The following is a 115343-nucleotide window of genomic DNA, read 5'->3' as shown; positions in this document are numbered from 1 at the left end:
GCTGGAGGAGTTGGCGGGGTTGCCGGTGCACCCGACGGTTCGGCTGCGGCTGGAGCATCATCGGGAGCAGCGGCAGACTCCATGGCTGGGTTAGTCGCTCAGACGAGGTAGCGCCCGTACCAGTCGATTACGCGCTTCCAGGCTTCGGCGGCGGCGGTCGGCTGGTAGCGGGCGCCGGTGTCGTTGAAGAAGGCGTGGTCGGCGTTGTCGGCGACGTAGGTGTCGTGGGGGAGGCCCGCTTGATCGAGGGCGGATTCGGCGGCGGCTCGGGTGGCGTCGACGCGGGTGTCGAGGGCGCCGTAGACGGCCAGGACCGCGGCCTTGGAACCGGTGAATTGGCCGCCGTCGGGGAAGGGGCCGTAGAACGGGGTGGCGGCGGCGATTTCCGGGGTGGCGGAGGTGAGCAGTAGCCAGGTGAGGCCGCCGCCGAAGCAGAAGCCGGTGGCGCCCAGCTTCTTTCCGGGGGTGCGGCGACCGAGTTCGGCCAGGCCGGCGCGCAGGTCGGCGACGAAGCGGTCGTTGGGGATCTTGCTCAGTGCGGCGGTCGCGGCGGCGTCATCGGTGAAGATGGCGGTGCCGCCCTCCTCGGAGAGTAGGTCGACGGCCAGCGCGGAGTAGCCGACGCCCGCGAAACGGCCGGTGATGGAACGGATGTGGTCGGTGAGCCCCTTGTTCTCGTGGATCACCAGCACGCCGCCCTTGGGCGTGGCCGCCTCCGCCCACGCGGCCTGCAAGGTGCGACCGTCGGGGCCGGGCAGGGTGATCGCCGTGGACGGCAATGCCGTCGACTTCCCGGGCGGCGGAGCCGAAGACGACGCGGCCGCCGCCGTCGTACTCGGCGTGGCCTGTTTCGCCGACTCCCCGCACGCCGCCAGCAGCGCCACCGCCGCCGGTGTCCCGATCCCCATCAGCCCCAACCGCCGCAACGCTTCCCGGCGGCTGAGCAGCCCCTCCACATGATCGGTGGCGATTTCCTCCGCGATATAGCGCTGCAGCGGCGTCATGGCCCTCAGCCTAGGCCGCACCTCCGGCCCGGTCTCGGCCAAAACGCTGTGGATATGCTCGAGCCGCCGACTGTTCACCTGCGCCGATTAACAATTTCTGCGGGTCGCACGAATGTTCCTGTGGCATAACCGAACTGAAAGCGATGTGATCATGCGAGCGTTGCTCACCGCGGCCGCGGCTGTCCTGCTGGTCGGTGCTCTGGCAGGGTGCGACCCGGCCACCAGTACGCCCGGAGCCGCCCCGACGACTCAGTCGGCCCAGGTCACACAGCCTGCGCAGGGCACCCCGCCCACCACGCAGGCCAAGGCCACCACCCTGCCCAACCGCGACGATGTGAACGTGGACGCCCGCGACTTCGAGCAGCAGGGCCACTACTACTTCCAGTCGCCCAGCCAGAACATCAAATGCGGTATCTACGTGGACAATCTCAACACCGTCGGCTGCCAGTTGAAGAACGCCACCGTGATCCCGGCGGGCCTGAGCTGCGCCAACAATCCCGCCCACGAGGTGGCCGCCGCCGTCCAGAACGGCAAGCCGCAATTCATCTGCCTGAACCAGGGCGTCTTCGTCGGACCGCCGATCGACGGCTCGACCGCGCCCGGCTTCCACGAGGGCGGCGGCAAGGTGCTCGAGTACGGCCAGACCATCGGCGTGCGCGGGGTGATCTGCGAATCCATGACCTCCGGCGTCCGCTGCACCGTGGACGGCCACGGCTTCGTCATCGCCGCCGAGACCCAGTCCCTGTTCTGACCCCCTACGATGGCGGCGTGACCATCGATCCACTATCGGTGAACAGGCGAAACTGGGACGCCCGCGCGGGAATTCACGCCGCCAGCCGGTTCTACCGGGACCGGGATGCGAGCTACTGGTTCGCCCCTTTCGAATGGGAGGCCCTCGGCGAGCTGCGCGGCCGCGACATCCTGCACCTGCAATGCCATCTGGGCACGGAGACGGTCGAATTCGCGCGGCGCGGGGCCCGCGCGGTCGGCCTGGACTTCTCGGCGGAGTCGATCAAACACGCCCGCGAATTGGCCGGGGGCACGGTCGAATACGTGTGCGCGGACGTCTACGACGCGCGAACGGCCCTGCCCGGCAGGGATTTCGACATCATCTACACCGGCAAGGGCGCACTCTGCTACCTGCCCGACCTGACCGGCTGGGCACAGGTGATCGCCGATCTCCTGCGCCCGGGCGGCCTGCTCTACCTGGTCGAATTCCATCCGCTGCTGCACGCCCTGGGCCCGACCCCGCCGCCGGGCGTGGACCCGGATCAGCTACTGCTGCACGACGATTACCTGTCCGGCCGGGGCGCGCAACGCCGTGACAGCGTCCACACCTACACCGACGGCCCCGACCTCACCACCGACACCACCGCCTACGAATGGCGGCACGGTCTCGGCGAGGTCGTCAACGCGCTACTGGCCGCCGGTCTGCGCATCACCGGTCTCACCGAATCCGAGACGCTGCCGTGGCCGCGCTGGCCCGGCATGGTCCAGACCCCCGACGGCTGGTGGAAGCTGCCGCCGCCGGCCCCGATCATCCCGGTCCTCTACGGCCTTTCGGCGGTCAATGACCAGCGGGACTCGACCTTCGCGAGTCGCCAGTAGATCAACGCGATCGCCCACACCGCCACGAACAGTCCGACGATCACGAATCCCACATTGTTCAGATCGATGCCGGAGATCCACCCGGTGATCGGGTCGGTGAGATCCAGCTTGGCGTGCAGCACACCGACCAGTTCGATGGTGCCGATGAGGAACGCCACCGCGATCGACAGCCCGGTGATGGTGAGGTTGTAGTACACCTTGCGCACCGGATTCGAGAACGCCCAGTGGTAGGCGAAATTCATGAAGGTGCCGTCGAGCGTGTCGAACAGGCTCATGCCGGAGGCGAACAGCAGCGGCAGGCAGATGATCGCGTACCAGGGCAGCCCCGCGGCCGCACCGGACCCGGCCATCACCATCAGCGTCACCTCGGTGGCGGTGTCGAAGCCGATCCCGAACAGCAGCCCGATCGGATACATCTGTCCCGGCCGGGTGATGGACTTGGTCAGCCGTCCCAGGATCCGATTGATGAAACCCCGGCTGTCCAGGTGCTTTTCGAGCTCGTGTTCATCGAACTGCCCGGCCCGCATGGCCTTGAACACCCGCCAGATCCCGGCCAGCGCCACCAGGTTCAACGCCGCGATCAGATACAGGAAGCTGCCCGAGCTGAGCGTGGCGACCAGGCCGAGATCCTTGCGGGTCGCGGAGTCGTCATCGGCCAGCGTGGTCGCGAACCGCGCCCCGGCCGCGATGCCGACCGCCAGCAGCACCACCACGGTCGAGTGCCCGAGCGCGAACCAGAAGCCCACCGACACCGGACGTTTCCCGTCCGCCATCAGCTTGCGGGTGGTGTTGTCGATGGCGGCGATGTGGTCGGCGTCGAAGGCGTGCCGCATGCCGAGCGTGTAGGCGGTGACGCCCAGCCCGACCCCGAACACCTGGGTGCCGACCGTGTAGTGCCCGGGCAGCACCAGTGCGAACAGAATCCCGAACGCCACCACGTGCATGACGGCGATGGTCGCGAGCAGTCCGCCGGTGCGGATCCAGTCGCGGCGTTCCCAGCGCAGGGTGGGAACAGGGTTGGGTACAGACACAGAGCAGCCTTCCAGCACCTCGTGGAACGGTTCAACGGTGCCGTGGCCGGTCTCCTGGCTGACGGGTCGAACACCGGCGCGCCTGGTCTTCCGGGACCGAAATCCCGTGACCCCTGCCCGCGAGGACAGGACGACGCACCGACTAACCGATCACAGTGGCGAGGGCCGTGCCGGAATTACACCGGCTTCCCGAACACCACGGCGGCCCTCACACTAAGGGCCGCCGTGGCATTGCGGATATCCGGGTTCAGCCCAGCGTGATGACGGTCAGCGTGCCGTCGGCGTGTTGGGCGCGCAGCCGCTTCTTGTCGAACTTGCCGACGCTGGTCTTGGGGACCTCCTCGATGAAGGCCCAGTGCTCCGGCAGCTGCCACTTGGCGAACTTGGGCGCCAGGAAGTCGCGCAGCTCTTCGGGTTTCGCCTCGGAGCCTGCCACCAGCACGACCGCGACCAGCGGACGCTCGTCCCACTTCGCGTCCGGGATGCCGATGACCGCGGCCTCGGCGACCGCCGGATGCCCGACCACCGCGTTCTCCAGGTCCACCGACGAGATCCATTCGCCGCCGGACTTGATCACGTCCTTGGAGCGGTCCACCAGGGTCAGATAGCCGTTGGGGCTGATCTTGCCGACATCGCCGGTGCGCAGCCAGCCGTCGTCGAACTTGTCCGGATCGACCTCGGCGCCGGTGGGGGAGTAGTAGGACCCGGTGATCCAGGGCCCGCGAACCTCGAGCTCGCCCAGCGCTTCTCCGTCGTTCGGGAGCACGCTGCCGTCATCGCCGACCAGTCGCGCCTGCACCCCGGCCGGGAATCGGCCCTGCGTGTAGCGGTAGGCCCACGCCTCTTCGCCTTCGGCCCCGGCCGGCGGGTGGCCGACCGAACCGAGCGGGGAGGTCTCGGTCATGCCCCACGCGTGCAGCAGCTTGACGTGGTGCTGCTCTTCGAAGGCCCGCATCATCGACGGCGGCACCGCCGCACCGCCGACCACGCAGGTGCGCAGGTACGAAATGTCTTGCGGCTGCGCCTGCAGGGCCGCCAGCACGCCACCCCAGATGGTGGGCACGGCCGCCGCGAAGGTCGGCTTCTCCTGCTCCATCATCTGCAGCAGCGGGGCGGGCTGCAGGAAGCGGTCGGGCATGAGCACATTCGCGCCCGACATGAGCGCCGCGTACGGGATGCCCCAGGCGTTGGCGTGGAACAGCGGCACGATGGCCAGCACGGTGTCGGCGGCGGTGAAGCCCATGCCGTTGGGGGAGATCACCTGCATGGCGTGCAGCCAGTTGGAGCGGTGCGAGTAGACGACGCCCTTGGGGTCGCCGGTGGTGCCGGAGGTGTAGCACATGCCCGCGGCCGACCGCTCGTCGATGACCGGGAAGTCGTAGCTGTCCGATTGCGCGGCAAGCAGTTCTGTGTACGCGTGCACGGTGACGCCCTCGGGCGCGGTCACGGTCGCGACATCCCCGTTGGCGACGATGACGTGGCGCACGGTCTTCAGATTCGGCAGGTACTGGTTGAACATCGGTACCAGCGAGCCGTCCACGATGACCACCTGGTCCTCGGCGTGGTTGGCCACGTACACCAGCTGCTCGGGGAACAACCGGATGTTCAGTGCGTGCAGCACCGCGCCCATCGCGGGCACCGCGATATAGGCGACCATGTGCTCGTTGTTGTTCCACATGAACGTGCCGACCCGATCGCCGACGCCGATGCCCAGGTCACGCAGGGCATTGGCGAGGCGGGCCGCATCCTGGCCGATCTCACGATAGGTCTGGGTGCGTACGCCGTCGCCGGTCCAGGTGGAGACATGGCTGTCGCCCTGGAAGGTGGAGGCGTAGCGCAGCAGCGTCGCGAGTGACAGCTGCTCGTCCTGCATGGTGCTCAACATTTCCCAACCGCTCCTTGCACGTACCTACTGGGGAGTGAACTGAGTCACTTGCGGCGAGCCTAGCCGAATTCGGACACGCGGGGTCGGGCCCCCGGTGGAGCGCGGAGATTGTTCGGATGGTGCGGAAATATTCGAGCTGCGGGCGGCGGACCCCACCTCCGCCACCCGCAGCTCGTGCCGACCCGCCGCCGCCCAACACGACGACCAGCCGGCTCCGCGGTCCTGATCGGCGTCGACGTGCTGACGCAACCCCCTGCGGCTGCGCAGAATAGCCAATCACTAACCAGGACAAGCAAATTGGAGCAAGAACTTCCGTGAATATATTGAGTGTGACACCGGGTTGTCCAGTCGGGGACAGCGTCGCAGGTCAGACCCTACTCACTGGCTCGGACAGTGAGGTGTGAGCTAGGTGAGCGTGCGCTTGCTCACAAGACGTGGCCGAAAATACCGATTGACTGACCGGCGATGTCTTCGTGACCAGCGAGAACGGCCTCTAACGTTGGGGATATGCAGCGAGAGCCGTCCATCCTGATCATCGGTGCCGGGTTCGCCGGACTGGGCCTGGCCCTGGAATTGCGGCGGCACGGCCTGACCAACTTCACCATCCTGGAGAAGGCCGCGGACCTCGGCGGCGTGTGGCGGGAGAACACCTATCCGGGGGCTGCCTGCGATGTGCCGTCGCCGCTGTACTCGTGGTCGTTCGAGCCGAAATCCGATTGGCCGCGCCGGTTCTCGCACCAGGCCGACATCCACGCCTACATGCGCACGGTCGCCGAGAAGCACGACCTGCCGGCGCACATCCACTTCGGCAGCGAGGTCGTCGACGCGGAATTCGATGAGCAGGGCGGCATCTGGCGCGTCCGCACCGCCGACGGCGTCACCCACCTCGCCGACGTCCTCATCCCCGCGGTCGGGCAGCTGTCCCGCCCGGCCCTGCCCAACCTGCCCGGCATCGACACCTTCACCGGCGCGGCATTCCACTCGGCCGAATGGGACCACTCGGTCGATCTCACCGGGAAGCGGGTCGCCTGCATCGGCACGGGAGCCAGTGCCATCCAATACATTCCGGCCATCCAGCCGCAGGTCGAGCAGCTGACCCTGTTCCAGCGTTCGGCCGCCTGGGTGCTGCCCAAGTTCGATACCGAGTACACCCCGCTGCATCACGCCATGTTCAAGCACGTGCCGGGCACCCGGCTGGCCGAACGGTTCGCCATCTGGGCCTTCTTCGAGGTGATGGCGCTGGCGCTGACCGATGTCCCGGCCATCAAGACGCCGGTGATCGCCATCGCCGATCGGCATCGGGCCAAGCAGATTCCGGATGACGCGTTGCGCGCCAAGCTGACTCCCGACTACGCGGCCGGTTGCAAGCGCGGACTGTTCTCCAACGAGTACTTCCCGGCGCTGGCCCGGGACAATGTGCGGGTGGAGACCGCGGCCATCGAGGCGGTGACGCCCACCGGCATCCGCACCGCCGACGGTGTCGAGCACGCGGTCGATGTGATCGTCTACGGGACCGGATTCAAGGGCACCGAATTCCTGGCGCCCATGAACATCTATGGGCTGCAAGGCCGCAAGCTGGCCGACGAGTGGACGCAGGGCGCGCGCGCCTTCCTCGGCATGTCGGTGCCCGGCTTCCCGAACCTGTTCATGATGTACGGGCCGAACACCAATGTGGGGTCGGGCTCGATCATCTACATGCTGGAATCGCAGGCCCGCTATATCCGGCAGGTGATCGAGTATCTGGCGGTCCGGCCGGGCCGGTTCCTGGCCGCGCGCCCGGAGGTCGAGCGGGAGTGGGACGACTGGCTGCAGCGGCGGTTGAAGGACACGCCGTGGAACTTCTGCTCGAGCTGGTATCGCAACGCCTCGGGGCGGATCACCAACAACTGGCCGGGTGCGACGGTGCTGTTCCGTTGGAAGACAAAGGCATTCGCGGCGGATGACTTCGACGAGGGGCAAGCCACCCGGCGATAGGGGGTTGGATGCGGCCTTGACTACCCGGCCCAACTGTCTGAGACTGTTGACAGTCCAGCGTGAGATCGTCTGAGACACAGGCGGCAGTGCTGGCATCCAGCCCGGAGGGTCTCAATGACGCTGACCACCGCTGCCATCCCCGTCGAATCCCTGCCGCAACGCGCCGCCCGCTGGGCCCGCGAATGCGGGGAATGGGCGCGCGTCCCCTTCCTCCCCGCCGGTGAACGGGTCGGCCGCGTCTACGACATCGTCGGCCCGCAGAATCTCTTCGGCGAGGATTCGCTCTTCATCAACCTCGGCTACTGGCGCGCGAACCCCGCCACTCTCGACGAGGCCAGCCGCGACCTGGCCCGGCTGGTCGCCCGCGAGGCCGACCTCGGCCCCGACGACATCCAGCTGGACGTCGGATTCGGTTACGGCGACCAGGATTTCCTGTGGGCCACCGAATTCGGGCCGAAGGAGATCATCGGCATGAACATCGCGACCGAGCAGATCGAGATCGCCACCCGTCGCGCCGCCGATCTCGGCCTGTCCGACCGCATCCGCTTCGAATACGGCTCGGCCATCGACCTGCCGCGTGCCGACGCCTCCTGCACCAAGGTCACCGCACTGGAGTCGGCCTTCCATTTCCCTTCGCACGAACGGTTTTTCGCCGAGGCGTACCGGGTGTTGCAACCGGGCGGGCGACTGGTCACGGCCGATATCACGCTGCGCCCGAACACGGTCAACGAAATGGTGATGCGCGCCTCGGACCGGGCGGGGGAGCGCAATGTCTACGACCTGCGCCGGTATCGAAAGGCCCTGTCCGAGGCCGGGTTCGACGAGGTCACCACCTACTCGATCCGCCGCGACGTCTACCGCCCGCTCGCCCGCCACCTGAGCAAGCGGCTGCGCGATCCCGACATGCGCCGCGTGAATCCGGTGCTGCGCGCCACTTTCAGCCGTCCCGGCCTGATCGTCTGGGGCCCGTGGGCCGACTACATCATCGCCGTCGCGACCAAGCGTCCATAGGTCGAATCTATGGACGCCTAGAAAATTGCCTGCTACCTGCGAGATCGCGGTGGGCGCAAGCTGAATACATGATCCGCCAACGCCCCCGCCCCACCTTCCCTGAATGGCTCGGCTACACCGTGGGCCGCCCCATGCCCCTCGACCTGCAGGACTGGGTCCTTCGCGACCTGACCGGAAAACACGCCTACGCAAGGCATCTCGCCCGAGGCATGGTCCCCTTCCTCCCTCTCTTCGCGGCCTTCCTGCTGGCCTTCCCCGGCCCCTTCTGGATCCGCCTCGCCATGACCGCCCTCGCCCTGATCCTCGCCCTCTTCTACTGCGCCGCCTACATGGCTCCCAACCGCGCCCACCGCCTGGCCCAGCACCACCTCCCCGTCACCCTCGACGCCCCCGGCATCCTGCACGCCACCCCCGTCGAACGCGCCCGCTACACCGCCAACCACCCCCACTGACCGGCGCACCCGCACGGATGCGGCCCCCAGCCCCACCTCCGGGTAGACTCCCCGACGACCACGCCGGTCACCCCGACCAGCCCTCGTAGCTCAGGGGATAGAGCACCGCTCTCCTAAAGCGGGTGTCGCAGGTTCGAATCCTGCCGAGGGCACATTTCGGACCATCATTCGCCCAGGCCGAGGTGGCGGAATTCGGTTGTGGCTTCGGATAATTCGGCGACTTCGCCACACTCCCTGAAACCAGGTTCTGGATGAGTGCTGCGCCGGCTCGAACTGTTTCAGCGTTCTAGTTGCGTTGAGACTAGTTTCGTGGCTACTATCGCTTCAGATGGAGCGCTAGGAGCGGCAAATGAGCAAGGCGACAACAGCATTGGTGATCGGCGGCGGTGTAGCCGGGTCGGTGATTGCGCTGGCACTGCGCAAAGCGGGGATCGCGGCCACCGTGTACGAGCGGTATCCGGTGGCTGCGGATGGCGTCGGGGCCGGGTTGAGTCTGGCTCCCAATGGGCAGCAGGCGTTGCGGATCATCGGGGCCGACGGTGTTCTCGACACGATCGGGATCGACATGCCCGGGTCGATCTTCGGTGATGCCAACGGCAATATCTTCACCGAGTTCGCGGGCTTCCCCGATCTGCCTGCGACGAAAGTCATGGCCCGCGCGGATCTGTTCCGGGCGCTGGCCGACCACGCGGCGGCGGCCGGGGTGCGGTTCGAGTACGACAAGAAGGTGGTGTCGGTCGCCGAAACCGCGGAGGCGGTGACCGCGACTTTCGCCGACGGCAGCACCGCGACCGCCGACATCCTGATCGGTGCCGACGGAATCCGTTCCACCGTGCGCACTCTCATCGACCCGGAGGCGCCGGGACCCGAATACGGCGGTGTGCTGAGCTTCGGCGGCATCGCGCGCGGCAGTGGCGTGGCGACGAAGGAGGGGATGATGTACTTCGCCTTCGGTCGCACCTTCGTCGGCTACTACCAGATCCCCGCCGGCGCCGTGGTCGGTGTCGGCCGCGGTGGGCAGGACGACCCGGACCCCACCAATGCGGACGCCAATATCGCCTGGTTCGCCAGCCTGCCCCGAACCGAACCCTTGACCTCGGCTGAAACCAACGAAATCTCCAACGCCGAATGGCTGACCCGGCTGCGGGAGTTGTACGCGGGCCACGTGCCGGGCGAAAACCTGCTCGACCACACCGCGCCGGAGGATCTGACCGTGGTCGGTCCGATGGAACTGATGCCGTCAGTGCCGACCTGGCACCGCGGCCGGATCGTGCTGGTGGGTGACTCCGCGCACGCCCCGTCGTCCAGTTCCGGCCAGGGTGCCTCGCTGGCCATCGAAAGCGCCGTCGAACTCGCCCGTTGCCTGCGTGACCTCCCGATCGCCGACGCTTTCACCGCCTACGAGCAACTGCGCCGCCCGCGGGTGGAGGCGATCGCCGCCGGCGCCCGTGGTGCGAACAAGGCCAAGGCGGAAGGCAAGTCGGCCGGCCAACCGGCCCTCCCCGCTCCGGAGGAGATGTTCCGTGCCACCCACCGGCACGTCATCGACTGGGACCGAACCGTCACCGTGAACCCCGGCGAATAGGTCGCTGAACGAATATTTGAACTGACTCACTATCATTTCAGAAACTGGTCCGCTGACCATTTCTGCGTGATCTAATGCAGCCCAACGCGGGTGTGGCAACGCCTCGGCGACCATGTCGAGGGACACCCGGTGCAAGTGGGAGACACGATGGTGGACAGTAATATTCGGCGGGCGGCCGGTTCGGTGGCGGCGCTCGCCGTGGCGGCCGGGTTCGCGGTCACGATGATTCCGGGCACGGCCTCGGCCGCGTCGGGGACGATCACCTGGAGCGACGGGAACAGCAAGTTCACCCGGACGGTCTCGGACACCAACCCGATCCCCGGCGAGACCATCACCGTCACGACGATGTGGGAGCGGACCGGTATCCCGGTCGAGTACATCTACTCGATTCAGGACGCGCACCCCGCCTGTCTCACCCCGGTCTCCGGCTCGGCGACGATGGGTGGTGATCAGGTCTCGATCGACACCTCGAACGCGAACTATGTCAGCGCCTCCTTCGGCATCACCAAATACCCGGTGTACCCGAATATCTCGCCGAAGTCGCAGACCTTCTCGGTGCAGTACACGGTCGGCGTGAACTGCGCCCGCGACACCGCGCTGCCGACCTCCATGAACTACAACGGTTCCCTCGGCGCGGGCAACTACACCGACAAGGGCCCGGCCATCACCGTCTCCAGCGACGCGGTCTCGACCACCACCCTCGCCCCGGTCAGCGCCGTCCAGGTCAACCAGGCGGTCACCCTGCAGGCCTCCGTCTCCCCGGCGGCCGCCGGCGGCACCATCGAGTTCAAGGCCGGCGATCAGGTCCTCGGCGACATCCCGGTATCCGCCAGTGGCACCGCCTCCATCGTCTGGACCCCCGGCGCCGCAGGCACCTACAACATGTCGGCCACCTTCTCCGGCCGCACCGGTGTCGCGGGCTCGACCACCACCCAGTCGGTCACGGTCAACGCCGCCCCCACCCCGACGCCCACCCCGACCCCGAAGCCCAGCACCGGCTCCTTCGGCGGCTAGCCACACCACGCGGTCGGGGGCACGCCCCCCGACCGCAAGTCCGGCTAGCCCGTCGGATCGGCTCGCAGCAGTGTGAAATCGAGCGGGAGGCTACGGGTTTCGCACAGACTCAACCCGTTGGCGGCGAGCAGTTCGCGATAGTGCTCGCGGGTGCGTTCACGGCCGCCGACATTGCACAGCATGTGGATGTCGAAGGCGGAGGCCAGGGAAGCGGCCGCGTCGTCGGGGAGTAGACGTTCGATGATGTAGAGGCTTGCGTGGGCGGGCATGGCCGCGGCGCAATTGCGGAGAATACGGGCGCATTGGGTGTCGTCCCAGTCGTGCAGGACCCGCGACAGTAGATAGATGTCGCCGCCGGTGGGCACCTCGATGGTGAAATCACCTGGAAGCAAGACGCATTGGGGGAGGGACCCCGAGCGTTCGAGGGCGGCGCGGGCGATCTCCAGGGTGGATGGCCGCTCGAACAGGATCCCTCTGGCCTGCGGGGCGGCGCGGAGTAGGCGCGACAGCAGGGTGCCGTTGCCACCGGCTATGTCGACGATGGTCGGCTCGCCGGTGAGGTCGATCAGTTCGCTCACCTGTCCGAAGATGCCGGCGCCGGCCGCCATTGCCGCGTCGAAGAGTTCCGCGCTTTCGGGAGTCGCGGAGAAATGTTCGAAATGATGTCGGCCGAAATGATGGTCGAAGCCTGCCGTGCCGGTGCGCACCGCGTGGTCGAGGTGGGCGAAGGATTGGTAGAAGGCCCCGCCGTAGAGGCGTGCCAGGGGATGCAGGGACTGGTCGGCCGAGACGGGCAGCAGCGCACCGGTTTCGGTCAGTTCGTAGCCGGCGCCGCGGGGGCGCACGATATCGAGATCGGTGAGGTAGCGCAGCAATCGGTGCAGGCTGTCGGGGTCGGTGCCGGTGATACGGGCCAGCTCGGTGATGTCGCGGCCGGGCGCGGCGGCCAGCTGGTCGGCCACGCCGAGGGTGGCGGTGGCGGCCAGGGCCTGCGTGGTCCAGGCTCCGGTGAGCAGTCGCAGCAACCGGGTGGGGGCATCGTGGGAGGCGGCCAGATGCGTTGCCAGCAGCGGCGAATGCTGCCCGGCGACATGCAGTTCCAGGCGTCGATAGGGTCGGCCGGGCGCGCTGGTGCGGAAGTAGAGGATGGTGGCGTCCTCGTGGCCGTTGTATCCGCCTCCGTCACTGCGCATTCCGCCACGCTGTAGCAGCAGTGTCCGCAATCCGGCCAGCTCGACGGTATCGACGGCCTCGACGTCCAGGGCCAGATGGTTCTCGTGCCCGGCAGCTCGTTCCGCGTGCCGGAGTGCGGTGATATCGGTATCCGCCGACACCGCGAAAATTTCGATGGTGCAAGGGTGTCCGTCGGCACCGGCCAGTGGCGCGCGCACGATCCGCACGTCCAGCCGCTGCTGCGAGACGCCGTGCCGAGCGGCCAGCCGCCCGCGTACCACCATGCTCGGAATATCCGGATCTGCCGTCAGGCCAAGGCTTTCCAGTGCGGTGGTCAGCTCGCTCAGGTCGCGGGGAAACACGAGCAGCGCGGTATGGGAGAACCGGCAGCGGGCCGCCATCGCCGCCGCCTCGGCCGCGGTGAGGGCTGGAAGCATGGCCGAGAGCACGGCATCGGTGTCATGCGTCCGCACGAACTCGATTGCCGCACAGAGCTGTTCGAGATCGATCGGGTCGAGACATGCGGGTACAGCCAGCGAGCGGGACACGCGTCCTCCTGGTTGGGATTTACTCCTGGTGAAATGCGAATGCCGACGTGCGGCAGAGACCGACGTGGTTCAGAGACCGACGTAGTTGCGGGCGAACAGTTCTTGATGCGCGGGCGACGTGGCCAGGCTGTGTAGCCGAGCGCGGCGCAGAACGCGCTGGTAGGCGGCCTGTGGGTCGTGGGTGGCGGGCGGATGCAGCAGATCGATCATCCAGTGCGAGAACTCCTGGGCGCGTTCGATCATCGGCAGGTAGTCGGCCGAATACCGTTGCAGTGGTGCCGAATCGCCGTCGACCAGGTCGGCCGAGAGGGCCTGCGCGAGCAGCTCGCCCCCCATGATGGCCAGGTTCGCGCCCTTCGCCGCCGACGGGCTGATCGCGGTCGCAGCATCACCGGCCAGCAGCAGCCGCCCGTACCGGATCGAATCCCGGATCTCCGAGCGCAGCCGCACCAGACCGCGTTCCACGATGGGCCCCTGCGAAAGTGCGCCGTGCCGCGGTGCGTCCAGCCGCCGGTCCAGCGCCTGCCAAACCCGCCGATCATCCCAATCCTCGGCGCTGTCACCGGGATCGCACTGCAGGTAGTAGCGGGTGATGTCCGGGCTGCGCGGCATCTGCCCCGCGAATCCGTCGGGATGCACGCCGTAGAGAACATTCGGCGAGCTCGGCGGCGCCTGCACGAGCAGGGCCAGCCAGGTGATGTCGTGGTCCCGGGTAGCGACGGCCGCGGGCACCGTCGCACTCGAGATTCCCCGCGAGCCGTCGCAGCCTGCCACGTACCTCGCAGAGTAACTGCGAGTTCGCCCGCCAGCTGCGCGAACCAGCGCTCGGGGTCGATCGGTGTGCAGATCGCCGAGCGCTTCCACCACGGTGTCGAAATGCACGGTGCCACCGCGCCGCAGCAGTTCCGCGATGAGATCGGTCACCAGCAACTGCTGTGGATACACGGTGTGCGGCCGGCGGGAGCCGAGAGATCCGTAGCGCAATTCGAAATGCTGTTCCGGACTGCGGAATTCGCACACGTCATGCACGGCCCCCAGTCGATCGAGCCCACCGGCGAGCCCGTGCGTGCGCAGCACATCCACGCTGTCCGGGGACAGGAAGCCTGCCCGCGCCCGGTTCTCGACCCGATCACGGCGCTGCCGTTCCAGCACCGTGACCCGAATTCCCGCTGCGCACAATAGATTCGCGAGTACCAGCCCGGCCGGTCCCGCACCCAGGACGAGTACCTCGGCATCGACGCCGGGTGTTCCCGTACGCGCCGACTGCATGTCGATCAAAGAGGGCCGTCCTAGTCGAGGATGAGGCGGAAGGCAGAACTCCTGTCAGTTGCTGGATGTTAGCCCATGAATAAGCCGGATAACGAGCTTCCTCGGCGCGGCGCGCACGTGTCGAATGCTATTGGGACAAACCGGAATTCATGGACAAAAATCTGGTCGGCCGACCGCCTCGTCTCGGCTCAGCCGTAATAGACCTCGACGTACGCATTGGTCGCGACCGCGAGAATGCCGGGCCCCATCCCCGTGCAGGCCGCCGTGATCCGGTCCCCCGAAGGCGTGAACGGATAGCTCAGCACCTTGTAAGGACCGATCGCATACAGCGGGAACGGCCCACTGGCATACAGACCGACACAGTCGAGGTGCAGCACGTAGTTCGATCCACCGTCCGGAGCGCACACCGCCGAGGCGTCGAACAGCCCCTTCTGTACCTGGCAATCCTGCGGCGCGGCCTGTGCGGTGCCGGACCCGAGAACAGCCGCGAATCCCAACCCGGAAACAGCCACGGTGGCAACGCGTGCAGCGATACCGATCGACTTCTTCATGTCATTCCTCCACGGTGTCTAGCTGGCATCATGAGGCAATAGCGATTTCCAAGCTATCGCGGCCGCACAAGGAAAGACATCGGGTACATCCCCCATTTGTGGATCCGATCAAGCGGTCCCGAGCGGATTGAGCAGCGCGAACCGCCATTCACCATCCGCGACCCGACGAGCGACATTGGCCGTGGTCCCGGTGGGTGCGACGCGAACCCCGTCCGGAGTGTCGATCTCCATCGTCCAATCGGTCACCAGCAACGCGGTATCGGCGGCCACCAGCACATGCCGGCCGACATTGGTGAGGTGGCCACGCGCGGCGACAGTGCCGGAGACTTCCTGATGTAGTGCGTCGGGACCGGAGATCACCGCCCCCGTCGTCGTGCGCATGGCGGCGTCGGGTGCGAAAAGCGCCAGCACGCCTTCGATATCGCCCGCGTTCAAACGCTCCTCGAAGAGGGCCGGGAGCTGGGCCGGATCGGTAATCGTTGTCATGACCCGATCGTCGCCGGGCGGGGGCCCGCAGGCGAGGTGCATACAGGACACGTCATGGTGAAAAACGGACCTGATCTCCGCCCGTATGCTTCGGATCGGGGCGGGACGGATCGGAAGTGCCCGCGCGGGAAGAAAATTGGGGTACGCCGATGCCGGGATATGGTCGGCAGGATGACCTGTGGTCGCAGGACACCGATGTGTTCGAGGTGGTCACGGGCGACTTCGAACCGTCGAGCGAAACCCGGCGACCCGCGCCGAAGCGAGCCCAGCGGTCACGCAATCTGCTCATCGGTGCGACGGCCGCCATCGCCGTCGTGGTGCTCGCGGTGGTTGGCGTTCTGATCGGCAGCCAGCTCGGCAAGAAGTCCGGAACCACCGAGGCTGCAACACAATCCGCCGCTCCGGCCGCCCCCTCTGCCACCTCGGCCGCGGCCGTCGCGCCGACGGCCGCGCCCGCCGCGGGCGCATCGTTGTCGACCGTGCTCGCCTGGATCCGGGCCGGTACCCCGGTGGATGCGGCGAACTTCCACACCGCGACCGCCACCGACGGCACGAAGTCGGATCTCGACGTGGGCATCGCCTTCGTGAGTCCTACCAAGAAGATCCAGTGCATGACCCCGATGAAGTCCGCAACCAGCTACATGCACGGACTGGCCTGCATGGTCAGTTTCGACAACCCAGCACCGCGCCCCGCCTCGCACCCACACGGGGAATGGAACGGCGACTGGGTGGACTATCCCGGTCCGAACGCGGGCATCGGCCGCATAGCGGGTGACCCCGGCCAGTTCACCCTCGGCTACGGCAGCACACTCGCCTACAGCACCACACTGACTTTCGACGCCTACGAGTGCCGCATGGACCAAACCGGCCTGCTCTGCGCCGACGAGTCCGCCGGTACCGCAGTGCAACTCAGCTCGGCGGGCCCGGTCCCGTTCGGCTGCTTCACCAGGACCGACGCCACCGAGTGGGCCATCGCCTACGGCTGCGGCGGCGCGTCCGCGACAACCACCACTTCCGCGCCGAGCAGCGCCCAGGCCGTCTCCGGCAAGGAATGCCAGACAGCGGGCCAGCAGACCAAGGACGTCAATGGTGTGTTGCTGACCTGCGATGTCGCCGGTGACGCCGGTGCCTACCGCTGGCTCGATGAGGGCCCACACGCAGATGGCGGGCCATGCGAGCAGGAGGAGATCGGTCAATTCAGCACGGCCGCCGATGACAGCACGTTGCTCTGCTCCACCGCCAATGAGGGGCGAAGGATGCAGTGGGGCAAGGTGACTCCGGTCAGCGGCACACACGAAACCGGAGAATCCTGCACTGCAAGCCAAGCAGGCCGGGTGGCCAAGAACAAGGCTGGTCAGGGTCTCTTCTGCACGCAGATTGGAATGACGAGTTCCTACGCATGGCGCGTGGCGTCCTCCTAGTTCCCCTCGCGTCCCCGCCCCCGTGCCGCTAGTTTGGTGGCAGATGCCCTCAATCTGCAGGGGTGGACGAGGAGGTCCAGGGTGTTGAACTCGGTGCGGTCGCTAGGGGAGCGGGCCTATCTGGAAGCGGAATCGGCGCGGCTGGCGCTGCAAGCCGGAATGGTGCGGATCGAATCGCCGACCGTCCTGCTGGCCGCCGCCACATCCCTATTGCGCTACGGCACGCTGGCCGCGGCATTGCGCTTGTCGGCGGCCCGATTCGGCGGCCGCACGGCGCTCATCGACGAGCTCGGCGAGCTGACTTTCGCCGAACTCGAGGATCGCTCCAACCGCCTCGCGAACGCCTGGCGCGATCGCGGCCTGAAACCCCGTGAGGGCGTGGCGATCCTGGCCCGCAACCACCGCGGCCTGATCGACGCCATCTACGCCGCCGCCAAATGCGGTGCCAAAATCATCCTGCTCAACACCGATTTCGCAGGCCCCCAGATCCGCGACGTGGCCACCCGCGAGGGCACGGACCTACTGGTCTACGACGACGAGTACGCCCACATGCTCGACGAGATACACCCCCGTCGTGGCAGCTACCGGGCGTGGACCGACCGACCCCGCGAAGACAGCCTCGACCACCTGATCGCCACCGGTTCCCCCGACGCCCCACCCTCCCCCGGCGCGGAACCCCGCATCATCCTGCTCACCAGCGGCACCACCGGCACCCCGAAGGGCGCGCCGCGCGCCGAGCCGAAATCCCTGGCGTCCCTGGGCGGTTTGCTGTCCAAGGTCCCGTTCCGCGTGAACGAGGTGACCGAATGCTGCGCCCCCATGTTCCACACCCTCGGATTCGCCTGCGCCATGCTGACTCTCGGCTTCGGCTCCACCCTGGTGATCCGCCGCCGCTTCGACCCGCAGGCCGCCATCGACTCCATGGCCGAACACCAGGCCACCACCGTCATCGTGGTCCCGGTGATGCTCAACCGCATGATCGACCTGGGCGGCCGCGCCCTCACCGGCCACGACCTGTCCGCCCTGCGCATCATCTTCGTCGCCGGTTCCCAACTGGGCGCCCAACTCTGCCGCGAGGTCACCGCCGCCTTCGGCCCCGTCGTCTACAACCTGTACGGCTCCACCGAGGTCGCCTACGCCACCATCGCCACCCCCGCCGACCTGGCCGACGAGCCCGGCTGCGTAGGCAAACCGGTCCTCGGTGCACGAGTGGAGATCCTCGACGACCGGGGCCGGCCGGTACCCAACGGCGCAGTCGGCCGCATCTTCGTCGGCAACACGATCCAGTTCGAGGGCTACACCGGCGGCGGCCACAAGGAAATCATTCGCGGCCTGATGTCCTCCGGCGACGTCGGCCACTTCGACAGCAAGGGAAGACTTTTCATCGACGGCCGCGACGACGACATGATCATCTCAGGCGGCGAAAACGTCTTCCCCGTAGAAGTCGAAGAACTCCTCTACACCCACCCCTCGATCCGCGAAGCAGCCGTAATCGGCATAACCGACCCCCAATTCGGAGCCCGCCTCAAAGCCTTCGTAGTAGTCCACGACGGCCAAACCTGCACCGAAACCGAAGTCAAAGACTTCATAAAATCAAACCTGGCCCGCTACAAAGTCCCCCGAGAAGTAATCTTCCTCCCCGAACTCCCCCGAAACCCCACCGGCAAGGTCCTCAAACGCAAACTCCAGGAAGCCTGACCCCCCAACAGCGTCTTTCGTGTCTTGTCTCTGAAAGGTGATCCGTGCAGTCCGTGGGCCGGTAGGCGAGGTTACGTCTCCCAAGTCGCGTCAGCGAAAGTCCGGTAGGGCAGGCGACGCAACCACACTGCCTGGTACATCCCACCTCGACGCAATCCCGTTGCAGCACAATCACGCAAGTAGTCTTCCCCCCGAGTTACCTGGCCTCGAGCCGCCGAATACATGTTGATCCGAGCCCGACGCGAAGCGAGGGCGCGTGCCTGCTCCCGACGCTGCAACGGGGTCGTGTAGACCTGCATCAGCTCGGTCATGATGTTGACCGCGACACCCGGATCGAAGATCGACCCGGTCGGCTCCGCGTCAGGGACCCCGGCGGCGGTGACCGGCGGCACGGCGATGGTCGGGAAGAGGTAGAGGCTGCCTTCGGGTTCGGTGGTGACCGATTCCCCGGTGGGCGTGCGCCATTCGACCACGCGCCCGGGGTGGTGACGGACTTCCCACCCGTTGGCATGGTTGTCGGCCAATGTCTTGAGCCGGTGGTGACGGCGGCAACGTGCCCCGAGGTTGTCCTCGGTGGTGCGGCCCCCGGCCTGCGGGTTGGTGTGGTCGAACCGGTCCTGGTGGTCGAGATCGCTGGCGGCAGCGGGGATGTAGCAGCCGGGCGCACGGCAGATCCCGTCGATCGCACGTGCTTGCCGCGCGGTTCGGGCACCGGGGCGGTAGCGCAGTTCGGTTGCGGCGTTGGGGTTGTGGACCTGCCGGGGAGCGGCCGGTCGGCTGGTGGTCGGTTCGGTGCAAGGCGGGGTAGCGCGGCGAGCGATAGTGGTGTGGGTAGTGGTGGTGGCGGTGGGCCCGGTCGTGGTGGTGGCGGGGATCGCGGCCGACCCAGTGATGGCGGCTGCGGCGGTGACAGTCGTGGCGGCGGAGCCGGTTTCCGCACTACCTGCAGTCGCAGCGCTGGGGGCGGTGTGGCTGGTGGTGGCGATATGGGCTGCTACGACGGGAGTGGCAGCGACGGGAGTGGCGGTGGCGACGGTCGGGGTGGTGGCCGCAGTCGGGGCGGCGCAGCCGGTTTCCGCACCGGCGGCGGTCGCGGTGGGCCCGACCGTAGCGAGGGTGGGGATGGTGGCTGTGGTGGGGGCAGTCGTGGCGGCGGAGCCGGTTTCTGCAATACCGGCAGCAGTCTCGGTGAGGGCGTGCGGGGTGGTGTCGGTGATGATTTCGAAGCGGGCGTGACGCGCGATCAGACGCGCCAGATCGGGGTCGATGGCACCGAGACCGGAGAGGAGGGCTGGGTTGTCTTGCAGACCGGCCAGGGTTTCGGCCGAGACGCCCACCTGGACAAGGGCTTTGCGGGGGACCGGGGTTTCGCCGACGAGGGCGCGGGGGGCAGTCGTCGTGGCCGCACCGGCAGATCAGGCGACCGGTGCCGTCGGCCAGCGCGACGAGGGCGTCGGCGCGGCGTTGGGCAACAGTGCGCGGGTCCTTGCCGCAGCACTCGCGAGAGGCCATTTCGCGCAGGCGCTCGTAGAGGGTTTGGCCGCCCGCGGCGGGCAGGACACCGTCGAGGAGGGCGGTGCCGTCGTCGTGGGCGGTGATCGAGACGTAGCGGTCGGCCTCGGCGGACTTGCGGCGGGCGGCTTGACCGGCCGGGTCGATTTCGAGGAGGCGGCGGCGGGCGGTGCGGCGGATGCGTTGGGGGTCGGCCTTTTCCGCATACGCGGCCAGGTTCGGTTCCAGCTCGGCCAGCAGTTCGTCGGAGGCGTTGGAGAGCGACTTGGTGATCGCGCGGGTCTGGGCCAGGTCGATGCGACCGGCGGCGAAAGCGTCGCGGGTGGCTGTGCAGCGGTTCTCCAGATCCAAACCCAAACCGATGAGACCGTCCGCGGTGGCCTGTGAAACCTTCAGTGCGATACCGATTTCGGTGGCGGTGTCCTCGCCGGCGTTGAGGTTGCTGACGCCGAGGTCGAGTTGTTGGGTGCGACGCAGGTGGTAGAGGGCGGTCATCAACGTGACCTCTTCGGATTGCAGGGCAGCAATCTGCTGGTGCACCTCACGCAGATGCGCGACAACCGCTTGCGCGGTGGCCATTTCATCTGCGATATCAGTCATACAATCGATCATAGTTTCGAATCACGCGACACAACAGCATGATTCGAGCAACACGCGCTGTAAATAATTGGCTATCAAAGGCATTCGTGCAAGATCTCCACAATTCGATCTGAAGTCCCACGCGATCAGCGGATAGCCTCGGATTTCAGACCGGGGATCTCCCGGTGGGGAGGGCGATATGCGGAAAATGCTCGGGGATGCGGTGGCGGTACTGGTCGGCGTGATGGCCGGGATCGCGATCGTGGTCGGAGCCTGCTTCTGGTTGTTGTACAGATTGGCGGGTCAGGTGGGGGATTCGACGTGGGATGGGGAGATGTCCTTCATCGCGGACTGCAAGGATGGCTCGCCGTGTTTCGTCGTCAGCGTGCCCGCGCAGACGCCGCGTCTGGCGCTCACGGGAAGGGCCGAGCAGAGTGTCAGCTTGCCGCCGGTCCCCACGATCGCGGGTCTGCAGTCCGGTGACCGGGTGTCGTGCAAACTTCATGTCGAGGTGTTCGCGTGGGGTCAGGCAGCCAATGATCCGGTGGCGACGAACACCGTGGACAACTGCCATCGCGCATAGCGCTGCGCTGTCCGGATGAGCCCTGCCGCCGTATGCTGAGCACCTCGCACAAGCGGTAGAACTGGGAGGGCATGTGCCGGGGGACGGTCAACTCGGCCATTATCGGCTCCGGAGCCTGATCGGTCGGGGCGGGATGGGTCAGGTGTGGCTGGCCGAAGACACCCACCTCGAACGGGAAGTGGCGTTGAAGCTGCTCCCCGTCGAGCTGGCCAGCGACGAGGATTATCGTCGCCGTTTCGAGCGGGAGGCCCGGCTGGCCGCGCGGTTGCGTGGACCGCATATCGTCCCGATCCACGCCTTCGGCGAGCTGGACGGTCGCCTCTATATCGATATGGAGCTGGTGGACGGCTCGGACCTGGGCAAGATCCTGCGCGAGGTGGTTTCGCTGCCGCCCAAGCGGGCGGTGGATCTGGTCACTCAGATCGCCGAGGCCCTGGATGTCGCGCACAAGGCCGGGCTGGTGCATCGAGATGTGAAGCCCTCCAACGTCCTCACCCTGCCCAACGGGTTCGCCTATCTCATCGACTTCGGTATCGCCCGTGGTGTCGGCCAGGCCACCATCACCACAACCGGTGTGGCAGTGGGGACCTGGGCCTATATGGCTCCCGAACGCTATTCCGGCACCGAGGACCTACGCTCGGACGTCTACTCCCTGGCCTGCCTGCTCTTCGAAGTCCTCACCGGCATCAAGCCTTTCGCCCACTCCGACCCGGTGCAGCAGATGGCCGCCCACATCACCGCCGAGCCGCCTCGTGCCAGTGACCACAGCTCGCTGATCCCCGCCGCCATGGACAGTGTCATCGCGCGCGGCATGGCGAAGGACCCGGCCCACCGCTTCCCGAGCGCCGGAGCCCTGGCCGCCGCCGCCCGGTCCGCGCTGGATTCCCGTCCGCCCGCGCCGGTTTCCCGCCCCGCACCCCCGCAGCGCTCCGCCCCGACCGCGAAATGGGATGGCGGAGGACCGTTCCGCGACTACAGCGCCGTGCCGACCCCGCCGCCCGCCGCGCGACCGACGTCCTCGCCCTACAACCGCTATCCGTCCGGCCCGACACCGGTACCTGGCCCGAGACCGGTACCCGGCGCAACGCCGCCTCCCGGCGCGATGGCCTACGGCGGTATGACCGCGGACGCGCGCTCGCACTCGGATGCGATGCCGCGCCCGGGCGGAATGCCTTCGGGCGGGACCGGATACGTTTCGCCGTACGCGTTCGGCCCGACCGGCTACACCGCGCCGCGACAGGTGCAGTCGCGCATCAAACCATGGCAGCCGGTGTGGTGGGTGATCCTCGGCTTGCTGACCCTGCTGTTCGGCATCATGTCGATCGGCACCATCGGTGTGACGGTCACCAACGGTTTCGGTGGCATCGGAACGACAATCCTGGCCTGGTTCATCTTCGTCGTTCCGTTCGCGTGTTTCGTCTGGCTGTGTGTTCGCGAGGTCCGCAAGTTCCGATCGGAGCGCCGCCGCTGAACAAGAAACGGCGCGACCGGGTTTCGGTCGCGCCGCCTCATGATCGAGCGCTCAGCAGTTGCGGAGTTCCGGGCTCTGGTTGAGCAGCTGGGCGCGGGTGGAGATGAACGTGCTGTAGGTGTCGCCGCCGACCGAGGCGAGCGGGAAGGCCGCGACCCGGTGGCAGTTCTGGAAGGCGAGCTTGATGCCGAAGTGGCGTTCCAGCCCGCCGCGGATCGCGTCCGAGGCCATGGCGCGCAAGAGCTGGCCGCGGGCGGTCTCGTCGGGCGGGGCTATCGTGTTGTCGGCGTATTCTTCCGTGCCGGAACGCAGATCGGCGGCGACGCGGCTGACGACCTCGTAGGCGTAGGGCAGCGAGTTGCGGACGCATTCGACGAACTCTGCGTCGCTGACCTCACCACGTTCGGCGCGCTCGAGTAGTGCGGTGGGTACGTCGAGTGACATATCGCTCTCCTCATGGGATGGCGGAAGGTGTCAGCCGATTGTAGATGGAAAACGTTGTCAATAACTCTGGATTCGCAACGAAAGTGCCCGCTCCAGAGCATTTTTCGCATCCGTGGACAGCTTGCGGACCAGCTCGCCGGCCGGTAGCTCGACAGCCAGCGCATGCGCCTGACCTGCCCAGAGGTTCACCGCGTCGGCATTGCCCTCGGCTCGTGCGGCCGCCCGCAAAGGTCCCGTGGCGTAATGGATCTCGGGGTAGGCGGCGGGTGCGTCCAAGTGCTCCACCATGAATCGATTGCGCAGCCCGCGCGCGAGCCGGCCGGTGAAGGCCCGCGTCAGCATGGTCGGGGTGTCGGCGGTGATGGCCGCCCGGATGAGCGGCGCGGTCCCCGCTTCCGGGCAGCGCAGGAACGCGGTCCCGATCTGCGCGCCCGCGGCACCGGCCGCCAGCACTCCGGCCAGGGCCTCCCCGGACGAGATCCCGCCCGCCGCCACCACGGGCACCTCGACCGCGGCCCGCAGCAACTGCACCAGCGTCAGCAGCCCGAGCGGATCGGCGAGATCATCGGCCGGATCGTCCACGAACGTTCCGCGATGCCCGCCGGCCTCGGCGCCCTGCGCGACGACCACGTCCGCACCCACCGCCACGGCGTGCCGGGCCTCGGCCGCGCTGGTGACCGTCACCCACACCTCGGACCCCACCGCGTGCAGGCGCGCGATCTCCGCCGCCGTCGGGCAGCCGAAGGTGCTGGACACCACCGCGACCGGCTCGCTGACCAGCAGTTCGAGCTTGGCCTCCCAGTCGTCGCTGTCGTATTTCGCGTCGCCCACGGGGAACTCGCGCGACAGCTCCTCTATATAAGGAGAGAACCGAGCGGTCGGACTGGGTTCCGAGGGGTAGAACAGATTGACCCCGAACGCCTTGGTGGTCAGCGCTCGGGTGGCCTTGATCCGCGCGCCCAGCTCGCTCGCGGGCAAATATCCGGCGGCGATGAATCCCAGTCCGCCCGCATCGGATACGGCCGCGGCCAGCTCCGGAGTGGACGGCCCACCGGCCATCGGGGCAAGAATTATCGGCGTACCCAACTCGTCGAGAACCATGTCACAAGTGTGCCCCGTCGGTTACCTTTTGTGATCAAGGGTTCGAGTGCTCCAGCTGGCGTTATCGCACAAAAGGTTGCGGTTCGGTCACAACCGAGTACAGTTTCCGTCACAGCGATGCCGAATCGTTACCGGACCCACCGAACGCTAGGACTTGCAGTGCCGCACCACCGAACGACCGCGAACTCCGTAACAGTCATGGATTTGCTTGGTGATTCCGGTGCCGGCCGTGCTGGCACCTCATCACGCCGACGTCACCGGGCCGACCCCTCCGCCACCGATCGTGTGAAGACCGCCGCGGGCATGGCCGTCGCCGCCGGAGCCCTGATCGGCACCGCGACCCAGCTGGTCCCCGCTCTCGCGCACGCCGCCCCGCTGCTCCCGACCCACGACGAGACCCCGACCACCGTCGGTGTGGATCTCGCGGCCGAGAACACCGACCTCGAGCTGAAGCAGGCCAAGGACACTGCGCCCGTCGCGGATGCCGCGCCCCAGGCCCAGCCGGTCGCCGCGGCCACCCCCGCCGACCCGGCCCCCTTCGGCCTGCAGAACCTGCCGCCGGAGGTCTCCGCGCCGCTGCAGCAGGCCGAGCAGACTCTCAAAACCCTCCAGCAGCAGCTCAATCCGGGCCCGAACGTGGTCAAGCCGGTCGACGGCCCGCTGACCTCCGGCTTCGGAATGCGCTGGGGCGCGATGCACTACGGCATCGACTTCGCGGACCCGATCGGCGCCCCGATCCACTCCGTCATGGGCGGCACGGTCATCGATGCCGGCCCCGCCTCGGGCTTCGGGCTCTGGGTGCGCGTCAAGCAGGACGACGGCACCACCGCGGTCTACGGCCACGTCAACGACATGTACGTGACCACGGGCCAGCGGGTGAACACCGGCGATGTCATCGCCTCCGTGGGCAACCGCGGAGATTCCACAGGTCCCCATCTGCACCTCGAGATTTGGGACGCCGCCAACAACAAGATGGATCCGCTGCCATGGCTAGCCAGCAAGGGCGTTCTCATGCAGCAGCAGTGGGGCCCGGACCAGTAGATCGTTCACCGCTTCCGACCAACGGACGCTTTCCGGACCGGCGCATGCCGGTGGGCGCGGTGACGACACTGGACGATCTCTTCGACCCCGCCTCCCTGCACGGCCGCGCCTACGGGGTGCTCATTCAGCACCCGCGTTCGACCGTTCTCGAGGTCGCCGAGCGACTCAACATTCCACCGCGCGTCATCGAGACGGCGCTCGAAGCGCTGTGCCAGCTCGAGGCCGTGGTCCGGCTCACCGACGGCAAGGGCGTGGTGCGTTTCGACGCGCACGCCCCGGAAGCCCTGTCGGAGGCCGAGACTCGACGCCGCAATCAGGACATGCTGCGCATGCAGTCGGCCGCCGCCCGCCTGGGCGAGACCTTCCGCTCGGTGCGCCGCACCACCGATGCCGACGGCGCGGTGGTGGCCGTCTACGAACGCCGCCAGCTGCTGGCCGATTTCGAGGACCTGCAGCACACCGCGCACACCTGCGTGAAGGTGGTCGAGCGCGGCCCGTTCCTCTCCGATGTGGAGACCGAGGAGCGGATGTTCGAGCTCAAGTCCTCGCGCATCCAGGCCGGTATCGACTACCGGACCCTGTACCAGGAGACCATCTACCAGGACCCCGAGCGGCTGCGGCACGTGCTGGCCACCAATGCGGTTGGCGCGCAGGCCCGTACGCTGCCCGATCCGCCCATGAAGCTGATCGTCGCCGACGATCGGCGCGCGGTGCTGGTGCTGCACACCGACGAACGCCGCGGCGATCCGATGGGTGTGCGGGTCGGCCCGTCTCCGACGCTGGATCTGCTGGTCAAGACGTTCGACGCGCTGTGGCTGATGTCCACGCCGATCTCGGTGAATCCGTCGGAGGCGCTCGACGAGCGCGACAAGGCGATCCTGACCTTGATGAGCATGGGCGCGACCGACGACACCATCGCGCGGCGGCTGGGGTTGTCCCGCCGGACGGTGGTGCGCCGCACCGCGAGCCTGCTCGAACGGCTCGGCGCGAGCACCCGGTTCCAGGCGGGAGTGCAGGCCACCCGCCGGGGCTGGCTGTGATTTGTGGGCTATTTCACTCGCGTTGACGAAGGTGCAACGCGGTACCGCTCTCGTGGCGATGGGTGTGTGTAGAGAGCTCGGGCAGTAATTCTGCACCGGTGCACCCGTATAGGATTGCTCGGACCGCCGCCACCACCGTCGACAGCATCGTCGTGTGTCGTGCGTGGATGTCGAATTCGCTTCGGCCGGGCGGAACCTGATGAACGCGAGAGGTGAATACACTCGAATGGATACTGCCCGCCGTTCAGCTCGTGGTAGTCGTCGCCGCCGGTCCGGCAGCCTGCTCTTCGGGCAGCTTCTGACCGCCTCGGTCGAGGCTGCGGCCGATGCGGTGGCGATCCGTTTCAACCCGACCGGTACACCCGCCGACCAGCGGGAACTCACCTATCGGGAACTCGACGAAATCTCCTCGCGGCTGGCGCGCGAACTCATCGACGCCGGGGTCGGCCCGGGCGACGTGGTCGCCATCGGGATCAGCCGTTCGCTGGAATCGGTGCTCGCGGTGTGGGCCATCGCGAAGGCGGGCGCGGCGTATGTGCCGGTCGACCCGAAGTATCCGCCGGACCGCATCGAGTACCTGCTGTCCGATTCGGGCGCGATGCTCGGCGTGACCACCTCGGCGCATCGCGCGCAGCTCGGAGACGGCGTCTCCTGGCTGGTGCTGGACGATCCCGAGGTCGAGGCGCGCATCGAGGCGCGGCCCGCGCACCCCATCTCCTACGCCGACCGGGTGCGCGCGCTCACCGAGCAGCATCCGGCCTATGTCATCTACACGTCCGGTTCGACCGGCCGCCCCAAGGGCGTCGTGGTCACGCACACCGGTCTGGGCGCGCTGATCACCGCCGAGCGTGAGCACTACGGCATCGACCGGGATGCCCGGGTGCTGCACGTGTGCTCGCCGAACTTCGACGTCTCGGTGCTGGAACTGCTGCTGGCCTTCTCCTCCGGCGCGACCCTGGTGGTCTCGCCGCCGACCGTCTTCGGTGGCAGCGACCTGGCCGAACTGCTACGGCGCGAACGCGTTTCACACATGCTGATCACTCCCGCGGCGCTGGAGTCGGTGGAGGCGAGCGGGCTCGACGATCTGAAGGTCGTGGTCGTTGCCGGTGACAAGTTCGGTCCGGAACTGGTATCGCGCTGGGCGGTGCCGGGGCGGGCGTTCTACAACGGCTACGGCCCGACCGAGGCGACCATCCTGGCCACCAGCAGCGCCGCCATGGTGGCGGGCGAACCTATCACCATCGGCACCGCGATCCCGGGTGTGGGGGCGTTCGTGCTGGACACCCGGCTGCGGCCGGTGCCCGCGGGCGTGATCGGCGAGCTGTATCTGTCGGGTCCCGCGCTCGCACAGGGGTATCTGGGGCGGCCGGGGCTCACCTCGGAACGCTTCGTGGCCAGCCCGTTCGGCAGTGCCGAGAACCCGGGCGCGCGGTTGTACCGGACCGGCGACCTGGTGCGGTACGGCCGCGAGGACGGCGTCATCGAGTACCTGGGGCGCTCGGACTTCCAGGTGAAGATCCGCGGGTTCCGCATCGAGCTGGGCGAGATCGACAATGCGCTCGAGGCGCATGCGGATGTCGATTTCGCGGTGACGATGGGTAAGACATTGCCTTCGGGCGCTACGGCTTTGGTGGCCTATGTGCTGCCTACGGCGGGGCACGTTGTCGATACTGCGGCGTTGGCCGAGCATGTCGGTCAGAGCTTGCCTGCCCATATGGTGCCGTCCGCGATCATGGTGCTGGACCAGCTGCCCCTGACCGCCAACGGCAAGCTGGACCGGGCCGCGCTGCCCGAGCCGGAGTTCCCGGCCACCAGTACGCGGGCACCTTCCGGCCCGGTGGAAACGCAACTGGCGCAGCTGTTCGCGGAGCTGCTGCGCGCCGAATCGGTCGGCGCCGACGATTCGTTCTTCGCCATCGGCGGTGACTCGATCCTGTCGATCCAGCTGGTGTCGCGGGCGCGGGCGGCGGGCATCGTGTTCACCCCGCAGGACGTGTTCGAGCAGCGGACCGTGGCCGGACTGGCCAAGGTGGCCGTGGTCGGCGACGAGACGGCAATCGTCAAGCTGGAGGAGCTGGCCGGCGGCGGGGTCGGCGAGATTCCGCTGACGCCGGTGCTCGCGGAGTACCTGGCCGATGGTGTGTCGCAGCGGTTCTCGCAGAGCATGGTGCTGGCGATGCCCGACGGCATCGACCGGGCCGGGATCGCGGAGACGCTGGCGGCGGTGCTGGCGCACCACGATGTGCTGCGGGCGCGGCTGGTCGCGGCGGGTGAAGGCTGGACGTTGCAGGTGCCTCCGGCCGAGGGGCTGGATGCGGATGCGCTGATCGCCGAGGTGACACTGCCGGCGGGGCTCGAGGGTGATGAGCTGGCCCGATCGGGTAGTGCCGCAATGGATTCGACGCTGGCCGCGTTGGATCCGCAGGCCGGTCGGATGGTCGCCTTCACCTGGGTCCGCCGGCCCGATGCCACCGATGTGCTGCTGGTCGCGGCGCACCACTACGTCATCGACGGTGTCTCCTGGCGCATTCTCATCTCGGATCTGGTGCTGGCCTCGGTGCAGCGTGCCGCCGGACAGCGGCCGTCGCTGCCTGCCGTCGGAACCTCGTTCCGGCGTTGGTCGTACGGGCTGAGCGAGGTGGCCGAAGGCCGTCGCGAGGAGCTCGACTACTGGCGCACGGCGCTCGCCTCGCCGGATCCGCTGCTGGGTGCGCGGGCGCTGGACGCGGCCGTCGACACCTATCGCACGGTGCGGCGCTTCAATATTCAGGTTCCGGCCGAGGTCACCGAGGCCGTGCTCACCGAGGTTCCGGCCCTGTACCGGGGTGGCGTGAACGACGGTCTGCTGGCGGCGCTGGCGCTGGCCGTGCGGTCGTGGCGGGATCGGCGCGGGGTCGACTCGCCGGTCACCCGGGTCCGGATGGAAGGCCACGGTCGTGAGGAGAGCGTCGTTCCCGGCGCGGACATCACGCGGACGGTCGGCTGGTTCACCACGGTCTATCCGGTCGCGCTGGATCTGACCGGGGTGGATACGGCGGCCGCCTTGGAGGGTGGCGCTGCCACCGCCGGGGTCATGCGGTCCATCAAGGAACAGCTGCTTGCCATGCCCGACAAGGGCATCGGTTTCGGCATGCTGCGGCATCTGGATGCCGTGACCGCCGGTGAGCTGTCGGGTCGCGTCGCCCAGATCGGCTTCAACTACCTGGGCCGCGTGTCCACCGCCGAGATCACCGAGGCCCCCACGGGTGCCGGGTGGCTGCCCACCGACGCGCTCGGTGAACTGAACGTCGATCAGGATCTCGCCATGCCGGTGAGCACCGTCGTCGACATCAATGCCATCGTCACCGACGGCGAGGCGGGTCCCCGCATGTCGGTGTCGTTCCAGTACGCCGCCGACATCCTCGACGAGGACGCCGTGCGCGAACTGGCACAGGACTGGGTAGACGCGCTCGGCGCGGTCGCCCGCCACGTGAAGGACCCGGCCGCAGGCGGTTTGACGCCTTCGGACGTCCCGCTGGTGCGAGCCACCCAGGTCGAGCTGGATTCCTGGCGTGCCGAGTACCCGGGGCTGTCGGATGTGCTGCCGCTCTCGCCGCTGGCGTCGGGGCTGTACTTCCACGCCCAGCTGACCGCCGGGGCCACCGACGATTACGTCACCCAGTTCGCGCTGGAGCTGGCGGGCACGGTGGATCTGGATCGGATGCGCCGGGCGGCGAGCGCGATTCTGGATCGGCATGCCTCGTTGCGGGCGGCATTCGTGCCCGCCGCCGACGGGACGCCGGTGCAGGTCGTGATCGACGGGCTCGAAGCGCCGTGGCAGCTGGTCACGGATGTGGCCGACGAGGACGTGCCCGGTCTGCTCGAGGCCGATCAGCGCACTCGTTTCGATCCGGCACTGGCTCCGCTGATGCGATTCACGGTGTATCGCACCGTGACCGGGCGCATTCACTTCGTGCTCACCACGCACCACCTGCTCTTCGACGGTTGGTCGCTGCCGCTGTTGATGAAGGATCTGCTGATCCTCTATGCGACGCACGGCGATTCGTCGCTGCTGCCGCCGGTGCGGCCGTACCGCGACTACCTGACCTGGCTCTCGCGTCAGGACCGGGACGCGACGCTGGAGAAGTGGGCCACCACCCTGACCGGTGCCCGGCCCACGCTGATCGGGAACGTGCTGGCGCGGCCCGAGGACTCCGAAATCGGTTATGGGGAGATCGAATTCGAGCTCTCCACGGACGAGACCGCCGCCGTCGTGGCCTTCGCGGCCGGGGCCGAGGTCACCGTGAACACGGTGGTGCAGGCGGCCTGGGCGCTGGTGCTGGCGGCATTGACCGACCGTGATGATGTCGTCTTCGGCGCGGTGGTCTCGGGTCGCCCGCCGCAACTGGACGGCGTTGACGACATGATCGGCCTGTTCGTCAACACCATCCCGGTGCGGGTGCGTTTCGACGCGGAATGGACCGTGCGCGAACTGCTCAACCGCGTGCAGTCCGAGCAGGCGGGCCTGCTCGAGCATCACTACCTGGGACTGGCCGAGATCCAGAGCGCGGCCGGGACCGGCGCGGCCTTCGATTCGCTGGTCGCCTACGAGTCCTACCCGGTGGACGCCGAGGGGCTGCAGAAGGCCGGTAGCGATATCGACGGGCTGGAGGTGGCCGGGCTCAAGGGCGTGACCTTTACCCACTACCCGGTGACCGTGGTGGTGGAATCCGGTGCGACGCTGAAGTTCAAGGTCTGGCACCGCCGCGACACCGTGTCGGGGACTACGGCCGGTGCGCTCGCTGATCTGCTGCGGGGACTCGTCGGGCGGTTCGTCGGGGTCTCGACGGATATCGTTGTACCGCAGGCGAACTGGTGGCTGACCGGTGCGCCTGCCGGGCGGCTGGAGCTGCCCGCCGACCGGCTGCGTCCGGCGGTGGCGTCGCGGCGCGGCAACGAGCTGCATTTCGAGCTGTTCCCCGAGGTGTACTCGGGGCTGGATCGGCTGGCGCGGCGGCACGACGCGAGCGTGTTCACGGTGGTGCGGACGGCGTTCGCGGTGCTGTTGTCGCGGCTCTCGGGCGGGACCGGCGAGATCGCGATGGGTGCGATCGGAGCGGATCAGGCTGGGGCACTGAGTGTTTCGGATGCGGTGGTGCTGCGGACCGAGATCGATCCGAGTGTCCGGTTCGCCGAGCTGCTCGATGCCGTGCGGCATGCCGATGCCGACGCGTTCGGGCGTACCGAGCGGCTCACCGATGTGCTCGACGCCGTGCGCGGTGCGGCCGGTCATCCGCCTTTCCAGGTGTTGATTGCCGCCGGTCATGGTTCCGCCGGTGTGGCGGAAGTGGATCTGCGGCTGGACGTCACGGACCGGCCGGGCGGGGTGGCGCTGGCCTTCACCTACGCCACCGATCTGTTCGAACCCGCGACCGTGCAGGACTTCGCCGATCGCCTGACCCGGGTGCTGTCCGCCGTCGCGGTCGACGAGCACGCCGTGGTCGGTGATATCGACCTGTATGCGCCGGGTGAGCTGGATCTCGTTCTGCACGAGTGGAATACGCCGGGCGCTCCGGTGCCCGACGTGACGCTGGTGGATCTCATCGGGGCGCGGGCGGCGCGGTATCCGGATGCTCCGGCCGTGCGCTTCGGCGACACCACGCTGTCCTTCGGCGAGCTCATGCGGCGCGCGAACCGGGTGGCGCGGGCGCTCATCGCGTCCGGTGCCGGACCGGAATCGCTGGTGGCGGTGGCGGTTCCGCGTACCGAGGAGTTGCCGGTGGCGCTGCTCGCGGTGCTGATCTCGGGTGCGGGCTACCTGCCGGTGGATACCGCTTATCCCGCGCAGCGGCTGGAGTTCATGCTCGGCGATTCTCGCCCGGTGTGCGTGCTGACCACCGGTTCGGAACGGGATGCGGTGCCCGCCGGGGATATTCCGGTGGTGCTGCTCGAGGAACTCGGCGAGTTCTCCGACGCCCCGGTCACCGATGCCGATCGGCGCGCGCCGCTGCGTGGCGATCAGCTGGCGTATGTCATCTACACCTCCGGCTCCACGGGCGTGCCCAAGGGTGTCGGCGTCACTCACCACAACGTGGTCGAGCTGTTCGCGAATACGCAGGCGCACTTCGACTTCGACGAGCATGACGTGTGGACGCTGTTCCACTCGTTCGCCTTCGACTTCTCGGTGTGGGAACTGTGGTGCGCGCTGGCCAACGGCGGCGCGGTCGTGGTGGTCGATCACCTCACCTCGCGGTCGCCGGAACAGTTCCGCGAGTTGCTGATTCGCGAGCGGGTCACCGTTCTCAACCAGACGCCGTCGGCGTTCTATCAGCTCGCCGAGGCCGACCGGGCCGCCGGGCCGGGCGATTTTGCGCTGCGCTACGTCGTCTTCGGCGGCGAGGCACTGGATCTGCGGCAGCTGCGCCGCTGGTACGAGCGCCACCCGTCCGACGCGCCGCGCCTGGTGAACATGTACGGCATCACCGAGACCACGGTGCACGTGTCGTTCCTGGCCCTCGACGAGGAGCTGGCCGAGCTGCCCAGCAGCATGATCGGCCGGGCGCTGCCGGGGCTGAGCGCACGTGTGCTGGATCAGCGGCTGCATCCGGCACCGGTCGGGGTCGCGGGTGAGATCTATGTGGATGGCGGGCAGCTCTCGCGCGGGTACCTGGGGCGGCCGAGCCTGACCGCGGCGCGGTTCGTGGCGAATCCGTTCGGGGAGCCCGGATCTCGGATGTACCGGGCCGGCGACGTCGGCCGCTGGGTGGGTATCGGCGGCGAGGCCAACCTCGAGTACGCGGGTCGTAGCGACCAGCAGGTGCAGTTGCGCGGTTTCCGTATCGAGCTCGGCGAGATCGAGTCGGCACTGCTGAAACTGCCGGGCGTGAGCCAGGCGGTGGCGTTGGTGCGCACCGACAATGACGTCGATCAGTTGGTCGGTTACGTGGTGGTCGAGGCGGGCAATACGCTCGATACGGCGGCCGCCAAGACCCTGCTCGGCGAGTTCCTCACCGCCTACATGGTTCCCGACGCGCTAGTGGCGCTGGACGTGCTGCCGCTGACCCCGAACGGCAAGCTGGACCGCAAGGCCCTGCCCGCGCCGGAGACGGTCAGCACCGTCGAGTTCCGCGCGCCGCGCACCGAGACCGAACGCGTGGTGGCCGCCGAATTCGCGGCCCTGCTCGGTGCGGCCGAGGTCGGCGTGGACGATGACTTCTTCGCCCTCGGCGGCAACTCGCTGCTGGCCACCCGGGCGGTGGCGCGGATCAACGAGGCGCTCGGCGCGAATCTCGCGGTGCGGGAGCTGTTCGAGGCGTCCACGGTCGCGGATCTGGCCGCGCGCGTGGTGACCGGCGCGGCCGCGCACCGGCCGCCGTTGGTGGCTGGCGAGCGCCCGGAACGGGTGCCGCTGTCATTGGCGCAGCAGCGCATGTGGATCCTCAACCAGCTGGATCCGGAGTCGCCCGCCTACAACATTCCACTGGCACTGAAGCTTTCGGGCCATCTCGACATCGCGGCGCTGCGCGCGGCGGTGGCCGACGTGATCGAACGGCACGAGTCGCTGCGGACCCGCTACCCGGCAGACGCGAACGGCATTGCGTACCAGGAGATCCTGCCGGTCGCGGATGTGCTGCGGGTGGAGCCGCTGGCCGATGCGCTGAACCTGATGACCGGGGTACTGGCCGGTGGGTTCGATGTCACGGCCGAGGTGCCGATCCGGGCGCTGGTGTGCACCGATGGCGGCACCGAGCATTACCTGGTCGTCGTGGTGCACCACATCACCGGCGACGCGGTCTCGCTGGCTCCGTTGGCGCGCGACATCATGCTCGCGTATGTGGCTCGCTCGCAGGGTGATTCGCCCGCCTGGACGCCGCTGCCCGTGCAGTACGCCGACTTCGCGCTCTGGCAGCGCGCGGTCATCGGCGCCGATGACGACGAGAACTCGGTCGCCGCACAGCAATTGGCGTTCTGGCGGGATCGGCTCGCGGGCGCGGTCGCCGTGCTCGGCCTGCCGTTGGACCGCCCACGGCCCGCGGTGCGCAGCATGGAGGGTGGCGCGACCACCTTCTCGGTGCCCGCCGAGGTGCACGAGGGTCTGCTGCGGATTGCCCGCGAGCACAACGCTTCCCTGTTCATGGTCGTGCACGCCGCGCTGGCCGCGCTGCTGGCCCGGCTCTCGGGTGGCCGGGACATCACCATCGGTTCGCCCATCGCGGGCCGCGGTGAGCGGGTGCTCGACGATGTGGTCGGCATGTTCGTCAACACCCTCGCGCTGCGCACCGCCGTCGATTCGGCGGCCGCGTTCGGCGATCTGGTGGACACCGCGCGCGAGACCGATCTGGCCGCCTACGGCAATGCCGACATCCCGTTCGAGCGCGTCGTCGAGGTGGTCGCGCCCGATCGTGGTGCGCAGGGCCAGGATTCGCTGTTCGGGGTGGTGCTGTCGTTCCAGAACACCGAGCAGGCCGGGCTGGAACTGCCCGGGCTGTCCATCACCGCGCTCGACACCGGCGCGGTCTCGGCCAAGTTCGATCTGCAGGTGACGATCGATCCGCGACAGACCGAGGACGGCGTGGTCGGCGCGCTCGCCGGTGCGCTCACCTACGCCGCGGACATCTTCGACGAGCCCACCGTCGCGACCTTCGGGGAGCGGTTGGTGCGGGTGCTGACGGCGGTGGCAGCGGATCCGCGCCAGCGCGTCGGGGCCATCGAACTGGGTGGGGCGCAGGCGGCTGCGCAGCCCGCCGCGCCGGTGGTGCAGAACGCCGCGGTCACCCGGGGCACGCAGTTGCCGCAGTTGCTGACCGCCGCGGTCGAGGACGATCCGGACGGCCCCGCCCTGGTGTGGGGTGACGGCACGCTGTCGTATCAGGAACTCGACGCGCGTTCCTCGCGACTCGCGCGGGTGCTCATCGGCCGTGGTTGCGGGCCGGGCACCGGCGTGGCACTGCACCTCGATCGCGGTATCGGGGCGGTCGTGGCCACCTGGGCGGTGCTCAAGTCGGGTGCGGCCATCGTGCCGGTCTCCGGCGCGGCCCTGCCCGCCGATCTGGTGATCAAGGTGGGGCTGACGGCCGAGGCCGGCGGCGCGGCGCCCGATGTCGACTGGCTGGTGCTCACCGATCCGGCGCTGGCCGCCGAGATCGCCGCCGCCTCACCGCGTCCGGTGACCTACGCCAGCCGGACCCGGGCCCTGCAGGGTGGGGATCCCGCGTTCGTGAGCGGTGCGCGGGTGCTGACCTACGACGAGCTCGCCGAACTCGTCAGCACGATCAGTGCCGACACCGAACTGACCTTCGAGTCGCGGACCTGGCGGCGGGGTCGTTCCGATTCGCCCGCCTCCGTGGTGGAGGTGCTCGCGGCCGGCGGCAACGGCGCGTCGGTGGTGATCATGACGGTGGGTGCCGGTGAATCACTGGCCGAGGCCCTGGCCGACGAGTGGGTGACGCATCTGTTCAGCGACCAATCCGGACTGGACGGTCTGGGGTCGGAACCGCTCGAAGATCTGCAGGCCATCATCGTCGATGACGGGTCGGCGGATGCTGCTGCCGCACTTGTTCCATGGGTCACTACCACGCGGTCGCTGGAATAGTAAATACCCGGTTAATCGAGGGGGATATACCCAGGTTCGGGGCCGGTTCTGCGCTTTCGCCCGAGGTGATCGCGCAGAACCGTGCCGCTTACCGGGGCCGGATCTCGGCGACCCCGCACTTTTGAGACCTTGTCCGAGAGCGGCCGCTCACTCACACTGAGGTGCACTCGAGCTCTGAGTGCCCGTGTGTTGCGGTGGATTCGGGGAGAAGTCTCATGGTGCGGCTCGGGGGAGCGGTGGCTGGCGATTCTGAAAATAGTGCGGGTGAGATTCGCCCGGGGCGCAAGCGCCCCGTACGGACCCGAAATCCCCGGCTGCATACCCTGCCGGAACTGCTGCTGACCGCGGTCGAATCCGATCCGGACGCGGTCGCTCTGGTGCTTGCCGATGAGTCGGACACCATCGCGACCTGTCGGTACGCGGAGCTGGACGAGCGCTCCACCCGCTTGGCGCGGCTGCTCATCGCGCGGGGCATCGGTCCCGAAGATCTGATAGCGGTGGGGATTCCGCGGTCCATCGAATCGGTGCTCGCGGTGTGGGCCATCACCAAGGCCGGCGCCGGCTTCGTCCCCGTCGATCCGAAGTATCCGGCCGATCGGGTCGCGCACATGGTCACCGACTCCGGTGCAGCCCTGGGCCTCACGGTCGGCGCGGCGCGGGCCGGGTTGCCGGACACGGTGGAGTGGCTGGCCGTCGACACCCCCGAGGTGGGTGCGCGACTCTCGGGTTACCCGGCCGAACTGATCACCAATGCCGACCGCGTGCGACCGTTGCGCGGCCACCATCCCGCCTACGTCATCTACACCTCCGGCTCGACGGGGCTGCCCAAGGGTGTGGTGGTCAGCCAGGCCGCGGTCTCGACCTACTGCTCGGTGCAGCGCGAGCGGCTGGACGCGACACCCGATTCCCGGGTGCTGCACGTTATTTCACCGTCCTTCGATGTCTCCGTGGGCGAGCTGCTGCTGGCGATCGGCGCGGCCGGGACCCTGGTGATCGCCGCACCCGGCGTCTTCGGCGGCCCCGAGCTGGCGGCGTTGCTGCGGCGCGAGCGGGTGACGCACATGATGATCACGCCGTCGGCACTCGCCTCGGTGGATCCGAGCGGGCTCGACGGGCTGCGCGTGGTGGTCGCGGCGGGGGAGGCGTGCCCGCCGGAGTTGGTGCGGCGCTGGGCGATTCCGATCGGCACGGGCCGGACGCGTCGATTCGTGAACGGGTACGGGCCGACCGAGGCCACCATTCTCGCCACCACCGCCGATCTGACGCCGGACCTGCCGGTGACCATCGGCGGGACGCTGCGCACTGTCAGCGGGTACGTCCTCGACGAGCGGCTGGAGCCGAGTTTCGCCGGCGTGCCCGGGGAGTTGTATCTGGCGGGAGAGCAGCTGGCCCGCGGGTATCACCGTCGACCCGGGCTCACCGCGCAGCGGTTCGTCGCGAATCCCTTGGGTCCTTCAGGATCTCGTGTCTATCGGACCGGGGATCTGGTGCGTCAGACGCCCGGCGGGGAACTGGAGTATCTGGGTCGCAATGACTTCCAGGTGAAGATTCGTGGGTTCCGGATCGAGCTTGGGGAGATCGACGTGGTGCTGGCGTCGCATCCGAGTGTGGATTTCGCGGTGACGATCGGGCACGAACTCGCCGACGGCGCGACCATTCTGGCCTCCTACGTGCACGGTCCCGCGATCGTCGATCCGGACGAGCTGACCGCGCTGGCTCGGCGCGGGCTGCCCGCGCATATGGTGCCCGCCGTCGTCACCGTGCTGGATCGCATTCCGCTCACCCCGGTCGGCAAGTTGGACCGGCGGGCGCTGCCCGCGCCGCGGCTGGGGGCCGCGGCCTTCCGAGCTCCGGCCGGGCGGATCGAGCTGCTGGTCGCGGAGGTTTTCGCGGAGCTGCTGGGTGCCGTCGATCCGATCGGTGCGGACGACAGCTTCTTCGAGCTCGGCGGCAATTCGCTCATCGCGACCCGGGCCGCGGCGCGGCTGGGTGCGCTGATCTCGGCGCGCGTGCCCGGCAGGCTGCTGTTCACCGCGCCGACCGTGGCCACGCTGGCCGCGGAGTTGGCCGGACTCGAGGGCGTGGGCGGGCGGGCGGCTCTCGTGCCGCAGCCGCGGCCGGAACGCATTCCGCTCTCGCCCGCGCAGCGACGGATGTGGTTCCTCAATCAGTTCGATACCGGGTCGGCGGCGGAGAACATTCCGTTCGCGCTGCGGGTGACCGGGGCGTTGGATGTCGCGGCCTTGCGGGCCGCGTTCGGGGATGTGATCGAGCGGCACGAGGCGTTGCGGACCGTGTACCCGGAGGTGGGCGGTGCGGGGAGTCAGGTGATTGTGCCTGCGGCGCAGGTGATTCCGGAGCTGACCGTGCAGCCGGTGCACGAGGAGGAGCTGGCCGGGTGGCTGGCGGGGGTGGCGCTGACCGGGTTCGATGTTTCGGCGCGGGTTCCGCTGCGGGTGGAACTGGCCCGGCTCGGGGCCGATGAGCATGTGGTCGCGATCGTGCTGCACCATATCGCCGCCGACGGCTTCTCGACCGGGCCGTTCGCGCGGGATCTGCTGACGGCGTACCTCGCTCGGCGTGAGGGAGGCGTACCGGACTGGCAGCCGCTGCCGGTGCAGTACGCCGATTACACGCTGTGGCAGCGTGCGTTGCTCGGGAGGGAGAGCAGGCGGGGATCGCTCGCGGCGGTCCAGATCGCCTATTGGCGTGCGGCTTTGGCGGATATTCCGGATCGGATCGAGCTGCCCGCCGATCGCCCGCGACCGACCGTGGCGTCCGGGCGGGGCGCGACCTTCGCCTTCGAAATCGGCGCGGAACTGGTGGCCGGGATCGAGGGGCTTGCCAGGTCCGGCGGCGCTTCGCCGTTCATGGTGCTGCACAGCGCCTTGGCCGCGCTGCTTGCGCGGCTGTCGGGCACCGACGACATTGTGATCGGCACGCCGGTGGCGGGTCGTGGTGAGGCCGCACTCGACGATCTTGTCGGCATGTTCGTCAATACGCTGGTACTGCGGACGCGGGTCGATGCCGGAGCGGGTTTCGCGGAGCTGCTGCGGGCTGCGAAAGAGGTGGATCTGGCTGCGTTCTCGCAGGCGGAGCTGCCGTTCGAGCGGTTGGTCGAGGTGCTCGACCCGGTCCGCACCCAGGCGCATCATCCGCTGTTCCAGGTCGCGTTGTTCTTCCAGAACCTCGACGCGCCACAGGTGGAGCTGCCGGGGCTGAGCATCACATCCATCGAATCCGATAGCGCGGTAGCCAAATTCGACCTGCAGCTGTCGATATTGCCGCGCGAGCAGGGCGGCATGGGTGCCGTGTTCACCTATGCCACCGACCTTTTCGACGAGAGCACCGTCGCGGGGTTCGCGGATCGGCTGGTGCGGATCCTGTCCGCAGGGCTGGCGGACACCGCGCTGGCCATCGGGGATATCGAGCTGCTCGATCCGCGTGAGCGCGCGCGAATGGTGTTGGACTGGAACGACACCCGGCACACCGTCGCGGACGAGTCGCTGCTCGGTGGTTTCCGGCGTGCGGTGGTTGCCCATCCGGATGCGATGGCGGTTCATTTCGAGGGTGTGGAGCTGACGTATCGGGAGTTCGATGAGCGGGTCAATCGGCTCGCGCGACTACTCATCGATAGGGGAGTGGGTCCGGAATCGCTGGTCGGTTTGGCGGTTCGGCGGTCGTTGGATCTGGTGATCGGCATGTACGCGGTGCTGACTGCGGGTGGTGCGTATGTGCCGTTGGATCCTGATCATCCGGCCGAGCGCATCGCACACATTCTCGACACTGCGCGGCCCGTGTGCGTGCTGACCACGGCACGCGACGACTTCGAGCTCCCCGACGCACCGGGCTTGGCGCTGCGCATCGATGAGCTGGAGCTGTCGGGATATTCCGATGCGCCGGTGACCGATGCGGATCGGCGTGCGCCGCTGCGGTCGTCGAATGCCGCGTACGTCATCTTCACGTCCGGATCCACCGGTCGGCCCAAGGGTGTCGCGGTCTCCCATGCGGGCGTTCACAACCAGATCAGCTGGATGCTGGCCGAGTACCCGATGGGACCCGGCGACGTCTACCTGCAGAAGACGGCGACGACGTTCGACGTCTCGCTGTGGGGCTATTTCATGCCGTTGCGTACCGGTGCGAAGCTGGTGGTCGCCACGCACGACGGGCATAGGGATCCGGTGTACATGGCGGAAACCATTGCGCGGCAGGGTGTTACGGTTACCGATTTCGTGCCTTCGATGCTGACCGTGTTCGCCGCGCATGCGGCGCCGGGCAGGCTCGGGAGTCTGCGGGATGTGTTCGTGATCGGTGAGGCGCTGCCGCCGGAGACGGTGGCGGCGTTTGCCGAAGTCTCCTCGGCGCGGGTGCACAACCTGTATGGGCCGACCGAGGCTGCGGTGTCGGTGACCTATTGGCAGGCGCGTGGTGATGAGCGTGCTTCGGTGCCGATCGGTGTGCCGCAATGGAATACCCGTGTGTACGTGCTGGATTCGCGGTTGCGGCCGGTTCCGGTGGGCGTGGCGGGAGAGTTGTATCTGGCCGGTGGGCAGCTGGCGCGGGGGTATGTGCGCCGCCCGGATCTGACCTCGGATCGGTTTGTGGCCAACCCGTTCGGCACCGGCGAGCGCATGTATCGCACGGGCGACCTGGTGGTGTGGCGTGATGCCGGTTCGGATCGTCCGGCGCGGTTGGATTATCTCGGGCGCACCGATTTCCAGGTGAAGTTCCGTGGTCAGCGTATCGAGTTGGGGGAGATCGAGACCGCGCTACTGGCTTGTTCCGGGGTGAGTGCGGCCGCCGCCTCTGTGATGCCGTCGGAGCTCGGTGATCAGCTGGTCGCGCATGTGGTCGCGATGCCGGGCCGGGTGATCGTGGAGTCGGAATTGCTGACCGCGCTCGCGGATGTGCTGCCGCGCTACATGATTCCGTCGGCCGTCGTCGTTCTTGATGAGTTCCCGTTGAATGCCAGCGGCAAGTTGGATCGTAAGGCGTTGCCCGCGCCGACCTTCGCCGGTCGTGAATTCCGTGCTCCGGCGACGCCGGTCGAGGAGATCGTGGCGGGTGTGTTCGCCGAGGTGCTCGGGGTCGGCCGGGTCGGGGCGGATGATGACTTCTTCGCGCTCGGTGGGAATTCGTTGATCGCGACCGCTGTGGTGGCCAGGTTGGGGGCGGCGCTGGGGGATCGGGTGCCGGTGCGGACCCTCTTCGAGTCCCCGACCGTCACCGCGCTGGCCGCGGCGGTTGAATCGCGGGTGCGACACGGCCGGACGGTGGAACTCGGCGGGATCGAGCGTCCCGAACGGTTGCTGTTGTCGCCCGCGCAGCAGCGCATGTGGTTCCTCAACCGGTTCGACGATCTCGGTGACGGGACCGTGTCCGCCGGATCGGCGGCCTACAACCTGCCGTTCGCGCTGCGGCTGTCCGGCGGCCTCGAGGTTCGGGCGCTGCGTGCCGCGCTCGATGATGTGGTGTCCCGGCACGAGGTGCTGCGCACCGTGTATCCGCAGACTCCCGACGGCCCGGCCCAGCTCGTGCGGGTCGCCGGGGACGACTCACTGCCGAGGCTGGCTGTGGTGCGTGTCGTCGAGGCCGAGATCGCCGGTGCCGTCTACGAACTGGCCGCGACACCGTTCGACGTCACCCGCGAGGTGCCGATCCGGGTCCGGCTGTTCGAGGTCACGGACCCCGCGCCGGAGCCCCGTTACGTACTCGCGGTGGTCGCACACCATATCGCCGCGGACGCGTCGTCGATGGCCCCGCTGGTGCGCGACATCATGACCGCCTACACCGCCCGCGTCGCGGGAGCGGAACCGCCGTGGAGCCCGTTGCGGGTGCAATACGCCGACTACGCGCTGTGGCAACGCGAGGTGCTGGGCGACGAGGCCGATCCGGAATCGATTGCGGCGCAACAGCTCGCGTACTGGCGTCGCGAACTGGCCGGACTGCCGGACCTGCTCGAGCTGCCCACCGATCGCCCCCGCCCGGCCGTGGCGTCCGCACTCGGTTCGCGGGTGTGGGTGCGCATCGATCCGGAGATTCATGCCGGCGTGGTGCGCATCGCCCAGGAACATCAGGCGACCGTGTTCATGGTCGTGCACGCGGCCTTCGCCGCACTGCTGGCGCGACTGTCCGGTACGGACGACATCGCTATCGGCACACCCGTCGCGGGCCGGGGTGAACGCGAACTCGACGATCTCATCGGCATGTTCGTCAATACCGTGGTCTTCCGGACCCGCGTGGACGGCGGCGAACCGTTTTCGGGGCTGCTCGCTCGACAGCGCGAGACCGACCTGCAAGCCTTCTCCCACAGCGACATTCCCTTCGAACGCCTGGTGGAGGTGCTCGAACCACCCCGCACCACCGCACACCATCCGCTGTTCCAGGTCGGCCTGTCCTTCCAGAACATGACCCGCGCCGCGCTGGAACTGCCCGGCCTCACCATTTCACCGGTCGACTCGGATCTCGCTGTCTCGCAATTCGATCTGCATCTGATCGTCTCCGACGGCTACGACGAACACGGTGCCCCGGCGGGTATCGGCGGCTACCTCACCTATGCCACCGAACTGTTCGACGCAGCGACGGTCACCGGGTTCGTGGACCGGCTGAACCGCCTGCTCGCCGCCATCGTCGAGAATCCGGCGGTCCGAGTTGGTGAGATCGACCTGCTGTCGTCGGCCGAGCGGACCGAAATCCTGGATGCGCGCAATGCGACCGCGCACCAAGTGGATTCGAGCGCGACGCTGGCCTCGATGCTGGATGCGACCGTGGCGGCGACACCGACCGCCATCGCGCTCATCGGGCCCGACGGCGAGACTCTGACCTACGCCGAGCTCGGCACGCGGGTGAACCGCCTGGCGCGTGAACTCATCTCGCGCGGGATCGGCGCGGAAGACCGGGTGGCCCTGGCCATCCGCCGGTCCGTGGACCTCGTCGTCGCCATGTACGCCGTCTCGGTCGCCGGTGCGGCCTATGTGCCGGTGGACCCGGACCAGCCCGCCGAGCGCGTGGGCTACATCCTCGAGACCGCCGCTCCAGCCTGTGTGTTGACCACGGCTGGTGACGGTTTCGTGCTGCCCGACGTCCTTCGTCATCCCGGCGGAATGACGGGGCTGGTGTGGATCGACGAGCTGGAGCTGTCCGGCTACTCGGCCGAGCCGGTCACCAACGCCGAGCGGGTGCGTGAGCTGACCGCCGCGAGTACGGCATACGTCATCTTCACCTCGGGTTCGACCGGTCGTCCGAAGGGTGTGGCGCTGCCGCACGCGGCCATCGCCAACCAGTTGCAGTGGAAGACGGCTGAATTCGGGCTCGGTGCGGATGACGCGGTGCTGCTCAAGACCGCTGCCACCTTCGACCTTTCGGTGTGGGAGTTCTGGTCGGCCGCCGTGTCGGGTGGCCGTCTGGTGATCGCGTCGGCTGATGGGCATCGTGATCCGGCGTACCTCAACGAGCTGATGGCTCGTGAGCGGGTCACCACGCTGCATGTGGTGCCGTCGATGCTGGATTCGCTGCTCACCGAAGCCGTAGGCACGCTGAATGATTCGCTGCGTCGCGTGTTGGCGATCGGTGAGGCGCTGCCCGCAGCCGTGGCACAGCGCTTCCGTGCCAGTAACCCGGACGTGGAACTGTTCAACCTGTACGGCCCGACCGAGGCCGCGGTGTCCATCACCAGCCACTTGGTTAGTGATGCCGACGCAGGTGCGGTGTCGATCGGCGTGCCGGAATGGAATTCGCAGGTCTACGTCCTCGACCCGCGCCTCAACCTGGTGCCCGATGGTGTGGCCGGTGAGTTGTACCTCGCTGGTGCGCAGTTGGCGCGTGGGTACTTCGCGCGTCCGGATCTGACGGCGGATCGTTTCGTGGCCAACCCGTTTGCGGTGGGCGAGCGTATGTACCGCACGGGTGACGTCGTCGCCTGGAACAACGGCGAACTCGACTATCGAGGGCGCACCGACTTCCAGGTGAAGATCCGTGGTTTCCGTATCGAGCTCGGTGAGATCGAGGCTGCGCTGCTCGCGCTGCCGGAGATCGCGCAGGGTGCGGTATTGGCCAAGCAGGATATGCGGACTGGGGATCGGCTGGTCGCCTATCTGGTGCCCGCCGGTGTGGATCTCGATGTGGCACACGTGAAGTCGGCCTTGGCCGCCGTCCTGCCGTCGTACATGGTGCCGTCGGCGTTCGTGGTGCTGGATGCCCTGCCGCTCACCGTGAACGGCAAGCTGGATCGGAAAGCTTTGCCGGATCCGGAGTTCGAGGCCACTGCGTACCGTGTGCCGTCGACTCCGATCGAGGAGATCGTGGCGGCGGTGTTCGCCGAAGTCCTCGGGGTCGAGCGGGTCGGCGCGGCGGACGACTTCTTCGCCTTGGGTGGAAACTCGCTGGTGGCAACGCAAGTCGTGGCCCGACTGGGTGCGGCCCTGGATACCCGGGTTCCGGTGCGTGCGCTGTTCGAAGCGCCTACCGTGGCCGCGCTCGCCGTCAAGGTGGAGGGGCACACGGGGTTGGGGCGTCGGGCGCTGACCGCCGGTCTGCGTCCGGAGCGGATTCCGTTGTCGCTGGCGCAGCAGCGGATGTGGTTCCTGAATCAGTTCGATCCGGCGTCGGCGGCCTACAACATCCCGATCGCCGTGCGGCTTTCCGGTGCCCTGGACGTGGATGCGCTGCATTTTGCGGTTGCCGATCTGATCGAACGTCACGAGATCCTGCGGACGATCTATCCACAGCGGGACGGTGACCCCGCGCAGCTGATCCTGCCTGTGGGACAGGGTGTTCCGGATCTGTCGCCGATGTCGGTCGAGGCGGATGCCCTGCTGGACGGGATCGGCGAGTTCCTCGGGGCGGGGTTCGATGTGACCGCCGAGGTGCCGCTGCGGGCCAGGCTGTTCCGGCTCGATGACGACGAGTACGTGCTGGCCTTCGTCGTGCACCACATCAGTGCCGACGGCTGGTCCCTGGGGCCGCTCACTCGCGATGTGATGATCGCCTACGCCGCCCGCCTGGCCGGGGTCGCTCCCGGGTGGTCGCCGCTGCCCGTGCAGTATGCCGACTTCAGTGTCTGGCAGCGAGCGTTACTCGGCCGGGCCGACGATGCCGCGAGTCTGCTCGCGACGCAATCCGATTACTGGCGTGCCGAACTGGCGGACCTGCCGGATGAACTGAACCTGCCCGCCGATCGGCCCCGTCCGGCGGTCCAGTCCGGTGCGGGCGGTCGGGTGCGGTTCCACATCGACGGTGAGATGACGAGGGCGGCACGCGAATTCGCCCGCGCGCACCACGCGACACTTTTCATGGTGGTGCACGCGGCTTTCGCGGTGCTGCTGGCCCGGCTGTCGGGTACCGGCGATATCGCGATCGGCACGCCGGTCGCGGGCCGCGGTGAGGCCGAATTGGACGATGCCATCGGCATGTTCGTCAATACGCTGGTGCTGCGCACGCCGGTGCACGGTGCGGAGAGCTTCGTCGAACTGCTGGCGCGGACCCGCGAGGCCGACCTGCGGGCCTTCGCGCACGCGGAGCTGCCCTTCGAACACCTGGTGGACGTGCTCAATCCGCAGCGGTCGACCGCACGGCATCCGATCTTCCAGGTCATGCTGTCGTTCCGGAACCTGCCGCAGGGCAGCTTCGCGCTGCCGGATCTGCGGGTCGAGGTGATCGACTCGGACTTCTCCACCGAACAATTCGACCTGTCGCTGACCCTCAGCGATATCGGCGCCGCGGGCCTGCACGCCGAATTCTCCTATTCGCGTGACCTGTTCGACGAGGCGACGGTCCGCGGTTTCGCCGACCGCTTCTCCGCCGTACTGGACGCGGCACTGGTCTGGCCGCATGCGGCCGTCGGTGATCTGCCGCTGCTCGACGACGCCGAATATCGCCAAGCCACCCGGACCCAACCCGCCGTGGTGTCCGGCGAACTGCTGCCGGACCTGCTGGATCGTGGTGTCCGCCTGGGTCTGCGCCGGGTGGCGCTGCAGTTCGGCGGCCGCACGGTCTCCTACGGCGAACTCGACGATTACGCGACGCGGCTGGCGCGGGTGCTCATCGCCCGGGGTGCCGGACCCGACACGCTGGTGGCCATCGCCCTGCCGCGCTCGCTGTGGAGCGTCATGGCGATCTGGGCGGTGGCCCGGACCGGTGCCGCTTTCGTCCCGATCGATCCCACGTATCCCCCGGAACGGGTGCGATACATGCTCGGCGACGCGGGAATCACGCTGGGCGTCACCGTCTCCGCGCATGCCGCCGCGCTGCCGGAGCTGGACTGGCTGATCCTGGACGACCCCGGCGTCGAGGCGCGCTGCGCCGTGGCCTCGGCGGAACCGGTGACCGACGCGGTGCGGTTGCGCCCGCTGCGGCCCGGCAATCTGGCCTATGTCATCTACACCTCCGGTTCCACGGGCCTGCCCAAGGGCGTCGCGGTCACCCATGCCGGTTTGAGCACCATGGTCGATTTCGACCTGGAGCTGTACGGCCTGAACTCCGATCATCGGATGCTGCACATCTGTTCGCCCAGCTTCGATCAGTCGATCGAGGAATGGCTGCTGGCGTTCGCTTCCGGCGCGACCGTGGTGATCGCACCGCCCGACATCGTCGGTGGCGCGGAGCTGCACGAGCTGCTGCGCGAGCAACGGATCACCCATCTGATCATCACCCCGGCCCAGCTCGGCACCGTCGATCCGGCCGGCCTGGACGAGCTGGAACTGGTGGCCACCGGTGGCGAGGCCACGACGGCGGAACTGATCGCCACCTGGCAGCCAGGTCGCCGGTACCTGAACGGGTACGGTCCGACCGAGGCGACCATTGCCGCCACCTACGCGAACATGATTGCCGGGCAACCGATCTCGATTGGTACGCCGATGCCGGGGTTCGGGGCATACGTGCTGGATGCCCGCTTGAATCCGGTGCCGCCGGGGGTGGCGGGCGAGCTGTATCTGTCCGGGCGGGCGTTGGCTCGCGGATACCACGGCCGGGCCGTGCTCTCCGCCGAGCGGTTCGTCGCGAATCCGTTCGCCGCAGGGACCCGGATGTATCGCACCGGGGATCTGGTGCGGTGGACGCCCGGCCGGGCGGCACCGGAGCTCGCGTATGTCGGCCGGTCCGATTTTCAGGTCAAGGTGCGGGGTTTCCGTATCGAGCTGGGCGAGATCGATGCCGTGCTGGCCGCACACGAGTCGGTGGAGTTCGCGGTCACGGTCGGCCATGGGGCCCCGGCCGGATCCACCATCCTGGCCGCTTACGTGCTGCCCGCCGCCGGCTGCGATATCGACATCCCGGCGCTCACCGAGCATGTCGCGGAACGGGTACCGGATTACATGGTGCCGACGGCCATCACGGTGCTCGACGCCGTCCCGCTGACCCCGGTCGGCAAGCTGGATCGGCGGGCCCTGCCCGAGCCGGTGCTGGTGCCTCGTGAATTCCAGTCCCCGAGAACACCGGTGGAGCAGATCGTCGCCGACGTGCTGGCGGGTGTGCTCGGCCTGGAACGGGTCGGCATCCGCGACAACTTCTTCGCCCTCGGCGGCAATTCACTGCTGGCGACCCAGGTGGTGGCGCGGCTCGGCGCCGCCCTCGCGACCCGGGTTCCCGTGCGCGCCTTGTTCGAAGCGCCCACCGTGGCCGAACTCGCGGTCGCGGTCGAACAGGACGCGGGCACCGGCGGTCGTCCGGCGCTCACGGCTCGGCCCCGGCCGGAACGCATTCCGTTGTCGTTGGCGCAGCAGCGCATGTGGTTCCTCAACCAGTTCGACACGACCTCGGCGGCCTACAACATTCCGGCGGCTGTGCGGCTGACCGGTGACCTGAATGTGGTTGCCCTGCAGCAGGCCGTGGCCGACACCATCGAACGGCACGAGTCGCTGCGCACGGTGTTCCCGCAGGAAGACGGTGAACCTCACCAGGTGATCCGGCCCGCTGCCGATGCGGTGCCCGATCTCACCCCGATTCCGGTGGCGGCGGAGGCGTTGCCGGAGCGGATCGCCGGGGTGCTGTCGGCCGGATTCGATGTGGTGCACGAGGTTCCATTGCGGGCCGAGCTGTTCCAGGTCGCAGGTGCCGAGGCCGAACATGTGCTGGTCTTCGCGGTGCATCACATCAGCGCGGACGGCTGGTCGATGGGCCCGTTCACCCGCGACATCATGTCGGCCTACGCGGCTCGTATCAATGGTGATGTTCCGGCGTGGGCTCCGCTGCCGGTGCAGTACGCGGATTACACGCTGTGGCAACGTGAAGTGCTGGGTTCGGAGAACGATCCGGAGAGCTTGATCTCCGCGCAGGCCGGCTTCTGGCGGACCACGCTGGCGGGGCTGCCGGACGAGCTGAACCTGCCTTTCGATCGCCCGCGCCCGCCGGTGGCGTCGCTGCGTGGCGGGACCGTCGGCTTCGGGATCGACGCGGATCTGTATCGCAGCCTGCAAACTCTTGCACGGGAACGCAATACGACGCTGTTCATGGTGATACATACCGCGCTGGCGATCTTGCTGTCCCGGCTTTCGGGTACCGACGACATCGCCATCGGTACTCCGATCGCGGGTCGTGGTGAGCCCGAACTCGACGACGTGATCGGCATGTTCGTCAACACCCTGGTGCTGCGCACCCGCGTCGCGGGCCAGCGGTCGTTCGACGAGCTGCTCGCCGAGGTCAAGGACGCCGACCTGGCGGCCTTCGCGCACGCGGACCTCCCGTTCGAGCGGCTTGTGGAGTTGCTCAATCCGGCGCGCTCCACCGCACGCAATCCCCTGTTCCAGGTGCTGCTGGCGTTCCAGAATCTGCCGGACGCGAGCCTGGAACTGCCCGGACTACGGGTCGGCGCAGCCGATTTCGAGGCGTCGACCTCCCAGGTCGATCTGCAACTGGCCATCGCGGAGGACGGTGACGGCGGCGCGCTCGGGATGTTCGGGTTCGCGCGGGACCTGTTCGACGACCGCACCGTCGAGGTGTTCGCGCAGCGGTTCGTCCGCCTGTTGCGGGCGATCGTGGATCGGCCCGGTACCGCCGTCGGCGATCTGCCGCTGCTCGCCGAGGACGAATCCCGGCAGCTCACCCGGGTGCGCGGTGCCGCCGTCACCGAGAGCGCCCTGCTGCCCGAACTGCTCACTCGCGGTGCCGAACTCGGCCGGGACCAGGTCGCGGTCCGCGATCGCGGTCACTCGTACACCTACGGCGAGCTCGACGACTACTCCTCGCAATTGGCGCGGGTGCTCATCCAAGACGGGGTGGGCCCGGAAACAGTGGTGGCCGTGGCCTTCCCTCGCTCGATCGAGATGATCGCGGCCGCGCTGGCGGTCGCCAAGGCCGGTGGGGCCTACCTGCCGGTCGATCCGAACTATCCGCCGGATCGGTTGCGGCACATGGTCACCGATTCCGGCGCGGTCCTCGGTCTCACCAGTGAGTCGCTCGCCGCCGGACTGCCCGGCGACATCGACTGGCTGTGCCTGGACGAGGCCACCGTCGACCTCCGGTGCCGGGCCGCGTCGCCGGCCGCGGTGACCGACGCCGACCGTCCGGCCCCGATCCGCGCGGCCACTCCGGCCTACGTCATCTACACCTCGGGCTCCACGGGAATGCCCAAGGGCGTCACCGTGACTCACCGCGGTCTGGGCGCGCTGCGCGAATCCGCGGTCGGGGTCTGCGAGCTCGCACCCGGGGACCGCTTCCTGCACCTCTGCTCACCCAGTTTCGATCCCTCACTGCTGGAGTGGATCTGGGCGTTCTCCAGCGGCGCGACACTGGTCGTGGTGCCGCCGGAGGTCCTCGGCGGGGCCGAACTCGGGGAGGTATTGCGTCGCGAGGACGTGACCCATGCGATCTTCACCCCCGGCGTGCTCGGCACCCTGGATCCGGCCCGGCAGCCGCAGTTGCGGATGGTGCTGGTCGGCGGTGACGTGACTGCGCCGGAGCTGGTGGCCAAGTGGAGCAGCCCGGATCGCCGCTACTACAACGCGTACGGACCGACCGAGGCCAGCATCATGGCCACCAGCGCGCGGCTGGAGCCGGGCGGGCGGGTCACCATCGGCACGCCGGTGCACGGCATGTCGGTGCTGGTGCTCGATGACCGGATGCACCCGGTACCGGTGGGCGTCGCCGGAGAGCTGTACCTCGGCGGTGACGGACTCGCACGCGGGTACCGGAACCGGGCGGCATTGACGGCCGAGCGGTTCATCGCCGACCCCTGGGGTGCGCCCGGTTCCCGGCTGTATCGCACCGGGGATGTGGTGCGCCGGCTGCCCGACGGCCGGATCGAGTACGTCGGGCGCTCGGATTTCCAGGTGAAGATCCGAGGTTTCCGCATCGAACTCGGCGAGATCGATGCCGTCCTCGCCGACCGGGCGGAGGTCGATCACGCGGTGACTCTCGGCCGGGAGATCGCGTCGGGAGAAACGGTTCTCGTCTCCTATGTGATCGCCGCGCCCGGGCACCCGATCGATACCGATCGGCTGTCGCGGGCGGTCGCCGCGCGCCTGCCCTCGTACATGGTGCCCACCGCCGTCGTGGTGCTCGACGCGCTGCCGCTGACCCCCGTCGGCAAACTCGATCGTGCCGCCCTGCTGGAGCCCGAATTGCGGCCGCGCACCTACCGGGCGCCGTCGACACCGTCGGAAAACCGGGTGGCCGCGGCCTTCTCGCAGGTTCTCGGGCGCGAGCGGGTGGGTGCGGAGGACGACTTCTTCGCGGTCGGCGGCACTTCGCTGCTGGCGACCCGGGTGGTGAGCCTGCTGCGGGAGGACCCGGGAACCCGGCTGACCGTCGCCGATTTCTTCGGTGACGCCACCGTCGCCGGGCTCGCGCGTCGCCTGGACACGTTCGGTACCGAGGCGAACACGGACCTCACCGGGGCGCTCGGAGTCGTGCTGCCGATCCGGCCCACGGGCGCGAGCCGACCGCTGTTCTGCATTCATCCGCTGGCCGGATTGGCCTGGTGCTATGCGGGTTTGAGCGGGGTGCTGCCGGCCGGGCAGCCGATCCTCGGCCTGCAGACGCCCGCGCTGACCGAACCGGACTTCGCGCCGGCCACGCTGGCCGAGATCGCACAGCGCTACCTCGCCGAGTTGCGCGCCATCCAGCCCGAGGGGCCCTACCGGCTGCTGGGCTGGTCGCTCGGCGGCAAACTCGCCCATCACATGGCGACAATGCTGCAGCAACAAGGGGATTCGGTCGAGTTGCTGGCCATCCTCGACGGTTACCCGCAGGACGACCTGGACGAATTCCGGGACACACTCGGGAAGACCTTCGCGGAACTCGGGATCTCCGAAGCCGTCTTCGGTGGTGACGATCGGCTCGAGTTGAGCGACACGGCACTGGACGCCGTCCAGACCGCCCTCGCCTCGGAGTTCTCCGACGTACCCCGGGACCTGTTGCGCCGCACGGCCGCCGGGGCCGTGCGCACGGTGGCGCTGGAGCACGAGTTCCGGCCCGAGGTCTATCGCGGCACGCTGCTGTTCTTCGGCGCGGCCGACCCCGCGCACGCGGTGACCGGGCGGACGGCGGCCGAATGGGCGCCCTTCGTGCAGGGCGAGATCTCGGACCATCCGGTTCCGGTCACCCACGACCGGATGACCGATGCGGAGGCTCTCGCCCGGATCGGCGGCGTGCTCACCGACACGCTTCGGCGACTGGACGATCCGATGGACTCGGAGTGGGGTCGCGGCATCGTAGCCTCCGATCCGGGTCGCGCAGGGATCACAATGCGCCACATCATGCTCGACGTGGCAGATGGCACGCCGCCGGACCGGGTGCACTCGACCGTGCGCGAATTGATGGACCGGCACCCCGGTGTGCATGTCCGATTGCATTTCGCCGGCCACGACGTTGTTTACAAGATCGAGGAAAACCCCGAATAGGTACACGTATAGGTCAACGTATGCCGTTGTGGTTCATGTGCAATCGGTAATCATGTGCGTTGGATCACGACGGGGGTTTCACCGGGGGGTGAATATCGAGCTAGCAGTAGGTGTATTTCGTCCCATTTGGGCTGGTTCCGTCCGTTCACCTGGGTGATCACACCGAGGCCGACCGATTCTGGCACGGAATAGCCGACCTATTGGCACAAATAGCAACTTGTCAGTAAGCGGGCGGACGACAAATATTGATGCGATTGAAAAGCGCATGCGAGTGCGGTTGGAAACACCGGGGAGAGTTTCATGGTTCGGGTCGGGGGAGAAGTCGTCGGCAATCCCGGAGGGGGCGGTCGCGCGACACGCCCGAAGCGCACGCGTCCGGCGGGAGCGCGCGGAAAGCGCACGCCCACCCTGCCGCAATTACTGGCGGCGGCAGCGGAATCCGATCCGCATGCCCTCGCGCTGGTGCTGGCCGATGACTCGGCCACCGTCGCGAGCCTGACCTACGCCGAACTCGACGAACGTTCGACGCGCCTGGCCCGGTTGCTCATCGAGCGGGGGATCGGTCCCGCGGATCTGGTCGCGGTGGGTATCCCGCGGTCGATCGAGTCCATGCTGGCGGTCTGGGCGATCGCCAAGACCGGGGCCGGGTTCGTGCCGGTGGATCCGAAGTATCCGGCCGATCGTGTCGCGCACATGGTGACGGATTCCGGTGCGGCACTGGGTATCACGGTCACCGAGGTGCGAGCCGGACTGCCCGCGGTCACGGAATGGCTGGTGCTCGACGGCGACGAGGTGCGGGCCGGGCTCGCGGCCGCGTCCACCGAACAGATCATCAATGCCGATCGCGTGCGGCCGTTGAGCTCACACCATCCCGCGTATGTCATCTACACCTCCGGATCGACCGGACTGCCCAAGGGCGTGGTGGTCACCCACGCCAATGCCGGGGTCTACTGTGCGGTGCAGCGTGAACTGCTCGGTGCCACCTCGGATTCCCGTGTTCTGCACGTGATTTCGCCGTCCTTCGACGTGTCCGTGGGTGAGCTGCTGCTGGCTGTCGGCGCTGCCGCGACCCTGGTGATCGCCGCCCCGACCGTTTACGGCGGTCCCGAGCTGGCGGCACTGCTGCGCCGCGAGCGGGTGACGCACATGATGATCACGCCGTCGGCGTTGACCTCGGTGGATCCGAGCGGGCTCGACACCCTGGACGTGGTCGTCGTCGCGGGGGAGGCGTGCCCGCCGGAGTTGGTGCGGCGCTGGGCGATTCCGCTGGGTGAGGGTCGGACACGTCGATTCGTGAACGGCTACGGGCCGACCGAGGCCACCATTCTGGCCAATACCGCCGATCTGACGCCGGACCTGCCGGTGACCATCGGCAGGCCGCTGCGCAGCGTCACCGAATACGTCCTCGACGAGCGGCTGATGCCGAACCTCCCGGGTGTGGCGGGCGAGCTGTATCTGGCCGGAGAGCAGCTGGCCCAGGGGTACCACAACCGTCCCGGGCTCACCGCCGAGCGATTCGTCGCGAATCCGTTCGGACCGGCGGGTTCTCGTACCTACCGCACCGGGGATCTGGTGCGTCAGACGCCCGCCGGGGAACTGGAGTATTTGGGTCGCAATGACTTCCAGGTGAAGATTCGTGGGTTCCGGATCGAGCTCGGGGAGATCGACGCGGTGCTTGCATCGCATCCGAGTGTGGATTTCGCGGTGACGATCGGGCACGAACTCGCCGACGGTGCCACCATTCTGGCCTCCTACGTGCACGCAGCGAGCGATGCGCCGGTGGCGGTCGACGAGCTGCTGGCCCTGGCCGCACGCGAGCTGCCCGCGCACATGGTGCCCGCGGCCGTCACGGTGCTGGACCGGATTCCGCTGACCCCGGTCGGCAAGCTGGATCGCCGGGCCTTGCCCGCGCCGCAACTGCGCGTCGCCGAATTCCGTGCTCCGGCGGGACGCCTGGAAGTGGCCGTCGCCGAGGTGTACGCGGAACTGCTGGGCACGGTCGATCCGATCGGCGCGGACGACGACTTCTTCGGCCTGGGCGGCAATTCGCTGATCGCCGCGCGGGCCGCGGCCCGGCTGGGTGCGCTGATCTCCGCGCGCGTGCCCGGCAGGCTGCTGTTCACCGCGTCGAGTGTCGCCGCACTGGCCCGCGAGCTGGCCGAGCTCGAGGGTGTGGGCGGCCGAGCTCCGCTCGCGGCGGGGCCCCGTCCGGAACGCATTCCGCTCTCGCCCGCGCAGCAGCGGATGTGGTTCCTCAACCAGTTCGACCCGGCGTCGGCCGCGGACAATATTCCCTTCGCGCTGCGGGTGACCGGGCCCCTGGATATCGCGGCCTTGCGGGCCGCGTTCGGCGATGTGATCGAGCGCCAGGAGGCGTTGCGGACCGTGTACCCGGCCGCGGACGGTGTCGGGAGCCAGGTGATTCTGCCTGCGGCACAGGTGGTTCCGGAGCTGGTCGTGCAGCCGCTGCGCGAGGATGAGCTGGTCGGGTGGCTCACCGGGGTGGCCCTGACCGGGTTCGACGTGTCGATGCGGGTTCCGCTGCGCGTGGAACTGGCCCGGCTCGGGGCCGACGAGCACGTGGTCGCGATCGTCCTGCACCACATCGCCGCCGACGGCTTCTCGACCGGGCCGTTCGCACGAGACCTGATGACGGCGTTCCTGGCCCGGCGCAATGGCGCGATGCCGCCGTGGCAGCCGCTGCCGGTGCAGTACGCCGACTACACGCTGTGGCAGCGCGCGCTGCTCGGCGACGAGAACGAACGCGGGTCGCTCGCCGCCGCCCAGATCGCTTACTGGCGTGCGACTTTGGCGGGCATTCCAGAGCGCATCGACCTGCCCGCCGATCGCCCCCGTCCGACCGTCGCGTCGGGGCGGGGCGCGACCTTCGCCTTCGAGATCGGCGCGGAACTGGTGGCGGCGGTCGAGGAGCTTGCCCACGCCGCCGGTGCGTCGCCGTTCATGGTGCTGCACAGCGCCTTCGCGGCGCTGCTGGCCCGCTTGTCGGGTACCGGCGACATCGTGATCGGCACGCCGGTGGCGGGCCGCGGTGAGCGCGAACTCGACGACCTCGTCGGCATGTTCGTCAACACCCTGGCCCTGCGGACGCGGGTCGAGGCCGGAGCCGGTTTCGCGGAGCTGCTGCGGGCCGCGAAAGAGGTTGACCTGGCGGCGTTCTCGCATGCCGAGCTGCCGTTCGAGCGGCTGGTCGAGGTGCTCGACCCGGTCCGCACCCAGGCGCATCACCCGCTGTTCCAGGTCGCCATGTTCTTCCAGAACCTCGACGCGCCACGGGTGGAGCTGCCGGGACTGGTCGTCGAATCCGTCGAATCCGACAGTGCGATCGCGAAATTCGATCTTCAGCTGTCGCTGCTCCCGCGCGCGGGCGCCGGTATGGGTGCCGTGTTCACCTACGCCACGGACCTCTTCGACGAGTCGACCATCGCGGGGTTCGCGGACCGGCTGGTGCGGCTGCTGTCCGCCGTGGTCGCCGAGCCCGCCACGCCGCTCGGCGATATCGAACTGCTCGACTCGCGTGAGCGCTCGCGAATGGTGCTGGACTGGAACGACACCCGGCACACGGTTGCGGACGAGTCGCTGCTCGGCGGTTTCCGGCGGGCGGTGGCCGCCCATCCCGATGCGGTGGCCGTGCATTTCGAGGGTGCCGAGCTGACCTATCGGGAGTTCGACCAGCGGGTCAATCGGCTCGCGCGACTACTCATCGATAGGGGAGTGGGACCGGAATCCCTGGTCGGGCTGGCGGTCCGGCGATCGCTGGATCTGGTCGTCGGCATGTACGCCGTCCTCACCGCGGGTGGTGCGTACGTGCCGCTCGATCCCGATCATCCGGCCGAGCGCATCGCGCACATTCTCGAGACGGCACGACCGGCATGCGTGCTGACCACCACCGCCGACGCCGTGCCGGTCCCGGAGCGGACCGTGGTGGTGCGACTGGACGACGTGGATCCCGGCATGTTCTCCGCCGACCCGGTCTCGGACGCGGAGCTGCTGCGTCCGCTGCTGCCGGAGCATCCGGCCTACGTGCTCTTCACCTCGGGTTCCACCGGACGGCCCAAGGGTGTCGCGGTGTCACATCGGGCCATCCACAACCAGATCACCTGGATGCTGACCGAGTACCCGATGGGCCCCGGGGACGTCTATCTGCAGAAGACGGCGACGACGTTCGACGTCTCGCTGTGGGGTTACTTCATGCCGCTGCGGGTGGGCGCGAAACTGGTCGTCGCCACCCACGACGGGCATCGTGACCCGGCGTATGTGGCGGAAAACATTGCGCGGCATGGTGTTACCGTCACCGACTTCGTGCCGTCGATGCTGACCGTGTTCGCGGCGCATGCAGTGCCGGGTGCGCTCGAGAGCTTGCGGGATGTGTTCGTGATCGGTGAGGCGCTGCCGCCGGAGACGGTCGCGGCGTTTGCGGCGGTGTCCGGTGCGAAGGTGCACAACCTGTACGGGCCGACCGAGGCCGCAGTCTCGGTGACCTACTGGCAGACGCGCGGTGACGAACGCGCCTCCGTGCCGATCGGTGTGCCGCAGTGGAATACCCGTGTGTACGTGCTGGATTCGCGGTTGCGTCCGGTTCCGGCGGGTGTCGCGGGTGAACTGTATCTGGCCGGAGACCAATTGGCGCGCGGCTATGTTCGTAGGCCGGACCTCACCTCGGATCGGTTCGTGGCCAACCCGTTCGGCACCGGCGAGCGCATGTATCGCACGGGCGACCTGGTGGTGTGGCGGGATGCCGGATCGGATCGTCCGGCGCGGTTGGATTATCTCGGGCGCACCGATTTCCAGGTGAAGTTCCGTGGTCAGCGGATCGAGCTGGGCGAGATCGAGACCGCGTTGCTGACGCAAGCCGACGTGAGTGCGGCGGCTGCCTCGGTGATGGCCTCCGAGCTCGGTGATCAGCTGGTCGCCCACGTTGTGGCGGTGCCCGGCCGGGTGGTCGAGGTATCGGCGTTGCTTGATGCACTCGCGGATGTACTGCCCCGCTACATGATTCCGTCCGCTGTCGTTGTTCTCGACGAGTTCCCGTTGAATGCCAGCGGCAAGCTGGATCGCAAGGCACTGCCTGCGCCCACCTTCACCGGTCGTGAATTCCGTGCTCCGGCAACGCCGGTCGAGGAGATCGTGGCGGGTGTGTTCGCGGAAGTGCTCGGGGTCGGCCGGGTCGGGGCGGACGATGACTTCTTCGCCCTCGGCGGCAATTCGTTGATCGCGACCGCTGTGGTGGCCAGGCTGGGTGCGGCGTTGGGGGATCGGGTGCCGGTGCGTGCCCTCTTCGAGTCCCCGACAGTCACCGCGCTGGCCGCGGCGGTCGAATCGCGAATCCGCCTGGGCCGCACCCGTGAGCTCGGCAGCATTCAACGCCCGGAGCGACTGCCGTTGTCGCCCGCGCAGCAGCGCATGTGGTTCCTCAACCGGTTCGACGATCTCGGTGACGGGACCGTCTCCGCCGGATCGGCGGCCTACAACCTGCCGTTCGCGCTGCGGCTGACCGGTGGCCTGGACGCGGAAGCGCTGAGTGCCGCGCTCGATGATGTGGTGGCTCGGCACGAGGTGCTGCGCACCCTCTATCCCGAGAGCTCCGACGGGCCGGTGCAGACCGTGCTCGCCGTCGGTAGTGATCCGCTCCCGCGTCTGATCACCACTCGCGCAGCCGAATCCGAGATCGCCGGTGCGGTCTACGAACTGGCCACGATGCCGTTCGATGTCACCCGCGAGGTGCCGATCCGGGTGCGGCTGCTGGAGATCACCGAACCGGCCTCCGAGCCGAGCTTCGTACTGGCCGTGGTCGCGCATCACATCGCCGCCGACGCCTCGTCCATGGCCCCGCTGGTGCGCGACATCATGACCGCCTACACCGCCCGTGTCGTCGGCGGCGCGCCCGCGTGGCCGCCCCTGCGGGTGCAGTACGCGGACTACGCGCTGTGGCAGCGCGAGATCCTGGGCTCCGAATCCGATCCGGCATCAGTCGCGTCCCAGCAGCTCGCGTACTGGCGTGACGAACTGGCCGGACTGCCGGACCTGCTCGAGCTGCCCACCGATCGGCCCCGCCCGGCCGTGGCCTCCTCGATCGGTGCCCGAGTGCCCGTGCGGATCGATCCGGCCGTACACGCCGGGGTCGTGCGTCTCGCCCGCGAACACCAGGCGACCGTCTTCATGGTCGTGCACGCGGCCTTCGCCGCACTGCTGGCGCGACTGTCCGGGACCGCCGACATCGCCGTCGGCACCCCGGTCGCCGGGCGCGGCGAACGCGAACTCGACGATCTGATCGGCATGTTCGTGAACACGATCGTGTTCCGGACCCGGGTGGACGGCGGCGAATCGTTCACAGACCTGCTCGCTCGACAGCGCGAGACCGACCTGCAAGCCTTCTCGCACAGCGACATTCCGTTCGAACGCCTGGTGGAGGTGCTCGAACCACCCCGCACCACCGCACACCATCCGCTGTTCCAGGTCGGCCTGTCCTTCCAGAACATGACCCGCTCGGTGCTCGAACTGCCCGGCCTCACCATCGCGCCGGTCGAGTCGGATGTGGATGTGTCGCAGTTCGATCTGCACCTGATCGTCTCCGACGGCTATGACGAAGCCGGTGCCCCGCTCGGCATCGGCGGCTACCTGACCTACGCCACCGCACTGTTCGACGCCGCGACGGTCACCGGATTCGTGGACCGGCTCAACCGGCTGCTCGCCGCCGTCGTGGCCGATCCGGCGCTACCGGTCGGGGATATCGACCTGCTCGACGCGGCCGAACGGGCCGAAGTGCTCGGTACCCGCAATATGACCGCGCGCCTGGTGGATCCGACCGCCAACCTGCTCACCCGGTTCGAAGCGCAGGCGGCGCAGGCGCCCGAAGCGATCGCGCTCAGCTTCGAGGGGACAGCTCTCTCCTACGGCGAGTTCGCCACTCGTGTGCACCGGCTGGCCCGCCACCTGATCGCCTCGGGTGTCGGTCCGGACACTCTGGTGGCGTTGGGTATTCGCCGTTCCACGGATCTGGTGGTGGCGATGTATGCGGTGCTGGCCGCCGGTGGTGCGTACGTGCCGCTGGATCTGGATCAGCCCGCCGACCGCATCGAGTACGTGCTCGAGACGGCGCAGCCGGTGGCTGTGCTGACCACCTCGCGTGACGGGTTCGGTTACGACGCCGCGCCGGTGCTGGTCATCGATACTCTCGATGTCAGCGGCTACTCCGACGCCGCCGTTACCGATGCGGATCGTGTTGCGCCGCTGCGGTCTTCGAATGCCGCGTATGTCATCTTCACGTCCGGTTCGACCGGTCGTCCGAAGGGTGTCGCGGTCTCGCATGCCGCTGCCGTGAACCAGATCGCTTGGATCACTGCGGAATACGCGTTGTCGGCTGATGATGTGGTGTTGCTGAAGACGCCGCAGACCTTCGACGTGTCTGTGTGGGAGCTGTTCGGTCCGCTGGCTGTCGGCGGTCGGATGGTTGTCGCTACGCCGGATGGGCATCGGGATCCGGGTTATCTGGCGGAAGTGATTGCTGCCGAGGGTGTCACGATCACGTCGTTCGTGCCGTCGATGCTCAGCGTGTTCGCCACCAGTGTCGATGCGGTGCAGCTGTCGTCGCTGCGGGCGTTGCTGATCGCGGGTGAAGCCTTCACCTCCGATGTGGTACGCGCCTTCCGCAAGGTGAGTTCCGCTGAGCTGCACAACCTCTACGGTCCTACCGAATTCACGGTCCATGCCACCTATGCGCCTGTCGCTGATGACGTGCAGGGTGCGGTCCCGATCGGTCGTCCGGTGTGGAATGCCCAGGCGTATGTGCTGGACGCGCGTCTGCATCCTGTCGCCCCGGGCGTTGCGGGTGAGCTGTATTTGTCGGGGAGTCAGCTGGCGCGTGGCTATTTCGGTCGCACGGATCTGACCGCTGACCGGTTCGTGGCCAACCCGCTGGGCTTCGGTGAGCGGATGTACCGCACCGGTGACCTGGTGCGTTGGAACGCGGATGGCTCGATCACCTACTTGGGCCGTACGGACTTCCAGGTGAAGCTGCGTGGTCTGCGTATCGAGCTCGGCGAGATCGAGTCCGCACTGACCCGACACGAGTCGGTGGCCCAGGCGGTCGTGGTGATGAACTCCGACCCGCGCACCGGTGATCGTCTCGTCGGCTACCTGGTGCCGACCGGCTCGGGTGTCGATGTGCCGCAGGTGAAATCGGCGCTCGCGGGCACGCTGCCGTCCTACATGGTTCCGTCGGCGTTCGTGGTGCTCGATGCACTTCCGTTGAACGCGAACGGCAAGCTGGATCGTAAAGCTTTGCCGGAGCCCGAGTTCGAGGCCACGGCCTTCCGCGCACCGTCGACGCCGGTCGAGGAGATCGTCGCGGGCGTCTTCGCCGATGTGCTCGGGGTCGAGCGGGTCGGGGCGGAGGACGACTTCTTCGCCCTGGGTGGAAACTCGCTGGTGGCAACGCAGGTCGCGGCTCGGCTGGGTGCGGCATTGGATACCCGGGTGCCCGTCCGGGTGCTGTTCGAAGCGTCGACGGTGGCCGCGCTCGCGGTGCGGGTGGAGCAGCAGGCCGGGCGTGGGCGCAAGGCGCTGACGTCGGGGCCGCGGCCGGAGCGGGTGCCGTTGTCGATGGCGCAGCAGCGGATGTGGTTCCTCAACCAGTTCGATCCGGCCTCGGCGGCCTACAACATTCCGGCGGCGGTGCGTCTCACCGGTGAGTTGAATGTGGCTGCGCTGCAGCAGGCCGTGGCCGACACCATCGGCCGGCACGAGTCGTTGCGCACGGTGTATCCGCAGGTCGACGGTGCGGCCTGCCAGGTGATCCGGCCTGCCGCCCAGGTGGTGCCGGACCTCACGCCGCAGCCGGTGACCGCCGGCTCGCTGCCGCAGCGCATTGCGGATGTGCTTTCCGAAGGCTTCGATGTCACCCGCGAGGTTCCATTGCGGGCCGGACTGTTCCGGGTCGAGGATGCCGAGAACGAGTACGTCCTGGTGTTCGTGGTGCATCACATCAGCGCGGACGGCTGGTCGATGGGGCCGTTCACGCGGGACGTGATGCTGGCCTACGTCGCGCGGACGCAGGGCGAGGCTCCGGCCTGGGCTCCGCTGCCCGTGCAGTACTCGGATTACACACTGTGGCAGCGTGAGACCCTCGGTTCCGAGGACGATCCGGACAGCGCGATCTCCGCGCAGGCCGACTACTGGCGGACCACGCTGGCGGGGTTGCCCGACGAGTTGAATCTGCCTGCCGATCGTCCGCGCCCACCGGTGTCCTCGCTGCGCGGCGGCACCGTCGGGTTCGAGATCGGGGCCGAGCTGCACGGTCGATTGCAAACCCTGGCGCGGGAGCGCAATGCGACGCTGTTCATGGTGGTGCACGCCGCGCTGGCAGCGTTCCTCGCCCGGTTGTCGGGTACCGGTGACATTGCCATCGGCACCCCGATCGCGGGCCGTGGTGAGGCCGAACTTGACGATGTGATCGGCATGTTCGTCAACACCCTGGTGCTGCGTACCCGGGTCTCGGGGCAGCAGTCGTTCGCGGAGCTGCTGTCCGAGGTCAGGGAATCCGATCTGGGTGCGTTCGCGCATGCGGACATGCCGTTCGAGCGGCTCGTCGAACTGCGGAATCCGGGCCGCTCCACCGCGCGCAACCCACTGTTCCAGGTGGCGCTGTCGTTCGAGAATCTGCCCGACGCCGGGTTCGAACTGCCCGGATTGCGGGTCGGCGCGGTCGATTTCGAGATCGACACCGCGAAATTCGACCTGGAGTTGCGGGTGGTCGGCGCGGCCGACTCCGGTGCGACCGGCATCTTCACCTTCGCCCGGGACCTGTTCGACGCGGCGACGGTCGAGGTGTTCGCGCAGCGTTTCCTGCGGGTGCTGGACGCGATCGCGGCCGATCCGCAGCTCGGTGTCGGCGCGATCGACATCCTGGACCAGGATGAACGCACCGATCTGACAACCCGGTTCGGGCTGCCTCCGGTTGCCGCGCGCACGCTGCCGCAGCTGATCGCCGATGCGGTCGCGGTCGACCCCGAAGCGCCCGCCGTGGTGTTCGAGGGGCGCAGTCTGTCCTACGGTGAGTTGGATCGCCGCTCGAACCGCCTGGCGCGCTTGCTGATCGAGCGGGGCATCGGTGCCGAGGATCTGGTCGCGATCGCGGTGCCGCGTTCGGACCTCTCCTATTTCGCCGAATGGGCGGTATCCAAGACCGGGGCGGCATTCGTGCCGGTGGACCCGAACTATCCGGCCGATCGCATCACCCATATGGTCACCGATTCCGGTTCGCCGGTCGGGTTGACCGTGGCGTCGGTGCGCGGCGACCTGCCGGACTCGGTCGAGTGGCTGGTGCTCGACGAGCTGGAGCTGAATGCGTTCGCGGACAGCGCGATCGCCGATGTCGAGCGGGCGCGTCCGCTGCGTCCGGAGCACCCGGCGTACGTCATCTACACCTCGGGTTCGACCGGCGTGCCCAAGGGCGTCGTGGTCACCCACGCCGGATTGGCCAACTTCGCCACCGAGCAGGTCGAACGCTACGAGCTCGATTCGTCTTCGCGGGCACTGCATTTCGCGTCGCCGTCCTTCGATGCGTCCATCCTGGAGTTCCTGCTGGCCGTCGGTGCGGGCGGAACCCTGGCGGTGGTCCCGCCGGGCGTTTACGGCGGTGAGGAACTGGCCGAGGTAGTCCGCCGGGAGCGGGTCACCCATGCGCTGATCACTCCGGCCGTCCTGTCCACCCTCGATCCGACGGGCTTGGACAGCCTGCGCGTCCTGGTGGCCGGTGGTGAGGCCGTCCCGGCCGAACTGATCGCGAAATGGGCGGTTCCATTGGCGGACGGCACGATTCGTGCCTTCCACAATGCCTACGGTCCGACCGAGGCCACGATCATGACGAATCTCAGCGACGCGCTGGCGCCGGGTGATGCGGTCACCATCGGCGGCCCGATCCGGGGTGTCCGGTCGTTGATCCTCGACGATCGGTTGCAGCCGGTGCCGGTCGGTGTCGCGGGTGAGTTGTACGTCGCGGGTGCCCAGTTGGCGCGCGGCTACCACGGACGGGCAGCCCTGACGGCGGACCGGTTCGTGGCCAACCCGTTCGCGGACGGCGAGCGCATGTACCGCACCGGCGACGTGGTCCGGTGGACCGCGGATGGCCTGGTCGAGTACGTGGGCCGCTCCGACTTCCAGGTCAAGGTCCGTGGCTTCCGCATCGAACTGGGCGAGATCGACGCCGCGCTGGCCTCGCACGAGTCCGTCGACTTCGCGGTGACCGTCGGCCACGAGAACGCCACGGGCACAACCGCCCTGGTGTCGTATGTACTGCCGGTGGCCGGTCACGAGGTCGAGGTCGCGGCGCTGCTCGAGCATGTCGCGGCCCTGCTGCCGGAATACATGGTGCCCGCGTCGATCACGATGCTCGACGCGATCCCGCTGACCCCGGTCGGCAAGCTGGACCGCCGAGCCCTGCCGGAGCCGGTATTCGCCGGCCGGGAATTCGTCGCGCCGAGAACATCTTCGGAGCACACGGTCGCCGCGATCCTGGCGGAGGTGCTCGGCCTGGAGCGGGTCGGCAGGTACGACGACTTCTTCGCCCTGGGCGGCAACTCGCTGCTCGCGACCCAGGTCGCCGCGCGTCTCGGTGCGGCGTTGAACGCGCGGGTCCCGGTGCGTGTGGTGTTCGAGGCGTCCACGGTCGCGGGCCTGGCCGCCACCGCCGAGCAGCTCGCCGGTGCGGGTGATCGCAAGGCGCTCACCGCGCTGCCGCGACCCGACCGGGTACCGCTGTCGCTGGCACAGCAGCGGATGTGGTTCCTCAACCGGTTCGATCCGGCGTCGGCGGCCTACAACATCCCGATCGCGGTCCGGCTTTCCGGCGAGCTCGACACTGCCGCCCTGCAGCAGGCCGTCGCGGATCTGATCGAACGTCACGAGGTGCTGCGGACGATCTACCCGCAGGTGAACGGTGAGCCCGCGCAGGTGATCCTGCCTGCCGGACAACCGGTTCCGGACCTGACGCCGGTGGCAGTGGATGCGGAGTCGATGCTCGACCGGGTCGCCGAGTTCCTCGGCGCGGGATTCGATGTCACCACTGAAGTCCCGGTACGAGCCAGGCTGTTCCGTGTCGACGCTGCCGAAAGCCCGGAGTACGTCCTGGCTTTCGTGGTGCACCACATCAGTGGTGACGGCTGGTCCGTGGGACCGCTCACCCGCGATGTGATGGCCGCCTATGCGGCACGCGTCGCCGGCGGCGCGCCCGCCTGGGCACCGCTTCCGGTGCAGTACGCCGACTTCGCGCTCTGGCAGCGGGAGGTACTCGGCCGCGAGGACGATCCGGCCAGCCTCCTCGCAGTCCAGGCCGACTACTGGCGCACCACCCTCGCGCAGTTGCCGGATGAGCTGAACCTGCCCGCCGATCGACCGCGTCCGCCGGTGGCGTCGCTGCGCGGCGGCACGGTGTCCTTCGAGATCGGCGCGGAACTGCAGCAGGCGCTGCAAGGCCTTGCGCGGGAACGCAATGCGACGCTGTTCATGGTGATGCACACCGCGCTCGCGGCGTTCCTGTCCCGGTTGTCGGGCAGTGCGGATCTGGCGATCGGCACGCCGATCGCGGGGCGGGGCGAGGCCGAGCTCGACGATGTGATCGGCATGTTCGTCAACACCCTGGTGCTGCGCACCCGGGTCACGGGACAGCAATCGTTCGACGACCTGCTGACCGAGGTCAGGGACACCGACCTGGCGGCCTTCGCACATGCGGACCTGCCGTTCGAGCGGCTCGTGGAATTGCTGAACCCGGAACGGTCCACCGCGCGCAATCCGCTGTTCCAGGTGGCGCTGTCGTTCGAGAACCTGCCCGACGCCGGATTCGAGTTGCCCGGATTGCGCATCGGGGCAGTCGATTTCGCGGCCGACATCGCGAAATTCGACCTGCAACTGACCGTCGCGGGGGCCTCCGATGCCGGGGCGACCGGGATCTTCACCTTCGCGCGGGACCTGTTCGACACGGCGACGGTGGAGATCCTCGCCCGGCGCTTCCTGCGACTGCTCGCCGATATCGTCGCGCGGCCGGGTCATCCGGTCGGCGACCTGGAACTGTTGTCGCGCAAGGAGTTCGGGGATCTCACTGATCGTCAGGGCGGTGCGGCCATCCCGGCGCGCACCTATCCGGAGCTGATCGCGGATGCCGTGGCCATCGACCCCGACGCCCCCGCAGTGGTGTCCGAGGGGCGCAGTCTGTCCTACGGCGAACTGGATGCCCGCTCTAACCGCTTGGCGCGCTTGCTCATCGAGCGCGGCATCGGTACCGAGGATCTGGTGGCCGTCGCCGTGCCGCGATCGGTCGAGTCGTACTTCGTCGAATGGGCGGTGTCCAAGACCGGTGCGGCGTTCCTGCCCGTGGACCCGAACTACCCGGCCGACCGCATCGCGCACATGGTCACCGATTCCGGTTCGCCGATCGGCTTGACCGTGGCCGCCGTGCGCGCGGACCTGCCCGGCTCGCTCGACTGGCTGGTGCTCGACGACCTGGACCTGAATGCCTTCGCGGACACCGCGATCGCCGACGGTGAGCGGGTCCGCCCGCTGCGGCCGGAACATCCGGCCTACGTCGTCTACACCTCCGGCTCGACCGGCCTGCCCAAGGGCGTCGTGGTCACCCACGCCGGTCTGGCCAACTTCGCCGCCGAGCAGGTCGACCGCTACCACCTCGATTCCGGCACGCGGGCACTGCATTTCGCGTCACCGTCCTTCGACGGATCGATGATGGAATTCCTGATGGCACTCGGCGGGGGCGGCACGCTGGTCGTGGTCCCGCCGGGCATCTACGGCGGCGAGGAACTCGCCGAGGTCATCCGCCGCGAGCAGGTCACGCACGCCTTCATCACCACCGCCGCGCTGGCCACCTTCGCGCCGGACGGCCTGGACTCACTGCGGGTACTGGCCGTCGGTGGCGAAGCCGTCCCGGCCGAGCTGATCGCGAAGTGGGCGGTGCCGCTCGGCGAACAGGACGGTGCGATCCGCGCCTTCCACGACGTCTACGGTCCGACCGAGACCACCATCGTCACCAATATCGGTGCGCCGCTGCGGCCGGGCGACCCGGTCACCATCGGCGGACCCGTCCGGGGCATGCGGAACCTGATCCTGGACGACCGGCTGCACCCGGTGCCGGTAGGCGTCGCGGGCGAGCTGTACCTGTCGGGCATCCAGCTGGCGCGTGGCTACCACGCCCGACCGGGCCTGAATGCCGAACGCTTCATCGCCAACCCGTTCGGGGACGGCGAGCGCATGTACCGCACCGGTGACGTGGTGCGCTGGAGCCCGGACGGCCGCATCGAGTACGTCGGTCGCTCCGACTTCCAGGTGAAGGTGCGCGGCTTCCGGATCGAACTCGGTGAGATCGACGCCGCGCTCTCCGCGCACGAGAGCGTCGATTTCGCGGTGACCATCGGCCATCGCACGGAGACCGGGTCCACCATCCTGGCCGCCTATGTGGTGCCGGTGGCCGGTGGCGGCATCGAGGTGGCGGCATTGAGCGAGCACGTCGCGAGCCGGCTGCCGGACTACATGGTGCCGACAGCGATCACGGTCCTCGACGCCATTCCGCTGAACCCGGTCGGCAAGGTGGATCGGCGGGCGCTGCCGGAGCCGGTCCTGGTCGGACGTGAATTCGTCGCGGCCAGAACACCTGTGGAACACCTTGTCGCCGACACCATGGCGGCGGTCCTCGGTGTGGAGCGGGTCGGCGTCTTCGACGAATTCTTCGCGCTGGGCGGCAACTCGCTGCTCGCCACCCAGGTGGTGGCCCGACTCGGTGCCGCCCTCGACACCCGGGTGCCGGTACGGGTGCTGTTCGAAGCGCCGACCGTCGCCGCCCTCGCGGCCCGGGACGAACTGCGGACGGGCGCCGGTAGCCGTCCGGCCTTGACCGCACGGGAGCGGCCCGTACCGGTCCCACTGTCGTTGGCGCAGTTGCGGATGTGGTTCCTCAACCAGTTCGATCGCGCCTCGGCGGCCTACAACATCCCGATGGCGGTGCGGCTGTCCGGTGAGCTGGATGTTGCCGCCCTGCAAGGGGCGGTCGCCGATCTGATCGGACGCCACGAGATTCTGCGGACGATCTATCCGCAGGTGAACGGGGAGCCCACACAGCTGATTCTGCCTGCCGGACAGGCTGTTCCGGATCTGACGCCGGTATCCGTCGCGGCGGAGTCACTGCTGGACCGGATTGCCGAGTTCCTCGGCGCGGGGTTCGACGTGACGACCGAAGTGCCGGTACGGGCCGGACTCTTCCGGGTCGACGGCGGTGAAATCGCCGAGTACATCCTGGCTTTCGTGGTGCACCACATCAGTGGTGACGGCTGGTCGATGGGTCCGCTGACCCGCGATGTGATGACCGCATACGTGGCACGGGTTTCCGGGATCGAACCGGGCTGGTCGCCGCTTCCGGTGCAGTATGCCGACTTCGCGTTGTGGCAGCGAGAAGCGCTCGGCCACGAGAGTGAACGCGGCAGTCTGCTCGCGACGCAGGCCGACTACTGGCGGACCACCCTCGCGGGGTTGCCGGATGAACTGAACCTGCCGTGGGATCGCCCGCGTCCGGCGGTGGCATCCCTGCGCGGCGGCACGGTGAGCTTCGACATCGGTGCCGAGCTCTACCGTGGGCTGGAAAATGTTGCGCGAGAGCGCAATGCGACCTCGTTCATGGTCGTGCACGCCGCGCTCGCGATCTTCCTGGCCCGGCTGTCGGGTACCGGTGATATCGCCATCGGTACGCCGATCGCGGGGCGTGGCGAGGCCGAACTCGACGATGTGATCGGCATGTTCGTCAACACCCTGGTGCTGCGGACCCGTGTCTCCGGGCAGCAGTCGTTCGCCGAACTGCTCGGCCAGGTCAAGGACGCCGATCTGGGTGCGTTCGCGCATGCGGACCTGCCGTTCGAGCGGCTCGTAGAGCTGCTCAACCCGGAACGCTCCACCGCACGCAACCCGCTGTTCCAGGTGTCCCTGTCGTTCACCAACCTGCCCGATTCCGGCTTCGAGCTGCCCGGATTGCGGGTCGGGCCGGTCGATTTCGAGGTCGGCATCGCGAAGTTCGACCTCGAACTGACGGTCGCGGGATCGGCCGAATCGGGTGCGGTCGGAATGTTCACCTTCGCCCGGGACCTGTTCGACGAGGCGACGGTGGAGGTGTTCGCACAGCGTTTCCTGCGGGTGCTGGCAGCGATCGCGGCCGATCCGCAGGTCGGCGTCGGTGCTATCGACATCCTGGACCAGGTCGAACGTGGCGATCTGGTAACCCGTTTCGGGTTGCCTGCCGTTCCCGTGCGCACCTTGCCGGACCTGATCGCCGATGCGGTCGCGGTCGACCCCGCAGCACCTGCCGTGGTGTTCGAGGGGCGGACGCTGTCGTACGGCGAGTTGGATGCTCGTTCGAATCGTCTGGCGCGCTTGCTGATCGAGCGTGGCATCGGTACCGAGGACCTGGTCGCGATCGCTGTACCGCGATCGGCCGACTCGTACTTCGCCGAATGGGCGGTATCCAAGACCGGCGCGGCCTTCCTGCCCGTGGACCCGAACTACCCGGCCGACCGCATCGCCCACATGCTCACCGACTCCGGTTCGGCGGTCGGCCTGACCGTGGCAGCGGTGCGCGCCGACCTGCCGGACTCGGTCGAATGGCTGGTGCTCGACGAACTCGACCCGAATACGTTCGCGGACACTGCGATCGGTGACCTGGAGCGCATCCGCCCGCTGCGTCCGGAGCACCCGGCGTACGTCATCTACACCTCCGGCTCCACCGGAGTGCCCAAGGGCGTCGTGGTCACCCACGCCGGTCTGGTCAACTTCACCACCGAGCAGGCCGAACGCTATCGACTCGATTCCTCCTCGCGGGCACTGCATTTCGCCTCACCGTCGTTCGACGCGTCGATCCTCGAGTTCCTGCTCGCGGTAGGCAGGGCCGGGACGCTGATCGTCGCGCCGCCGAGCATCTACGGCGGCGACGAACTGGCCGAGCTGATCCGCCGCGAGCGGGTCACCCATGCGCTGATCACCCCCGCCGTGCTGTCCACCCTGGATCCGGCAGGCCTGGACAGCCTGCGCGTGCTCATCGCCGGTGGTGAAGCGCTGTCGGCGGATCTCGTGCAGAAGTGGGCGATTCCGCTGGCGGACGGCACGATTCGGGCCTTCCACAATGCCTACGGTCCGACCGAGGCCACCGTCATGACGAACCTGAGCGACGCGCTGGCGCCGGGCCGCCCGGTCACCATCGGCGGTCCGATCCGGGGCGTGCGGTCGCTGATCCTCGACGATCGGCTGCAGCCGGTGCCGGTCGGCATCGCGGGTGAGCTGTACGTCGCGGGCACCCAGCTGGCGCGCGGCTACCACGGACGGGCAGCCCTGACGGCGGATCGGTTCGTGGCCAGCCCGTTCGCGGACGGCGAGCGCATGTACCGCACCGGCGACGTCGTGCGCTGGACCCCGGACGGCGAGGTCGAATACGTCGGCCGCTCCGACTTCCAGGTCAAGATCCGCGGCTTCCGCATCGAACTCGGTGAGATCGACGCGGTGCTCGCCGCCCACGACGACGTCGACCACGCCGTGACCCTCGGCCGGGAGACCACCGCCGGGCACCCGGTCCTCGTCTCCTATGTTCTTGCCGCACCCGGACATTCGATCGACACCGCCCGGCTGAGCGAGCACGCGGCCGCCAGACTGCCCTCGTACATGGTGCCGACGGCGATCGTGGTGCTCGACGAACTGCCGCTCACGCCGGTCGGCAAATTGGATCGTGCCGCACTTCCGGAACCCGAGTTGCGCCCGCACGAATACCGGGCACCGTCGACCCCGTCGGAAGCCCTCGTGGCCGCCGCCTTCGCGGAGGCGCTCGGGATGCAACGTATCGGCGCGGACGACGATTTCTTCGCCGTGGGCGGTACCTCACTGCTCGCGACCGGAGTCGTGAGCCGCATCAAGGAACAGACGGGCGCGCAGTTGACCGTCGCCGACTTCTTCGGCGACGCCACCGTCACCGGACTCGCCCGCCGCATCGACGCCCGGACGGATCTCGACGCGCACGAACCCGTGCACGACCCGACCGGTGCGCTCGGCGTCATCCTGCCCATCCGGGCCACCGGCGCATCCACGCCGCTGTTCTGCATCCACCCGATGGCCGGATTGGCCTGGTGCTACACGGGATTGGCCCGGGTACTGCCGCCCGACCAGCCGATCTTCGGGGTGCAATCGCCCGCGCTGACCGAAACGGACTTCGCGCCGGCCGCGCTCGCCGATATCGCCCGGCGGTATGTCGGCGAATTGCGCACGGTCCAGCCCGAGGGGCCCTACCGGCTGCTGGGCTGGTCACTCGGTGCGAAACTCGCCCACACCATGGCCGCGATCCTCCAGGACCAGGGCGAATCGGTCGAACTGCTGGCCATGCTCGACGCCTACCCGCGCCCCGCGCGCGCCGAGGCCGGACTCCGCGACGCCCTGCAGGAGACCTTCGCCGGACTCGGACTCCCGGACGCCCTGTCCGAGGTGGACGATCAACTCGAGCTCAGCGACGTGGCGGTCGACATCCTGCAGGACACCCTCACCCGCGACTTCGGCGGCGTACCCCGCGAACTGGTGCGCCGGATGTCGGACGCGGTCATCCGCACGGTGGCACTGGACCGGGACTTCCAGCCCGATCTGCACCGGGGAAATCTGCTGTTCTTCCGTGCCGACGACCCCGAACACGCGGCGGCCGGGCGCACCGCGGCCGACTGGACGCCGTACGTCACCGGCGACATCGTGGACCATCTCATCCCGGCCACCCACGAGGGCATGACCGAGCCCGAGGCGCTGACCGGCATCGGAGCCATCCTCACCGAGGTCCTGCAGCGACTCGACAAACCGGAGGAGGCGGCGGCCGAGCCCGAATTCGCGCCGCCGATGGACCTGTTCGACCTCGAACCGCTGGGCATCTCGGTCCGCACCATCGGACTCGATATCGCCGAGGGCACCCCGCCCGCCCAGGTGAGCTCGGCGGTCCGCATCCTCCGCGACCGCCATCCCGGACTCCTGGTCCGGTTGCATTTCGCCGGTGACAAGGTGGACTGTGAGATAGGGGGGAATATCGACTAGACCACGATCCCCCTGCCCCCGCTGACGTGCGGGCAGATACCGTATCGGGCGAGACCGTTCCCTGAACGAAGGTAACGGTTGGCGCATCTCTGATCGATGGATCAGGATGTGTGCTTCAGCATGCGCGCAGGTACGACGGCAAGGGATGAGGCAGCGGTTCATGGTTCGGGCGGCCGGGGAACAGGGCAAGACGAAGAACGCGGGAGCGCAAGCATGACCCGCCCGGTTCGCCAGCGACCCACCCGCACCCGTCGGCCACGCGTCACCACCCTGCCGCAGCTCATGGCGAACGCGGCCGAGGCCAATCCGAGCGGACTCGCCGTCGTCTACGCCGACGCCGCCGCCACGCTGGGCACGCTGACCTACGCCGAACTCGACGCCCGCTCGACCCGGCTGGCCCGGCTGCTCATCGACCGCGGCATCGGGCCCGAGCATCTGGTCGCCATCGGCATTCCGCGCTCGCTGGACTCGGTGGTCGCGGTGTGGGCCGTCGCCAAGACCGGTGCCGGATACGTCCCGGTCGATCCGAACTATCCGCAGGACCGCGTGACCCATATGGTCACCGACTCGCGGGCGGTGCTCGGGCTGACCGTCGCCAAGGTGCGCCCGGACCTGGCCGACGATGTCGAATGGCTGACCATCGACGCCCCGGACTTCGTGCGCGAGGCGGCGGAGTACCCGGAGGAGGCCATCACCTCCACCGATCGGGTGCGGCCGCTGCGCGCCGAACATCCCGCGTATGTCATCTACACCTCCGGATCGACCGGCAAGCCCAAGGGCGTCGTCGTCACCCAGGCCGGGCTGTCCGGATTCTGCGACGAGCAGCGCGAGCGCTACCGCACCGGAACCGATTCGCGCGCACTGCATTTCGCTTCGCCGTCCTTCGACGCCTCGGTACTGGAACTGCTGCTCGCGCTCGGTGGCGCGGGCGCGCTGGTGGTCGCCTCGCCCGACGTGCTCGGCGGCGACGAACTGGCGGCACTGCTGCGCCGCGAGCGGGTGACCCATGCCTTCATCACCCCCGCCGCTCTCGCCTCGGTCGATCCTGCCGGACTCGACGACCTGCGGGTCGTGGTCGCCGGTGGTGAGGCCTGCCCGCCGGATCTGGTGCGGCGCTGGGTACTTCCGCTCGTCGGTGGCGCGGACCGTGAGTTCTACAACGGGTACGGGCCCACCGAGACCACCATCATGACCAATATCAGTGCGCCGCTGGTGCCCGGTGAACTGGTCACCATCGGTGCGCCGGTGCGCGGCATCACCGAGTACGTGCTCGACGAGCGGCTCGTGCCCGTGCTCGACGGCGTAGTGGGTGAGCTCTACATCAGCGGTGCGCAGGTGGCGCGCGGCTACCACGAGCGGCCCGCACTGACGGCGGCACGCTTCGTCGCGAATCCCTTGGACTCCAGCGGTTCCCGGCTCTACCGAACCGGTGACGTGGTGCGCCGCCTGCCCTCGGGTGAAGTGGAATACCTGGGGCGTAACGACTTCCAGGTCAAGATCCGCGGGTTCCGCATCGAACTCGGGGAGATCGACGCCGTCCTCGGATCGCACCCCAATGTGGACTTCGCCGTCACGGTCGGCCACCAACTCGACACCGGCGCAACGATTCTCGCCGCTTACGTGCACGCCGTGCCGGGCACGACGGTGGATGTCGACGAGCTGACCGCGTTCGCCGAACAGAGCCTGCCCGCGCACATGGTCCCGACCACCGTCATGGTGCTCGACGCCATTCCGCTGACCCCGGTCGGCAAGCTGGATCGCAGCGCCCTGTCCGCACCGCAGTTGCGCACCAAGGAGTTCCGCGCACCCGCCGGTCGGCTCGAGGAGCTGGTCGCGGGCGTCTTCGCCGACCTGCTGGAACCGGCCGATCCGATCGGCGCGGACGACGACTTCTTCGAACTGGGCGGCAACTCGCTCATCGCGACCCGGGTCGCGGCCCGGCTGGGTGCGGAGATCGGCGCGCGCGTCCCGGCCCGCGTGATCTTCACCGCGTCAACCGTCGCCGCACTGGCCACGCAGCTGGAACCCCTGGTGGGTGCCGGGGGACGACCCGCACTCACCGCACAGCCGCGGCCCGAGCGCATTCCGCTGTCGCTGGCGCAGCAGCGGATGTGGTTCCTCAACCAGTTCGATCCGGGCTCGGCCGCCAACAACATTCCCTTCGCCATCCGGCTGCACTCGAGCGATCCAGGCAGGGATGCGCTCGACATTCCGGCGCTGCGGGCCGCCATCGCTGATCTGGTGGAGCGGCACGAGACGCTGCGCACCGTGTACCCGGCCGTGGACGGCACCGGTTACCAGGTCGTTCTGCCTGCGGCACAGGCCGTTCCGGCGCTGACACCGCGACCGGTGGCCGCTGCGGACGTGCCCGCCTGGCTGATGGAGCTGGCCGGGCGCGGCTTCGACGTCGCCGCCGAGGTGCCGTTGCGCATCGAACTGGCCGAGATCGGGTCCGGCGACTACGTCATCGCGGTGGTCGTGCACCACATCGCCGCCGACGGCGCGTCGGTCGGGCCGTTCATGCGGGACCTGCTGACCGCCTACTTCGCGCACCACGGTGGCGCGGCGGTGGCGTGGGAGCCGCTGGCGGTGCAGTACGCCGACTACACACTGTGGCAGCGGGCGCTGCTCGGCGACGAGCAGCAGGCCGATTCGCTGGCCGCGAGCCAGATCGCTTACTGGCGTGCGGCTTTGGCGGGAATCCCGGATCGACTTGAGCTGCCCGCCGACCGGCCGCGGCCCTCGATCGCCAGCGGTCGCGGTGCCGTGCACAAGTTCGAGATCGATGCCGCGCTGCACGCGCGCCTCGACGAGCTCGCCCAGCGCAGCGGCGCGTCGCCGTTCATGGTGATGCACAGCGCGCTCGCCACCCTGCTCGGGCGGCTGTCCGGCTCCGACGACGTTGTGATCGGCACCCCGGTCGCGGGCCGCGGTGAGCGGGAACTCGACGATCTCATCGGCATGTTCGTCAACACGCTGGTGTTGCGCACCCGCATCGATCCCACCGCCAGCTTCGCCGACCTGCTCGACACCGCGAAAGAGACCGATCTGGCGGCCTTCTCGCATGCCGAGCTGCCGTTCGAGCGGCTGGTCGAGGTCCTCGACCCGGTCCGGTCGCAGGCGCATCACCCGCTGTTCCAGGTGGCGCTGTTCTTCCACAATATCGAGACCCCGCGCCTGGAACTGCCGGGTCTGAGCGCCGAGGCCGTCGAACTCGACGGCGCGGTAGCGAAATTCGATCTGCAGCTGTCGGTGATCCCCCGGGTGACCGACGGGGTCGCGGCCGGGATGACGGCCGTATTCACCTATGCCACCGATCTTTTCGACGAAGACACGGTGGCCGGATTCGGTGATCGCCTGGTGCGGCTGCTGTCGGGCATCGCCGCCGATCCGCAGACCCGGCTGGGGGAGTTCGACCTGCTGTCGGCCGCCGAGCGGGAGCGAATCCTGCTGGGCTGGAACGATACCCGGCATCCGGTCGCGCCGGAGCTGCTGCTCGACGGCTACCGCCGCGCCGTCGCCGCGCACCCGGACGCCGTCGCCCTGCACTTCGAGGGCACCGAGCTCACGTACCGCGAATTCGATCAGCGGGTCAACAAGCTGGCGCGTCTGCTCATCGCCTACGGGGTCGGCCCGGAGGCGCTGGTCGGGCTGTCGCTGCGGCGCTCGCCGGAACTGGTGATCGGCATGTACGCGGTGCTCACCGCGGGCGGCGCGTACGTGCCGCTGGATCCCGATCATCCGGCCGACCGCATCGCGCACATCCTCGAAACCGCCCAGCCCGCCTGCGTGCTGACCACCATCGCCGACGCGGTCCCGGTCCCGGACGACACCGGCGTGGTCTACCTGGACGTGCTCGACAACGACGTCTTCAACGGTGCGCCACTGAATCCGGGCGAACTGCTCGGCCGGGTGCTGCCCGAGCATCCCGCCTACGTCATCTTCACCTCCGGCTCCACCGGCCGCCCCAAGGGTGTCGCGGTGTCGCATGCCGCGATCCACAACCAGACCACCTGGATGCTCGACGAGTACCCGATGGGTCCTGGCGACGTCTACCTGCAGAAGACCGCGACCACCTTCGACGTGTCGCTGTGGGGCTACTTCATGCCGTTGCGGACCGGCGCGAAACTCGTGGTCGCCACCCACGACGGGCACCGCGATCCGCAGTACGTGGCGGAATCCATTGCGCGCCACGGTGTCACCGTCACCGACTTCGTGCCGTCCATGCTGACCGTCTTCGCCGCGCACACCGCGCCCGGGGCCCTCGACAGCCTGCGCGACGTCTTCGTCATCGGTGAGGCGCTGCCGCCGGAGACCGTGGCCGCCTTCGCCGCCGTGAGCGGTGCGAAGGTGCACAACCTGTACGGGCCGACCGAGGCCGCCGTGTCGGTGACCTACTGGCAGGCGCGCGGCGACGAGCGGCCGACCGTGCCGATCGGCCTGCCGCAGTGGAACACTCGCGTCTACGTGCTGGACGGGCTGCTGCGCGCGGTTCCGGCCGGTGTCGCCGGTGAGCTGTATCTGGCCGGTGATCAGCTGGCGCGCGGGTACGTGCGACGGCCCGACCTGACCTCGGATCGCTTCGTGGCCAACCCCTTCGGTGTCGGCGAGCGCATGTACCGCACCGGCGACCTGGTGGTCTGGCGGGACGCCGAGGGCGATCGCCCGGCCCGGCTGGACTACATCGGCCGCACCGACTTCCAGGTCAAGTTCCGTGGCCAGCGCATCGAGCTCGGCGAGATCGAGACCGCGCTGCTGGCACAACCTTCCGTGAGCGCGGCCGTCGCCCTGGTCATGCCGTCGGACCTCGGCGATCAGCTGGTCGCCTACGCGGTTCCGAAGCCGGGGCAGACTATCGACGCTGTCGAGCTGCTGCCCGCGCTCGCACATCACCTGCCCGCGTACATGATTCCGGCCACCATCGTGGCGCTCGACGCCTTCCCGTTGAACGCCAGCGGCAAACTGGATCGCAAGGCGCTGCCCGCGCCCACCTTCGTCGGACGCGAATTCCGGGCTCCGGAAACGGCGGTCGAGGAGATCGTGGCCGGAGTGTTCGCAGAGGTGCTCGGGGTGGCCCGGGTCGGCGCCGACGACGACTTCTTCGCCCTCGGCGGCAACTCGCTGGTGGCAACCCAGGTGGTAGCCCGACTCGGCGTCGCCATCGGGGACCGGGTGCCGGTGCGCGCGCTGTTCGAGACGCCGACCGTCACCGCGCTCGCCGCCGTCCTCGAATCGCTGGCCCGCAGCGGCCGCGCCCAGCTGCTGGGTACCATCGAACGCCCGGAGCGGCTGCCGCTTTCGCCCGCGCAGCAGCGCATGTGGTTCCTCAACCGCTTCGAGGACCAGGGCGACGGCACCATCGGCGCGGGCTCGGCGGCCTACAACCTGCCGTTCGCGCTGCGCGTGACCGGCCATCTCGACGTGGATGCGTTGACGCTGGCGCTCGACGATGTGGTGGCCCGGCACGAGGTGCTGCGCACCGTGTACCCGGAAACCCCCGAGGGGCCCGTGCAGGTGGTGCTGCCCGCGGGCAAGGACACCGCCGCCGCCCGCCTGGAATCGGTGCGGGTCACCGAGGCCGAGGTCGCCGCGTCGGTCTACGAGCTCGCCGTGACACCGTTCGATGTCACCCGGCAGGTGCCGATCCGGGTGCGACTGCTCGAAATCACCGACGCCGCAGCGGGTTCCGAATACGTACTCGCCGTGGTCGCGCACCACATCGCCGCCGACGGCTCGTCGATGGCCCCGCTCTCGCGCGACATCATGACCGCCTACGCGTCCCGCGTCGCCGGCGCCGAGCCCGGCTGGGCCCCGCTGGCCGTGCAGTACGCCGACTTCGCGCTCTGGCAGCGCGCCGTGCTCGGCGACGAATCCGATCCGGAATCCGTTGCCGCCCAGCAGATCGCCTACTGGCGGCGCGCCCTCGACGGCCTGCCCGATCTGCTGGAGCTGCCCACCGACCGGCCGCGTCCCGCGGTCGCCTCGCTGGCCGGATCGCGCGTGAACGTGGTCATCGACGCCGACATCCACGCCGGACTGAACCGGCTGGCCCGTGAGCACAACGCCACTCTGTTCATGGTGGTGCACACGGCGTTCGCGCTGCTGCTGTCGCGCCTGTCCGGCACCGCCGACATCGCCATCGGCACCCCGATGGCGGGGCGCGGTGAACGCGAACTCGACGACCTGATCGGCATGTTCGTCAACCAGGTCGTGTTCCACACGCACGTGGACGGCGGCGACACGTTCGCCGAACTGCTGGCCCGCCAGCGCGAAACCGACCTGCAGGCGTTCTCGCACGCCGACATTCCGTTCGAGCGACTCGTCGAGGTGCTCAGCCCGCCGCGCTCGACCGCGCACCACCCGCTGTTCCAGGTCGGCCTGTCCTTCCAGAACATGGCGCAGGAAAGCCTCGAACTGCCGGGGCTGCGCATCGCCGGGCTGCGCGCGGATGTCGAAGTGTCGCAGTTCGATCTGCACCTGATCGTCTCCGACGCCTACGACGAGGCCGGCACGCCTGCCGGAATCGGCGGCTTCATCACCTACGCCTCCGACCTCTACGACGCCGAAACCGTCGCCGGACTGCTGGAACGCCTGCAGCGACTGCTCGCCGCCGTCGTCGCCGACGCCTCGGTGCGGGCCGGGGACATCGATCTGATGTCCGCGCAGGAGCGGGCCGAGATCGTGCTGGGGCGCAATGCCACCGCGCATCGGGTGGACGCGGCCGCCACGCTGCCTTCGCTGCTGAACGCGGGCGTGACCGCCGCTCCCCAGAACGACGCGCTCGTCGCTCCCGACGGCACCGTCATCACCTACGGCCAGCTCGGACTTCGGGTGAATCGCCTGGCGCGCTACCTGATTTCGCGCGGGGTCGGCCCCGAGACCCGGGTCGCGCTGGCGCTGCGGCGCTCGGTGGATCTGGTCGTCGCCATGTACGCGGTATCGGTGGCCGGTGGCGTGTATGTGCCGGTGGATCCGGATCAGCCGGAGGAGCGGACCGGGTACATTCTGAAGACCGCCGCACCGCTGTGCGTGCTCACCAACTCCGAATCCGGCTTCGACTCCATCCTCGCGCCGGTGCTGAACCTGGCCGATCTGCGGCTGGAATCCTTTGCCGGACACGGGGTCACCAATGCCGAGCGGCTCGCGCCGCTGCGGCCGGGCAATACCGCCTACGTCATCTTCACCTCCGGCTCGACCGGCCGCCCGAAGGGTGTGGCGGTGCCGCACCAGGCGGTCGTCAACCAGTTGCGCTGGAAGACCACGGAATTCGGGCTGGGCGCGCGGGACGCGGTGCTGCTCAAGACCGCCGCCACCTTCGACCTGTCGGTGTGGGAATTCTGGTCGGCCGCCGTCTCCGGTGGCCGCCTGGTGATCGCCTCCGCTGACGGACACCGCGATCCGGCCTACCTGAACCAGCTCATGGCCCGCGAGGGCGTCACCACACTGCACGTGGTGCCGTCCATGCTGGACGCGCTGATGGTGGAATCCGGTGGGGCGCTGACGGATTCGCTGCGCCGCGTGCTGGCCATCGGTGAGGCGCTGCCCGCCGCCGTGGCGCAGCGGTTCCGCACCGAGAACCCCGACACCGCGCTGTTCAACCTGTACGGGCCGACCGAGGCGGCGGTGTCCATCACCAGCCACGCGGTCACCGAGGCGGACCGGCTGTCCGTGCCGATCGGCGCGCCGGAATGGAATTCGCGGGTCTACGTCCTCGACGCCCGGCTGCGGCCGGTGCCGGTGGGCGTATCCGGCGAGCTGTACCTGGCCGGTGCGCAGCTGGCTCGCGGCTACTTCGCGCGGCCGGACCTGACCGCGGATCGCTTCGTGGCCAACCCGTTCGGGCATGGCGAGCGCATGTACCGCACCGGTGACCTGGTGGCCTGGAATGCCGCCGGAGAGCTGGAATACCGGGGTCGCACCGACTTCCAGGTGAAGATCCGCGGCTTCCGCATCGAACTCGGCGAGATCGAGGCCGCACTGCTGGCGCTGCCCCAGATCGCGCAGGCAGCGGTGCTGGCCAAGTCGGACGCCCGCACGGGCGACCGGCTGGTGGCCTACCTGGTGGGCTCGGATATCGATGTGGCCCAGGTGAAGTCGGCCTCGGCCGCCGCGCTGCCGTCCTACATGGTGCCGTCGGCGTTCGTGGTGCTGGACGCGCTGCCGCTCAACGTGAACGGCAAGCTGGACCGTAAAGCCCTGCCGGATCCCGAAGTCGAGGCCACGGCGTTCCGCGCGCCGTCGACGCCCATCGAGGAGATCGTCGCGGGCGTCTTCGCCGAGGTACTCGGTGCCGAGCGGGTCGGCGCGGACGACGACTTCTTCGCCCTCGGCGGAAACTCGCTGGTGGCAACGCAGGTCGCGGCCCGGCTGGGTGCGGCCCTCGACACCCGCGTGCCCGTCCGGATCCTCTTCGAAGCGCCGAGCGTGGCCGCGCTCGCCATCAAGGTCGAGCAGCACGCGGGCCTGGGCCGCAAGGCGCTGACCGCCGGACCGCGACCGGAACACATTCCGCTGTCACTGGCGCAGCAGCGCATGTGGTTCCTCAACCAGTTCGACACCACCTCGGCGGCCTACAACATTCCGGCCGCCGTGCGCCTGACCGGTGAGCTGAACGTCGCTGCGCTGCAGCAGGCCGTGGCCGACACTATCGGCCGCCACGAGTCGCTGCACACCGTCTACCCGCAGGTCGACGGCGCGGCCACCCAGGTCATCCGGCCCGCCGCGCAGGTGGTCCCCGACCTGACCCCGAGCCTGGTGACGGCGGGTTCGCTGCGGCATCGCATCGCGGGCATCCTCGCCACCGGCTTTGACGTGGCGCGCGAGGTTCCGTTGCGGGCCAAGCTGTTCCGCGTCGAAGGCGCCGAGGCCGAGCACGTGCTGGTCTTCGTGGCCCACCACATCAGCGCCGACGGTTGGTCGATGGGCCCGTTCACCCGCGACATCATGCTGGCCTACGCGGCCCGCATCAACGGTGACGCCCCGGCGTGGGCTCCGCTGCCGGTGCAGTACGCGGATTACACGCTGTGGCAGCGCGAAGTACTGGGCTCCGAGGATGATCCGGACAGCCTGATCTCCGCGCAGGCCGACTTCTGGCGGACCACGCTGGCCGGGCTGCCCGATGAGCTGAACCTGCCGTCCGATCGCCCGCGCCCGCCCGTGGCGTCGCTGCGCGGCGGCACCGTGTCGTTCGAGATCGGCGCGGAGTTGCAGCAAGCGCTGCAAGGCATTGCGCGGGAACGCAATGCGACGCTGTTCATGGTCATGCACACCGCGCTCGCGGTGTTCCTCTCCCGGCTCTCGGGCACCAACGACATCGCGATTGGCACGCCGATCGCGGGCCGTGGTGAGGCCGAACTCGACGACGTGATCGGCATGTTCGTCAACACCCTGGTGCTGCGGACCCGCGTCGCCGGGCAGCGGACCTTCGACGAGTTGCTCGCCGAGGTCAAGGACGCCGACCTGGCCGCCTTCGCGCACGCCGACGTCCCGTTCGAGCGGCTGGTCGAACTGCTCAACCCGGAGCGCTCGACCGCGCGTAACCCGCTGTTCCAGGTGGCGTTGTCGTTCGAGAACCTGCCCGACGCCGGGTTCGAACTGCCCGGATTGCGGGTCGGCGCGGTCGATTTCGAGGTCGACACCGCGAAATTCGATCTGCAACTGACCGTCGTCGGCGGCGGTGCGGCCGGTGCCACCGGCATCCTCACCTTCGCCCGCGACCTGTTCGACGCGGAAACCGTCGAGGTGTTCGGGCAGCGCTTCCTGCGCCTGCTCACCGATATCGCGGCCCGGCCGCAGCATTCGGTCGGCGACCTGGAACTGTTGTCGCCCACCGAATTCGCGGACCTCACCGACCGCACCGGTGGCCCCGCCCAACGGCCCGGCACCCTGCCGGAGCTGCTGCGCGCGGCGGTCCGGTCCAACCCGACCGGACCCGCGGTGGTGCTGCGCGGCCGAGCCTTCAGCTACACCGATCTGGACGCCGCCTCCTCGAAGCTGGCGCGCGCCCTCATCAATCACGGTGCCGGACCGGAAGTCCGGGTCGCCGTGGCGCTGCGGCGATCCATCGAATCGGTGCTGGCCACCTGGGGCGTCACCAAGACCGGTGCCGCCTTCGTGCCGGTCGATCCGGACTATCCGGCCGACCGCATCGGGCACATGATCACCGATTCGGGTGCGCGGCTCGGTCTCGCGCTCAGTGCGGATATCGCTGCCCTGCGCGAACTCTCGGCCGATATCGAATGGATCGCACTCGACGAGCAGCGGTTCGTGATCGAGGTCGATCGCCGTCCGGACACGCCGATCACCGACGCCGACCGCCGCCACCCGCTGCGGCCCGACCACGCGGCCTACGTCATCTACACCTCCGGCTCGACCGGTGTGCCCAAGGGCGTCGTGGTCGCCCACGCCGGCCTGGCCACCTTCGCCGCTGCGCAGGTCGAGTGGTACGGGCTCGACGCCAACACGCGCGCACTGCATTTCGCGTCACCGTCGTTCGACGCGTCGATGCTGGAATTCCTGCTCGCCATCGGCGCGGGCGGCGCGCTCGTGGTGGTGCCGCCGGGCACCTACGGCGGCGAGGACCTCGCCGAGCTGATCCGCCGCGAACAGGTCAGCCACGCGTTCATCACCACCGCCGCGCTCTCCACCTTCGACCCGGCGGGCCTCGATACGCTGCGCGTCCTCGCCACCGGAGGCGAGGCCATGCCCGTCGACCTCGCCGACAAGTGGGCGGTGCCGCTCGGCGACGAGGACGGCACCCTGCGCCGCTTCCACAATGTCTACGGCCCGACCGAGACCACCATCGTCACGACCATCGGAAAACCGCTGCTGCCGGGCGATCCGGTGACCATCGGCGGGCCGATCGCGGGTACGCAGGCCCTCGTCCTCGACAACCGGCTGCGGCCGGTGCCGGTCGGCGCTTCGGGCGAGCTGTACCTGTCGGGCATCCAGTTGGCGCGTGGCTATCACGACCGGCCGGGCCTAACCGCGGATCGCTTCGTGGCCAACCCGTATGCCGCTGGCGTGCGCATGTACCGCACCGGTGACGTGGTGCGCTGGACGCCGGACGGGCTCATCGAATACGTGGGCCGCTCCGACTTCCAGGTCAAGATCCGCGGCTTCCGCATCGAACTCGGCGAGATCGACGCCGTGCTCGGCGCGCACGAGAGCGTGGACTTCGCGGTCACCGTCGGCCACCGCACCCCCGCCGGGGCGACCATCCTGGCGTCCTACGTGCTGGCCGCGCCGGGACGCACCCTCGACACTTCGGTGCTCACCGAGCATGTCGCGGGCCGGCTGCCGGAATACATGGTGCCGACGGCCATTACGGTCCTCGACACCATTCCGCTCACCCCCGTCGGCAAGCTCGATCGCCGGGCCCTGCCCGAACCGGTCCTCACCCGCCGCGAATTCCAGGCTCCGAGAACCGCTTTGGAGCAGACGGTGGCCGCCACCATCGCCGAGGTGCTCGGCGTGGAGCGGGTCGGCGTCGCGGACAACTTCTTCTCCCTCGGCGGCAACTCACTGCTGGCCACCCGCGTGGTCAGCGAGCTGAACCAACGGCTCGACGGAGCCAACGTCCGGGTCGCCTGGTTCTTCACCGATCCGACCGTGGCCGGGCTCAGCGCCAAGATCGCCGCCGGTACCGACGCCGACTCCGAGGTGGAGGCCAGCCTCGCGCCGATCCTGTCGATCCGCGCGGAAGGCACCCGGCCGCCGCTGTTCTGCGCGCCGCCGCTGTCCGGCCTGGCCTGGCCGTTCGCCGGACTGGCCGAGCACCTGCCCGCGGATCAGCCGATCCTCGGACTGCAGTCGCCCGCGCTGACCGAGAACGACTACGACCCGGCCACTTTCGCGGAGATGATCGGCCGCTACCTCGCGGCCATGCGCTCCGTGCAGCCGCACGGGCCGTACCGGGTCATCGGCTACTCGATGGGTGGCCTCATCGCCCACGCCCTCGCCACCGAACTGCGGGCGGCGGGGGAGCAGGTCGAACTGCTCGGCCTGCTCGACGCCTTCCCGGAAATCGACCTCGAATACTTCCGGTCCACGGTGCGTGCGGAATTCATGCAACTGGGCGTGCCCGCCGACGCCTTCCCGGCCGACCTGCGCGACCTGGGCGACGACGCGCTCGCCGCCCTGACCGCCGCGCTGCCGCCGGAACTCGCCGTGCTCACCCTCGACCGGATGCGGCGCATCTATCGGGGTGCCATGGGGGCCGTGCAGTTGATCACCGAGTACCGGCCCGACCGGTTCGACGGGCGGATCGAACTGTTCCGGGCCACCGTGCACGACGCCGGCGAACGGGCCGGATCGGCGGCGGAATGGTCACCGTTCGCGGCCGATGTCTCCGATTACGCTGTGCCGCTGCGGCATCAGCAGATGACGAGCACCGAGGCGTTCGCGGAGATCGGGCCGCGACTGGCCGAACTGCTCGCCCGCGCGGACGCGGGGGAGGAGGCGTCGGTCGAACCCGAAGCCGCCGAGCCCGAGGTCGCCGAGCCCGAAGCCGTTGCGGCCGCGGACGAATGGGACTCCGGGGCGGACTGGGCCATCACCCAGGTGCTGCCGATCATCCGGCCCGAGGATCTCGCGGCCGGGCTGAAGCCCGCCGAAGCCGACGATGCCGCCGAGCTGGAAGCTGAGATCGAGCCGGAACCGGAGCCCGAGCCGGAGCCAGAGGCAGTGGTCGAGGACGAGCCGAAGGTGGAAGCGGCGCAGCCGACATCCGCGCGCCCCGTCCACATCGAGCCGCGACTGACCTCCGTCGGTGACGTCTCGCCGCTCCCGGCCGGTGCTGTCGGCTTGCTCGAGGTGGAACCGTCCGGACTCTGGGTCCGTGCCATCACCATCGATATCGCCGAAGGCATCTCCGGCACCCGGGTGCGCCGCTCGGTGGCCAGCCTGCTCGACCGCCACCCGGGCCTCTGGGCCCGGCTGCGGCGCGACGGCGACGCGGTGGCCCTCGACATTCCCGCGCAACAGCCGCGCGGGGCGGCCGTCGTCTGGCAGATCGACCCCAACGTGGAAGCGGTCGGCAATCCGATCGAAGCCGTAATCCACGCCGCCTCCGCCGAATTGAACCCCGAGAAGGGGTACAACATGCGGTTCGTGCTGATGGAGAACGTGGACACCGGCGGCGATCCGGCCGACCGGCCCGCCGCCGTACTGGTGGTCGTCGCCAACGGCCTGGTGGTGGACGACACCTCCTGGCGCACCGTCATCGAGGACCTCACCGCCTCCTGGTCCGGTGGCCACACCACCCCCCACAGCGCCGACGCGCACCCGCTCGGCATTGCCCGCGCGCTCGCGCAGCGGGCCGTCGACGCCGAGACCGTCGACGAATTGGCCTGGTGGCGTAAGACGCTCGCCGACGTCAGCGCGGGGGTGTCCCCGAGCGACGTGCTCGGTGCCGCCGAATCCGGTGGGCGCGGCCGCGTCTCGGTGTCCATCACCGGTGAAGGCGCGGCGGCCGTCGACGGTGCGGCCCGGCGCTACGGTGCCAGCATCGACGACGTCCTGCTGGGCGCCCTGGCCACCGCACTGCACGACCCGGCCGCCGAAACCCTGCGCGACACACTGGGTTCGGTGGTGCGGCTGCTGGCCGACGGTCGCGACGGCAATGATCCGGCCGGGCAGCGCACGGTCGGCGCGTTCAGCACCGCCTACCCGTTCCCGCTGCGGCTCGAGGGCGTCGACGTCGCCGAGGTGCGCGCCGGGGGCGCGGCGGCAGGCAAGGTCATCGAGCAGGTGCGCGACAGTGCCCGCGAGATCCCGTCGCAGGGCGTCGGTTTCGGGTTGCTGCGGTACCTGAACCCGGAGACCGCCGACGAGATCGGGGCACTGCCGGTGGGCCGCATCGGCTTCCGCTACCGCGATCTGCGCCCGGCGCGGGTCTATCCGGAACCGGTCGCCGACGACCTGTACCTGGACGTCACCGTCGACACCAGTCAGGACGGGCTCGTCGCCCGCTTCGACTTCGTCGGCGCGGTGCTCGGCCTCGATCAGGTCAAGCAGCTCGTCGAGGGCTGGGTGCAGGCCCTGGGCGGACTGGCCGAACACGGTCGCTGAGCGGCCGGGAAACGGTCGCCGAGAAGGCTGGGAATGCGATAACGGAACGATTACGCGCGGCGGTCGGGTGCGGCCGCCGCGCGACCAAGTCGTAATATTGCGCGGTGTTGCGGCGATGAAATAAGCCGTATGGTCTGTCGGGGTCGGTACCACTGGAAACACCCAGGCCGCGGGGTCGCCGACCTCTGAATTCGACACGAGATGAAGGTGCAAAACATTGATTCGTCGACATGTCCGGAACGGAAGGCGCGGGGTGCGTGCCGCGGCCTTCCTCGCTGCCACAGCGGTTCTCACCGGTCTCATGACCGGAGTCGGCGGCGGCACCGCCTCCGCTGACCCGATCATCGACGGCAAGAAGCTGCTGGCCGACCCGGTCTCCGCCGACGGTTCGAAGATCACCAAGGCCGAGATGAAGGACGACCGGAACATCCGGCTCTACGTCTACTCCGCGGCCATGGGCGCCACCTACCCGGTCGATGTGCAGCGGCCCGCCGACGCCTCGGTCCCGCGCCCGACCCTGTACCTGCTCAACGGTGCCGGCGGCGGTCAGGACGACGCCTCCTGGGTCAAGAAGACCAATATCGTCAACGGCTTCCTCGGCGACAAGAACGTCAACGTGGTCCAGCCCATCGGCGGCAAATGGTCCTACTACCAGGACTGGGACAACGACGATCCGGTCCTCGGCCGCAACAAGTGGACCACCTTCTTCAGCGAGGAACTGCCCCCGCTGATCGACGCCGCGCTCGGCACCAACGGCGTCAACGCCATCTCCGGCATCTCCACCTCCGGCACCACCGTGCTCACCCTCGCCGAGGCCAAGCCGGACCTCTACAAGTCCGTCGCCGCCTACTCCGGCTGCGCACAGATGGCCGACCCGCAGGGCCAGGAGTTCATGCGCCTGACCGTCGAGACCTGGGGCGGCGGCAAGCTCGAGAACATGTACGGGCCGTCGGATTCGCCCGAATGGGCCCAGCACGATCCGGTCATCAATGCCGAAAAGCTGCGTGGCATCAACCTTTACATCTCCTCCGGCAGCGGCCTGCCGGGCCAGTGGGACACCCTCAACGGCCCGTACACCCTGCCCGGCGCATACGGTCTGGCCAACCAGATCATCGTCGGCGGCGTGATCGAGGCGGGCACCAACTTCTGCAGCCACAACCTGGCCAACAAGCTGAACTCGCTGGGCATCCCGGCCACCTACAACTTCCGGGCCACCGGCACCCACTCGTGGGGCTACTGGAACGACGAGTTCATCAACTCGTGGCCGGTCCTGGCCCAGGGCCTCGGCATCTAGCCGATTCTTGACGACGCACGACAGCCCGGCACCGAAAGGTGCCGGGCTGTCTGCCGTTAAGGCCCCGTTTGCCGTTATGGCTATGGTCACAAGTCGGCAGGTGGGACTAAACAAAAAGTTAGGGAACCCGTAAACTCACTCTGTGAGTACCAGAGTGGCCGATCAGCGCAGCCCGTTCCAGCGAGCGCGATCGGTCACGGTCCTACTCGGTCCCGCCTTCGTCGCGGCCATCGCCTACGTCGACCCCGGCAATGTGGCATCCAATATCAGCGCGGGGGCACAGTACGGCTACCTCCTGGTGTGGGTCATCGTGATGGCCAACATCATGGCCGGGCTGGTGCAATTCCTGTCCGCGAAACTGGGCCTCGTCACCGGCAGGTCGCTGCCGGAACTGGTGCGCGAGCGATCGAGCCGGCCGGTCCGGATCGGCTACTGGGCGCAAGCCGAGACCGTCGCCGTCGCAACCGATCTCGCGGAAGTGGTCGGCGGCGCGATCGCGCTCAACCTGCTGTTCGGGCTGCCGCTGCTGGTCGGCGGCGTCATCACCGGCATCGTGTCGATGGGCCTGCTGCTGATCCAGAACCGGCGCGGTCAGCAACCTTTCGAGCGCGTCATCACCGGCCTGCTCGGCGTCATCGCCGTCGGATTCCTTGCCTCCCTGTTCATCTCACCGCCCTCGGCCTCGGAAGCCGTGGGGGGCCTGGTACCCCGCTTCGAGGGTTCGGGCAGCGTGCTGATCGCGGCGGCCATGATCGGCGCGACCGTCATGCCGCACGTCGTCTACCTGCACTCCGGCATGGCCCGCGACCGGCACGGGCACCCGGAAGCGGGTGCACCCCGGAATCGATTGCTGCGCATCACCCGCTACGACGTCGGACTGGCCATGCTGCTGGCCGGCACGGTGAACCTGGCCATGCTGCTCACCGCCGCGAGCACGCTGCGCGGCCGCGAGGGCGTGGACACCATCGAGGGCGCGCACGCCGCGATCCGGGACGTCCTGGGTCCGGCCGCCGGACTGCTGCTCGCGGTCGGACTGCTCGCCTCCGGCCTGGCGTCCACCTCGGTCGGGGCCTACGCGGGAGCCATGATCATGCAGGGTCTGCTGCACCGGCACATCCCGCTGGTGGTGCGCCGGGTGGTGACATTGATTCCGGCGCTGGTGGTGCTGGCCCTCGGCATCGATCCCACCCGCGCCCTGATCATTTCGCAGGTGGTGCTGTCCTTCGGCATCCCGTTCGCGCTCATCCCGCTGGTCCGCTTCACCAGCGACGCCGGACTCATGGGCGACAACGTCAACCGCCGCCTCACCACCGCCCTGGCCTGGCTGGTGGCGGCCGTCATCACGGCACTGAATGTGGTGCTGATCTACCTCACCGCCACCGGAAAGGGCTGACGCGCCGGGCTATTCGGCGAAGACGGCCTTGCGCTTGGACAGCATGGCGGCCGCGCCCTCGGCGAAATCGGGGGAGTCCAGCAGTTCGCACTGACCGGACTTCTCGGCCGCCAGCACGGCGTCGAACGAGGTCAGCGCCGCCGTTCCGAGAGCGCTCTTGGTGAGTTCGAGGGCGCGGCGCGGGCCGTGCGAGAGCTTGGCGATCGCGGCCTCGACCTTGGCGTCCAGGGCCTCCTCGGAATAGACGCCCGCGACCAGGCCGTGCTCCAGCGCCTTCGCCGCCGGGAGTCGCTCACCCAGCAGCGCCATCTCGGCGGCCAGCGGCCGACCGGCGGCCGCGGCCACCAGGGCCGCCGCGCCGCCGTCGGGCATGAGGCCGATATTGATGAAGGCGAGCAGCAGGTAGGAGTCCTCGGAGAGGTACGACAGGTCGGCGGCCAGCGCGAGGGCCACGCCGATTCCGGCGGCCGAGCCCTTGACCCGGGCGATCACCGGAATCGGGGCCTCGACAATGGCTTTGACCATCGCGTTGGCCCCGTCCAGGATCATCTCGTTGGTGATGCCGCGCTCGGTGTACTCGTCCGCGGCCGCCAAGTCCGCGCCGGTGCAGAAGTCGCCGCCCTCGCCCGTCAGTACGATGACCCGCACGGCCGGGTCGGCGGAGGCGGCCCGCACGGTGTCGCCGAGGCCCACCATGGTGTCGTAGGTGAGGGCATTCTTGCGCTTGGGATTGGTGAAGGTGATGCGCAGCACCCGCCCGTCCTGGATCGCGGTGTAACCCGTAGTGGTCGCGATATCGGTCATCGGGCGCTCCCCAGATATATATGCGGCGGCATTGCCGCAGACTGTGTTCGGCTTTGCGAATTGTGGTTAACTTAAGGTCGTTCGTCCGGCACTGTCAACAGCCGGAGGCCCGGAGAAGGAGAAACTGTATGGTCGCCGATCGCAGCGAGGCAGCCCTCGCTTCCGCGCGACCGGACAGTGAACCCGCGGCAACCACGGCCGAGTCCGGCCCGCGTCGTCGGCCCAAGAACCGCAAGGCCCAAATCGCACGGGTAGCGGCCCGAGCCTTCTCCGAACGCGGCTACCACCCGGTCGGCGTCGACGAGATCGCCGCCGAGGTCGGCATCTCCGGCCCGGCCCTCTACCGGCATTTCAGAAATAAATACGCGCTGCTGGTGGCGACCGCGGAAATGGGCGCGCAGCAATTGCTCGACGCCGCCAAGGCCGCCGACAATCCCGAGTTGGAACCGGAACCGCGACTCACCGCAATGATCCGCGGCATCGCCGAGTACACCATCGACGTGCGCCGCGAAGGCGGGCTGTACCGCTGGGAACGCCGCTACCTCGAACGCGCCGACCGAGACCGCATCCGCGTCATCTACACCGAACTGCACGACACTCTCGCCGCCGCAATCGAACCGCTGTACCCCGACGCCGACCCGGTCGACATCCAACTGCGATCCGCCGCGGTGCTCAGCGCCATCGGTTCCATCACCGCGCATCGCACCGCACTGTCCACCACGCGGCTGATCAACCTGATCATCGAAATCTGCTGGGACATCCTGCGCTGCGAACTGCCGCCCGCGCCCGGACCCGTCACCGGCGACCCGATCGTGCGCGGCCTGCCCGTCATCTCCAAGCGGGAACAACTGCTCACCGAGGCCATTCGCATCTTCGGCCGGCAGGGCTACCACGAGGCCAGCATCGAGGAGATCGGCGCGGCCGCGGGCATCAACGCCTCCAGCGTCTACCGCTACTTCGCCAGCAAGGCCGACCTGCTGGCCGCCGCCCTGCACCGCACCGCCGAACGGGTCGCCATCGCCAACAACGAGGCCCTGGCCGAGGCCACCAGCCGCGCCGACGCGGCCGTACGCATCGCCGACCGCTTCGCCCGCATGACCTTCGCCATGCCCGAGATCCTGCCGGTCTACTTCGCCGAATTCCCCAATCTGCCCGCCTCCGAACAACATCGGCTCCGGTCGGTGCAGCGGCAGAACGTGCTGGAATGGGCCAACCTGCTCGACGGCGACCAGATCGAGGCCCGCTTCCGGGTGCACGCCGCCATCGCGCAGGTCGCCGACGTCGGCCGCCGCATCCGCTTCGACGGGCGGCCGGAGAATCTGGCGCGGGTCGGCGCGGTGATGCGGGCAGTCCTACTGGGTGTGCCCGCAGCAGCGTCAAACCCGGTGCCGCAGGCGGAACAGGGCACGGGCGACGCGTAACCGGCGCGGGTGCTTGTCGAAGGTGCCCGAGGTGATCTGATCCGAGGGATGCCTTTCGGTGATCGTCTGTGAACGGGTGAATTCGCGCAGCGACTGCGGATCACGAATCCGGCCGGGGCCGTTCACGCCGTAGACCGGGGTCGAATTGACGGTGATCAGCTCACTGCGCAGCCGGCCCGCGAACTCCGGGACGCTGCGCACATCGCGCGTGAAAACCGCTACGGTCGGCGGCCGTTCGGCGGCATTGAGCCGCTCGGCCGCCTCGTCCATGGTGGCCACCCGCTGAATCACCAGCATCGGTCCCACTGCCGCACCGGTGATCGCGGTGCTCACCTCGGGCACCTCGGTGAGCACGATCGGCTCGATATAGGGCTCGCGAATGGACTCCAGGCCACCGACCACCGGCCGCCCGCCCCGGGTGATGGCATCGCGCACCTGACGACGCACCACCTCGATCTGGGACTCCAGGATCATCGGGCCGTAGGCGGCCCGGCGATCCGCGCCCGGGCGCAACCGTTTGGCCTGGCCCGCAACCAGTTCCAGGAACGGTTCGTACACCGAGTCGGCGACGTACACGCAGCGCACACCCGCGGGCTGCTGACCGGAATTGGCCATCGCGCCGTACACCGCGGCCGCGGCGGCGGTGTCGAGCTTCGCGTCGACCTGCACCACCATCGCCCCGCGTCCACCCCGCTCGACGATCAGGGGAGTGGACGATTGCGCGGCCAGCGTGGCGATCTCGCGGGCCCCCGCACCCGATCCGGCATAGGCCAGCTTGTCCAACCGGGTCCGGCACAGTGCGGCGGCGGTGGCGCTGTCGCCCGTGACCACCTGCAGCACAGGCTGATTCGGGGCCAGCTCGTTCCAGGTGTCGGCCAGCCACGCGCCCACGCCGGGGGTCAGCTCGCTGGGTTTGAACACCACGGCATTGCCGGCGGCCATCGCGCCCGCGATCGAATTCATCGGGGTGAGAACGGGATTGTGCCAGGGGCCCAGCACGCCGATCACACCCAGCGGCAGGTGGCCGACGGTGCCGGTGGGTTCGCGGCGCAGCGAGGCGCGCAACCGGGTGGTGCGGCCCAGCGTCCGCTCGGCATGGCGCGCAACCCAATCCAGATGCTCGACGGCCAGGGTCACCTCGATGGCGGCGTCCAGGCGCGGCTTGCCGGTCTCACTCGAGATCAACTCGACCAGGTCCCGGGTGCCGCGGGCGAGGGCCCGCTTCCAATCCAGCAGCCAGCGTTTGCGCGCGTCGAATCCCAATGCCGCCCACCACTGTTCGGCGCTGCGCGCCGAGCGGACGGTGCGGGTCAGCTCGCCCGCGCCCATGCTGGCGTATTCGCCCACGACCTCCCCGGTACGCGGATCGTAGGACGTCAGCACCTTGGATCGGCTCGCACCGGCGCGCCCTGTTGCCGGCTGCGCCGACTCGGCCATGGTCAACCTCTCGTGGCCTGTGAATGTCTCTCCCCGCCAAGGCCAGACTATGGTTCGAGTCGCAGATGCGACAAGGTAGCGAAATCACCGCATACCGTCCGGTCTGCGCCTGGATCAGCAGCTATTCGGGGACCCGTCAGTTTGTGACCAAGCACACAGTTTGCCGATGGCTGCTTCGGCAAAGAAACGGCCCCACTTCGGATGCGCCGGTAACATCACGCCAGGCGGTGTGGATCATCCCGAAGGGTTACCCCTCTCGGATGTGGGGACCCGCCGCCGGGGCTACATAATTTCAGCCCGACCAGCCGATAGTGGAGAGTTGATGCCCAGCTTGGACAGACCGGATTCCGTAGCACCCGACGAACCGGCCGTTTACGTCGAAGACGTCCGCAAATCCTTCGGCGACGTGCACGCCCTCCAAGGGGTCAGCTTCACCGCCGCGCGCGGCCAGGTGCTGGGCATTCTCGGACCCAACGGGGCCGGCAAGACCACCATGGTCAAGATCCTGTCCACCCTGCTGCGCCCGGACTCCGGCATCGCCCGCATCGCCGGACACGATGTGCGCGCCGACGCGCCCGCCGTCCGCCGGTCCATCATGATGACCGGCCAGTACGCGGCCCTCGACGAGAACCTCTCCGGGCGCGAGAACCTCGAACTCTTCGGCCGCCTCATGGGCCTACCCCGCAAGGCCGCCCGGCAGCGCGCCGACGACCTGCTCGAAGAATTCGACCTCACCGGCGCTGGCCGCCGCGCCGTCCGCCACTACTCCGGCGGCATGCGCCGCCGCGTCGACATCGCCTGCGGCCTGGTCGTCCGGCCCGAAGTGGTGTTCCTCGACGAACCCACCACCGGCCTGGATCCGCGCTCGCGCCAAGGCGTCTGGGACCTGGTCACCGCGCTCAAGACCCAGGGCATCACCGTCCTGCTGACCACGCAATACCTCGAAGAGGCCGACGTGCTCAGCGACAACATCATCGTCATCGACAAGGGCACCGTCATCGCCGAAGGCACCGCCGACGCCCTCAAGGAGAAGACCGGCGGCAGCTACTGCGAGGTCGTGCCGCTGGACCCCAAGCAGCTGCTCACCGCCTCCGACGCGCTCGGCGACCTGGTCCCCGACGCGGTCCGCGCGGAGTTGGAAGGCGCCGACCGGCTTTCGATCCCGGCCCCGGACGGGGCGGGCACCCTGTCGGAGGCGCTGCGCCGGCTCGACAGCGCCGGCGTGCGGCTCGCCGACATCGGCCTGCGCCGGCCCTCCCTCGACGACGTGTTCCTCACCCTCACCGGACACTCCGGCACCAAGCCGCACGGCGACCCCGCGGAACAAGCATGACCGCCACCGCGGCCGACGCCGCCGACCTCTTCGCCGGGGTACCGCCCGCCCGGCCCAACAGCTTCGCGCAGTGGCGCGCGCTCACCGGACGGGTCGTCTGGGTGATGGCCACCAAGGGTGAGCTGATCGTCGCGGTGATCGTGCCGCTGATCTTCACCCTCGGCTTCTACCTGCCGTTGAAGTACGTCATGGCGTTCAGCGGCATCAACTACGCGCAGTTCGTCATGCCGATCATCGTGCTGCAGACCATGTCGTTCACCATGATGTCGAACGCACAGCTGGCCGCGTACGAATCCATGACCGGACTCAACACCCGCATGCAGACCATGCCCATCGGGGCGATGGTCCCGCTGGTGTCGCGACAGTCCGCGGGCCTGGTGCGCTCGGTCGTATCGCTCATCGCGGCGCTCGGCTGGGGCTACCTCATCGGGTTCCGCTTCGTCGCCGGGTTCGGGCAGGCCGCACTGTTCTGCCTCTTCTCCATCGCGGTCGGCACCGTGCTGGCCATCGGCGCCGACGGGCTCGGGTCACTCTCCAAGAGCCCCGAATCCCTGAGCCAGGCTTTGACATTGCCGACGCTGATCTTCGGCATGATGTCCTGCGGCTTCGTGCCCGAGGACGGATTCCCCCGGTGGGTGCGGCCGTTCGTGCGCAATCAGCCCATCTCCCAGTTCTCCTTCGCGCTGCGTGACATGGCCGCGCACGGGGTGACCTGGCAGGTGCTGTGGGTGCCGCTGGTGTGGTTGATCGGCGGCCTGGCGGTCTTCATGCCGCTGGCCGTCTGGGCGAGTACGAGGCGATCATGAGTATGACGGTGACAGAAGCGGATTCGTGGGTCGGACATCAGCCGCTGCCGGTGGTGAAACCACGGTCGGAGGGCACCTTCTCGATCTGGGTGGAACAGAGCCTGATCCAGTGCAAGCGGCTGCTCATGGGCTGGATGCGTGACCCCTCCACCACCATCCAGACGCTGGTCTTCCCCGCGGTCACGCTGATCATGTTCCGGATCGTGCTGGGCGACTCCATCACCCGTGCCACCGGCGCACCCAGCATCTACGGCACCACCCCGATGGTCATGCTGGTCGCGGCCATGTCCGGATCCACGGTCAGCGCCCTCGGCTTCAAGGTCGAGAAGGCGACCGGACTGCTCGGGCGGTTCCACACCATGCCCATCCACCGCGCCGCCGGGCTCACCGGACGCCTGCTGGCCGAGGCCATCCGCGTGATCATCACGTCGCTGTTCGTGCTGGTCGTGGGTGTCGCGCTGGGCTTCCGGTTCTGGAACGGCTTCGCGGCTTCGATTGCCATGCTGAGCATTCCGGTCCTGTTCGCGATCGGGTTCGCGGTGCTGGTGACCGCGCTCGCCACCCTCACCGAGGGCATCATGCTGGTGTCGATCGTCAGCCTGGTCAACACCCTGCTGATGTTCTTCAACTCCGGATTCGTGCCGGTGCTCGCCTACCCGACCTGGCTGCAGACGACCGTGGAGAACCAGCCGATGAGCACGGCCATCGACGCCATGCGCGGACTGTCGCTCAGCGGACCCATCGCGACGCCGCTGCTGAAGACGGTGGCGTGGACGGTCGGCATGATCGTGGTGTTCGCGTACCCGGCGATCCGCGGCTACCGCCGCGCGGCGGAGACCGGCGCATAGAGCCTGGCGCGGAGTGTGGTCCGCGTCACGTTAAGGTTGCCCCATGGCTTACCTGGTTACCGGGGCAACCGGGTTCATCGGTCGATTTCTGGTACCGGAACTCCTGAAACGCGGTGGGGACGTCCACGTGCTGGTCCGTCCCGGCGAGGACTCCGTGCTGCGGTTCAACCGCTGCCTCCGCGCATGGGATGCCCGCGACCGGGTGCGCCCGGTCCGCGGCGACCTCGCCGCACCCGGACTCGGCATCGACTCCAGCTGGATTGCGGCACAGCGCGGTTCGATCGACCACGTCTTCCACCTGGCCGGCGGCTTCGACGCCACCGGCGCGGGCGGCGGCACCCGCCGCGTGGCCGAACTCGCGGCCGCGCTGGAAGCCGGACGGCTGCACCACGTTTCGACCGCGCGCGTCGCCGGGGCCTGGGAGGGCCTGTTCACCGAGGGCATGACCGACGTCGGGCAGCTGCTGCCCACGCCGTATCAGCGCGCCATGCTGCGGGCCGAACAGGACGTGCGCGAGCAGACCGCCGTACCGTGGCGGATCTACCGGCCCGCCATCGTCATCGGCGACTCCCGCACCGGCGAGATCGACCGCATCGACGGGCCCTACTACTTCTTCCGGCTGCTGCGCATGGCCGCCCAGCTGCCGCGCATCCTGCCGGTGGTCGCGCCCAAACTCGGCGAAACCAATATGGTCCCGGTCGATTACGTGGTGCGCGCCCTCGACCACATCGCCCACCGCCCCGGCGACGGACCCTCCACCTATCACCTGGTGGATCCGCGCGAGCAGAGCGTGGCCGAGGTCTTCAACCTCTTCGCCGACGAGGCGGGCGCGCCGCACCTGATCGAAGTCATGCCCAAACCGACCCTCGACGTCACCCTGCGCGTGCCCGGCATGGGGTGGGCGCTGCGTCAGGTCGGCATCCCCATGGACGTCATCGAGGACACCGAATTCGCCTGCCGCTTCGACTCCCGGCACACCGCCGCCGCCCTCGCCGGCACCGACATCAAGGTTCCGCCGCTGGCCGCCTACGCCTCGATCATCTGGAAGTACTGGATCGAGAACTGGGTGTGAGGGGTCAGGAGTGCGTGGAGTCCTCGGGTAGCAGCAGATCGGACTCCGGGCGCGGCTGCCCGTAATCCCAGCCCAGCCAGCGGTTTCGGTTGGTCCAACCGACCAGGTCGTAGCGCCAGCGGAACGGGTAGGTGGTGGCGACCGTCATGAACAGGGCGGTACCCAGCGCGGTGTAGTCGGCATGGGCGGACAGCAGGGCGCGTTGTTGGCGCGGCGGGCGGGTGAAGAAGGCGTCGAACATGGCAATGGACTGGGCGGTCGTCAGTCGGCCCAGGCCGTACACGCCACGCATGCGCATCCAGTGCACCAGCCTGGCCTGCCGCGGCCACAAGGCCTCGATGGGATCGGTGCCGCGCTGGACCGCGTCGAGCGCGGTGTCCACCAGCGACAGTGAATCCGCCACGCAATACCCGGTGATCGGGTGCATCATGCCGCCGCGCGAACCGAACGGGATCACCTGTCCGCGACCGGCTTCCGGCGGAACCGCGTCGAGCGGATAGTGCGCGGCCTCGGTCGGCTCGTCGCCACGCAACCGAATCCCGTGCGCGGCCAGCCGATTCAGCGTGCGCCGCCGCAACTCGTGCTGGGGCATGCCGCCGCGCAGGCCGAGACTGGTCTCCTCGAAGATCACCGTGCCGTCCCCGAGCGGCACCGAGTACAGGAACGACGGCGGCTCGTCCGGGCCCGCGCCGTTCTCGTCACGCCAATCCAGCAGCAGGCCCTCGCCCTCGCGCACCATGGGCGCAGCAATGTCCTCGTCCACGAAAATGCCGTGCGCACTGGCGGTACGGCGCGCGGCCGGGGCCGACTGCCCGCGAGTGTCGAACACGGTCGCCGCCCGCACCTCGGTGCCGTCGGACAACTCCACCCGATGCGCCTCGACAATGCGGGCGCGACCGGTGATCACCGTCGCGTCATCCAGCGGTAGCGCGTCGAACAGGCCCTGCTTGGACAGCACACAGTAGGGGCGCGGAATCCGATGCTCGGCCGCCGTCCACACCACCGGTGCGTCGATCCGGCTGGCAATCGCGCTGTGCCCCAGCCACTCCGGCAGCTCATCCACCCAGCATGAATACGTGGGCCCCCACAGCCGCGTCGGCCGCGAGTCGATCGCGACCACCCGCAGACCCGCCGCCATCGCGCGATGCGCCAACGCCCGCCCCGTGGGACCGAGCCCCACCACACACACGTCGGCGGCTCTGCCGACCTCTCGGCCACTCATACTTCGCATTCAAACAGCCTGGCCCGCAGCACGCCAGGCCGACTCCGACTTCGCACCCGGCCAGTAGGATTCCGGAAAGTCCGCTGGCCACTCGGTCGGACCGGAGGTAGTCATAGCCGGGTAGGAGGCATCGATGAATCAATTCGGAGCTCCGCTGCCACCACCCATGCAGCCCGCGCACCTCCCCGGTCGGCCCCGCGACGACCGCCGCCGCTACTGGTGGCTGCCCGCCACGATCTCCACCTGCCTGTTCGTGGTCATCATGATGGTGTGCTTCGGAGCCATGGTGCTCAGCGCCTTCGCCACCGACTCCTGCAACGGCCCCGACTCCTGCCCCGAGACCTTCCACCACCTCGACGTCGCCGAGGCGCTGGCCGCGATCGCGGTGGTGGCGGCAGTCGGGCAATGGCTACCCGCCTACTGGTCCCCGATGGTCCTGCGCATCATCCTGGCCATCGTCCCGATCATCCTGGGCATCATCGCCGTAGCCCTGTTCCTGAGCACGCCGATCGGCAAGTAATGCCGCAAGTCCGTTGCGCGGCAACGGACTTGCCGACAGCTATCGATATCGGATCTAGTTCCGAACTCACTTCGTCGGCGTAGCCGACGGCGCCGCACTCCCCGAACTCGGCGGCGTAGCGCCCGGCGTCCCATTCCCACGCTCCCGCGCATGAATAATCCGAGTGGCGGCAATGCTCCCGTTGGATTCCTGCCCCTGCACCATGATCTGGTCGCCCACCGCGAACTGCGCCGCAGTCTCACTCTTCGACTTCGACCCGAACTCCGTGGTCGGCGAAATCGTCACCGTCTCGGTACTACCGTCCTGCTTGGTAATCATCCAAGACCCCGACCCCTCAGTGGTGATCTTCCCGCCAACCCCTCTCCCGCCCCCACCGGCCCCCTTATGATCCCCCGGCCCCTGCTCCTGATTGCCCCCGCTCGAATGATCACTCGACGACCCGCAGGCAGCGAGCCCGAGTGTGGCCGTCAGGGCCAGCGTGACGCCGGCGACGGTGCGAAGCAGGAGACCGGGCCGACGCCGTCCGGAAAGAGGTTCGGAACTGTCCGCGGCATGTGTTGAATCTGTCATGGCCGCAACGCTATTTTCGCCAGCTGTGAGGTCCCTAGGCGTCGGCTGGTGAGTCACTCCGTGCTTGATGTGACTCCCCGGTCTGTTGCCGCTATTTCGGGGTCACCCAGGTGGTGATGTCGGCGTGGACGACCTCGAGGCCGGACTTGTCGTAGATCGAGACCGGGACGATCAGGTTCTGGCCTTCGGTGATGGTGGTGAAGTCGGGGACTTCGGGGAGTTTGGCGAGGGCTCGGAGGCTGGAGTTGGCCTTGGCCAGGTATTGGACGTTCATGGCCTTGGGGATCCAGCGGTGGGTATCCGGGACGGTGGCTTCGGAGAGCATGCCCATCGCTACCTCGGCCAGGTTGCAGGCGGCGATGGCGTGGAAGGTGCCGAGGTGGTTGTGGATGCCGAACCACTTGGGCGCGGTCACCTCGCACAGGCCCGGCTCCAGGCGCACCACGCTCGGCAGCACGGTCCCGAAGTACGGGACCCGGGCCACCATCCCGAGGGAGAACAACGTGTGCCCGATTCGGTTGTCGGGGAGCTTCTTCCACCCGCGGTAAGTAGCGGTTTCTTTACCCATGTCCGCTATCTTACTTGAAAGTAAGTTCTGTGCGGGTGCGGCGGTGCCGAGCCCGACCAGCGGGGGGTGGCACAGTGCGAAACGTGTCCAAGCACGCGAAACGCGGTAGGCAGCCGTGGCGGATCGCCGAGCCGTATCGAACGCGGTTCCGGATGGTCGGCGTGTTCGCACTGATTGCGGTGAGCCTGCTGATTCCCGGGTACTTCGGCAAGGTGGTGGTCTATCTCACCGGCGACCGCGTCGCCGCGCGAGTTCACAACTGCTGGAGCACTTCCTATCGCGGTAATTCCACCTTCTACTGCAACGGCACCTGGCAACTCCGCGACGGCACGCAGGGCTCGGGTCTGTTGCACGGCGTCGCCCAGCGCTATCCGGAGGGCGCGGAGTTGGCCGTCCGTGCGACCTCCGACACGGCGATCACCGACTCCCTCCGGTGGCCGGTGGACTTCGGAATCGGTTGCGCCGCTTTCGCGCTCTTGATGTGGCTCGCCTACCGCTTCGCCCGGCGGATTCGCTCGAGGCGCGCGTCGGCCGAATAGGTCATCGAATCGGTCGGGGGCTGCTCTCGTCGAGCGAGACCGGGTGGTTGGTTGTTAGCTTGTCGGGTCGCGCCGGGGGTGTGACTGGGCGTCGGCCCCACATCTGCCGGCAGTGCTCGAAAACTGGAGTTTCAGAAATCATGCGTATTCGCACCGCGGTGGCCACGGTTGGCATCGCACTCGCGGGGGCCGCGGCCGCCGCAACCATGTCGGCCGGATCGGCCGCCGCTTTCACGCCGTACGTCGATCCGGGCACCGGCATCGTCGTGGCGGTGGACCTCAACCACGATGAAACCGTGGCACTGGCCAACAGCCCGATCCCGGCCATGATCACCCAGATCAACCAGGCGAACAACAGGATCGCGCCCGACCCGTACTTCTCGCAGCTCCCGAAGCTCGATGGGACGGTGTACGCGACCTTGGCCTCGACCGTCGGTGAGGCCGCCGCCACGCCCGGCGGGCGAGTAGGTCTGGCCGTGGTCGATCCGGCCGTCTTCCGCGGCGGCAACTTCCTCTTGGTCGAGGATCTCGGTGGCTGGAAGTACTACCTTCAGGACTTCGACAACCGCTGACCTCCCGAGATGGCCGGTGCGCGAGATCACTTCGCGCACCGGCCATTGTGCTGTTCACGCCCGGCTTGTCCGATCTGCGGCACGTGCTGTGAGCTGGGCCATCGAGTTGCGGCGTAGGGGAGGGGGCGATTTGAACTGCCCCCATGGCTCGAGGCATACTGTTCGGGTTGCCCACTCCGGGTTGCGTCTTTTCCGTTGGATCGGCGCTGGTAGTGGGCGAGCAAGACCCAATTTTGCACCCCGCTGGTTAACGGTGTGGGTGCGTCCGGAACAATGTTCCGAGGCTTACAGGATTTTGGTCCGGGCCGAGGAATGAGCGGCGGAGCGACACGCCCGACCGCGTGGACCGGATGAACCATGACAGATGAACAGCGGCGATGGATCGGGCCCCAGGTGGGCCGGTCGAGTGGTGGCTGATGCGTCTTCGTGTGTTCGGGCAGTGCAAATGAGGGTGGTACGGGAGCGAAAGCCCCTGGGCCACAACGTAAGCGGAGAAAAGGACACTCAGCGTGGCGGGACAGAAGATCCGCATCAGGCTCAAGGCCTACGACCATGAGGCGATCGACGCGTCTGCGCGCAAGATCGTCGAGACGGTGACCCGTACAGGTGCCCGTGTCGTCGGCCCGGTGCCGTTGCCCACCGAGAAGAACATCTACTGCGTCATCCGGTCGCCGCACAAGTACAAGGACTCGCGCGAGCACTTCGAGATGCGTACCCACAAGCGGCTTATCGACATCCTCGACCCGACGCCGAAGACGGTTGATGCCCTGATGCGCATCGACCTGCCGGCCAGCGTCGACGTCAACATTCAGTGACGGGGACTTCGAATATGACTGACAACAAGACTCGTCCGGCCGCGGGCATCCTGGGCACCAAGCTCGGCATGACCCAGGTCTTCGACGAAAAGAACCGCGTCGTTCCCGTGACCGTCGTCAAGGCGGGCCCGAACGTCGTTACCCAGATCCGCACCGTGGAGCGTGACGGCTACGCCGCCATCCAGGTCGCCTACGGGTCGATCGACCCGCGCAAGGTGAACAAGCCGGTCTCCGGCCAGTTCTCCAAGGCCGGTGTCACCCCTCGCCGCCACATCGCCGAGCTGCGCGTCGCCGACGCCGCCGCCTTCGAGGTCGGCCAGGAAATCAACGCGGAGGCCTTCGCCGAGGGCAGCTACGTCGATGTGACCGGCACCTCCAAGGGCAAGGGCTTCGCCGGCACCATGAAGCGTCACGGCTTCAAGGGCCAGGGTGCCTCGCACGGTGCGCAGGCTGTGCACCGTCGTCCGGGTTCCATCGGTGGTTGCTCCACCCCGGGCCGTGTCTTCAAGGGCATGCGCATGTCGGGCCGTATGGGTAACGACCGCGTCACCACGCAGAACCTCACGGTCCACAAGGTGGATGCCGAGAACGGTCTGCTGCTGATCAAGGGTGCGATCCCGGGCCGTCGTGGCCACGTCGTGATCGTCAAGAGTGCAGTGAAGGGTGGTGCCCGGGCATGAGCACCGAGACCAAGACCAACCTGACGCTCACGGTCAAGGCCGCTGGCGGCAAGACCGAGGGCACCGTCGAGCTCCCCGCGGAGATCTTCGACGTGACCGCGAACATCGCGCTGATGCACCAGGTCGTCGTGGCCCAGCAGGCCGCGGCTCGCCAGGGCACGCACGCCACCAAGACCCGCGGCATGGTCCGCGGCGGTGGCAAGAAGCCGTACCGCCAGAAGGGCACCGGCCGTGCGCGCCAGGGTTCGACCCGTGCGCCGCAGTTCGCCGGCGGTGGCACCGTCCACGGCCCGCAGCCGCGTGACTACACCCAGCGTCTGCCCAAGAAGATGAAGGTCGCCGCACTGCGTGGCGCTCTGTCGGACCGGGCTCGTAACGAGCGCATCCACGTCATCACCGAGCTGGTCGCGGGTCAGACCCCGTCGACCAAGTCGGCCAAGTCCTTCCTCGCCGAGATCTCGGAGCGGAAGAACATCCTGGTCGTCGTCGGCCGGGAAGATGTCACCGCGTGGAAGAGCGTGGCGAACCTGCCGGGCGTGCACCCGATCGCCCCGGACCAGCTGAACACCTACGACGTCCTGAAGTCGGACGAGATCGTGTTCTCGGTCGAGGCGCTCAACGCCTTCGTGCACGGCCCCGCCGAAGCTGCACAGGAGGAGAGCAAGTGACCACCATCGCCGACCCCCGCGACATTCTGCTCGCGCCGGTGATCTCCGAGAAGTCCTACGGACTGATCGAGGACGGCACCTACACCTTCCTGGTGCACCCGGATTCGAACAAGACGCAGATCAAGATCGCCGTTGAGAAGGTTTTCGGTGTCAAGGTCACGAGCGTCAACACCGCCAACCGTCAGGGCAAGCGCAAGCGGACCCGCTTCGGTTACGGCAAGCGCAAGGACACCAAGCGCGCGCTCGTGACCATCTCGGCCGACAGCAAGCCCATCGAGATCTTCGGAGGCCCGGTCGCGTAAGCGGCGGGGACTTCAGAAAGGCAGAAGAACTCATGGCAATTCGTAAGTACAAGCCGACTACCCCGGGTCGCCGCGGTGCCTCGGTCTCGGATTTCGCCGAGATCACCCGTTCGACCCCCGAGAAGTCGCTGCTGCGTCCGCTCACCAAGACCGGTGGCCGTAACGCGCAGGGCCGCATCACCACCCGGCACAAGGGTGGCGGCCACAAGCGCGCCTACCGTCTGATCGACTTCCGTCGACTGGACAAGGACGGCGTGCCGGCCAAGGTTGCGCACATCGAGTACGACCCGAACCGCACGGCGAACATCGCGCTGCTGCACTTCGCGGACGGCGAGAAGCGCTACATCATCGCGCCCAAGGGCATTGCCCAGGGCACGAAGATCGAGTCCGGCCCCGGCGCCGACATCAAGCCCGGCAACAACCTGCCGCTGCGCTCGATCCCGACCGGTACCACCATTCACGCGGTGGAGCTGCGTCCGGGTGGCGGCGCCAAGCTGGCTCGCGCCGCGGGCATGAGCATCCAGCTGCTGGGTAAGGAAGGCGCCTACGCCGTCCTGCGTATGCCCTCCGGTGAAATCCGTCGCGTCGATGTGCGCTGCCGCGCCACCATCGGCGAGGTCGGCAACGCCGAGCAGTCGAACATCAACTGGGGCAAGGCCGGCCGTATGCGGTGGAAGGGCGTTCGCCCGACCGTCCGTGGTGTGGTCATGAACCCGGTCGACCACCCGCACGGTGGTGGTGAGGGTAAGACCTCCGGTGGTCGCCACCCGGTCTCCCCGTGGGGCAAGCCGGAGGGCCGCACCCGTAAGCCCAACCGTCCCAGTGACAAGCTCATCGTCCGCCGCCGCGGCAAGAAGCGTTAAGGAGGAGGTTAAAGATGCCACGTAGCCTGAAGAAGGGCCCGTTCGTCGACGGACACCTCCTCAAGAAGGTGGACGTTCAGAACGAGAAGGGCACGAAGCAGGTCATCAAGACCTGGTCGCGTCGTTCCACCATCATTCCCGACTTCATCGGTCACACGTTCTCGGTCCACGATGGCCGCAAGCACGTGCCGGTGTTCGTGTCGGAGAACATGGTTGGACACAAGCTCGGTGAATTCGCGCCGACTCGCACGTTCAAGAGCCACGTCAAGGAAGATCGGAAGAGCAAGCGGCGATGAGCACTGAAACTCAGAACCCGACCGCGCGCGCGACCGCCAAGCACGTCCGCGTGACGCCTATGAAGGCTCGTCGCGTCGTGGACATGGTCCGTGGCCGTCGTGTCGAGGACGCGCTGAACATCCTGAAGTTCGCGCCGCAGGCCGCGAGCGAGCCGGTTGCGAAGGTTGTCGCTTCGGCGGCCGCCAACGCCGAGAACAATCTCGGCCTCAACCCGGCCACCCTGGTGATCTCGACGGCTTTCGTCGACGAGGGCGCCACCATGAAGCGTTTCCAGCCGCGGGCCCAGGGCCGTGCGTTCCGGATCCGCAAGCGCACCAGCCACATCACCATCGAGGTCGAGAGCGTGCCCACCGCCGGCGCTGCCACTCGTAGCCGCCGGAAGGGAGGGGCAAAGTAAATGGGACAGAAAATCAATCCCCATGGCTTCCGCCTCGGTATCACCACCGACTGGAAGTCGCGTTGGTACGCGGACAAGCAGTACGCGGACTACGTGAAGGAAGACGTCGCGATCCGGAAGCTCCTCGCCACGGGCATGGAGCGGGCCGGCATCTCGAAGGTCGAGATCGAGCGCACTCGTGATCGCGTCCGGGTGGATATCCACACCGCGCGTCCGGGCATCGTGATCGGCCGTCGTGGCGCCGAGGCCGACCGCATTCGCGCCGAGCTGGAGAAGCTCACCAAGAAGCAGGTTCAGCTGAACATCCTCGAGGTCAAGAACCCCGAGTCGGATGCGCAGCTGGTTGCTCAGGGTGTTGCCGAGCAGCTGTCGAACCGTGTGGCGTTCCGTCGTGCGATGCGTAAGGCCATTCAGTCGGCCATGCGTTCGCCGAACGTCAAGGGCATCCGTGTGCAGTGCTCCGGCCGTCTCGGCGGCGCGGAAATGTCGCGCTCGGAGTTCTACCGTGAGGGTCGCGTGCCGCTGCACACGCTGCGCGCCGACATCGACTACGGCCTGTACGAGGCGAAGACCACCTTCGGCCGCATCGGCGTGAAGGTCTGGATCTACAAGGGCGACATCGTCGGCGGCAAGCGCGAGGTCACCGCTGTGGCCCCGTCCGGCCGTGGCGACCGTGATCGTGACGATCGCCCGCGTCGCGAGCGTCCGAGCCGTCCCCGTCGCAGCGGTGCCCAGGGCACCACCGCGACCAGCACCGAGGCCGGGCGTGCCGCGACTGCAGTCGCGGAGGCTCCGGTAGAGAACCAGGAGGGCTGACCTATGTTGATGCCCCGCAAGGTCAAGCACCGTAAGCAGCACCACCCCGGCCGCTCCGGCATGGCGAAGGGCGGCACCGCGGTGACGTTCGGTGAGTACGGCATCCAGGCTCTCGAGCCTGCGTACGTCACCAACCGTCAGATCGAGTCGGCTCGTATCGCGATGACCCGCCACATCAAGCGTGGCGGCAAGGTCTGGATCAACATCTACCCGGACCGTCCGATCACCAAGAAGCCTGCCGAAACCCGCATGGGTTCCGGTAAGGGTTCGCCCGAGTGGTGGATCGCGAACGTCAAGCCCGGCCGGGTCATGTTCGAGATCTCGTACCCGACCGAGGAGATCGCTCGTGAGGCCCTGCGCCGCGCGATGCACAAGCTCCCGATGAAGTGCCGGATCGTGACCCGAGAGGAGCAGTTCTGATGGCTACCGCTAACCCGGCCGCAGAGCTCCGCGAGCTCGACAACGAGGCGCTCGTCGCCAAGCTGCGCGAATCCAAGGAAGAGCTGTTCAACCTGCGCTTCCAGATGGCGACCGGTCAGATGACCAACAACCGTCGCCTGCGTGTGGTCCGCCACGAGATCGCACGCATCTACACGGTCATGCGTGAGCGCGAGCTCGGCCTGGCCTCCGGTCCTGAAGGCAAGGGAGACGCCGCATGAGCGACGTAAAGGGCCCGGCCAAGACGCCGGCCAAGCAGGAGGAGCGTGGCTCGCGCAAGGTGCGCATCGGCTACGTCGTCTCCGACAAGATGACCAAGACCATCGTGGTCGAGCTGGAAGATCGCGTGAAGCACAAGCTTTACGGCAAGATCATCCGCACCACCTCGAAGGTGAAGGCCCACGACGAGAACGAGATCGCCGGCGTCGGCGACCGCGTGCAGCTGATGGAGACCCGTCCGCTGTCCGCCACCAAGCGGTGGCGTCTGGTCGAGGTCCTGGAGAAGGCCAAGTAAGCCTGCTCTGACTTGATCAAGTCATAGAACATCGGCCCGCTTCCCAATAGGGAAGCGGGCCGAAGTCTTTGGGGGGTATGGGTATCCGCTTGCCGTCAGGGAAGCGGGCCAGTGTGTTGGGCGGGGAGGGGCTGCTTCCTTCGGAAGCGGCGGCTTTCGTTTTCGGGGGTGTGGGGGCTTGACCCCCACGGTCCTCCTATCGGGGGTGCGGGGGCTTGCCCCCGCGTATCTTCCGGGGGTTCGGGGGCGGAGCCCCTGAGAGCTCGAGAGGGTCGATACCTCACTCGGGGTGAGTGTGACCAAACTGAAACGCGATATGGCCAAAGGGAATTGGCGTGTCGCGCCTGCGGGCGCTAATTTGGTCTTCGCTATGAGGGATGTTGCGATGACTTCGGGTGCTTGGCGGACGAACGACCACGAGGCGGTGACCTTCCGCGACGCTTCGGTCGCGTGGGCACTGGCCGCTCATGAAGTGCTGGCCGAAACCGCCACCGGCTACGGGCATTTCGTCACCGTCAATGAACTCGCCGAGCAGATCCAGGAGATGTCCGGCATCCGGACCGACGCTCCCACCCGCACCTGGATGGACGCCATCCTGCGCAAGGTGGCGCGGCGCAGTCACAATGCCGGCGAGCCGCCGCTGACCGCGCTCTGCGTCAAGCAGAACCACAAGGTCACCGAAAGCTACAAGTACGTCCTGGAATTGGCGCATCTGCCGATTCCGGCGGACCTCGAGGTGCATGCCGCCTACGCCCGCTGGCAGTGCTACGCCGCCTACGGCGCGGAGATCCCTTCGGACGGCGGCATCCCGCCCCTGATCCCGCGCAACGGTGGTGCGCCCCGCCGGGTCACGCCGGCCGGTCCGGTGGCCGCCGCGAAGCCGGATCCGGAGGCCCGCAAGGCCACCTGCGCCTCCTGCTTCACCGAACTCCCCGCGAACGGCGTCTGCTACTACTGCTGACGTTCACGCGTCCTTGTGGCATACGGCTTCGATCATGATCCCGTCGAAGCCGCGGAAGAACGTCGCGTAGTAGGGCGGCGGATACTGCGGGAATTCCCGTGGCGCGTGCAGGATCTCGTCCCCGCGCCCCGCCGCCCACGCGTGCACCCGGTCGACCGCCGCGCGGGTGGGCACCATGAACGCGAGATGTTGCAGCCCCGGCTGCGTCGGTGCGTACTCGCCGGATTCCGCCGGGTAGAAGAACAGGTACGTCCCCATCTTGCGGGCTGCGGGCCAGTAGGCGAACTGCGCATCGTCGGCGAGTAGCGGCGTGTAGTCCAGTAGTGGCATGAGTTCGTCGTAGTACGCGCGCGCCCCGGTGAGGTCGCTGACGTTGATTCCCAGATGTCCCAGCGGCATCCCTCGAACCTAGCCGAGATGTTTGCTGTGAATCTCGTTCCAGCAAACTATCTTTCGGCAAATCTGGCGAACCGGGCGTACCATACCGTTCATTCTTGAGCGCTTGTCCGACCGGGTCTAATGTCGGCTGAGTGTCCGGATTCGGTCACGGCTAATCGAGCGCGATCGGTGAGTTTGCATGCTCGACAATGTTTTGCGGATCGCCATAGTTGGAATGGGGCCGCGAGGTCTTAATGTCTTCGAACGGATTTGCGCCAATGCCAGGCAGCTAGGTTTCTCCGCCGGTGTCGAGTTGGTGGTCATCGACTCGAAACGCCCTGGCACCGGTGCGGTCTGGCGCACCGATCAGTCTCCGCACCTGCTCATGAACACGGTCGCGGAGCAGGTCACCATATTCACCGACGACACCGTCGAGATGGCGGGCCCGGTGGAGCGCGGACCCAGCCTCTATGAATGGTCCAACTTTCTGGCGAAAATAGGCAATTTCGCGGGTCTCCCCGCGCCGGCATTTCACCAGGCATTGCGGATCGCCCCGGAAACGTATCCGCCCCGGGCCTATTACGGCCATTACCTGCGCTGGGCGTACGAGCGCACCCGCGACAGATATGCCGAATGGGTGCGAGTGCGCGAAATAGTGGCAACCGCCCTGGATGTGCGCGACGGCCCCGGCGGATTGCAGGAGTTGGACCTCAGCACCGGCGAACGTCTGCGCGGCCTGCACGCGGTCGTGCTCACCCAGGGCCACCTGGCCGAGGTCGCGCCCGCCGCCTCCGGCTCGCTGGCCGCTGCCGCGGATCGCCTGGGGCTGACCTACTTTCCGCCCGGCAATGCCGCCGACATCGATCCGGACCGCATCCCGGAGCGGGAGCCGGTCATCATCCGCGGCCTGGGTCTCACCTTCTTCGACTACCTGGCCATGCTGACCGCGGGCCGGGGCGGCCGTTTCAAGGAGTCCGACTGCGGTCTGGAGTACATTCCGTCGGGCCGGGAGCCGGAGATCATCGCGGGTTGCCGTCGCGGCGTCCCGCATCATGCGCGCGGCGAGCATCAGAAGGGTGTCGACGGCCGCTACGAGCCGCTGCTGCTGAATGCCGATCGCATCGCCCGGTTGCGGTGGCGGGCGAAGAAGTACGGCGATGTCTCCTTCCGGCGCGATGTCTGGCCGTGTATCGCGCGGGAGGTCGAGTCGGTCTACTACACCCGGCTGATCGCCGATCGGGTGAGCCCGCATCGCCTGGCGTCCTTCCGCGACCGCTATCTGATCGCACCGACCCCGGAGGACGCCGAGGAGCTGTTGAACCGCTTCGGTATTCCGCCGCGGGACCGCTGGGACTGGAATGCTCTGGCCGACCCGACCGGCGGCCGCTGCTTCACCGATCCCGACGATTTCCACACCTGGCTGCTGGCCTATCTCGACGCCGATGTCCACCAGGCCCGCCTGGGCAATGTGCACGGCCCCGTGAAGTCGGCCCTGGATGTGTTGCGCGACCTGCGCAACGAGGTGCGGCTGGTGGTCGATCACGGCGGTATCGCGGGCTCCTCCTACCGTGACGACCTGGATCGCTGGTACACGCCGATGAACGCCTTCCTGTCCATCGGCCCACCCGCGCACCGGATTTCGGAACTGGCGGCATTGATTCGCGCGGGTGTGGTGCGAGTCGCCGGTCCCGGCATGCGGGTCCGGGCGGACAGCAGGCGCGAGTGCTTCGTCGCCGATTCACCCTTGGTGGGTGATTCGGTGCTGACGGCACGTTCCCTCATCGATGCCTGGATGCCCGCACCGGACCTGCATCGCACCGCGGATCCGTTGCTGCGCAATCTGTTGCGGCGCGAGGAGGTGCGCGGTTATGCGATCGGTTCGCCGGATGGCAGCCGCTATCGCACCGGTGGTCTGGCCATCGCGCCGGGTTCGCATCATCCGGTGGATGTGTTCGGCCGGATCCATCAGCGCCGCTACGTGTTCGGGGTCCCGACCGAGGCGGTGCGTTGGGTGACGGCGGCGGGTCCGCGTCCCGGCGTCAACTCGGTGACCCTGGCCGACGGTGACGCCATCGCCCGGGAGCTTCTCACCGCTCACCGCTATGAGGGGCCCGCACCCAAACATATTGGTGTGCAGCGTCATTCCGAACTCCTGGACGAGTGTGAAAGGCACGATATGGCGGTCGAGTGCGGTCTGCTGGCCCCGGTCGGGGTGGGTACGCCGGTGGAGTCCCTGCTGGGTGACGACGCCTGGATCGAGGCCATGGTCGAGGCGGAGCAGGCGCTGGTGCGCGCGCAGACCACGTTGGGTATGGTGCCCGATTCGGTGGCCGGTCATCTGGCGATCGCGGTGCGCGAGCACGAGTTCGACGCGCGCGAGATCGCGCAGGCGTCGCGGGGCGCCGCCAATCCGGTGGTGACCTTCGTGGAGCGCCTGCACGACGCGGTCGCGGAGGTGGATCCGGTGAGCGCGAACTACGTTCACTACGGTTCCACCAGCCAGGACATTCTCGATACCGCGACCATGGTGATCGCCTCCCGGGTGCTGGGTGTGGTGATCGCCGACCTGGACACCATCGTGGCTGCGCTGGCCGAGCTGGCGCGGCGGCACCGCAGTACGCCGATCGCGGGTCGCACGCTTGCCATGCACGCGGTCCCGACCACATTCGGCGCGCGGGTCGCGGTGTGGATCCAGGGCCTGCTGGACGCGCGGGAGCGACTGACCCGGGTGCGGGAGACGCTGCCGGTCCAATTGGGTGGTGCGGCAGGCACGCTGGCCTCCTACATCGAGTGTGCCCGCTGTGCCGATTCGGAGCTGTCGCGCGCGCCCGCCGGGGAGATCGTGGAGCGCTTGACCGTCGAGTTCGCCGCCGAGCTCGGGCTCGCGGTGCGTGCGACGCCGTGGCATACGGTGCGCACCCCGATCGCGGATCTGGCGTCGGCGCTGGCATTGACCTCCGGCACGCTGGGCAAGCTGGCGGTGGATGTCATCTCGCAGTCCCGCACCGAGACCGCCGAGTTGTTCGAGCCGGCCGCGGTCGGTCGCGGCGAGTCCTCCGCTATGCCGCAGAAGCGGAATCCGGTGTTGAGCACCATGATTCGCGCGGCGGCCCTGCAGGTGCCGGCGCTGGCCTCGACGCTGTTCGGCGCGTTGCTGGCCGAGGACGAACGCCCGGCCGGGGCGTGGCATGCGGAGTGGCAGCCGTTGCGGGACTGTCTGCTGCTGGTCGGGGGTGCCGCGCATACGGCGGTGGAGCTGGCGTCGGGTCTGATGGCCGATGCCGATCGGATGACCGAGAATCTCTCGCTCACGGAGGGGCAGATCGTCTCCGAGCGGCTCTCGATCCGCCTGGCTCCGTTGCTGGGTAAGCCGATCGCGAAGAAGGCGTTGCAGTCGGCCGCCTACGAGGCGCAGTCGTCCACCCGCGCGCTGGCCGATGTGCTGTCCGAATCCCCGGATATCGCACTGCATCTCAGCAAGCCGGAGCTCGCCGAGCTGTTGCGTCCGGAGAACTATCTGGGTGCCGCACCGGATCTGGTGGATCGGGTGTTGCGTCAGCTGGCCGATTGATCCCGACTGCTTGTCGGACTGATCACGGTGTGCCGCTGAGTGATTCGGGCTCCCAGTCGGGAGTCCCGAACAGCGCCAGCGTGATCTGGTAAAGGTGCGGCAGCAGGGTGGGCAGCGCGTCGGGGCCCTGGATCTGCAGGCAGTCGCGGATGCGGTCGTCGATGGCCCCGATGAGCGATTCGAACGTCTCGTCGGGGACCGCGACGGGGATGTCCCCGACGCCCCGCCCGATCTGGAAGGCGGCCCGCATGCGCTGCGCCAGCAGGGTTTTCATATTTCTGCGCTGTTCGGCCACCACCGGACCGGCGACGAGGGCCTCGATGTGCAGGGCGCGGGCGCAGTAGCCGTTGGCCGTGAGGTGGTGCAGGTATTCGCGCAGGGTGGTGTGGATCAGCGCCCGCCAATCGGTGTGCGGGGTGTCGCGGATGCTGTCGTCGAGGTAGCCGAGGACGAGTTCGACCGCGGAGTCGAAGGCCCCGGCGAAGCAGTCGTCGCGGCCCTTGAACTGCTGGTAGAAGGTGCGCCGGGAGACATTGGCGCGTGCCACGATATCGGCGACCGTGGTGGCCCCGAAACCGCGCTCGGAGACGGCCTCGAGCACCCCGAAGTACATGCGCATGCGCTGGGAGTGGACGACATCGGCGGGATCGAGCCCGTGCATGCCGCGCGGCAACCGGCCGCGGCTGATCTCGGTGTCCAATCCCATGATCCGAGCATAGTGATGCGGCGGTCGGGGCCGGGCTGCTCCGGCCCCCGCCGGTGGCTTCGGGGTGCTACTTGCCGAAGCGGTTCTTGGCGGGCCGGTTGGAGGCGGCGCGGCGGGCGGCCTCCTTCTCCTTGACCCGCTCGGCTTCCTTGCGGACCTCGACCAGGTTGGCGCGTTCCTGGACGAGCCACGCGGGCGGGTCGGCGAGCAGGGCGGCGATCTCCTCGGCCGTGAGGGAGTCGGAGATGTCGTTGCGGGCCAGGCCGGAGTTGGAGATGCCGAGTTTGTGGGCCACCACATCACGCGGGAAGGGGCCGGTCTGCCGCAGTTCGATCAGCCACTGCGGCGGATTGGCGCGCAGCTCCTCGAGCTGGGCACGGGTGACGGGTGAGTTCCGGAACTCCTCGGGGGTTGCCGGGAGGTAGATGCCGAGCTTGTCGGCCGCGGTCAGCGGTTTCATGGTCTGGGGGTTCTTGTCCGGGCTCACCACTCCAGGGTATCGGGCGGGCGCGGCGAAGCTGCTGGCCGGTGCAATAACCTGGGCAGCATGAGCCGGTTGGAGTCCATCGATGTGACGAGTCTGCGCTGGTTCGTCGCGGTTGCCGAGGAATTGCATTTCGCCCGGGCGGCGCGTGGCCTCGGTATTTCGCGGCAGCGTTTGAGCGCGACGGTCATCGAGTTGGAGGAGGAGCTGGGCACGAAACTCTTTGTGCCGGGCGCACAACCGACCCAGTTGAGCGCGGACGGGGAGGAGTTGCTGGTCGAGGCCCGCGCGATCATCGCCGCGGCGGTGCCCGAACCGGTGGAGGAATCGGACACGGCCGAACGGCTGCGGGTCGGCTTCGTGCCGGGCGTCACCGTCACGAAGTGGGAGCGCATCTGGGCCGATCGGTTCCCGGATATCCGGCTGGAACTGACCCCGGTCCCGATGAAGGAGCAGGAGTCGGCCCTGCGGGAGGGGACGGTCGACATGTGTTTCGTGCGCCTGCCCATCGAGCGGGAGGGCCTGAGCGCCATTCCGCTCTACCAGGAGGTGCCCGTGGTGGTGGTGCCCAAGGATCATCCGATCGCCGTGTTCGAGCAGGTCGCCACCAAGGATCTGACCGAGGAGCGCATGCAGGACGCCTCGGACCTGGACGACGCGGCCATGACGATGGAGTTGGTGGCGGCGGTCAGCGGCGCGGCCATCGTCCCGCATTCCATCGCGCGCCTGCACAGTCGCAAGGATCTGGTCTACCGCCTGGTCACCGATGTGCCCTCGACCGAGATCGTGCTCGCCTGGCCGGTGGACGGGACGACCGAGCTGGTGGAGGAATTCGTGGGTGTGGTGCGTGGGCGTTCCGAGCGCAGTACCCGGTCTCCTTCGGGGCAGCAGGCGAAGAAGCCGCAGCAGGCGAAGAAGCCGAAACATCCGGTGGCCGCCAAGAAGCCCGCGGCCAAGTCGCGCCAGGGTGGTGCGAAGAATCCGGGTAAGCGGCGCGGTCGCTAGCCGCTCGAATCTCGTTGGGCCCGTCTCTCTTCGGAGGGACGGGCCCTTACTCATTCCTGAGGCTCAGGGGAACTTCGGAAAAGTTCAGGGTCGTATCAGGGTTGCGCTATACGTATACGTCTACTTATAGTGGCTGAGCACGGATAGTACGGTCCGGCGCACCCTGAGAAGCAATGCGGCACAGCGGATATCGACCCACAGCGTCGTGTTGTTCAACCATGCCTATATGCGCATTCGCTGATGATTTGGAGCACCCCGTGGACTTCGACAAGGACACCCAGGACAACGCCACCACCGAGCTGGTCATCGACACCCTCCCCGAGGGCATGCAGGAGATCGCCGTCCGGGTCGGCCCCGGCGGCGGCCGCACCCAGCGCTTCGTGGGCCGGCTGCTGTCGCAGGCGCATCGGGTCACCAAGGACGGCAGCGAGACCATCCGCGTCTACCAGTCCCGCAAGGGCAAGCTGGTCGTCCACAGCCACATCATCGACTGGAACGACTTCGCCACCGCCACGAAACACGCTGCTCAGGAGAAGCGTGAGGAGTTCCTGCTCGCCAAGGGCAATTCCGACTCCTCGGACTACTCGCCGATCATGAACTGGGCCAAGGGATTTAAGAACTGGCGCGAGATGCTCGGTCTGGACGACGATGGCTATGGCGATTTCACCCTCGACATCGTGGATTCGCTGGGGGAGTTGCGCGATCGGGTCCCGGCGAAGGTCTATCGGATCGTCGCGGATGTGGTGGAGAACCCGTCCACGCAGGTCCTCGATATCTGACAACTGGATATTCGCTGAATAGCGCGGCCGAACCCTGAAAGGACTTCTCCCGCATGTTCTCCCGATTGGGGCGCTTCGTCGTCCGATTTCCGTGGCTGGTCATCGCCGCCTGGCTGATCGCCATTGTCGCGGTCGTTCTCACCGCGCCGAAGCTGACCGCCACCACCGACCAATCCGACTTCCTGCCTTCGCATTACGAGTCTATCCAGGCGGCGAAGCTGCAGCAGAAGGCCTTTCCGAACAGCGACACCCCGGCCGCGCTCATCGTGTTCGAACGCTCCGACGGCGCCCCGATGACCGATGCCGACACGGCGACCGTGCAAGCTGCCGCCGCCAAGCTGTCGGAGAAGGCGGGTCTCGCCGGGCAGGCTCCAGCCGACCAGAAGGGCCCGGACATCAAGGATGTCACCGCGATCGCGGCGGTGCCCCCGGCGGAGAATCGGGCCATCGAAGTGGTCGCGGTGCAGATGACCAAGCTCACCGGTGCCGATGACAACCGTCAGACCGACGCGGTGAAGTCCATCCGGGACGCGCTGAAGGATCAGGTCAAGGACACCGGCTTGAAAGCAGGTGTGACCGGTACGGCCGCGCAGTATCTGGACCAAAAGGATTCCGGCAAAACCGCGCTCGCGATCATCTTCGGCGCGACCATCGTCCTGATCATCGTCCTGTTGCTGATCATCTTCCGCAGCCCGGTGGTCGCGCTGTTGCCGATCGTGGTCATCTTCGCGATCTCGATGCTCGTCAATGGGCTGATTTCCTTTGTCGCCAAGGCTTTCGACCTGAACGTCGATACCCAGACCCAGGCCATGCTGGTGATCGTGCTCTTCGGTGTCGGCACCGATTACATCCTGTTCCTGATGTTCCGTTTCCGGGAGCGGTTGCGCGCCGGTGACGATGTCAAGACAGCCGTGGTCAACTCGGTGACGCGGGTCGGTGAGGCCATCACTTCGGCGGCGGCCGCGGTGATCATCGCCTTCGGTGCGCTCACCCTGTCCACCCTGGGCATGTTCCGCTCCATGGGTGTCGCGTTGGCCTTGGCGGTGGCGGTGGCACTGCTGGCCGGGCTCACGCTGATCCCCGCGATCGTTTCCCTGTTGGGCACCAAGGTGTTCTGGCCCTCGAAGGCCTGGCAGACCGAGCCGGAGGCCGCGCGTTTCGCGGCGATCGGCCGGGCGCTGGGTAAGCGGCCGGCGGTGTTCGCGGCGGCCTCCGGTGCGGTGCTGATCATGCTGGGCGTCTTCGCCTTCGGCTTCCATCCGACCTTCGACCTGAGTTCGGGGTCGACATCGGATGCGTCCGAATCCGTGGTCTACGGCAAGGAATTGCTCAAGAGCATGCCCGCGGGCAGCACGCAGCCCTCACAGGTATACCTGCAGAGTCAGCACGGCGCGCTGGGCGCGGATGAGTTGAAGACCTTCGGGGACGCGCTGAGCAAGGTGCCCGGCGTCGGCGAGGTGGGACCGAAACCGGCGTTGTCGGCGGACAAGATGGTGGCGGAATACCAAGTGACACTTGCCGACAAGCCGGAATCCGACGCGGCCCTGCGGACGGTGAAGGGTCCGCTGCGCGATGCCGCGCACACTGCGGCCCCGGTCGGTACTTCGGCTCTGGTTGGTGGCATGACCTCGGTGTTCGTCGACTTCCAGCACGCCATGAACCATGACTACACGGTGGTGTTCCCGGTGGCCGGGATTCTCATCATGATCGTGCTCGCTCTGCTGCTGCGCAGTGTGGTCGCGCCCTGGTATCTGATGGCCTCGGTATTCCTCGGTTTCGCGGCGACGCTCGGCTCGGCGGTGCTGGTTTTCCAGGACGCGCAAGGGGATTCGGGGCTGGTCTTCACGCTTCCGTTGATCATGTACCTGTTCGTGGTCGCGCTCGGCACCGACTACAACATCCTCATGGTGGCCCGGTTGCGGGAGGAGGCCCGGGAGGGTCACGATCCGCATCGCGCCGCGGCCCTGGCGTTGCGTCACGCGGGTCCGACGGTGGCGGCGGCCGGTGTCATCCTCGCGGGTACGTTCGCTTCGATGATGTTGGCGGGTAATACGGTGATGGCCTCGATGGGCTTCGCCATCTCGGTCGGTATCGCCATCGCAGCCTTTGTCATGGCGATGTTCTTCACCCCCGCGGTGACGGCCCTGATCGGCAAGCGCGCGTGGTGGCCGGGGCATGGTGGTGACGCTCTGGATCAGTCGACGG

At 68.1% G+C, this 115343-nt stretch carries 62 protein-coding genes, 1 tRNA gene, 2 pseudogenes and 1 riboswitch (2 of these 66 only partly in view); of the genes and pseudogenes, 46 read left to right on the top strand and 19 right to left on the bottom strand.

Features of this window, described 5'->3' with window-relative positions; translation table 11 throughout:
• Positions 1–94, top strand: the 3' portion of a protein-coding gene (locus ACFXHA_RS07630) for an NUDIX domain-containing protein (RefSeq protein ID WP_379354074.1). It extends 380 nt beyond the left edge of the window; 94 of the gene's 474 nt are visible here — the last part of the coding sequence; its start codon lies beyond the left edge, outside the window; it ends in the stop codon at positions 92–94.
• 4 nt (positions 95–98) lie between these two features.
• Here ACFXHA_RS07630 and ACFXHA_RS07625 read toward each other — a convergent pair whose 3' ends face one another.
• Positions 99–1004 carry a dienelactone hydrolase family protein gene (locus ACFXHA_RS07625; protein WP_379354072.1) on the bottom strand — a complete coding sequence of 302 codons (906 nt, stop codon included), beginning with the start codon at positions 1002–1004 and terminating at the stop codon, positions 99–101.
• 151 nt (positions 1005–1155) lie between these two features.
• On the opposite strand from ACFXHA_RS07625, the gene ACFXHA_RS07620 reads away from it, so the two are divergent.
• A complete protein-coding gene (locus ACFXHA_RS07620; RefSeq protein ID WP_379354070.1) occupies positions 1156–1755 on the top strand; it encodes a hypothetical protein in 600 nt (199 codons plus the stop codon).
• A 17-nt stretch (positions 1756–1772) separates the two neighbouring features.
• Positions 1773–2612: a class I SAM-dependent methyltransferase gene (locus ACFXHA_RS07615; RefSeq protein ID WP_379354068.1), complete on the top strand. Its 840-nt coding sequence runs from the start codon at positions 1773–1775 to the stop codon at positions 2610–2612.
• Here ACFXHA_RS07615 and ACFXHA_RS07610 read toward each other — a convergent pair.
• Entirely contained in the window at positions 2555–3643 is a 1089-nt protein-coding gene (locus tag ACFXHA_RS07610) for a HoxN/HupN/NixA family nickel/cobalt transporter (protein ID WP_379354066.1), read from the bottom strand. The genes ACFXHA_RS07615 and ACFXHA_RS07610 overlap by 58 nt on opposite strands.
• Positions 3644–3669: 26 nt before the next feature.
• Positions 3670–3859: riboswitch (cobalamin riboswitch) on the bottom strand.
• Between the two features lie 31 nt (positions 3860–3890).
• Complete coding sequence (locus tag ACFXHA_RS07605) at positions 3891–5528, bottom strand: long-chain fatty acid--CoA ligase (protein ID WP_379354065.1); 1638 nt, start codon at positions 5526–5528, stop codon at positions 3891–3893.
• Positions 5529–6035: 507 nt separating this feature from the next.
• Here ACFXHA_RS07605 and ACFXHA_RS07600 point away from each other — a divergent pair.
• The 6 genes from ACFXHA_RS07600 to ACFXHA_RS07575 all read left to right on the top strand — a co-directional run bounded on the left by ACFXHA_RS07600 (position 6036) and on the right by ACFXHA_RS07575 (position 11564).
• Complete coding sequence (locus ACFXHA_RS07600; RefSeq protein ID WP_379354063.1) at positions 6036–7502, top strand: flavin-containing monooxygenase; 1467 nt, start codon at positions 6036–6038, stop codon at positions 7500–7502.
• 114 nt (positions 7503–7616) lie between these two features.
• A complete protein-coding gene (locus ACFXHA_RS07595) occupies positions 7617–8513 on the top strand; it encodes an SAM-dependent methyltransferase (RefSeq protein WP_379354061.1) in 897 nt (298 codons plus the stop codon).
• Positions 8514–8581: 68 nt separating this feature from the next.
• A complete protein-coding gene (locus ACFXHA_RS07590; protein ID WP_379354059.1) occupies positions 8582–8965 on the top strand; it encodes a DUF5313 family protein in 384 nt (127 codons plus the stop codon).
• 79 nt (positions 8966–9044) lie between these two features.
• Positions 9045–9117, top strand: a tRNA-Arg gene (locus ACFXHA_RS07585).
• A 197-nt stretch (positions 9118–9314) separates the two neighbouring features.
• Entirely contained in the window at positions 9315–10550 is a 1236-nt protein-coding gene (locus ACFXHA_RS07580) for an FAD-dependent oxidoreductase (protein WP_379354057.1), read from the top strand.
• A gap of 147 nt (positions 10551–10697) precedes the next feature.
• Positions 10698–11564: an Ig-like domain-containing protein gene (locus tag ACFXHA_RS07575; RefSeq protein ID WP_379354055.1), complete on the top strand. Its 867-nt coding sequence runs from the start codon at positions 10698–10700 to the stop codon at positions 11562–11564.
• Between the two features lie 44 nt (positions 11565–11608).
• Here ACFXHA_RS07575 and ACFXHA_RS07570 read toward each other — a convergent pair whose 3' ends face one another.
• The 4 genes from ACFXHA_RS07570 to ACFXHA_RS07555 all read right to left on the bottom strand — a co-directional run bounded on the left by ACFXHA_RS07570 (position 11609) and on the right by ACFXHA_RS07555 (position 15591).
• Positions 11609–13285 carry a methyltransferase gene (locus ACFXHA_RS07570; RefSeq protein WP_379354053.1) on the bottom strand — a complete coding sequence of 559 codons (1677 nt, stop codon included), beginning with the start codon at positions 13283–13285 and terminating at the stop codon, positions 11609–11611.
• Positions 13286–13354: 69 nt separating this feature from the next.
• Positions 13355–14554: an FAD-dependent monooxygenase gene (locus ACFXHA_RS07565; RefSeq protein WP_379354987.1), complete on the bottom strand. Its 1200-nt coding sequence runs from the start codon at positions 14552–14554 to the stop codon at positions 13355–13357.
• A 188-nt stretch (positions 14555–14742) separates the two neighbouring features.
• Positions 14743–15105 (bottom strand): hypothetical protein, encoded by a 363-nt coding sequence (locus ACFXHA_RS07560; RefSeq protein WP_379354051.1) that lies wholly within the window; start codon positions 15103–15105, stop codon positions 14743–14745.
• Positions 15106–15213: 108 nt separating this feature from the next.
• A complete protein-coding gene (locus ACFXHA_RS07555; RefSeq protein ID WP_379354049.1) occupies positions 15214–15591 on the bottom strand; it encodes a YybH family protein in 378 nt (125 codons plus the stop codon).
• A gap of 149 nt (positions 15592–15740) precedes the next feature.
• Between ACFXHA_RS07555 and ACFXHA_RS07550 the strand changes: the two genes are divergently transcribed.
• Both ACFXHA_RS07550 and ACFXHA_RS07545 read left to right on the top strand, forming a co-directional pair.
• Entirely contained in the window at positions 15741–17012 is a 1272-nt protein-coding gene (locus ACFXHA_RS07550; RefSeq protein WP_379354047.1) for a hypothetical protein, read from the top strand.
• Positions 17013–17093: 81 nt separating this feature from the next.
• Positions 17094–18710 (top strand): acyl-CoA synthetase, encoded by a 1617-nt coding sequence (locus tag ACFXHA_RS07545; protein ID WP_379354045.1) that lies wholly within the window; start codon positions 17094–17096, stop codon positions 18708–18710.
• 71 nt (positions 18711–18781) lie between these two features.
• On the opposite strand, the gene ACFXHA_RS07540 is transcribed toward ACFXHA_RS07545, so the two are convergent.
• Positions 18782–20047: an HNH endonuclease signature motif containing protein gene (locus tag ACFXHA_RS07540; protein ID WP_379354043.1), complete on the bottom strand. Its 1266-nt coding sequence runs from the start codon at positions 20045–20047 to the stop codon at positions 18782–18784.
• 106 nt (positions 20048–20153) lie between these two features.
• A pseudogene (locus ACFXHA_RS07535) lies at positions 20154–20717 on the bottom strand (DUF222 domain-containing protein); the annotation flags it as partial.
• Between ACFXHA_RS07535 and ACFXHA_RS07530 the strand changes: the two are divergent.
• The 3 genes from ACFXHA_RS07530 to ACFXHA_RS07520 all read left to right on the top strand — a co-directional run bounded on the left by ACFXHA_RS07530 (position 20685) and on the right by ACFXHA_RS07520 (position 22855).
• Positions 20685–20864: a hypothetical protein gene (locus tag ACFXHA_RS07530; protein WP_379355073.1), complete on the top strand. Its 180-nt coding sequence runs from the start codon at positions 20685–20687 to the stop codon at positions 20862–20864. The pseudogene ACFXHA_RS07535 and the gene ACFXHA_RS07530 overlap by 33 nt on opposite strands.
• A 136-nt stretch (positions 20865–21000) precedes the next feature.
• Complete coding sequence (locus ACFXHA_RS07525; RefSeq protein ID WP_379354041.1) at positions 21001–21384, top strand: hypothetical protein; 384 nt, start codon at positions 21001–21003, stop codon at positions 21382–21384.
• Between the two features lie 73 nt (positions 21385–21457).
• Positions 21458–22855 (top strand): serine/threonine-protein kinase, encoded by a 1398-nt coding sequence (locus ACFXHA_RS07520; RefSeq protein ID WP_379354039.1) that lies wholly within the window; start codon positions 21458–21460, stop codon positions 22853–22855.
• 51 nt (positions 22856–22906) lie between these two features.
• Here the strand turns inward: ACFXHA_RS07520 and ACFXHA_RS07515 are convergent, their stop codons facing one another.
• Together ACFXHA_RS07515 and ACFXHA_RS07510 are read right to left on the bottom strand one after the other, a co-directional pair.
• On the bottom strand, positions 22907–23299 hold the full coding sequence (locus tag ACFXHA_RS07515; RefSeq protein ID WP_379354037.1) for an SCO5389 family protein: 393 nt from the start codon (positions 23297–23299) through the stop codon (positions 22907–22909).
• 57 nt (positions 23300–23356) lie between these two features.
• A complete protein-coding gene (locus ACFXHA_RS07510; RefSeq protein WP_379354035.1) occupies positions 23357–24400 on the bottom strand; it encodes a nitronate monooxygenase in 1044 nt (347 codons plus the stop codon).
• 198 nt (positions 24401–24598) lie between these two features.
• On the opposite strand from ACFXHA_RS07510, the gene ACFXHA_RS07505 reads away from it, so the two are divergent.
• The 8 genes and pseudogenes from ACFXHA_RS07505 (at position 24599) to ACFXHA_RS07470 (ending at position 87752) form a co-directional block, all read left to right on the top strand.
• Positions 24599–25441: a M23 family metallopeptidase gene (locus ACFXHA_RS07505; RefSeq protein ID WP_379354033.1), complete on the top strand. Its 843-nt coding sequence runs from the start codon at positions 24599–24601 to the stop codon at positions 25439–25441.
• 59 nt (positions 25442–25500) lie between these two features.
• On the top strand, positions 25501–26481 hold the full coding sequence (locus ACFXHA_RS07500; RefSeq protein WP_379354031.1) for a LuxR C-terminal-related transcriptional regulator: 981 nt from the start codon (positions 25501–25503) through the stop codon (positions 26479–26481).
• A 226-nt stretch (positions 26482–26707) separates the two neighbouring features.
• Positions 26708–36052, top strand: a complete 9345-nt coding sequence (locus ACFXHA_RS07495; RefSeq protein WP_379354029.1) for an amino acid adenylation domain-containing protein — start codon at positions 26708–26710, stop codon at positions 36050–36052.
• A gap of 236 nt (positions 36053–36288) precedes the next feature.
• Positions 36289–51885: an amino acid adenylation domain-containing protein gene (locus ACFXHA_RS07490; protein WP_379354028.1), complete on the top strand. Its 15597-nt coding sequence runs from the start codon at positions 36289–36291 to the stop codon at positions 51883–51885.
• Between the two features lie 348 nt (positions 51886–52233).
• A pseudogene (locus ACFXHA_RS07485) lies at positions 52234–70995 on the top strand (non-ribosomal peptide synthase/polyketide synthase); the annotation flags it as partial.
• A gap of 120 nt (positions 70996–71115) precedes the next feature.
• Positions 71116–85065 (top strand): amino acid adenylation domain-containing protein, encoded by a 13950-nt coding sequence (locus tag ACFXHA_RS07480; protein ID WP_379354026.1) that lies wholly within the window; start codon positions 71116–71118, stop codon positions 85063–85065.
• Positions 85066–85366: 301 nt separating this feature from the next.
• The gene (locus ACFXHA_RS07475; RefSeq protein ID WP_379354985.1) at positions 85367–86359 is read left to right on the top strand and encodes an alpha/beta hydrolase; all 993 of its coding nucleotides are present in this window, start codon (positions 85367–85369) and stop codon (positions 86357–86359) included.
• 142 nt (positions 86360–86501) lie between these two features.
• Positions 86502–87752, top strand: a complete 1251-nt coding sequence (locus tag ACFXHA_RS07470) for an Nramp family divalent metal transporter (protein ID WP_379354024.1) — start codon at positions 86502–86504, stop codon at positions 87750–87752.
• A gap of 9 nt (positions 87753–87761) precedes the next feature.
• Here ACFXHA_RS07470 and ACFXHA_RS07465 read toward each other — a convergent pair whose 3' ends face one another.
• Complete coding sequence (locus ACFXHA_RS07465) at positions 87762–88556, bottom strand: enoyl-CoA hydratase-related protein (protein WP_379354022.1); 795 nt, start codon at positions 88554–88556, stop codon at positions 87762–87764.
• 128 nt (positions 88557–88684) lie between these two features.
• Between ACFXHA_RS07465 and ACFXHA_RS07460 the strand changes: the two genes are divergently transcribed.
• On the top strand, positions 88685–89977 hold the full coding sequence (locus ACFXHA_RS07460; RefSeq protein WP_379354020.1) for a TetR/AcrR family transcriptional regulator: 1293 nt from the start codon (positions 88685–88687) through the stop codon (positions 89975–89977).
• On the opposite strand, the gene ACFXHA_RS07455 is transcribed toward ACFXHA_RS07460, so the two are convergent.
• Positions 89933–91414, bottom strand: a complete 1482-nt coding sequence (locus ACFXHA_RS07455; protein ID WP_379354018.1) for an aldehyde dehydrogenase family protein — start codon at positions 91412–91414, stop codon at positions 89933–89935. The two genes, ACFXHA_RS07460 and ACFXHA_RS07455, sit on opposite strands and share 45 nt — an antisense overlap.
• Positions 91415–91736: 322 nt before the next feature.
• Between ACFXHA_RS07455 and ACFXHA_RS07450 the strand changes: the two genes are divergently transcribed.
• The 4 genes from ACFXHA_RS07450 to ACFXHA_RS07435 are packed head-to-tail and all read left to right on the top strand — an operon-like array spanning position 91737 to position 95473.
• Positions 91737–92747 carry an ATP-binding cassette domain-containing protein gene (locus tag ACFXHA_RS07450; protein WP_379354016.1) on the top strand — a complete coding sequence of 337 codons (1011 nt, stop codon included), beginning with the start codon at positions 91737–91739 and terminating at the stop codon, positions 92745–92747.
• Positions 92744–93553 (top strand): ABC transporter permease, encoded by an 810-nt coding sequence (locus tag ACFXHA_RS07445; RefSeq protein ID WP_379354014.1) that lies wholly within the window; start codon positions 92744–92746, stop codon positions 93551–93553. Before ACFXHA_RS07450 ends, ACFXHA_RS07445 begins: the two co-directional genes overlap by 4 nt.
• Positions 93550–94401 carry an ABC transporter permease gene (locus ACFXHA_RS07440; RefSeq protein ID WP_379354012.1) on the top strand — a complete coding sequence of 284 codons (852 nt, stop codon included), beginning with the start codon at positions 93550–93552 and terminating at the stop codon, positions 94399–94401. Before ACFXHA_RS07445 ends, ACFXHA_RS07440 begins: the two co-directional genes overlap by 4 nt.
• Positions 94402–94444: 43 nt before the next feature.
• Positions 94445–95473: an SDR family oxidoreductase gene (locus ACFXHA_RS07435; protein WP_379354010.1), complete on the top strand. Its 1029-nt coding sequence runs from the start codon at positions 94445–94447 to the stop codon at positions 95471–95473.
• Positions 95474–95477: 4 nt separating this feature from the next.
• On the opposite strand, the gene ACFXHA_RS07430 is transcribed toward ACFXHA_RS07435, so the two are convergent.
• Positions 95478–96695 (bottom strand): lycopene cyclase family protein, encoded by a 1218-nt coding sequence (locus ACFXHA_RS07430; RefSeq protein WP_379354008.1) that lies wholly within the window; start codon positions 96693–96695, stop codon positions 95478–95480.
• Between the two features lie 133 nt (positions 96696–96828).
• Here ACFXHA_RS07430 and ACFXHA_RS07425 point away from each other — a divergent pair, with 133 nt between their 5' ends.
• Positions 96829–97215: a hypothetical protein gene (locus ACFXHA_RS07425; protein WP_379354006.1), complete on the top strand. Its 387-nt coding sequence runs from the start codon at positions 96829–96831 to the stop codon at positions 97213–97215.
• Between the two features lie 66 nt (positions 97216–97281).
• Here the strand turns inward: ACFXHA_RS07425 and ACFXHA_RS07420 are convergent, their stop codons facing one another.
• Complete coding sequence (locus ACFXHA_RS07420) at positions 97282–97785, bottom strand: DUF5666 domain-containing protein (protein WP_379354004.1); 504 nt, start codon at positions 97783–97785, stop codon at positions 97282–97284.
• A gap of 91 nt (positions 97786–97876) precedes the next feature.
• Positions 97877–98353 carry a hotdog fold domain-containing protein gene (locus ACFXHA_RS07415; protein ID WP_379354002.1) on the bottom strand — a complete coding sequence of 159 codons (477 nt, stop codon included), beginning with the start codon at positions 98351–98353 and terminating at the stop codon, positions 97877–97879.
• Positions 98354–98436: 83 nt separating this feature from the next.
• Between ACFXHA_RS07415 and ACFXHA_RS07410 the strand changes: the two genes are divergently transcribed.
• The 14 genes from ACFXHA_RS07410 to ACFXHA_RS07345 all read left to right on the top strand — a co-directional run bounded on the left by ACFXHA_RS07410 (position 98437) and on the right by ACFXHA_RS07345 (position 106215).
• Positions 98437–98892, top strand: a complete 456-nt coding sequence (locus ACFXHA_RS07410; protein ID WP_379354000.1) for a hypothetical protein — start codon at positions 98437–98439, stop codon at positions 98890–98892.
• Positions 98893–99032: 140 nt separating this feature from the next.
• On the top strand, positions 99033–99464 hold the full coding sequence (locus ACFXHA_RS07405) for a hypothetical protein (protein WP_379353998.1): 432 nt from the start codon (positions 99033–99035) through the stop codon (positions 99462–99464).
• A 509-nt stretch (positions 99465–99973) separates the two neighbouring features.
• Entirely contained in the window at positions 99974–100279 is a 306-nt protein-coding gene (gene rpsJ / locus ACFXHA_RS07400; RefSeq protein ID WP_040804197.1) for a 30S ribosomal protein S10, read from the top strand.
• 14 nt (positions 100280–100293) lie between these two features.
• On the top strand, positions 100294–100959 hold the full coding sequence (gene rplC / locus ACFXHA_RS07395) for a 50S ribosomal protein L3 (RefSeq protein WP_379353996.1): 666 nt from the start codon (positions 100294–100296) through the stop codon (positions 100957–100959).
• Positions 100956–101627: a 50S ribosomal protein L4 gene (rplD, locus tag ACFXHA_RS07390; protein ID WP_379353994.1), complete on the top strand. Its 672-nt coding sequence runs from the start codon at positions 100956–100958 to the stop codon at positions 101625–101627. The genes rplC and rplD overlap by 4 nt, the downstream gene beginning before the upstream one ends.
• The gene (gene rplW / locus ACFXHA_RS07385; RefSeq protein ID WP_033091018.1) at positions 101624–101929 is read left to right on the top strand and encodes a 50S ribosomal protein L23; all 306 of its coding nucleotides are present in this window, start codon (positions 101624–101626) and stop codon (positions 101927–101929) included. Before rplD ends, rplW begins: the two co-directional genes overlap by 4 nt.
• Positions 101930–101961: 32 nt before the next feature.
• Positions 101962–102792, top strand: a complete 831-nt coding sequence (rplB, locus tag ACFXHA_RS07380; protein WP_379353992.1) for a 50S ribosomal protein L2 — start codon at positions 101962–101964, stop codon at positions 102790–102792.
• Positions 102793–102806: 14 nt separating this feature from the next.
• The gene (rpsS, locus tag ACFXHA_RS07375) at positions 102807–103088 is read left to right on the top strand and encodes a 30S ribosomal protein S19 (protein WP_040804204.1); all 282 of its coding nucleotides are present in this window, start codon (positions 102807–102809) and stop codon (positions 103086–103088) included.
• Positions 103085–103486 (top strand): 50S ribosomal protein L22, encoded by a 402-nt coding sequence (rplV, locus tag ACFXHA_RS07370; RefSeq protein WP_379353990.1) that lies wholly within the window; start codon positions 103085–103087, stop codon positions 103484–103486. The genes rpsS and rplV overlap by 4 nt, the downstream gene beginning before the upstream one ends.
• Entirely contained in the window at positions 103487–104302 is an 816-nt protein-coding gene (rpsC, locus tag ACFXHA_RS07365; RefSeq protein ID WP_379353988.1) for a 30S ribosomal protein S3, read from the top strand.
• 3 nt (positions 104303–104305) lie between these two features.
• Positions 104306–104722 carry a 50S ribosomal protein L16 gene (rplP, locus tag ACFXHA_RS07360; protein WP_379353986.1) on the top strand — a complete coding sequence of 139 codons (417 nt, stop codon included), beginning with the start codon at positions 104306–104308 and terminating at the stop codon, positions 104720–104722.
• Positions 104722–104961 (top strand): 50S ribosomal protein L29, encoded by a 240-nt coding sequence (rpmC, locus tag ACFXHA_RS07355; protein WP_157388623.1) that lies wholly within the window; start codon positions 104722–104724, stop codon positions 104959–104961. The genes rplP and rpmC overlap by 1 nt, the downstream gene beginning before the upstream one ends.
• The gene (gene rpsQ, locus ACFXHA_RS07350) at positions 104958–105254 is read left to right on the top strand and encodes a 30S ribosomal protein S17 (protein WP_033091024.1); all 297 of its coding nucleotides are present in this window, start codon (positions 104958–104960) and stop codon (positions 105252–105254) included. Before rpmC ends, rpsQ begins: the two co-directional genes overlap by 4 nt.
• A 385-nt stretch (positions 105255–105639) precedes the next feature.
• Entirely contained in the window at positions 105640–106215 is a 576-nt protein-coding gene (locus ACFXHA_RS07345; RefSeq protein ID WP_379353984.1) for a hypothetical protein, read from the top strand.
• 3 nt (positions 106216–106218) lie between these two features.
• Here the strand turns inward: ACFXHA_RS07345 and ACFXHA_RS07340 are convergent, their stop codons facing one another.
• The gene (locus tag ACFXHA_RS07340) at positions 106219–106614 is read right to left on the bottom strand and encodes a VOC family protein (protein WP_379353982.1); all 396 of its coding nucleotides are present in this window, start codon (positions 106612–106614) and stop codon (positions 106219–106221) included.
• A gap of 178 nt (positions 106615–106792) precedes the next feature.
• On the opposite strand from ACFXHA_RS07340, the gene ACFXHA_RS07335 reads away from it, so the two are divergent.
• Entirely contained in the window at positions 106793–110164 is a 3372-nt protein-coding gene (locus ACFXHA_RS07335; RefSeq protein WP_379353980.1) for an FAD/NAD(P)-binding protein, read from the top strand.
• Between the two features lie 22 nt (positions 110165–110186).
• On the opposite strand, the gene ACFXHA_RS07330 is transcribed toward ACFXHA_RS07335, so the two are convergent.
• Positions 110187–110870: a TetR/AcrR family transcriptional regulator gene (locus ACFXHA_RS07330; RefSeq protein ID WP_379353978.1), complete on the bottom strand. Its 684-nt coding sequence runs from the start codon at positions 110868–110870 to the stop codon at positions 110187–110189.
• Between the two features lie 67 nt (positions 110871–110937).
• Entirely contained in the window at positions 110938–111357 is a 420-nt protein-coding gene (locus tag ACFXHA_RS07325; RefSeq protein ID WP_379353976.1) for a DUF5997 family protein, read from the bottom strand.
• 60 nt (positions 111358–111417) lie between these two features.
• Here ACFXHA_RS07325 and ACFXHA_RS07320 point away from each other — a divergent pair, with 60 nt between their 5' ends.
• From ACFXHA_RS07320 to ACFXHA_RS07310, 3 genes are all read left to right on the top strand, one after another.
• Entirely contained in the window at positions 111418–112359 is a 942-nt protein-coding gene (locus tag ACFXHA_RS07320) for a LysR family transcriptional regulator (RefSeq protein ID WP_379353974.1), read from the top strand.
• 257 nt (positions 112360–112616) lie between these two features.
• Positions 112617–113138, top strand: coding sequence for an EXLDI protein (locus ACFXHA_RS07315; protein ID WP_379353972.1), 522 nt, complete (start codon positions 112617–112619; stop codon positions 113136–113138).
• 53 nt (positions 113139–113191) lie between these two features.
• Positions 113192–115343: the 5' portion of an MMPL family transporter gene (locus ACFXHA_RS07310; RefSeq protein ID WP_379353970.1), read on the top strand. It continues 56 nt past the right edge of the window; the window shows 2152 of its 2208 coding nt (coding positions 1–2152); the start codon lies at positions 113192–113194; its stop codon lies off the right edge, out of view.

The sequence above is a fragment of the Nocardia sp. NPDC059240 genome (assembly GCF_042753865.1).
GTDB lineage: Bacteria > Actinomycetota > Actinomycetes > Mycobacteriales > Mycobacteriaceae > Nocardia.
Note: the sequence above shows the minus strand (reverse complement) of the source record. Positions and strands in the feature narration are given on the sequence as shown.

What these genes read in the sequence shown, in the direction of transcription:
- ACFXHA_RS07625 (WP_379354072.1), bottom strand. Translation starts at nt 1,004, where the DNA reads ATGACGCCGCTGCAGCGCTATATCGCGGAGGAAATCGCCACCGATCAT.
- ACFXHA_RS07620 (WP_379354070.1), top strand. Translation starts at nt 1,156, where the DNA reads ATGCGAGCGTTGCTCACCGCGGCCGCGGCTGTCCTGCTGGTCGGTGCT.
- ACFXHA_RS07605 (WP_379354065.1), bottom strand. Translation starts at nt 5,528, where the DNA reads ATGTTGAGCACCATGCAGGACGAGCAGCTGTCACTCGCGACGCTGCTG.
- ACFXHA_RS07600 (WP_379354063.1), top strand. Translation starts at nt 6,036, where the DNA reads ATGCAGCGAGAGCCGTCCATCCTGATCATCGGTGCCGGGTTCGCCGGA.
- ACFXHA_RS07595 (WP_379354061.1), top strand. Translation starts at nt 7,617, where the DNA reads ATGACGCTGACCACCGCTGCCATCCCCGTCGAATCCCTGCCGCAACGC.
- ACFXHA_RS07590 (WP_379354059.1), top strand. Translation starts at nt 8,582, where the DNA reads ATGATCCGCCAACGCCCCCGCCCCACCTTCCCTGAATGGCTCGGCTAC.
- ACFXHA_RS07580 (WP_379354057.1), top strand. Translation starts at nt 9,315, where the DNA reads ATGAGCAAGGCGACAACAGCATTGGTGATCGGCGGCGGTGTAGCCGGG.
- ACFXHA_RS07575 (WP_379354055.1), top strand. Translation starts at nt 10,698, where the DNA reads ATGGTGGACAGTAATATTCGGCGGGCGGCCGGTTCGGTGGCGGCGCTC.
- ACFXHA_RS07565 (WP_379354987.1), bottom strand. Translation starts at nt 14,554, where the DNA reads ATGCAGTCGGCGCGTACGGGAACACCCGGCGTCGATGCCGAGGTACTC.
- ACFXHA_RS07560 (WP_379354051.1), bottom strand. Translation starts at nt 15,105, where the DNA reads ATGAAGAAGTCGATCGGTATCGCTGCACGCGTTGCCACCGTGGCTGTT.
- ACFXHA_RS07555 (WP_379354049.1), bottom strand. Translation starts at nt 15,591, where the DNA reads ATGACAACGATTACCGATCCGGCCCAGCTCCCGGCCCTCTTCGAGGAG.
- ACFXHA_RS07550 (WP_379354047.1), top strand. Translation starts at nt 15,741, where the DNA reads ATGCCGGGATATGGTCGGCAGGATGACCTGTGGTCGCAGGACACCGAT.
- ACFXHA_RS07525 (WP_379354041.1), top strand. Translation starts at nt 21,001, where the DNA reads ATGCGGAAAATGCTCGGGGATGCGGTGGCGGTACTGGTCGGCGTGATG.
- ACFXHA_RS07515 (WP_379354037.1), bottom strand. Translation starts at nt 23,299, where the DNA reads ATGTCACTCGACGTACCCACCGCACTACTCGAGCGCGCCGAACGTGGT.
- ACFXHA_RS07510 (WP_379354035.1), bottom strand. Translation starts at nt 24,400, where the DNA reads ATGGTTCTCGACGAGTTGGGTACGCCGATAATTCTTGCCCCGATGGCC.
- ACFXHA_RS07505 (WP_379354033.1), top strand. Translation starts at nt 24,599, where the DNA reads ATGGATTTGCTTGGTGATTCCGGTGCCGGCCGTGCTGGCACCTCATCA.
- ACFXHA_RS07495 (WP_379354029.1), top strand. Translation starts at nt 26,708, where the DNA reads ATGGATACTGCCCGCCGTTCAGCTCGTGGTAGTCGTCGCCGCCGGTCC.
- ACFXHA_RS07480 (WP_379354026.1), top strand. Translation starts at nt 71,116, where the DNA reads ATGCGCGCAGGTACGACGGCAAGGGATGAGGCAGCGGTTCATGGTTCG.
- ACFXHA_RS07475 (WP_379354985.1), top strand. Translation starts at nt 85,367, where the DNA reads ATGACCGGAGTCGGCGGCGGCACCGCCTCCGCTGACCCGATCATCGAC.
- ACFXHA_RS07465 (WP_379354022.1), bottom strand. Translation starts at nt 88,556, where the DNA reads ATGACCGATATCGCGACCACTACGGGTTACACCGCGATCCAGGACGGG.
- ACFXHA_RS07460 (WP_379354020.1), top strand. Translation starts at nt 88,685, where the DNA reads ATGGTCGCCGATCGCAGCGAGGCAGCCCTCGCTTCCGCGCGACCGGAC.
- ACFXHA_RS07455 (WP_379354018.1), bottom strand. Translation starts at nt 91,414, where the DNA reads ATGGCCGAGTCGGCGCAGCCGGCAACAGGGCGCGCCGGTGCGAGCCGA.
- ACFXHA_RS07450 (WP_379354016.1), top strand. Translation starts at nt 91,737, where the DNA reads ATGCCCAGCTTGGACAGACCGGATTCCGTAGCACCCGACGAACCGGCC.
- ACFXHA_RS07445 (WP_379354014.1), top strand. Translation starts at nt 92,744, where the DNA reads ATGACCGCCACCGCGGCCGACGCCGCCGACCTCTTCGCCGGGGTACCG.
- ACFXHA_RS07440 (WP_379354012.1), top strand. Translation starts at nt 93,550, where the DNA reads ATGAGTATGACGGTGACAGAAGCGGATTCGTGGGTCGGACATCAGCCG.
- ACFXHA_RS07435 (WP_379354010.1), top strand. Translation starts at nt 94,445, where the DNA reads ATGGCTTACCTGGTTACCGGGGCAACCGGGTTCATCGGTCGATTTCTG.
- ACFXHA_RS07430 (WP_379354008.1), bottom strand. Translation starts at nt 96,695, where the DNA reads ATGAGTGGCCGAGAGGTCGGCAGAGCCGCCGACGTGTGTGTGGTGGGG.
- ACFXHA_RS07425 (WP_379354006.1), top strand. Translation starts at nt 96,829, where the DNA reads ATGAATCAATTCGGAGCTCCGCTGCCACCACCCATGCAGCCCGCGCAC.
- ACFXHA_RS07420 (WP_379354004.1), bottom strand. Translation starts at nt 97,785, where the DNA reads ATGACAGATTCAACACATGCCGCGGACAGTTCCGAACCTCTTTCCGGA.
- ACFXHA_RS07415 (WP_379354002.1), bottom strand. Translation starts at nt 98,353, where the DNA reads ATGGGTAAAGAAACCGCTACTTACCGCGGGTGGAAGAAGCTCCCCGAC.
- ACFXHA_RS07405 (WP_379353998.1), top strand. Translation starts at nt 99,033, where the DNA reads ATGCGTATTCGCACCGCGGTGGCCACGGTTGGCATCGCACTCGCGGGG.
- rplC (WP_379353996.1), top strand. Translation starts at nt 100,294, where the DNA reads ATGACTGACAACAAGACTCGTCCGGCCGCGGGCATCCTGGGCACCAAG.
- rplD (WP_379353994.1), top strand. Translation starts at nt 100,956, where the DNA reads ATGAGCACCGAGACCAAGACCAACCTGACGCTCACGGTCAAGGCCGCT.
- rplB (WP_379353992.1), top strand. Translation starts at nt 101,962, where the DNA reads ATGGCAATTCGTAAGTACAAGCCGACTACCCCGGGTCGCCGCGGTGCC.
- rpsS (WP_040804204.1), top strand. Translation starts at nt 102,807, where the DNA reads ATGCCACGTAGCCTGAAGAAGGGCCCGTTCGTCGACGGACACCTCCTC.
- rplV (WP_379353990.1), top strand. Translation starts at nt 103,085, where the DNA reads ATGAGCACTGAAACTCAGAACCCGACCGCGCGCGCGACCGCCAAGCAC.
- rpsC (WP_379353988.1), top strand. Translation starts at nt 103,487, where the DNA reads ATGGGACAGAAAATCAATCCCCATGGCTTCCGCCTCGGTATCACCACC.
- rplP (WP_379353986.1), top strand. Translation starts at nt 104,306, where the DNA reads ATGTTGATGCCCCGCAAGGTCAAGCACCGTAAGCAGCACCACCCCGGC.
- rpmC (WP_157388623.1), top strand. Translation starts at nt 104,722, where the DNA reads ATGGCTACCGCTAACCCGGCCGCAGAGCTCCGCGAGCTCGACAACGAG.
- rpsQ (WP_033091024.1), top strand. Translation starts at nt 104,958, where the DNA reads ATGAGCGACGTAAAGGGCCCGGCCAAGACGCCGGCCAAGCAGGAGGAG.
- ACFXHA_RS07345 (WP_379353984.1), top strand. Translation starts at nt 105,640, where the DNA reads ATGACTTCGGGTGCTTGGCGGACGAACGACCACGAGGCGGTGACCTTC.
- ACFXHA_RS07340 (WP_379353982.1), bottom strand. Translation starts at nt 106,614, where the DNA reads ATGCCGCTGGGACATCTGGGAATCAACGTCAGCGACCTCACCGGGGCG.
- ACFXHA_RS07335 (WP_379353980.1), top strand. Translation starts at nt 106,793, where the DNA reads ATGCTCGACAATGTTTTGCGGATCGCCATAGTTGGAATGGGGCCGCGA.
- ACFXHA_RS07330 (WP_379353978.1), bottom strand. Translation starts at nt 110,870, where the DNA reads ATGGGATTGGACACCGAGATCAGCCGCGGCCGGTTGCCGCGCGGCATG.
- ACFXHA_RS07320 (WP_379353974.1), top strand. Translation starts at nt 111,418, where the DNA reads ATGAGCCGGTTGGAGTCCATCGATGTGACGAGTCTGCGCTGGTTCGTC.